The organism is Novosphingobium flavum (genome assembly GCF_014230315.1).
Classification (GTDB): domain Bacteria; phylum Pseudomonadota; class Alphaproteobacteria; order Sphingomonadales; family Sphingomonadaceae; genus Novosphingobium; species Novosphingobium flavum.
This window is the reverse complement of the sequence record NZ_JACLAW010000005.1, coordinates 57,672-173,014: the sequence shown is the minus strand read 5'-3', so window position 1 is coordinate 173,014 and position 115,343 is coordinate 57,672. Positions and strand designations below refer to the sequence as shown.

The 115,343-nt window shown below is 65.8% G+C and carries 82 protein-coding genes and 1 riboswitch (2 of these 83 cut by a window edge); of the genes, 37 read left to right on the top strand and 45 right to left on the bottom strand.

Annotated features, from left to right (window positions below; genetic code table 11):
- Together H7F51_RS07845 and H7F51_RS07840 are read left to right on the top strand one after the other, a co-directional pair.
- Positions 1–490: the 3' portion of a c-type cytochrome gene (locus H7F51_RS07845; protein WP_185663690.1), read on the top strand. 347 nt of this gene lie to the left of the window's left edge; only the last 490 of its 837 coding nucleotides appear in the window; its start codon lies beyond the left edge, outside the window; its stop codon occupies positions 488–490.
- A 1-nt stretch (position 491) separates the two neighbouring features.
- Positions 492–2,153: a PQQ-dependent dehydrogenase, methanol/ethanol family gene (locus H7F51_RS07840; protein ID WP_185663689.1), complete on the top strand. Its 1,662-nt coding sequence runs from the start codon at positions 492–494 to the stop codon at positions 2,151–2,153.
- Positions 2,154–2,174: 21 nt separating this feature from the next.
- Here the strand turns inward: H7F51_RS07840 and H7F51_RS07835 are convergent, their stop codons facing one another.
- The 5 genes from H7F51_RS07835 to H7F51_RS07815 all read right to left on the bottom strand — a co-directional run bounded on the left by H7F51_RS07835 (position 2,175) and on the right by H7F51_RS07815 (position 10,411).
- Entirely contained in the window at positions 2,175–3,674 is a 1,500-nt protein-coding gene (locus H7F51_RS07835; protein WP_185663688.1) for an alpha/beta hydrolase domain-containing protein, read from the bottom strand.
- On the bottom strand, positions 3,674–5,206 hold the full coding sequence (locus tag H7F51_RS07830; RefSeq protein ID WP_185663687.1) for a tannase/feruloyl esterase family alpha/beta hydrolase: 1,533 nt from the start codon (positions 5,204–5,206) through the stop codon (positions 3,674–3,676). Before H7F51_RS07830 ends, H7F51_RS07835 begins: the two co-directional genes overlap by 1 nt.
- A complete protein-coding gene (locus H7F51_RS07825) occupies positions 5,203–6,978 on the bottom strand; it encodes a CocE/NonD family hydrolase (protein WP_185663686.1) in 1,776 nt (591 codons plus the stop codon). Before H7F51_RS07825 ends, H7F51_RS07830 begins: the two co-directional genes overlap by 4 nt.
- Positions 6,978–9,692, bottom strand: a complete 2,715-nt coding sequence (locus H7F51_RS07820; RefSeq protein WP_185663685.1) for a TonB-dependent receptor plug domain-containing protein — start codon at positions 9,690–9,692, stop codon at positions 6,978–6,980. The genes H7F51_RS07825 and H7F51_RS07820 overlap by 1 nt, the downstream gene beginning before the upstream one ends.
- A gap of 224 nt (positions 9,693–9,916) precedes the next feature.
- On the bottom strand, positions 9,917–10,411 hold the full coding sequence (locus tag H7F51_RS07815) for a MarR family winged helix-turn-helix transcriptional regulator (protein ID WP_185663684.1): 495 nt from the start codon (positions 10,409–10,411) through the stop codon (positions 9,917–9,919).
- Positions 10,412–10,540: 129 nt separating this feature from the next.
- Between H7F51_RS07815 and H7F51_RS07810 the strand changes: the two genes are divergently transcribed.
- From H7F51_RS07810 to H7F51_RS07775, 8 genes are read left to right on the top strand one after another with little or no spacing between them, the layout of a single operon-like run.
- Positions 10,541–11,098 (top strand): TRAP transporter small permease, encoded by a 558-nt coding sequence (locus H7F51_RS07810; protein ID WP_185663683.1) that lies wholly within the window; start codon positions 10,541–10,543, stop codon positions 11,096–11,098.
- On the top strand, positions 11,095–12,399 hold the full coding sequence (locus tag H7F51_RS07805) for a TRAP transporter large permease (RefSeq protein WP_343061246.1): 1,305 nt from the start codon (positions 11,095–11,097) through the stop codon (positions 12,397–12,399). The genes H7F51_RS07810 and H7F51_RS07805 overlap by 4 nt, the downstream gene beginning before the upstream one ends.
- 5 nt (positions 12,400–12,404) lie before the next feature.
- Positions 12,405–13,451, top strand: a complete 1,047-nt coding sequence (gene dctP / locus H7F51_RS07800; RefSeq protein ID WP_185663681.1) for a TRAP transporter substrate-binding protein DctP — start codon at positions 12,405–12,407, stop codon at positions 13,449–13,451.
- Positions 13,448–14,701 (top strand): CaiB/BaiF CoA transferase family protein, encoded by a 1,254-nt coding sequence (locus H7F51_RS07795; protein WP_185663680.1) that lies wholly within the window; start codon positions 13,448–13,450, stop codon positions 14,699–14,701. Before dctP ends, H7F51_RS07795 begins: the two co-directional genes overlap by 4 nt.
- 2 nt (positions 14,702–14,703) lie before the next feature.
- Positions 14,704–17,088 (top strand): 2-hydroxyacyl-CoA dehydratase family protein, encoded by a 2,385-nt coding sequence (locus H7F51_RS07790; protein WP_221774057.1) that lies wholly within the window; start codon positions 14,704–14,706, stop codon positions 17,086–17,088.
- Entirely contained in the window at positions 17,085–18,260 is a 1,176-nt protein-coding gene (locus H7F51_RS07785) for a CaiB/BaiF CoA transferase family protein (RefSeq protein ID WP_185663679.1), read from the top strand. The genes H7F51_RS07790 and H7F51_RS07785 overlap by 4 nt, the downstream gene beginning before the upstream one ends.
- Positions 18,257–19,441 (top strand): CaiB/BaiF CoA transferase family protein, encoded by a 1,185-nt coding sequence (locus H7F51_RS07780; protein WP_185663678.1) that lies wholly within the window; start codon positions 18,257–18,259, stop codon positions 19,439–19,441. The genes H7F51_RS07785 and H7F51_RS07780 overlap by 4 nt, the downstream gene beginning before the upstream one ends.
- A 2-nt stretch (positions 19,442–19,443) precedes the next feature.
- Positions 19,444–20,556 carry a CapA family protein gene (locus H7F51_RS07775; RefSeq protein ID WP_185663677.1) on the top strand — a complete coding sequence of 371 codons (1,113 nt, stop codon included), beginning with the start codon at positions 19,444–19,446 and terminating at the stop codon, positions 20,554–20,556.
- A 48-nt stretch (positions 20,557–20,604) separates the two neighbouring features.
- Here the strand turns inward: H7F51_RS07775 and H7F51_RS07770 are convergent, their stop codons facing one another.
- Genes H7F51_RS07770 through H7F51_RS07745 form a run of 6 tightly spaced genes read right to left on the bottom strand, consistent with a single transcriptional unit; the run spans position 20,605 to position 28,690 of the window.
- A complete protein-coding gene (locus H7F51_RS07770; protein ID WP_185663676.1) occupies positions 20,605–22,011 on the bottom strand; it encodes a sulfatase-like hydrolase/transferase in 1,407 nt (468 codons plus the stop codon).
- A gap of 26 nt (positions 22,012–22,037) precedes the next feature.
- Positions 22,038–22,679: a maleylacetoacetate isomerase gene (gene maiA, locus H7F51_RS07765; protein ID WP_185663675.1), complete on the bottom strand. Its 642-nt coding sequence runs from the start codon at positions 22,677–22,679 to the stop codon at positions 22,038–22,040.
- Positions 22,672–23,370: a fumarylacetoacetate hydrolase family protein gene (locus H7F51_RS07760; RefSeq protein ID WP_185663674.1), complete on the bottom strand. Its 699-nt coding sequence runs from the start codon at positions 23,368–23,370 to the stop codon at positions 22,672–22,674. Before H7F51_RS07760 ends, maiA begins: the two co-directional genes overlap by 8 nt.
- Positions 23,367–24,443, bottom strand: a complete 1,077-nt coding sequence (gtdA, locus tag H7F51_RS07755; protein ID WP_221774056.1) for a gentisate 1,2-dioxygenase — start codon at positions 24,441–24,443, stop codon at positions 23,367–23,369. Before gtdA ends, H7F51_RS07760 begins: the two co-directional genes overlap by 4 nt.
- Positions 24,437–26,146, bottom strand: a complete 1,710-nt coding sequence (locus H7F51_RS07750) for a glycoside hydrolase family 3 protein (protein WP_185663673.1) — start codon at positions 26,144–26,146, stop codon at positions 24,437–24,439. Before H7F51_RS07750 ends, gtdA begins: the two co-directional genes overlap by 7 nt.
- 57 nt (positions 26,147–26,203) lie before the next feature.
- Positions 26,204–28,690, bottom strand: a complete 2,487-nt coding sequence (locus H7F51_RS07745; RefSeq protein WP_185663672.1) for a TonB-dependent receptor — start codon at positions 28,688–28,690, stop codon at positions 26,204–26,206.
- Positions 28,691–28,975: 285 nt separating this feature from the next.
- Between H7F51_RS07745 and H7F51_RS07740 the strand changes: the two genes are divergently transcribed.
- The 10 genes from H7F51_RS07740 to H7F51_RS07695 all read left to right on the top strand — a co-directional run bounded on the left by H7F51_RS07740 (position 28,976) and on the right by H7F51_RS07695 (position 46,193).
- Positions 28,976–30,304, top strand: coding sequence for a spinster family MFS transporter (locus tag H7F51_RS07740; protein ID WP_246447983.1), 1,329 nt, complete (start codon positions 28,976–28,978; stop codon positions 30,302–30,304).
- Between the two features lie 69 nt (positions 30,305–30,373).
- Positions 30,374–31,405 (top strand): LacI family DNA-binding transcriptional regulator, encoded by a 1,032-nt coding sequence (locus H7F51_RS07735; protein ID WP_185663671.1) that lies wholly within the window; start codon positions 30,374–30,376, stop codon positions 31,403–31,405.
- Positions 31,406–31,543: 138 nt separating this feature from the next.
- The gene (locus H7F51_RS07730; RefSeq protein WP_343061245.1) at positions 31,544–33,340 is read left to right on the top strand and encodes an arylsulfatase; all 1,797 of its coding nucleotides are present in this window, start codon (positions 31,544–31,546) and stop codon (positions 33,338–33,340) included.
- Positions 33,341–33,356: 16 nt separating this feature from the next.
- Positions 33,357–34,961, top strand: coding sequence for a sulfatase (locus H7F51_RS07725; RefSeq protein ID WP_185663670.1), 1,605 nt, complete (start codon positions 33,357–33,359; stop codon positions 34,959–34,961).
- 68 nt (positions 34,962–35,029) lie between these two features.
- Positions 35,030–36,943 carry a sulfatase-like hydrolase/transferase gene (locus H7F51_RS07720; protein ID WP_185663669.1) on the top strand — a complete coding sequence of 638 codons (1,914 nt, stop codon included), beginning with the start codon at positions 35,030–35,032 and terminating at the stop codon, positions 36,941–36,943.
- 16 nt (positions 36,944–36,959) lie between these two features.
- Positions 36,960–38,690 (top strand): sulfatase family protein, encoded by a 1,731-nt coding sequence (locus tag H7F51_RS07715; protein WP_185663668.1) that lies wholly within the window; start codon positions 36,960–36,962, stop codon positions 38,688–38,690.
- Entirely contained in the window at positions 38,687–39,616 is a 930-nt protein-coding gene (locus H7F51_RS07710) for a formylglycine-generating enzyme family protein (RefSeq protein ID WP_425491014.1), read from the top strand. The genes H7F51_RS07715 and H7F51_RS07710 overlap by 4 nt, the downstream gene beginning before the upstream one ends.
- A 19-nt stretch (positions 39,617–39,635) precedes the next feature.
- Positions 39,636–41,852, top strand: a complete 2,217-nt coding sequence (locus tag H7F51_RS07705; protein WP_185663667.1) for a beta-glucosidase family protein — start codon at positions 39,636–39,638, stop codon at positions 41,850–41,852.
- Positions 41,853–41,938: 86 nt separating this feature from the next.
- Positions 41,939–42,159, top strand: a riboswitch (cobalamin riboswitch).
- Positions 42,160–42,450: 291 nt separating this feature from the next.
- On the top strand, positions 42,451–44,775 hold the full coding sequence (gene metE / locus H7F51_RS07700) for a 5-methyltetrahydropteroyltriglutamate--homocysteine S-methyltransferase (RefSeq protein WP_185663666.1): 2,325 nt from the start codon (positions 42,451–42,453) through the stop codon (positions 44,773–44,775).
- A gap of 173 nt (positions 44,776–44,948) precedes the next feature.
- Positions 44,949–46,193 carry a LysR substrate-binding domain-containing protein gene (locus H7F51_RS07695; RefSeq protein WP_185663665.1) on the top strand — a complete coding sequence of 415 codons (1,245 nt, stop codon included), beginning with the start codon at positions 44,949–44,951 and terminating at the stop codon, positions 46,191–46,193.
- Positions 46,194–46,217: 24 nt separating this feature from the next.
- Here H7F51_RS07695 and H7F51_RS07690 read toward each other — a convergent pair whose 3' ends face one another.
- The 6 genes from H7F51_RS07690 to H7F51_RS07665 form a co-directional block, all read right to left on the bottom strand.
- Positions 46,218–46,364, bottom strand: coding sequence for a hypothetical protein (locus tag H7F51_RS07690; protein ID WP_185663664.1), 147 nt, complete (start codon positions 46,362–46,364; stop codon positions 46,218–46,220).
- Between the two features lie 26 nt (positions 46,365–46,390).
- The gene (locus H7F51_RS07685) at positions 46,391–47,860 is read right to left on the bottom strand and encodes a prolyl oligopeptidase family serine peptidase (protein ID WP_185663663.1); all 1,470 of its coding nucleotides are present in this window, start codon (positions 47,858–47,860) and stop codon (positions 46,391–46,393) included.
- 38 nt (positions 47,861–47,898) lie between these two features.
- Positions 47,899–49,224 carry a hypothetical protein gene (locus H7F51_RS07680; protein ID WP_185663662.1) on the bottom strand — a complete coding sequence of 442 codons (1,326 nt, stop codon included), beginning with the start codon at positions 49,222–49,224 and terminating at the stop codon, positions 47,899–47,901.
- 3 nt (positions 49,225–49,227) lie between these two features.
- Positions 49,228–50,553 (bottom strand): hypothetical protein, encoded by a 1,326-nt coding sequence (locus H7F51_RS07675; RefSeq protein ID WP_185663661.1) that lies wholly within the window; start codon positions 50,551–50,553, stop codon positions 49,228–49,230.
- A gap of 14 nt (positions 50,554–50,567) precedes the next feature.
- Positions 50,568–51,107, bottom strand: coding sequence for a heme-binding protein (locus H7F51_RS07670; protein ID WP_185663660.1), 540 nt, complete (start codon positions 51,105–51,107; stop codon positions 50,568–50,570).
- Positions 51,108–51,199: 92 nt separating this feature from the next.
- Complete coding sequence (locus H7F51_RS07665; protein WP_185663659.1) at positions 51,200–54,118, bottom strand: TonB-dependent receptor domain-containing protein; 2,919 nt, start codon at positions 54,116–54,118, stop codon at positions 51,200–51,202.
- Between the two features lie 411 nt (positions 54,119–54,529).
- Between H7F51_RS07665 and H7F51_RS07660 the strand changes: the two genes are divergently transcribed.
- On the top strand, positions 54,530–55,693 hold the full coding sequence (locus H7F51_RS07660; RefSeq protein WP_185663658.1) for a LysR family transcriptional regulator: 1,164 nt from the start codon (positions 54,530–54,532) through the stop codon (positions 55,691–55,693).
- Between the two features lie 113 nt (positions 55,694–55,806).
- On the opposite strand, the gene H7F51_RS07655 is transcribed toward H7F51_RS07660, so the two are convergent.
- The 3 genes from H7F51_RS07655 to H7F51_RS07645 all read right to left on the bottom strand — a co-directional run bounded on the left by H7F51_RS07655 (position 55,807) and on the right by H7F51_RS07645 (position 58,696).
- The gene (locus tag H7F51_RS07655) at positions 55,807–56,637 is read right to left on the bottom strand and encodes an ABC transporter permease (RefSeq protein WP_185663657.1); all 831 of its coding nucleotides are present in this window, start codon (positions 56,635–56,637) and stop codon (positions 55,807–55,809) included.
- A 17-nt stretch (positions 56,638–56,654) separates the two neighbouring features.
- Entirely contained in the window at positions 56,655–57,467 is an 813-nt protein-coding gene (locus tag H7F51_RS07650; RefSeq protein ID WP_221774054.1) for an ABC transporter ATP-binding protein, read from the bottom strand.
- Positions 57,468–57,634: 167 nt separating this feature from the next.
- A complete protein-coding gene (locus H7F51_RS07645) occupies positions 57,635–58,696 on the bottom strand; it encodes an amidohydrolase family protein (RefSeq protein WP_185663655.1) in 1,062 nt (353 codons plus the stop codon).
- Between the two features lie 468 nt (positions 58,697–59,164).
- On the opposite strand from H7F51_RS07645, the gene H7F51_RS07640 reads away from it, so the two are divergent.
- Both H7F51_RS07640 and H7F51_RS07635 read left to right on the top strand, forming a co-directional pair.
- On the top strand, positions 59,165–60,532 hold the full coding sequence (locus tag H7F51_RS07640; protein ID WP_185663654.1) for an alpha/beta hydrolase family protein: 1,368 nt from the start codon (positions 59,165–59,167) through the stop codon (positions 60,530–60,532).
- Between the two features lie 82 nt (positions 60,533–60,614).
- Entirely contained in the window at positions 60,615–61,595 is a 981-nt protein-coding gene (locus tag H7F51_RS07635; RefSeq protein ID WP_185663653.1) for an ABC transporter substrate-binding protein, read from the top strand.
- Here the strand turns inward: H7F51_RS07635 and H7F51_RS07630 are convergent.
- The 7 genes from H7F51_RS07630 to H7F51_RS07600 form a co-directional block, all read right to left on the bottom strand.
- Positions 61,592–62,056 carry a heme-binding protein gene (locus tag H7F51_RS07630; RefSeq protein WP_185663652.1) on the bottom strand — a complete coding sequence of 155 codons (465 nt, stop codon included), beginning with the start codon at positions 62,054–62,056 and terminating at the stop codon, positions 61,592–61,594. The genes H7F51_RS07635 and H7F51_RS07630 overlap by 4 nt on opposite strands.
- Positions 62,057–62,082: 26 nt before the next feature.
- The gene (locus H7F51_RS07625; protein WP_185663651.1) at positions 62,083–63,468 is read right to left on the bottom strand and encodes an alpha/beta hydrolase; all 1,386 of its coding nucleotides are present in this window, start codon (positions 63,466–63,468) and stop codon (positions 62,083–62,085) included.
- A gap of 73 nt (positions 63,469–63,541) precedes the next feature.
- Positions 63,542–66,394 carry a TonB-dependent receptor domain-containing protein gene (locus tag H7F51_RS07620; protein ID WP_185663650.1) on the bottom strand — a complete coding sequence of 951 codons (2,853 nt, stop codon included), beginning with the start codon at positions 66,392–66,394 and terminating at the stop codon, positions 63,542–63,544.
- 50 nt (positions 66,395–66,444) lie between these two features.
- Positions 66,445–67,335, bottom strand: a complete 891-nt coding sequence (locus tag H7F51_RS07615; protein WP_185663649.1) for an amidohydrolase family protein — start codon at positions 67,333–67,335, stop codon at positions 66,445–66,447.
- A 47-nt stretch (positions 67,336–67,382) separates the two neighbouring features.
- Positions 67,383–68,276 (bottom strand): substrate-binding domain-containing protein, encoded by an 894-nt coding sequence (locus H7F51_RS07610; protein ID WP_185663648.1) that lies wholly within the window; start codon positions 68,274–68,276, stop codon positions 67,383–67,385.
- 122 nt (positions 68,277–68,398) lie between these two features.
- On the bottom strand, positions 68,399–69,418 hold the full coding sequence (locus H7F51_RS07605) for an ABC transporter substrate-binding protein (RefSeq protein WP_185663647.1): 1,020 nt from the start codon (positions 69,416–69,418) through the stop codon (positions 68,399–68,401).
- A complete protein-coding gene (locus H7F51_RS07600; protein WP_185663646.1) occupies positions 69,418–70,905 on the bottom strand; it encodes an MmgE/PrpD family protein in 1,488 nt (495 codons plus the stop codon). The genes H7F51_RS07605 and H7F51_RS07600 overlap by 1 nt, the downstream gene beginning before the upstream one ends.
- A 177-nt stretch (positions 70,906–71,082) precedes the next feature.
- Between H7F51_RS07600 and H7F51_RS07595 the strand changes: the two genes are divergently transcribed.
- On the top strand, positions 71,083–72,318 hold the full coding sequence (locus H7F51_RS07595) for a LysR substrate-binding domain-containing protein (protein WP_185663645.1): 1,236 nt from the start codon (positions 71,083–71,085) through the stop codon (positions 72,316–72,318).
- A 147-nt stretch (positions 72,319–72,465) separates the two neighbouring features.
- Here the strand turns inward: H7F51_RS07595 and H7F51_RS07590 are convergent, their stop codons facing one another.
- Both H7F51_RS07590 and H7F51_RS07585 read right to left on the bottom strand, forming a co-directional pair.
- A complete protein-coding gene (locus H7F51_RS07590; RefSeq protein ID WP_185663644.1) occupies positions 72,466–73,794 on the bottom strand; it encodes an alpha/beta hydrolase in 1,329 nt (442 codons plus the stop codon).
- 74 nt (positions 73,795–73,868) lie between these two features.
- Positions 73,869–76,697, bottom strand: coding sequence for a TonB-dependent receptor plug domain-containing protein (locus H7F51_RS07585; protein ID WP_185663643.1), 2,829 nt, complete (start codon positions 76,695–76,697; stop codon positions 73,869–73,871).
- A gap of 273 nt (positions 76,698–76,970) precedes the next feature.
- Here H7F51_RS07585 and H7F51_RS18955 point away from each other — a divergent pair, with 273 nt between their 5' ends.
- Positions 76,971–77,219, top strand: a complete 249-nt coding sequence (locus H7F51_RS18955) for a hypothetical protein (protein ID WP_185663803.1) — start codon at positions 76,971–76,973, stop codon at positions 77,217–77,219.
- Positions 77,220–77,281: 62 nt separating this feature from the next.
- Here the strand turns inward: H7F51_RS18955 and H7F51_RS07575 are convergent, their stop codons facing one another.
- On the bottom strand, positions 77,282–77,665 hold the full coding sequence (locus tag H7F51_RS07575; protein WP_185663642.1) for a VOC family protein: 384 nt from the start codon (positions 77,663–77,665) through the stop codon (positions 77,282–77,284).
- A 199-nt stretch (positions 77,666–77,864) separates the two neighbouring features.
- Here H7F51_RS07575 and H7F51_RS07570 point away from each other — a divergent pair, with 199 nt between their 5' ends.
- The 4 genes from H7F51_RS07570 (at position 77,865) to H7F51_RS07555 (ending at position 80,266) form a co-directional block, all read left to right on the top strand.
- Positions 77,865–78,557, top strand: a complete 693-nt coding sequence (locus H7F51_RS07570; protein WP_185663641.1) for a pentapeptide repeat-containing protein — start codon at positions 77,865–77,867, stop codon at positions 78,555–78,557.
- Between the two features lie 9 nt (positions 78,558–78,566).
- Entirely contained in the window at positions 78,567–78,803 is a 237-nt protein-coding gene (locus tag H7F51_RS07565) for a hypothetical protein (RefSeq protein ID WP_185663640.1), read from the top strand.
- A 30-nt stretch (positions 78,804–78,833) separates the two neighbouring features.
- Entirely contained in the window at positions 78,834–79,418 is a 585-nt protein-coding gene (locus H7F51_RS07560) for an SOS response-associated peptidase family protein (protein WP_185663639.1), read from the top strand.
- A 146-nt stretch (positions 79,419–79,564) separates the two neighbouring features.
- Positions 79,565–80,266, top strand: coding sequence for an FCD domain-containing protein (locus tag H7F51_RS07555; RefSeq protein ID WP_185663638.1), 702 nt, complete (start codon positions 79,565–79,567; stop codon positions 80,264–80,266).
- Between the two features lie 24 nt (positions 80,267–80,290).
- On the opposite strand, the gene H7F51_RS07550 is transcribed toward H7F51_RS07555, so the two are convergent.
- Positions 80,291–82,327, bottom strand: coding sequence for a TonB-dependent receptor (locus H7F51_RS07550; RefSeq protein ID WP_425491013.1), 2,037 nt, complete (start codon positions 82,325–82,327; stop codon positions 80,291–80,293).
- 181 nt (positions 82,328–82,508) lie between these two features.
- Here H7F51_RS07550 and H7F51_RS07545 point away from each other — a divergent pair, with 181 nt between their 5' ends.
- Positions 82,509–83,753 (top strand): hypothetical protein, encoded by a 1,245-nt coding sequence (locus H7F51_RS07545; protein WP_185663636.1) that lies wholly within the window; start codon positions 82,509–82,511, stop codon positions 83,751–83,753.
- A 166-nt stretch (positions 83,754–83,919) separates the two neighbouring features.
- On the opposite strand, the gene H7F51_RS07540 is transcribed toward H7F51_RS07545, so the two are convergent.
- Positions 83,920–85,143, bottom strand: a complete 1,224-nt coding sequence (locus H7F51_RS07540) for an MFS transporter (protein ID WP_185663635.1) — start codon at positions 85,141–85,143, stop codon at positions 83,920–83,922.
- A 104-nt stretch (positions 85,144–85,247) separates the two neighbouring features.
- Here H7F51_RS07540 and H7F51_RS07535 point away from each other — a divergent pair, with 104 nt between their 5' ends.
- The 5 genes from H7F51_RS07535 (at position 85,248) to H7F51_RS07515 (ending at position 92,235) form a co-directional block, all read left to right on the top strand.
- Positions 85,248–86,936: a bifunctional protein-serine/threonine kinase/phosphatase gene (locus tag H7F51_RS07535; RefSeq protein ID WP_343061244.1), complete on the top strand. Its 1,689-nt coding sequence runs from the start codon at positions 85,248–85,250 to the stop codon at positions 86,934–86,936.
- Between the two features lie 621 nt (positions 86,937–87,557).
- Positions 87,558–88,613, top strand: coding sequence for a lactonase family protein (locus H7F51_RS07530; protein ID WP_185663633.1), 1,056 nt, complete (start codon positions 87,558–87,560; stop codon positions 88,611–88,613).
- Between the two features lie 119 nt (positions 88,614–88,732).
- Positions 88,733–90,001: a lactonase family protein gene (locus tag H7F51_RS07525; protein WP_185663632.1), complete on the top strand. Its 1,269-nt coding sequence runs from the start codon at positions 88,733–88,735 to the stop codon at positions 89,999–90,001.
- Between the two features lie 14 nt (positions 90,002–90,015).
- Positions 90,016–90,843: an NADPH-dependent oxidoreductase gene (locus tag H7F51_RS07520; protein ID WP_185663631.1), complete on the top strand. Its 828-nt coding sequence runs from the start codon at positions 90,016–90,018 to the stop codon at positions 90,841–90,843.
- A 96-nt stretch (positions 90,844–90,939) separates the two neighbouring features.
- Positions 90,940–92,235 carry an MFS transporter gene (locus tag H7F51_RS07515; RefSeq protein WP_185663630.1) on the top strand — a complete coding sequence of 432 codons (1,296 nt, stop codon included), beginning with the start codon at positions 90,940–90,942 and terminating at the stop codon, positions 92,233–92,235.
- Between the two features lie 100 nt (positions 92,236–92,335).
- Here the strand turns inward: H7F51_RS07515 and H7F51_RS07510 are convergent, their stop codons facing one another.
- The 5 genes from H7F51_RS07510 to H7F51_RS07490 all read right to left on the bottom strand — a co-directional run bounded on the left by H7F51_RS07510 (position 92,336) and on the right by H7F51_RS07490 (position 100,913).
- Positions 92,336–93,256 (bottom strand): LysR family transcriptional regulator, encoded by a 921-nt coding sequence (locus H7F51_RS07510; RefSeq protein ID WP_221774052.1) that lies wholly within the window; start codon positions 93,254–93,256, stop codon positions 92,336–92,338.
- A gap of 251 nt (positions 93,257–93,507) precedes the next feature.
- Complete coding sequence (locus tag H7F51_RS07505) at positions 93,508–95,232, bottom strand: carboxylesterase/lipase family protein (protein WP_185663629.1); 1,725 nt, start codon at positions 95,230–95,232, stop codon at positions 93,508–93,510.
- Positions 95,184–96,389, bottom strand: coding sequence for a PepSY-associated TM helix domain-containing protein (locus H7F51_RS07500; RefSeq protein WP_185663628.1), 1,206 nt, complete (start codon positions 96,387–96,389; stop codon positions 95,184–95,186). Before H7F51_RS07500 ends, H7F51_RS07505 begins: the two co-directional genes overlap by 49 nt.
- A 149-nt stretch (positions 96,390–96,538) precedes the next feature.
- Positions 96,539–99,526 (bottom strand): TonB-dependent receptor domain-containing protein, encoded by a 2,988-nt coding sequence (locus H7F51_RS07495; protein ID WP_185663627.1) that lies wholly within the window; start codon positions 99,524–99,526, stop codon positions 96,539–96,541.
- A gap of 358 nt (positions 99,527–99,884) precedes the next feature.
- A complete protein-coding gene (locus H7F51_RS07490; RefSeq protein WP_185663626.1) occupies positions 99,885–100,913 on the bottom strand; it encodes a LacI family DNA-binding transcriptional regulator in 1,029 nt (342 codons plus the stop codon).
- Between the two features lie 263 nt (positions 100,914–101,176).
- Here H7F51_RS07490 and hisD point away from each other — a divergent pair, with 263 nt between their 5' ends.
- Together hisD and H7F51_RS07480 are read left to right on the top strand one after the other, a co-directional pair.
- Positions 101,177–102,508, top strand: coding sequence for a histidinol dehydrogenase (gene hisD / locus H7F51_RS07485; protein WP_185663625.1), 1,332 nt, complete (start codon positions 101,177–101,179; stop codon positions 102,506–102,508).
- Positions 102,505–103,272 (top strand): SDR family NAD(P)-dependent oxidoreductase, encoded by a 768-nt coding sequence (locus H7F51_RS07480; protein WP_185663624.1) that lies wholly within the window; start codon positions 102,505–102,507, stop codon positions 103,270–103,272. Before hisD ends, H7F51_RS07480 begins: the two co-directional genes overlap by 4 nt.
- 154 nt (positions 103,273–103,426) lie before the next feature.
- Here H7F51_RS07480 and H7F51_RS07475 read toward each other — a convergent pair whose 3' ends face one another.
- The 8 genes from H7F51_RS07475 to H7F51_RS07440 all read right to left on the bottom strand — a co-directional run.
- Positions 103,427–104,995 carry an amidohydrolase family protein gene (locus H7F51_RS07475; protein WP_185663623.1) on the bottom strand — a complete coding sequence of 523 codons (1,569 nt, stop codon included), beginning with the start codon at positions 104,993–104,995 and terminating at the stop codon, positions 103,427–103,429.
- A gap of 77 nt (positions 104,996–105,072) precedes the next feature.
- Positions 105,073–106,005, bottom strand: a complete 933-nt coding sequence (locus H7F51_RS07470; protein ID WP_185663622.1) for an SMP-30/gluconolactonase/LRE family protein — start codon at positions 106,003–106,005, stop codon at positions 105,073–105,075.
- Positions 106,006–106,117: 112 nt separating this feature from the next.
- Complete coding sequence (locus tag H7F51_RS07465) at positions 106,118–107,458, bottom strand: MFS transporter (protein ID WP_185663621.1); 1,341 nt, start codon at positions 107,456–107,458, stop codon at positions 106,118–106,120.
- 195 nt (positions 107,459–107,653) lie between these two features.
- Positions 107,654–109,015, bottom strand: a complete 1,362-nt coding sequence (locus tag H7F51_RS07460; protein WP_185663620.1) for an alpha/beta hydrolase family protein — start codon at positions 109,013–109,015, stop codon at positions 107,654–107,656.
- 37 nt (positions 109,016–109,052) lie between these two features.
- Positions 109,053–112,301: a TonB-dependent receptor domain-containing protein gene (locus H7F51_RS07455; protein WP_185663619.1), complete on the bottom strand. Its 3,249-nt coding sequence runs from the start codon at positions 112,299–112,301 to the stop codon at positions 109,053–109,055.
- A 147-nt stretch (positions 112,302–112,448) separates the two neighbouring features.
- Positions 112,449–113,426, bottom strand: coding sequence for a FecR family protein (locus H7F51_RS07450; protein ID WP_185663618.1), 978 nt, complete (start codon positions 113,424–113,426; stop codon positions 112,449–112,451).
- A gap of 11 nt (positions 113,427–113,437) precedes the next feature.
- Positions 113,438–113,974 (bottom strand): RNA polymerase sigma factor, encoded by a 537-nt coding sequence (locus H7F51_RS07445; protein ID WP_185663617.1) that lies wholly within the window; start codon positions 113,972–113,974, stop codon positions 113,438–113,440.
- 503 nt (positions 113,975–114,477) lie between these two features.
- A protein-coding gene (locus tag H7F51_RS07440; RefSeq protein WP_185663801.1) for a response regulator crosses the window boundary here: on the bottom strand, positions 114,478–115,343 show its 3' portion. The gene runs 1,168 nt beyond the window's last position; 866 of the gene's 2,034 nt are visible here — the last part of the coding sequence; its start codon lies off the right edge, out of view; the stop codon is at positions 114,478–114,480.

The following is a 115,343-nucleotide window of genomic DNA, read 5'->3' as shown; positions in this document are numbered from 1 at the left end:
GCGCGAGCAGGCCAAGACCCTCGTCGCCTATATCCGGGCCGGGTTTGCCGCGCGCGGCGCGGCAACGGCGGGCGGCGATGCCGAGCGGGGCAAGGCGCTCTTCACCGGCAAGGGTGGCTGCGCCCGGTGCCATGTCGAGCGCGGGGTCGGCCCCCATGCCGCGCCCAACCTCGCCAATATCGGTGCCATTCGCCTGCCCGCCGATATCGAGCGGTCGATCCTCGATCCGGCCCGGGCCATGCTGCCGATCAACCGGCCCATCCGCATCGTCCTGCGCGGCGGCCGCGTGATCGAGGGGCGCCGTCTCAACGAGGATACCTACACCGTGCAACTTGCCGGCAGCGACAGCACGCTGATCTCGCTGTCGAAGGCCGATATCCGGACATACGAAAAGTCCGCCAGCCCGGCGATGCCATCCTATGCCGGCCGCTTCACTGCTGCCGAAATGGCCGACCTGCTGACCTATCTCATCGCGCTCAAGGGAATCTGACGTGCGCCCTTCCACCTGCCTGCTCGCCGCTGCCATCGCCCTGGGCGCCGCCCCCGCCAGCGCCCAGCTCACAAGCGAGCGGATCGAGGCCGCCGCGCGGGAGCCGCACAACTGGCTGACCTACAGCGGAACCTACGACGGCCAGCGGCAGAGCGCCCTTACCGAAGTCAACAAGGCCAACGTCCGGCAACTCGAACTGAAATGGATTCTTCAGGACCGTGTTGTCGGCATCTGGGAAGCCAACCCCCTCGTCGTCGATGGCAAGATGTACGTGACCCAGCGCCCGAACGACGTGGTCGCGCTGGATGCAAAGACCGGCAAGGTCTTCTGGATCTACCAGCATGAACCCTCGCCCGACACCAAGGCCTGCTGCGGCGCGAACAACCGTGGCCTCGCCATGCTCGGCAACACCCTGTTCATGGCCACGCTGGATTCCTGGCTCGTGGCGATCGACGCGGTTTCCGGGCAGGTCCTGTGGAAGGAGAAAGTGGCCGAAACCGCCGAGGGCTATTCGATGACCGGCGCGCCGCTGGTCGTGAAGGACAAGGTGATCGTCGGCGTCGCCGGCGGCGAGCTGGGCATTCGTGGCTTTCTCGCGGCTTATGATGCGAAAACGGGCAAGGAAGCCTGGCGTTTCCACACGATCCCCGCCCCGGGCGAGCCCGGATCGGAAACCTGGCAAGGCCGCAACGACGCATGGAAAACCGGCGGCGGCCCAACCTGGGTCACCGGCTCCTACGACCCTTCGCTCAACCTGATTTACTGGGGCGTCGGCAACCCCGGGCCGGACTGGAACGCGGCGCAGCGGCCGGGCGACAATCTCTACAGCAATTCGGTCGTCGCCCTCGATGCCAACACCGGCAAGCTCAAGTGGCACTTCCAGTTCACGCCGCGCGACCAGTACGACTACGATTCCGTCCAGATCCCGGTACTGGTCGACCGGGAATGGAACGGCAAGCCCGCCAAGCTGATGCTCTGGGCCAACCGGAACGGCTTCTTCTACGTTCTGGACCGGGTCACCGGCAAATTCCTCCTCGGCAAGAACTTCATTCCGGTGAACTGGGCCAGCGGCCTCGACGCCGATGGCCATCCCATCCAGACCCCACCGGCCGACGGCACCCCCGTCTATCCCGGCGTCAATGGCGGGACCAACTGGTACCCGCCGTCCTACAGCCCGCGAACTGGCCTGATGTACGTTCCGATCTGGGAAAACTATGCGGCCATCTACCGCCGCGAGGAAGCCGAGCACACCCCGGGGAACTTCTTCGTGGGCGGTGGCTTCAAGGTGGCCGCCCCCACCCCCAACGCGCCCACGCCGCACATGGCCGACTCCGGGCCGGTGCTCAATCAGGCGACCGAGGAAACCGGCAATGGCGCAATCATCGCCATCGACCCGCGCACCGGCAACCGGGTCTGGACGCACCGGATGGTCGGCGTCACCGATGCCGGCATCCTGACCACAGCTTCGGACCTCGTGTTCAGCGGGGGACGGGACGGCTATTTCTATGCGCTCGACGCCAGGTCGGGTGACGTCTTGTGGCGGGTGAACCTGGGCGGCATCGTCGCCATGGCTCCGATCACCTATGCGGTCGACGGCAAGCAGTACATTTCCGTCATCGCCGGGCGCAATCTCGTCACGTTCGCCCTGCCGGACCGGCGCTGATCGGGCAAGGCCCCGCCGGCCTCACCGGCCCGGAAAGGCCTGCGCCGCATAGCCCTCGGCCCGGCGGCTTTCCACCGCGGCATCCTCGGGCAGCAGCCAACGCTGCTTGACCAACTGCGCTAACCGCGCCCGGAACTTCGCAAGGTATTGCGCCTTCCCGCCCGGATAGGCCGCCCGGATCAGCGCCGGATCGACCGGTTCGCGCTTCAGCATCCGTACCGGGACCTTGCCCCCGCACTGCGCGGCCGTGGGTTCGCCATAGCGCACCAGCGGCACGTCGAGCTGCGCCGCCCTGACCCCGCCCACCGGATTGCCGAAACGGTCGCGGACGTAATCCTTGCCGCCCGGCGCCACTTCCATGCGCGCGGCGCGCGGCGGCGCCTTGCCGGTCTCGACCCAGGTATTGAGATTGACCAGCGCCGCCTGCGCCACGTCGCGCATCGGGGAATCGGTGTCCTCGACCGAACAGACCGCCGGCAGGTCCACGGCAGGATGGCCCCGCTCCTTCAGTTGCAGCGAAGCCGCACGCACCTGCCCCGGCACGCCGGAATCCTGATGGCTCACCCCGCCCAGTTCATAGATGCGGTGGCCTTCCGTCACCGTGTCCTTGTCGCCCCGCTGCGGATAGACATTGGTGATCGCCTCCATCTCGCTGGTCAGTTCGATCACCGGCCGGTCGATCGGCCGCAGCAGTTCACGGTTGCGATCCTTCTCCGGATTGGCCGAATTGAGCGGCACGTGGCCCGCCTTCACCGAGCCGGCGGAAATGCCCGAGAGGTAGCCGTCGAACACCGGGCTGCCGTCCTTGCGGCGATAGCGATCGTGGAACCCGAAGTTCACCCACGAACGCACCGTGCTGCCGAGGAACGACCAGCCCGACATGTAGAGATGCTTCACCGGCCAGCCCGCCAGCGGCCCGGTCTTGCCGGGATCGCGCAGCAGGCTCGCCGCCTGCCCCATCACGTCCCAGCGGATGCCATCGTCGCTCGGCCAGTCGAACGCGGCATAGCGCGCGGGGTCATACCACTTCATCAGCAGCGGCGTACTCACCGGCCACTGCGCGGTTGACCGTTCGCGCGTCCCCGGATCGCCGCCGATCACCAGCAGGGCATAGGCCGCGCCGGTCCGCAGCACGAGCGCGTCGATCCGCCCCCATTGCGCGCTGGCGAGCTGCGGATGGGTAAAGCCCATCTGGACGATCCCGTTGAACCGGCGCGGATCACGCGGACGCACGAGGATGAGCCGCGTCGTGTAAGGCACGTCCGCCGTCCGCACGAACAGCGAACCGTCGGCGTTCTCGCCATAGATATTGGCCGCGCCCGTCAGGAGATACTCCTCCTGCACATAACCCGCCGCCTTCATCGCCTTGTCCTCGGCCGTGCCCGGCAGCACCGCGGGCGAGAAGATGTGAGACTGCGCCGTTTCCACCAGCGGTCCCATCCAGCGCGCATCCTTGGCTGCCGCGGGCATGGCCATGCCCAGGGCAGAAACGGCGATCAGCAATCCGGCAAACCCACGCATCAGGTCTTTCCCTTTCGGCAAATGAAATTCTCGGCCCGGTCGGTCGAGCCCCGTCCCGTCCAGACCGCCTCGGCTGGCCAGGCGCAGAGCGGCCGGCTGCGGACGGTGACCCCGCCCTCCTGCCGCACCGCCACCACCCGCGCGGGCGCCCGCCCCTTCAGCACCCAGTCCTCCAGCGCTGAAAGAAGGTCGTGCCCGGCATCCGCCTCAGGCGCATCGCCCCCGGCCCCGCCAAACAGGTCCGTCCCCGGCCCGCCCCGGCAGTGATCCATCCCCGGCACCATGAACAACCGCGCGAGCGAGCCCAGCCGCCCGCCGAACCGCGCCGACAGCGCATCCCAATAGCGCAGCGTCGATTGCGCCGAGACCAGCGGGTCGTCCCAGCCCTGATAGAGGATCAGCTTGCCCCCGGCCCGCGCAAACGGCTCGATCGCCGGATTGTCGGCGTGAAGGTTCATCACCCGGTCGATCGCCGGCAGATCGCGCGCCAGACTGAACTTGCGCCCGTCCCAGTCTGGATCGCCGTGAACCCCGTCAGCGAACAGCACCGTCGCAAGGTAGGACGGCCCCGGCGTGAACGGCTCGGGCAGCAGGGCGGGCGAAACCTGCACGATCGGCAGCAGGCCGTCGTCGAGCCGCTTGCCGTTCTCGTCATGCAAGGGCGCCTGCAGGCGCCGCACGGCTGCCACCTGTACCGGGGTCAGGCACTCCTCCGCCTGCCCCGGCCTGCAAGCGAGGCTCGCCGGATCGAACCGGCAACGGCGCGGATCGGCCACGACGCCGTCGCTCACCCCGTCAAGCGCATCGCAGAGCCGTGTCGCCCCGCGCCACGCCACTTGCCAGGCCGCAGCCGGAACCGCCACGCCCCATTCGCTGTGCCGCTGCATCTCCCACATCCGCCGCGCACTCATTTCCGGCGTGTTCACCCCCGGCGCACCGGCGATCACCCCGTCGAAATCGCGCGGATAGCGCTGCACCTCGGTCAGCGCCTGCCGTCCGCCGCCGGAACAGCCGACGAAGAAGGCATGGGCCGGCGGCGCCCCGAATGCCGCAGCGATCAGCGCCTTGACCTTGATTGCCAGCAAGTGCCCCGCCCGCCCGGCATAGTTCGCCGCGCGGTCTGGCCGGTTCAACAACCAGTGCGCCTCGCTCGCCTTGTGCCCGCTATCCGTGCTCGCACCCGCATAACCGCGCACCGCCGCGCGCACGAGTTCACGATAATTGAACGCCCCCGCCTGCCCGCCAACCCCGCCGACCAGCATCCGCCCGTTCCAGCGCGCCTTGTCCGGCAGCCAAAGCTCGAAGCCGATTTCGCGCTCGATCGTCCCCTCGATCCGGCAGAACCGCTGGGTCATCGCCGCCGCCCCGGGTATCGGCGGCACGAACGGATGCTCCGGGCCGATCTCTGTCAGCCGGTCAAGCCTGACATCCGCCACCCTCGCGCCGCGCACACCGTCGCACGGCGCGGCGAGTACCGGCATGGCCAGGCCTAGCGCCGCCAGACCGGCACCGGCCGCAAGCCCCCGCCTCACGGCTTTGCTGGTGATGATGGGGCGATCAGCGGCAACGAGACCGACGAGGGATGATCCAGGTCGCTGAGCAGGGTGATCGACTTCGGCTGACTCAGCGGATCGCGCGCCCGCTCGCGCCAGTCCGATCCGGTCACGGTGAACTGCACGCGGTGCCCCTTGGCGAAAACCCACGAGGCCGGCATCACGTCGAAGCGCAGCCGCACCGGCTCGCCCGGCTTCAGCGGCTGGGCATCCTCGGCAAAGGCCCGGTGCCACGGAATGCCGCCCGGCAGGGCCCACGGCGCCTCGTTCTCCCTGCGCAGCGATGCCTTGAGCCGTCCCTCGGTGACCACCTTCACCGTCCCGTCGGGTGCCACATCCTCGACATAGAGGAACAGGTTGGCATCGGGCGTATCGGCCGCCACCCACAGGTCGGCGATGGCATGGCCGGTATATTCCACCGGCGCCGCCAGCGGCTTGCCCGCCAGAGACGTGCCGTTGCCCGGCAGATGGCACGGCTGCATCCGCGGCCCTTCCCCGCTGTTCACGCAGGTCACGCCATAGTTCACCGCGAAATCGCGCTTGAGCGGCGCCCCCGCAAAGCCCCCCTGCACCAGGCCCTTCGCGGTAAAGGCAAAACTCGTCTGCTTAGCCTGCGGCAGCGGCCAGACCGGGGTGGAGCGCCACTGGTTCGCCCCCACAGTATAGTAATGGACCGGGTCCTCGCGCTCGATCCCGGTGTCGATGCCCTTGAGGTAGCGGTCGAAGAAACGATGTGCCTCTTCCACCAGCGCGAAGCCGTCGTTCTCGCAGTGCAGCCAGTCCCCGATCAGGATACGCGCGCCGGGAATGTTCATCCGCGCGATCAGTCCCTGGTCGCGCAATTCATCCCGCCAGCCGCCAACGATGTAGAGCGGCACCCCGCCCTGCAGGATCTGCGCCTTGTAGCTCGATGCGCTGCCCTCGGCCCAGAACGTGCTCTGCACCGATTTCGCGAAGCTGTCGCGGAACGGCAAGGACTTCCACAGCTCGAACAGCGGCACGGCGCGCTGATGCTCCTCGGCCGCCTTGCGCAGCTCGATCTTGCCCGGATCGGTATCGACCGGCTTGATCGCCATGTCCTGCTCGACCGTGCGGGTCGGCCCGGTGCCCCACTGCGCGAAGATCCCCCCGCGCCGCATGGCATCGTACTTGTTCCAGGAGAAACACCCGGCAAACACAGCCTTCAGATGCGGAGCATTCACCGTCATCGCGTGAGCAGCCGCATCGCCGGTGTTGGAGCAGCCATACTGCCCGACATTCCCGTCGGACCACGGCTGGCGCGCCAGCCATTCGATCAGCTCATAGGCATCGTGCGCCTCGTTGCGGTCATGATAGCCGCGCATCGTCCCGAAAGACTGGCCATTGCCGCGCCGCGCCACCTGCACCACGACATAGCCGTAGTCGGTCAGGTTCGGCATGGTCACGAAACCCGCCGCGCGCGAACCCACGCCGTCACCCGGCTGCTGGGTCGCGCTCAGCGAATGGTGCCAGATCACCGGAAAGCGTCCGTCGACGGGCTTGCCGTCCCTGGCCGGGCGGGCGACCAGCACGCCCAGCTTGGTCCCGTCGCGCATCGGCACGTAGAACGATGTGGTGACCTGCTCGGTAAAGGCCTTGGGCGGCTGATAATGCCCGAAGCTGGACGGTGCCGCCGCCGGGGCCAGTGCCCCGGCAATCGGTGCCGTCCGGTCCTGCGCCGCCGCCCCGGCGGCGAGAAGACTCAGCGCAAGGGCAAGCGGCGCGGCGCGCATCACCACTTGATCCGCGCGCTGGCGGCGAACAGCCGGCCGATCGGATCGGTGGTCGTGGCGTCATAACCGCCGCTGCCGTTGGAGCTCGGAGCCAGGTTCACATAGGGCGGCTTGACGTTGAACATGTTGCGCACTTCCAGCCCGAAGATCAGCTGGTGATCCTCGCCCGTCTTCCACGACAGGTTGAGGTCGACCGGGGTATAGCTCTTGACCGGCTGCGGCACGGTCACGGCATTGTTGAGATAGCCGTTGATGTGCGTCGCGCGGATTCCGGCCGAGAACGGCCCCTTGTCCCAGGTCAGCGCCGCCCGCATCTTGAAGCGCAGCGGCTGGAAGATCTGGTTGAGCTGGTTGACGTAAGGCGCGGTAGGGGTCTGCTTGGTCTTGTAGGTCGTCAGGTAAGTGCCGCTCACGCTGAGCCCGAAGGTGCCGGCCTTGTCGGTCGGGATCGAGTAGTTCGCGCTGAAGTCGATACCGCGGGTGATCGAACGGCCAAGGTTCTGGCTGCGCCCGTCGACAAACAGCGTCACCGGCGTGGGCAGCGTGCCCGAAACCACCAGCCCGGAAAGCGCGGCCACGGCATCGGCCGCCGCCTGCCCCTGCAGGATCAGCCCCGTCCCGTCATACTGCGAAAGGCGCGACAGCACCGCGAGGTCGGACAGCAGCGCCACCACCTGGTTCTTGTAGTCCACGTTGAAATAGGTGGTCGACAGCCGCAGGCGCGGCAGCGGCTCCCAGTCCGCGCCGACCGACCAGGTCGTGGCCGTCTCCGGCTTGAGGTTCAGGTTGCCGCCAGACCGCGCCACGCCGATGATCGTGCCGCCCGCCGGGTTCTGGTAGGTCTGGACGAACAGCTGGCTGGTGTTGCCGTAGATCTGCGGCAGGGTCGGCGCGCGGAACGAAGTGCCGTAGGACCCGCGCAGGGTCAGCCCGCTGACAGGCATCCAGCTCACCCCGATCTTGGGATTGGTGGTCTTGCCCACGTCCGAATAGCGGTCATAGCGCACGGCCGCGTCGATCTCGAGCTTCTGGAAGCCCGCCGTGGCATTGCTCGCGCCGAAGATCGGGATGAGCAGTTCGGCATAGGCCGAATCCACCCGGCGGCCGGGATTGGTGAAGGCGATCGGCGTACCCGGATTGCCGGTGGCACGGCCGAGATAGACGTTGAACTCCTGCCCTTCGTAACCAGCCGCCAGCTTGACCCCGCCGCCCGGCAGGTCAAACAGCTTGCCGTTGATGCGCGCTTCGTAGCCGGTGAAGTGGCCGATCGTCGGGTTGATCGAGATCTGGTTGAACAGGCTCGGGATCAACGCGGCCGAGGTGCGGTTCAGGCCGAAGGGATCGAAGGCGGTCGCCGTGCTGGTGCTGCGCAGGGCCGCGGTCACCGCCGAATTGTTGATCCCGCCGAACGAAAGCGAATTGTCGCGGGTCTTGCCCTTGGAGACCAGCGCCTCGAACTGCCAGTCATGCGGCAGCTTGACGCGGATGCCCGGCGTGATCTGCCAGGACTCGCCCCAGCCGAACGAGGTGTTGCGCGGCGCGTCCTTGGCGAAGTTGTAGTCCACCGTCACGCACTTGGTGCCCGCCGCCACGCCGGAGGTGGCCGGGCAGTCCGGCAGGGTCACGCCGGTCGGCGCCACGAACCACGGGTTGGTCGAAGGCACGATCAGCGAGGCGCTGGCATAGGCCGGATTGCGGCGGAACTGGCGGTTGGAATAGAATCCGTCGGCGAAGAAGGTCAGCCAGTCGGTCAACTCGTAAGTGAAAGTGCCGTTGACCGAATCGTACTTCTGCTGCGGAATCAGGTCCTGCCCCTGCAGGTCGTCGCACTTGTTGCTGCCCGCCGTCAGCTGCGAGCCCGAGGTGGCCCCGCCAGCCGGGATGGCGAAAGTGCCGATGGTCGTCCCGCCCGTCGCATAGGTCGACTGGACCTTGAGCGTGCCGGGGTTGCAGCGGGTGACCGAATAGTCGTTACCGCCCATCGCGGTCTGGTTCGAGGTGAAGAACGAGCGATCCGAGCCGTTGAGGCTGGACTTCTCGACATGCTCGTAGGCCACCATCACCTGGCCGCGCTCGAACTTCTTGCCCACGGCGACGCCGGCGGAATATTCGTGATAGTTGCCGTCGCCGGAAATGCCCCCGCGCGCGAAGGCCTCAATCCCGTTGAGCGAACGGCGCGGGATCAGGTTGACCACGCCCGCCACCGCGTCCGAACCATAGATGGCCGAGGCGCCGTCGGCGACGATCTCGACCCGCTCCACGCCTAGCGTCGGCAGGACCGAGGGATCGACCGAGCGGCTGTTGTTGGTCACCCGGTGGCCGTCGATAATGATCAGCGTGGCGTTCGGGCCGATCCCGCGCAGGTTGATCGAGTTGCCATAGACGATGTTGCCCGATCCGCCCGACTGGCCGCGCGAATTCTCGCTCACGCCAAGGTCGAACACCTGCGGCAGTTCCTTGATCGCGCGGTCGATCGTGACCCGGCCCGAGCTGGCAAGGTCCGCCGTGCCGATCGTGGTCACGGTCGAACCGACCGGCGCCTCGCCGCGCAGGCGGCTGCCGGTGACCACGATTTCCGCGGCCGGAACCTCGTCCGCCGCTTCGGCGGCAGGGGTGGCTGGCGTTGCCTGAGCCAGCACCGGGGCCGGGCTCAGCAGGGCAACGGCCAGCGCGATGCGCGAACCATTAAGGGTCGTGAAGCTCGAAATCGCCATCTCATCCTCCCGCTCGGAAGCGTTTGCATCACCGGTTGCCCGACGTGCGGAGGAAGCGTGCGGCCACGCTGGGCCGGCCATTTCGGCGATCACCTCTCTCCACTGCCGCCGGCCGCCGTTGGGACGTACCGATGAGGACACGTGCGTCCTCAGGCTGAAGGGAAGATTGCTCAATTAGTGGATAAGGTCAACTATCTTTTTTGAAACTGTATCCCGCAGCAAATTCAACCCTCGTCGCGCACGACGGCATCATACATCCGGTCGAGCAGTTCGCTCAGCAGGGCAAGCTCGCCCTCGGACAGCTGATGCAGCACGGCCGATTCGGTCTCCTCCATCAAGGTGAACAGCCGATCGAGCTTGGCCTGGCCGGCCTCCGTGATGAACAGCGCGTGGCGCCGCCGGTCTTCGGGGGCGCGCCGCCGCTCGGCCCAGCCGTTGCGCTCCATCTCGTCGATCATCGTCACCGTCACCGACTTGTCGAGACCGACCTCGTGCGACAGTTCGTTCTGCGAAAGGCCGGGATTGGCCCCGATGATCGCCAGCGACGAAAACAGCCCCGACTTGAGCCCCTCCTCGGCCGTCACGGCGGCAAAATTGCGCGACAGCTGGTTCTGGACGCGGCGCAGGCGAAAGCCGACAAAGTCCCCCAGCCGCCCCAGCGCGACATGCCCCGGAGCGGGCTCATTCCTTGCCTTTGCTGCGGACTTGGAAGCACTCATACTGTCTCGGCACTCTCTTTGTTGACAGCAACAATAGTTGATATATTCTACCGTCTTGACTGACGCCCCATTAGACGGCGCGGAGTCGGCGGTGTCAATCACACCGCGGCAAACGGCGGAGAGGACCGTATGGACAAGCCCGAGGCGCCCACCGGCGCCGCATTCCCCGAAGAGGCGATTTCGCCCGAAGAGGCAGTCCTGCCCAGCCATTCCGAGGCCACCAAGGCGCGCGGCCCCCTCGCCCAGATCGCCTACGTACTGGGCGGCGCCGGCCTGCTCGCCGCCACCACCACCGATTCGCTTGCCGTCGCTGGGCGCCACACCGGCCTGCACCTGCTCGGCTCGATCGAACTGGTCCAGGCCGCCGTGGTCCTTCTCGCCACTTCGGCCATGCTGATCGCCACCATGGTCGGCGGCCATGCCTCGGTCCATATCGTCACCGAACGGCTCCCCCGGCCGACCGCCGCCCGCCTCGCCCGCGTCGCCTCGGCGGTCAGCGGCGTGACCTTCCTGCTCATCGCCCTCGGCTCGGCCTGGATCCTGTCCGACCTTTGGAACGGCCACGAACGGACCGAACTGCTCCACCTGCCCCTACGCTGGCTGCGCCTGCTATGGATCGTCTTCGCCCTGCTGATTGCCTTCCAGTTCTTCCGCCGCGCCCGCGCTTCGCAGGAGCCCGGCCAGTGACCCCCGAACTCATCGGCGCCCTCGGCATTGCCCTGCTCCTCGCCATCCTCGCCGCGGGCGTGCCGATCGGCGTCGGCCTGCTCCTCGTCGGCCTCGGCGGCCTAGCTGTGATGATCTCGCCCGAAGCAGGCCTGATCAAGCTCGGCGTCGTCTCGTTCGAGGTGATCTCCAAGTACGAACTCGGCGTCCTCCCGCTGTTCCTGCTGATGGCCCACATCTGCTTCGCCGCCGGGGCCAGCCGCGACTTCTTCGACGTCGCCGCCAGGTTCGTGGGCCACCGCCGCGGCGGCCTCGCCCTCGCCTCGATCGGCGGCTGCGCGGGCTTCGGCGCGATCAGCGGCTCCAGCCTCGCCACGGTCGCCACGATTTCCTCGGTTGCCCTGCCGGAAATGCGCAAGGCCAACTACCACCCCGGTTTCGCTGCCGGCGCGCTGGCCGCTGGCGGCACGCTCGGCTCGCTGATCCCGCCCTCGGGCGCGCTGATCGTCTTCGGGATCATTGCCGAACAGTCGATCGGCAAGCTCTTCGCCGCCTCGATCGTGCCCGGCGCCAGCCAGGCGGTGTTCTACATGGTCACCATCATGATCCTGTGCGCCTTCAACCCCGCGCTCGGCCCCGCCACGGCCCGTGTTCCGTGGGGCGAGCGCATCGCCGCCCTGCGCCACGTGGTCGACATCTTCCTGCTGATCCTCTTCGTGATCGGCGGCCTGATGATCGGCTGGTTCACCCCCACCGAGGCCGCTTCCGTCGGCGTGGTCGCCGCGCTGCTGCTGCTCGCCTTCCGCGGCGGCTTCAGCCTCGCCACCATCGGCGAGGCCCTGCGCGCCACGCTGCGCACTGCCGGCATGATCTACATCGTGATCATCGGCGCGCTGGTCTTTGCCTCCTTCGTCTCGGTCTCGGGCATTACCGAGGCGCTCTCCGGCGCCGTCACCAGCCTCCACGCCAGCCCCATCGTCGCGATCCTCGCCATGACCCTCGCGCTGCTCCTGCTGGGTTCGTTCCTCGACGGGGTGGCGCTGATGCTGCTGACCACGCCGATCTTCCTGCCGATCGCCGAGCAGCTGGGCTACAGCCCGATCTGGTTCGGCATCTTCCTCGTCCGCACGATGGAGATCGGCTTCGTCCACCCGCCGCTCGGGCTCAACATCTACGTGATCCAGGGCCTCGCCAAGGATCTCTCGCTCGGTACGATCTTCCGGGGCGTGATCCCCTTCCTCGTCGCCGATTTCCTTCACCTGGCCCTGCTCATCGCCTTCCCGGTGCTGACGCTGTGGCTGCCTGGCCTGGTCGCGGGGTAAGTCCGATGCGCAAGCTCCTCGCCCTCCTCGCCGCTCTCGTCCTCGCCGCCTGCGCCCCGGCGCAAAAGCAGGCCGAATACACGCTGACCTATGCCAGCCCCTATCCCCCCGGCCACCCCTTCAGCCGGGCCGACATCGCCTGGATGAAGCATCTCGAACAGGCCAGCGGCGGCCGCATCGGCTTCCGCACCTTCTGGTCGGGCTCGCTGATCAGCTCGGACATGAGCATGGAGGAAATCCGCCACGGCCTCGTCGATGTCGGCCTGATCACCCCGATCTACGCCCGCGGCGGCGCTCACCTGCTGCGCGCCCAGTCCGGCTTCTACGGCGGGATCGCGTCGATCCGCGATCAGGTCGCGGTCTACGATTGCCTCGACGCCCGCTTCCCCGAAATCGGGCAGGAACTCGAAGGGCTGCACGTCCTCGCCGCGCAAGGCGGCCTGTTTCCCGGCGTCCTCACCCGCAACAAGCCGGTCCGCACCCTCGCCGATCTCAAGGGGCTGCGCCTGCGCGCCCAGAGCGACGCGATCGACGTCCTGCGCGCGCTCGGCGCCGATCCGGTCAACATGCCGATGGGCGAGGTCTATTCGGCGCTGGCCAAGGGCGTGATCGACGGCGTCGTTGCCCCGGCCGACACGATCAAGAGCCTGCACTTCGCCGAAGTCGCCCACCACTTCACCCAGCTGCGCTTCAGCCGGGGCGCCTATCCCGCCCGCGCCATGTCCGATGCCGCCTGGCGCCGCCTTCCGCCCGATCTGCAGGGCCTCGTCGGCAACAGCCGTAAGTTCTGGGAAGACGTCCTCAACACCGAGATCCTCGCTTCGGAAAAGGCCGGTGTCGATTTCGCCGCCGCTCACAAGGTGGAGATGATCCCCTTCCCCGCCGCCGAGCAGCACAAGCTCGACCAGCTCTACAACCGCTACGCGCTCGATCAGGCCCGCGCCCTTGGCGAAGTCGGCATCAATGGCGAGCCCGTGTTCCGCGCGGCGCAAGCCCTCATCGCCGCGGGCCCCATCGCCTGCCCGGCCCCCAATTCCGGAGTTAAGCCATGAACACCGCCAGCGCGTCCCAGTCCCGGCCGCTTGAAGGCCTGACCGTCATCGACCTGACCCGGGCGCTGGCCGGGCCCTATGCCACCCTGCTGCTCGCCGGGCTCGGGGCGAAAGTCATCAAGGTCGAAGAGCCCAAGGGCGGCGATCTCGCCCGCGAAAACAGCCCCTATCTGGGGCGCGACGGCGTGATCGTAGAACGCGCGCACGACGATGACATCTCGCTGTCCCACCTCACCCGCGCGCGCGGCAAATATGGCGTCTCGCTTGATCTCAAGAGCGCCGAGGGCCGCGCGGTCTTCCTCGATCTCGCAGCCAAGGCCGACATCGTGGTCGAAAACTTCACCGCCGGGACCGCAGACCGCCTCGGCGTCGGCTACGAGGCCTGCCGCGCGGTCAATCCGCGCATCGTCTTCGCCTCGCTCTCCGGCTTCGGGGCGACTGACCGCGATGGCGGCAAGGCGATGGACGTTATCATCCAGGCCCTTTCCGGCGCCATGTTCACCAGCGGAGAGCCCGGCCATCCCCCGGTCCGCATCGGCATCCCGATTGCCGACATGCTGGCCCCGGTCTTCACCGTGATCGGCATCCTCGCCGCGATCGAGCAGCGCCACCGGACGGGGACCGGCCAGCACGTCGATGTCTCGATGCTCGGCGCGCTCACCTCCTTCGTCGCGATCGAGAACTGGTCGGCCATGGCCGCCGCCGGCATGGCTTCGCGCACCGGCCTCACCGTCCAGCGCCTTTCCCCCTTCGGCGTGTTCGAATGCGCCGATGGCTATGTCGCGGTCGTCGCGGTCCACGAACCGCTCGCACGCGGCCTATTCGCCGCGATGGGCCAGCCCGAACTGGCGCAGGATCCCCGCTTCGCCAACCGCGATGCCCGGGTCGCCAATGCCACCGAACTCGAAGCCCGGATCAACGCCTGGTCGCGCACCCTGCCCACCGCAGAGGTCGTGCGCCTGCTCGAAGCGCAAAAGGTGCCGGTCGCCCCGGTGCGCCACCCTGAAGATGCGCTGGTCGATCCGCGCGTGGTCGAACGGATGGAAACGATGGAGGTCCATCACCCGCGCTACGGCTCCAACATCGATCTGCGCACGGCCGGCATCCCGATCCAGTTCTCCGGCGCCGCCACTGGGTTCGACGATGTGCTCCCGGTCCAGATCGGCGAACACAACGAGGAAATCCTGCGCGAACTGCTCGGCTATGACGATGCGCGGATCGCCGCCCTGAAGGCCGCCGGGACGCTCTGACCATGGAGCGGGACGCATCGGCCATGGACCTCTTCGCCCGCGCCTTCGCCGATCCGGAGGGCGAGGTCGCCCGCGCGATCGCCTCCGGGCGCCGGGTCATCCGCACCCTCGGCATTGACGCGCCCCGCGCGCGGCTGATCGCGGCCGGGTTCCAGCCGGTCCGCCTCGTCGCCCCGCGCCTTGCCGCCACCCCCCGCGCCGATGCGATCATGGGCGCGGCGGAAATGGGCCTGCGCGGGCGCCGCTTGCTCGAAGCCCTGCTCGCCCCGGCCTTTCCCGACGTTCCGGTCGTGATCACCCAGGCCGACATCGAACAGCCGCAGATCTTCGCTGCCCTGCGCGAACTGGCGCGCCTGGGCGAGCGGGCGGCGCGCAACGTCCATTTCCTCGACCTGCTCCACCTGCCCCGTCCGGCTTCCGCTGCCTACAACGCCGCGCGTCTCGCCGAACTGGATCGCTGGCTGGTGGCCCAAGGTGGCATCCTGCCCGGCGAAGCCGCTCTCGCGGCCAGCGAAGACCTGCTCGCGCGCCAACGGCAACTGCGCGCCTACCTGCAGATCGCCCGCGAACAGGGCCGCCTTTCCGGCAGCGATGCCCTCGCCATTGCCGGGGCCTGCGCCGTCCTTCCGCCCGAGGAAGCCAACGCCGCGCTCGAAGCCCTGCTCCCGGCCCTGCCCGCCCCCGTGAACGGCAAGCGCGTGATCGTTTGCGGCACCGCCCACGAGGGCGATGAGCTGTACCGCGCCATCGAGGATGCCGGCGCCCGCATCGTCGCCGACCATCACGGCTGGGGCCTGATCCCGGCAGACAGGCCCGCCCGCGTCGCCGCGCCTCATGCCGGGGCAGAGACCGTGGCCGCCAATGCCGCCCGCCTCGCGGCCGATCTCGTCCTCCACCTCTCGCTCGACGGGGATGAGGCCGCGCCGTGGGACAAGGCTGCCCTGCTCCGCGCCCTCCCCGCCTCCACGCCCTTCGCCGCCCTGCGCTGCGCCTCCGCGCCGGACGAGGCCACCCGCGCCCGGATCGTCGCCCTGCTCTCCGGCGAGCCTGAGCAACCCGCCGCGCCCACACCGCCCGAGGACCGCCCCGCCGCCCCGGCCCGCCCGCACGAACAGGGCCGCAGCCGCAAGTCGCTCGAATCCGTCGCCGGCTTCACCGCCTACAATCGCGAATGGTTCGCCTCGGTCCGCCGCGCCGTGGCCGAAGGCTCGCCCTTCGCCGTGGTCAACGCCAATGCCCCGCAGGAAATCCTGCGCGCGATGGACGTGCCGTTCGTGGTCAACCAGTGGTGGGCCTCGATCGTCGCCGCCAAGCAGCAGTCGCGCCGCTACCAGTCGCTCCTGCGCGCGCGCGGCTATCCCGCCGATGTCGAGGCCTACAGCGCGCAAGGCCTCGCCGCCGCTTTCGACGATGACGCCGAAACCGCCCCGTGGGGCGGCCTGCCCAGGCCCGATTTCGTCCACGCCGTCGCCTCGTCCGACCCCACGCTCAAGCTGTTCGAGCAATGGGCGGACGAGACCGGCGCGGACTGCTTCGTCTACGAACGCACCGTCGACCCCCGCCCCGATCTCTATGCCGATTGGTGGGCCCAGCTCCCGGGCAACTGGGAAGAAGCGGTCGAACCCTGCCGGGTCGACCTGATGGTCGCCGAAATGCGCGAGGTGATCGCCCGGATCGAGGCGAAGACCGGACGCACCTTCTCGCCCGAGCGTTTTGCCGAGGTCATGGCCCTCGTCAACGAGCAGGAGGACTATTACCGCAAGACCCGCGATCTCGTGGCACGCACCGTGCCCGCCCCGATCGGCGTGGTCGATTCCATGCCCGCCACCATGGTCCCGCAATGGCATCGCGGCACGGTCTGGGCACGCGATGCGGCCAAGGCGTTCTACGAAGAGGTGCGGGCCCGCGCCGAAGCCGGCCTCGCCGCCTGCCCCGGCGAACGCGTCCGCCTGATGTGGGTCGGCCGGGGCCTGTGGAGCGAGATGGGCTTTTACCAGAAGTGGGAAGAAAGCCACGGCGCGGTCTTCGTCTGGTCGATGTATCTCGCCCTCGCCGCCGATGGCTACCTGCGCGACCTGTCGGGCGGGAAGGACCCCTTGCGCGCCCTCGCCAGCCGGGTCGTCTGCATGGGCGACGAACTGAGGATGCCCACCTGGGCCGGGCCGTGGCATGTGCACGAGGCGCAGACCCATTGCATTGACGGTGCAGTGGCGTTGCAGGACGCCGATCCCTTCGTCGTCCGGGCGCTCCGCGAAGCCGGAATTCCGGTCCTCGAACTCACGGCCGACAACTTCAACCGCGAAGGCGAGGACGCCGCCGCGATCGAGGCGGCCATCACCGCCTTCATCGAAGGGTCGGCCACGGAACGTGCGAGATCACGTCAATGACCGCTCTTAACGACCTGAAGATAATAGACTTCTCACGCTTTCTGCCCGGCGCCTATCCTTCGTGGATCGCCGCCGACATGGGCGCCGAAGTGATCCGCATCGAACACCCCCGCGAACTCGCCAAGCAGCAGGCCATGTTCGGCGACCACGCTGAAGGCAACCGTGACCGCGCCCGCCCCACCTACCACCGGAACAAGCGCAGCCTCCTCATCAATCCCGGCAGCCCTGCCGCCCGTCCCGTCCTCGAAAAGCTGCTCGCCTCGGCCGACGTGCTGATCGAGGACTATCGTCCCGGCACAATGGAAACAATGGGTTACGGCGCAGAGCGAATGCAGGCCCTCAACCCGTCACTCATCTATCTCTCCGTCAGTTTCGCCGGCCAGACCGGTCCCCTGGCGGCACAAGCCGGCCACGATCCCCTCGCCCTCTCCCTCGCCGGAGCCCTCTCCCGCCTGAACGGCCTGCCCACCCCCTCGCTCCCCGGCCTGCAGGTGGCCGACGTCCTCGCCGGCGCTCACGCCACGATCGCCCTGCTCCTCGCCCTGCAGGCCCGCGAACGCACCGGGCGCGGCCAGCACGTCGATGTCGCCATGACCGATGCCGCCATGCCGCTGCTGCTCGTCGGCATGGGCCGGACCGACGATCTCTCCCGCCTCCCCCCGCTCGGGCAATGGCATCCCAAGGGCGGTGTGTGGCTCTGTGCCGACGGCGGCTTCATTTGCACGACCGACATGGAACCGGCCTACTGGGCGCGCTTCTGCGCCGCGATGGGCCGCCCGGACTATACCGCGCTCCAGCACGACAAGGCGCGCCATCCCGCCATGCAGGCCGATCTCGCGGCGCTGTTCCGCACCCGTCCGCGCGACGAATGGGCCGCCCTGCTGGCCACTGCGGGATGCCAGGCCATGCCGGTCCTTTCCCCGGATGAAGCCCTCGCCCACCCCCAAAACCGCGCCCGCCACATGGTGCAGGACGTCCCCCTTCCGGAAGGTGGCGATCCCGTCCGCCAGCTCGGCCTGCCCTTCGTCTTTTCGGAGACCAAGCCCGTCGATCCGGTCCCAGCCGGAGCGCCCGGTGCCGACAATGCCGCGATCCTTGCCGAACTCGGCTTCAACCCGGCCGAGCTGGAAGCGGCCGGCGCCTTCTCTGCCGAACGGAGCGCCACGCAATGAACCCCCTCGCCGGAATCCGGGTGCTCGATTTCACCCATGCCATCGCCGGCCCGACCTGCACCCAGATGCTCCAGCAACTGGGTGCCGAGATCACCAAGGTCGAACCCCCGGAAAAGGGTGACGACTTTCGCCACTATACCGAACACGCCGGCCTGCCCGGCTTGTCGGTTCCCTTCGCCTCGGCCAATTTCGGCAAGCGCTCGGTCACGCTCAACCTCAAGAGCGATGCGGGCCTTGCCATCGCACGGAAACTCGCCGCCAAGGCCGATATCGTGGTCGAAAACTACCGCCCGGGCGTGATCGCGCGGCTCGGTCTCGGCTACGACAGCCTCGCCGCCGAAAACCCGCGCCTGATCATGCTCTCGCTGTCCGGCTTCGGCCAGACCGGCCCACTACGCGACTGGGGCGCCTACGATCACATCGCCCAGGCCGTTTCCGGCATGGCGATGATGAACGGCACGGCCGTGGCGCCCTACAAGATCGGCATCCCGGTGGTCGATTGCTTCACCGGCTACCTCGGCGTCATCGCCGTCCTCGCCGCCCTGCGCGAGCGCGACCTGACGGGAACGGGCAAGGCGCTTGACGTCGCTATGCTCGATGCGGCGATCAAGCTGATGGGCGCCGCCGCCAGCCTCTTCGACTATACCGGCACGGCCCCGACCGGCACCGGCAACCGCGGCTTCCGCCTCGTCGCCACCTCCGAATATTATCCCTGCGCCGATGGCTGGATCGCGCTCGGCGCCAATCACCAGCACCAGATTGCGGCCATGCTGGCAGTCTTCGGCCACGGCGAACTGCTGGATGACCCGCGTTTTGCCACTCACGCCGCCCGGGTCGAGAACTACGATGCGCTGAAGGCCTGGCTGACGGACTTCCTTAGCCGCGAAAGCGCCGAGGATCTCGAAACCCGCCTCACCGCCGCCGGAGTCCCCGCCGCCATGCTCCGCAACGTCGGCCAGATCCTGCGCCATCCGCACCTTGCCGGGCGCGGCTTCGTCCGGCAGGCCAGCCTCCCGGGCCGCGAAAACCCTCTCGCCGTACTCGGCCCCGGCTTCGCGACCGATCCGGCCGAAGCCCTGCCGCAGGTTCCCACGCTCGGCGCCGATACCGACGCCGTCCTCGCCGAACTGGGCTACGATGCAGCAACCATCACTGCCCTGCGCGCCGAAAAGGCAATCTGACCATGGGCGCGACCGAAATCCTCCTGCTCGGTGACCTGATCCTCGACGTGCCCGAGCCCGATCACTGGCTCGCCGGGATCGCCCCGCTAACCCGCGCCGCCGACGTCGTCATCGGCCACCTCGAAGTCCCCCACACCACCAGTCTCGACGAGATGCACGGCGATGTCCCCGCCCCCGGTGCCGAGCCCAGCCACCTCGGCGCCCTCGCCCGCGCCGGGATCACCGCCGTCTCGCTGGCCGGCAACCACATGATGGACTGCGGCGCGCAGGGCCTCGCCGACACGATCACCGGGCTCGATCGCAACCGCATCGCCCATGCCGGGGCGGGCATGACCCTGACCGAAGCCCGCGAACCGGCGCTGATCCGGGCCGGTATGCGGACCATTGCCCTCCTCAGCTACAACGCGGTCGGCCCCGAACTATGCTGGGCCGCCCCGGACAGGCCCGGCGTCGCCTTCGTCAATGTCCTCGCCGAAGACGGCGGCCCAAGCCGCCCGCAGGCCACCCTGCGCGAGATCGACTCCGCCTCGCTCGCCGCGATGGAGGCCGATATCGCGGCGGCCAGAAGCCGCGCCGATCTGATCATCGTCGCCCTGCACAAGGGGATCACTCACCGCCCGGCGGAACTCGCCGCCTACGAGCGCCCGCTGGCCGCGGCAGCGATCCGCGCCGGGGCAGACGTCGTTTCCGGCCATCACGCCCACATCGCCCGCGGGATCGAACTGGTAGATGGCAAGCCGGTCTTTCACGGCCTCGGCAACGGCTGCGTCGTCACTCACGCCCTCTCCCCCGCGCAGGATCACCCGGCCCGCGCCGAGTGGGCGGAGCGCCGCAAGAAGATGTTCGGTTTCGAGCCCGACCCGGCCTACCCGCTCGCCCCGTTCCACCCCGAGGCCGTCAACGGCATGATCGGCCGCCTCGTCTGGCACGAGGACGGGCGTATCGAAGCAGGCTTCATCCCCCTCTGGTTCGAGCCGCCCGGCCGCCCCGTCCCGGCCGGGTCGCGGGCGGCCGAGATTGCCGGATACATTGCCGGGATCGGCGCAAAGGCCGGCCTGCCCCCGGTCGAATACGAGGCCCGCGGCATCGCCTATTCCGTCCGCCCCGCCAGCTGACGCGGGGCAGCCATGCGCTTGCCCTGACGAAGCCCGGCCCCCGGTAATTCAGTCGACGTCGCGCGGCACGATGCCGCACCCGGCGATGATCGGGTCCTGCCCGGCCACCTTCGGTTCCTGCCCTTTGCACCAGGGGAAGCGCGCCGGATCGAGCGGGCCATCGTTCTGGCGGTCCAGCTCGGCCTGCAAGTGCTGGCGGTGCTTGCGTTCGGCCGCAGTCATGGCTTCGGGCGCGATCTCCGTTTCCGCATCGTGCGCCAGGTCGAGCGAGACGTAGCGCCCGTCGCCATAGAGCTTGCGGGTCTGGTCGAAAACAAAGCGCGTCGGGGCAAACAGCCAGACCGGCGCGTAGTGCTGGAAGATGACCGGGCGCGCGCTTTGCGCCTTGCCCAGCGCGACCTGCCACTGGCTGACCCCGTCGATCCCGCTCACGCGGGGCAGCCGCGCCGCCTCGGCCATGGTCGGCAAAACGTCGAGGAAATCGAACAAGCCCGCCTTGCGGACGCCTGCCGGCACCACGCCCGGCCAGCGGATGACCATCGGCACATGGGTTCCGGTCAGCGTCGGCGCGCCCTTGCCGCCGCGCACTTCGGCGCCGTTGCGGACCGAGACGATCTGCCGGTTCGTGCCGTTGTCGGCCGAGAACACGATCAGCGTATTGTCCTCGATGCCGGCGGCGCGAACCTTGTCGAGCACCTGCCCGACCATCTTGTCCATATAGGCCATCATCGCGCCGAAGCGCGGCTTCGCGCCCTTGATCGTCACCGCGTCGGGCGTCGGCACGAAGGGATCGTGCACCAGCACCATCGGATAATAGAGGAAGAACGGCCGGTCCTTGTTCTGCTCGATGAACGAAAGCGCGAAATCGCTCATTACATCAGGGCCAAACCCCTCCTCGTGAACTTGGGGCTTGCCGTTGGTCCACAGGGTCGGGCCCCAATAGCGCGATCCTTTCTGGGTTCCCGCGCGCAGTTGCCACAACAGCGCAGAATCGAACCCTGCGGCCTGCGGGGTGATGCCCACCCGGTCATCGAAGCCGTTGCCGCTGAGCTGCCACTTGCCGACAATGGCCGTGGCATAGCCGGCATCACGAAACAGGTTGCCGAAAGTGCGCTCCTTCGGATCGAGATAGCCGAAGGCCTGGTAGTTCTGCCCGTTCTCCCGCGCGGTCATCAGCCGGGTGCGGCTGGGCGAGCAGAGCGGCGTGGAAAAGGCATTGTCGAAGGTCACCCCTTCCGCCGCCAGTCGGGCCACGTTGGGCGTGGCATATTCGCCGCCATAGGGGCGGAAGGCTTCCACCCCCACGTCATCGGCAAGGATCATGATGACATTGGGTGGCCGCGAGGGAGCAGGCGCCGTAACCGGAGCGGCGGGCCGCGCCCCGGCAAAGACCGGCTGCCCCAAGGCGAGCCCGGCCAGCGCCGCGGCGATCAGGCTGCGTCGAATTGTCCTCACCCTGCCATCCTCCCGATCCTGCATCTCTATTCCACGGCGTCGCCCTGCGCGTCCGGGCGCGCTCGCTGGAAAGCCGGCAAGGCGAGGCAGTTGGCCTCGATCTCGGCAAGGCGCGGCCAGTCCGTCCGGGCTCCGAACCGCCGGGCATTGGCAAGCTGCGGCACCAGGCAGACGTCGGCCAGCGTCACGGCATCGCCGAAGCAATAGGGCCCGCCCTGATCGGCGATGAGGCGCGAACAGGCCTCCAGCCCGGTGTCGATCACGCTGCGCGCCCATTCGTTCACGCCCTCGGCATCGATCCCCAGAGCGCGCAGATGCCGCAGCGTGCCGAGGTTCTGCAGCGGGTGAATCTCGCAGGCGATCGCGAGGACGAAGGCCCGCACGCGGGCCCGCTCGAACGGATCGGCGGGCAACAGCGGCGGGACAGGCTGGATCTCGTCAAGATATTCGCAGATGGCCAGGCTCTGCGTCAGCACGCCGCCCGCGGTTTCGAGCGCCGGCACCAGCCCTTGCGGATTGAGCGAAAGATAGGCTGGCGCCTTCTGCGCGTCCTTGCGCAGGTTATGGAACGCATCACGATAGGAAATGCCCTTCAGGCCAAGCGCAATCCGCACCCGGTAGCTGGCCGAGCTGCGGAAGAACCCGTGAAGGACAAGCTCCTCAGTCATGCGCCAGCGGCCCCACCGTAACCGTGAGGTCCGACAGCCCGGCAATGCTGACCACGATCACGTCGCCGCTGACCACCGCGCCCACGCCCGCCGGGGTGCCCGTATAGATCAGGTCGCCCGGCTCAAGCCGGTATCCCTGCGAGACATAGGCGATCACGTCTTCGACCGGCCAGATCAGTTCGTCGAGATCCGCATCCTGCTTGACCTCGCCGTTCACCGTCAGGCGGATCGAACCCGTGGAGAGGTGCCCCACTTCGCTGACCGGATGGATGGCGCCGAGCGGCGAGGACTGCTCCACGTTCTTGCCGGTATCCCACGGACGGCCCTTGTCGCGCGCCTCGAACTGGAGATCGCGGCGGGTCATGTCGAGCCCGGTGGCATAGCCCCAGACGTGATCAAGCGCGTCCTCGCGCGCGATATTGCGCCCGCCCTTGCCGACGGCCACGACCAGTTCGGCCTCGTACTGGAAATTGGCGGTCAGCGGCGGATAGGCGATGGTCGAACCGCTGGGGACGACGGTCTCGGCCCACTTGGTGAAGTAGAACGGCGCTTCGCGGTCCGGGTCCTTGCCCATTTCGCGGGCGTGCGCCGCATAGTTGCGGCCGATGCAGAACAGGCGGCGGACCGGGAACTCCCGCCCGTCGGTCGTGGCAGCAAGAACGGGGGCCTGGGGCGCGAAGTCGAGGGTCAAAGGTTTTGCTCCCGATAGAGGTTCAGGGCCTGCTGCGAGGCCTTGTCGGAATAGGCGAAAAGAACAAGCTCGCTGCGGGCCCGCAAGGTCAGCGCAGTCCACGAAGGCACAACCACCACGTCGCGCGGAGCGAGCGCGATCGTCTCGTCCCCCAGCAGCGCCTCGCCCTCGCCGCCGACGACCACGAAGACCGTGCCGTCGGTCGAGCGGCGGGGCTTCGTCTCGAAGCCGGCGGGCAATAGGCGAACGTGGGCCGAGATCGTGGCCATGATCGGGCCGCCGTCCGCCGGGTTGAGGAATTCCAGCGCGTGACCGAGGTAGGGGTCGATCTGAGCGCTGGATGCCATGGCCGCAAGCGCGGTGCGCCATTCGGCATGGCGATAGTGAAACAGCGGTCGGTTCACCGGCCGCCGGTCGGCAACGCTGCCCCGGATCGGTCGCATGTTGTGGCCATAGCGCGCCAGCGTATCACCGGCGCCGACCGTCTCGGGATGAGAACTGGCGCCCAGATTCTCTGCGAAACCGGCATCGAACAGGCGCACGGTCGGGATGTCGAGGCCATCGAGCCAGATCATCGGCTGATCGGAAGGGTTGCCGTGGTCATGCCACTGCCCGCCGGGGGTCAGCACGAGGTCGAACGGCTCCATCACCGCCTTCTCGCCATCCAGCGCGGTATAGGCGCCGCTTCCTTCCAGCACGAAGCGCAGGGCGCTCTGGCTGTGGCGGTGGCACGGGGCAACCTCGCCCGGCAGGATCAGTTGCAGACCGGCATAGAGGCTCTGCGTGATCCCGCTCGACCCCGGCAGGCCGGGATTTTCCATGATCAGCACTCTGCGCTCGGCCTGCTCCGCGCTGATCAGGTCGCCCGCGCACATCAGGTAATCGCGCACCTCGCCGTATGACCAGCGCCACGGCAGGGCGGGCGAACGCGGTTCGCGCGGCACCAGCGCGTGCAGGCTTTCCCACAGCGGCAGCAGACTGCGCGGCGCCATGTCCTGATAGAGGCGCTCAAGCTGCGGGCGCTGCTCGTTGGGCATGTCGGCAACCGGCGCTGCGGGAGCAGGGCCTACCATTTGAGCTGCTCCCGCCCGCAGAACGCATCGACCGGGCTCTTGCCGGTGAACGGCACGTCGCCGACGAGGCGGCGGACCACCTCTTCCTGGCATTCGGCCAGCGAATTGTAGGCGTTGATCGCGGTGGTGCAGGTCGGCGCGTCGAACAGGTAATAGGGCTGGCCGAACGACACCAGCGCGGTCGGGATCTCGCGGAACGACTGGGTCATCGCCTTGCGCGTGCCGTCGTGCAGCTTGGCCAGGTCAAGGAAGATGCGCGAGGCCGTGGGCGTCGCTTCCTGCCCGACCAGATAGAGCACCAGATCGGTGTCCTCGCGGGTCGGCTGATTGTCGCGGTCATACATGCGAACCTCGAAGCCGCGCGCGCCCAGGGCTGAAATCGCCGGAGCGAGGCTGCGTTCCAGCGCGCCCGAGAAGAAGCTCCACCCCTCCTCCGCGATGACGACAACGCGGCGATGGCGCTGTGGATCGATCGGCAGCAGGTTAGCCGTGTCCTTGACCAGCGTCACCCCCTTGCCCAGCGCATCGCGCGCCGTGGCAAGGCTCTGCGGCGTCCGCAGCTTCGTCCGCACGGTTTCGAGATCGGGCAGGCGCTCGTCGATGGACCTGACATGCAGCCCCAGCGCCGCCTTCAGGCTGAGCACGCGGGTCGCCGCCTCGTAGAGCCGCCGCTCGGACAGGCGTCCTTCGCGCAGGCCCTTCATCATCAGGCCCACGTCGCGCGCCGGGTTGCGGCTGAACAGGAACATGTCGCAGCCGTTCTCGATAACTTCGGGAACGACCTCTTCGCGCTCGGTCCAGCTGGTCAGCCCGCCCATGCCGGTGGCGTCGGAAACGATCAGGCCCTTGAACCCCAGTTCCCCGCGCAGCAGGTCTTCATTGAGCAAACGCGAAACCGTGGCCGGACGAAACGCCTCACGCCCGGCGTCCGGCAACTTCGAACGCACATAGGCCGGCAAGGCGATATGCGCGGACATGATGGTCATCACGCCATCATCGATGAGGGTCTGGTAAATCCGTCCGAAGATCGAACGCCAGGCATCCATGTCGAGCGGGTTGACCGTGGTGACGAGATGCTGATCGCGCTCATCGAAACCGTCGCCCGGCCAGTGCTTGGCGCAGGCCGCCATACCTTCGGATTGCAGCGTCCCGACATAGGCCCTCGCCTGAGCCAGGACCGTGTCCGGGTCCGAGCCGTAGGAGCGCGTCCCGACGATGGCGCTGCGGAATTCGGCGTTGACGTCGACCACCGGGGTGAAGGACCAGTCGTAACCCAGCGCCCGGCTCTCTTGCGCCACGATGCGTGCCAGTTGCACACTCGTTGCAAGGTCGTTGCAGGCGGCGAAGCCCATCTGGTTCGGCACGGCCGTGGCAAAAGCATAGCTGATAGTGCCGCCCTCGATGTCGCCGCTGATCAGCGGCGGAACTTCGGAGCGTTCGAGAATGGCGCGCGTGGTCTGCACTGCAGCAGCAAGGTCGCGGGTCGGGAAGCGATGGATCGCACCCGGCTTCAGCGCGAGAATGGCGGAGGTTTCATCCTCGCTGTCGGTCTCGGTGGCGAAATTGAACAATTGCGCGACCAGGTCCTCGACGCAGAGGCCATCGCGGGTCCGCTCGACCCAGGCCAGCGCCTCGGCATCGAGCGCCAGCGGAGATCGCGCATCAAGTCCGGTATCAGTGGTCGGCAGGCTGCGCGTGGACATGTCTTGGATCTCGAAAAGGTGCCGGCGCGCGAAAATGCGCGCCGGCAGGGGGAAGGATCAGAAGCGGAAGCCCAGCGTCGCGCCGAAGTACCGGTCGGCGTCCTTGTTGTAGGTACCGACCAGATCGTACGGGTTGTCGATCGTGCTCAGCAGCGAGTTGTGGCCGAGGCTGGTCAGGTAATGTTCGTTGAACAGGTTCTTGACGAACAGGCTGACGCTGTACCGCTTGTCGGCCGTCGCAAATCCGACACTGGCATCAACGATGACATAGGCCGGTTGCACGGCGAGCGGATCCTGCTCGGCCGTGAAGTTCTGCGCGCTGGTAAAGTTGGCGGAAGCCTGGACGAACGCATCGACGCCGCCGAGCGGGAATTCGTAGCGCGGCGAAACGCTGATGCGCCAGTCCGGGCTGGCCTGAAGCGGCCGGTCCCGCAGGTTCTGCTGGGGGGTGATCGCCCTCCGCTGCGCGTCAGTCAGGGCATCGATCTGGGCCTGGGTGGTCACGCCGGCAGGCGCCACGCGGTAGCAGGTGTTTACCGGGTTGGTGAGCAGCACGGGCGCGGCAAGCTGCTGCTGGATCGCACAGTTCAGGCCGTCGATGTTGATGCGCGACTTGGAGTAGGTGACCGCCGCATTGACCGTGAAGCCATCCGTGGGACGCAATGTCGCTTCAATTTCAAAGCCCTGCGTGCGCGAGGAGCCGGCGTTGGTCGTGACGAACTGGATAACCCCGGTCGTCGCGTTAGAGCGGTTCGCCTGAACCTGAAGGTCGGTGTAGTCGGCCCGGAAGATGGCCGCGGCCACGCTCAGGCTGCCGTCGGACGTACGGCCCTTGAAGCCGATTTCATAGGCGTTGACGTGCTCGGGGCGAACGGCCTTCTGGTTTTCGAGGTCGGCGCCGATTTCCATTTCGAAGCCCAGCCCCTTGTAGCCCCGGGTGTACGAGGCATAGACTTGGGCATTGCGGTTGAATTCATACTGCAACCCGGCCTTGCCGGTGATGGCCCGGTCGCTTGCCTTGTAATGCGTCTTTGCCGACTCGAGGACGGTCGTGTTGCCGGGAAAGTTCGCGTCGCCCGCAACATAGTTCGTGCCGGACAGGCGGTACCCGGTGTTGATGCCCTGCTCCACCTGGGCACGCACGCCGCCGATAGCCCGCAGGCCGCCAACGATCCGGTAGTCGGCCTGCCCGAACAGCGCCACGCTGTCCTGCTTGAGCCTGATGTCGCTGCGCGCAGACTGCCAGACGGTGCTGGCCGTAGCGCAGGGCTGACCGATCGTTCCGGCCGTGCACCGCGCCCGGCGCCGGTCGAACGGACGATCGATGAAGCTGTGCATGAAGTAAGCGCCGACAACGTAGTTCAGGTCGCTCTTGCCGTTGTTTGAAATGCGCAGTTCCTGGCTGACCGCCTTCATGTCGACCTGGCCGTGGTTCTGGTTCCAGAACGCATAGGCTTGCGGCTGGCCGGTTCCATCCACACCGACGTAAAGCGGCACGGCCGTATTGATCCGGTCGATCGGCTGGTTAACGTCGAGCGTGTAGTGCTGATAGGCGGAAATCGAGGTGATGGTGGACCCGCCCAGATCCAGCGAACCCGTCAACGAATAGGTTTCCGAGGTCGAGTTGGCGTAAGTGTCGGAATCTTCGTTGATGGTGCGGTTGCTGGTGCTGGCAGTGATCGGCCCGACCAGCTGCTGCAGAACCGGATTGACGATCGACACCATGGTCGATCCGCAGCAGAGGGCATCGGTCTTGCGATATTCAGCGGCGGCGAGGAAATTGAGGTTTTCGGTCGCATCCCAATCCAGCTTGCCGCGAATGCCCCAGCCCTTCGAACCGTTGACCCAGCGCCTGGTCCCGATGTTGTAGGTCGTGCCCTGAACATTGCTGTAAAAGCCGCTGAGGCTTGCGCGCAGGGTATCGGAAAGCGGGCCGGAAACAGCACCCTTGGCGCGGTACTCGTTATGCTCGGCAATCGTCACGTCGCCGCGCGCCTCGAACGTGTTCGACGGACGCGCCGTCGTCACGCTGATCACGCCGGCAGAGGCATTCTTGCCGAACAGCGTACCTTGCGGGCCGCGCAGGACTTCCACGCGCTCCACATCGGCGAGTTCGGAGAACCCCTGGGCAGAACGCACCGCCACAACCCCGTCCACCACGACGGACACCGAGGATTCGACACCCTGGCCGAACAGGGCCGTGCCGACGCCGCGAATGCGGAAGCTGGTGTTGGTGGGGTTCGCGCCCTGCTGATAGCTGAGCGACGGGATCGCCGCGACCAGGGAGTTGGTATCGTTGATCTGGCGGTTCCTGAGCGAGTCCGCAGTGACTGCCGTAACCGCGAGGGGAACGTCCTGCAGACGCTCGGCGCGCTTTTGCGCGGTCACCACGATATCCCCGCTGTCAGCCGGTGCCGCCTCTTCGGCAGCCTGCGCTTCGGGGGCCGCAGGCGCAGCATCCTGCGCGAAAGCGGGGGCGACGAAGCCGGTCAGCGCCAAGGCGGAAACTGACAGCAATACCGACGGAATACGGTGACGAACCATGACGATGCCCTCTCCTGATTGCCCGCCGGCCTTGGACCGGACGTGACAGATTTTCCTGATGCGCAGCCCACCGGCCCAAACCGATTGCGTGATCCACGCCCTTTAGAAAGCAGGGCCGGCGGCGATCTTCTTTAGCGCTAAACCTGCATTGAACCGGAGTCAACAGGGAACTTTAGCGCTAATACATCGCCTCCATGCCAGGATCCTGCTTGGTTGACAGAGCCCGGCGTTCTGCATAAGTTTAGCGTTAAAACGCCACAAGGCAATGATACGGGAGCAGGATGAATGGCACCGCCGCCAAAAATGCAGGATCACGACGACGCGGCCGCCTGGCCCCCGGCGAGCACGGCTTGGTCGGTCGCGTTCATGCTGATGCTCGCCAATACGCTTGCCTTTGTCGACCGTCAGGCGTTGGCCCTGCTGGTCCAGCCGATCAAGCAGGACCTGCAGGTCAGCGATACGGCGATGAGCCTGCTGTACGGCCTCAGCTTCACCCTGTTCTACGTGCTCGTAGGAATTCCGGTGGCCCGGATCGCCGACCGCTCGAACCGGCGCAACATCGTGGGCGCGGCCGTGTTCGTCTGGAGCATCGCCACGGCGCTGTGCGGCCTCGCGCGCAACTTTCCCACGCTGTTCGCCGCGCGCATCGCGGTCGGCGCCGGCGAAGGCGGGCTGGGTCCTGCATCCTACTCGCTGCTGTCCGACTATTTCCGCAAGGAACGCCTGCCCGCCGCGATGGGGCTTTACCAGATGGGGATCTATTCCGGCGGTGCGCTGGCCCTGGTCCTTGGCGGCGTTATCGCGACCCACATCCCCCCGACCTCGTCAGTGGTCCTGCCCATGGTCGGCAGCATCAAGGGCTGGCAAATTGTGTTCCTGATGCTTGGAATTCCGGGCGTCCTGCTCTCAGGCCTGCTGCTGGCGATCCCGGAACCAGCTCGCAAGGGCACGAGCGGAGAAGCGGTCAGCGTGCCGCTGAGGACCCTGTTCGCTCACCTCGGCAAGCATTGGCAGGCCTACATCGGCATCGGCATCGGCTTCGCGCTGATGATCCTCGTCGGCAATGCGACCGGCGCATGGATCCCGGCGTTTCTTGAGCGCAAGTTCGGCATGACCACGGCAGAGATCGGCGCCAGCTATGGCCCGATCGTTTTCGTCTGCGGCGTCTCCGGCACGCTTGTCGGCGGGTTTTTCGCCAGCTTCCTGCGGCAGCGCGGATTTCGGTTCGGCAACCTCCAGGCCGCGCTGATCGGCTTTGTCGCACTCATCCCCATTACCATCGCCTTCCCGCTGGTCGCCTCGAGCGCGCTGGCGCTGGCACTGATCGGCGCGATGAACTTCTTCGCCGGTTTCAACTTCGGCGGGGGCCTTGCAGCCTTGCAGGAGATCACCCCCAACCGGATGCGCGCGCTGGTTTCGGCGGGCTACATGCTGCTCATCAACCTGATCGGCGCGGCCGGCGGTCCACTGGCGATTGCACTGATCACGGATTACTGGTTCGCAGACCCCGCCATGCTGCCACAGGCCATTGCGATGGTCTGCGCCATCGCCTCGCCGCTATCGGTGGCCTTTCTGCTGCTTGGCCTGAAAGGCTATGCTAAGGGTCTGGGGTAAGGGCCTGGGCCAAGGACCCGCCCGAAACCCGGGACAAGCGAACTCTAACAGGACGGAACCGGAATACTGATGTCACGCGGGGGACGAAGGAGCAGTCAGGCAGTCACCATCCAGACCGTGGCGGAACGCGCCGGCGTGTCGATGATGACCGTCTCGAACGTCCTCAACAATCGCCGCAACGTGCGCGAACAGACCCGCGAGGCCGTCCTCGAGGCGGTGCGAGAACTGGGGTACAAGCCAAACCTCGCCGCCCGTTCGTTGGCCAGCGCGGCGGCCGTCCGGATCGGATTGCTGTGCGGCATGGGCGAGAGCGGGTTTCTCAGTTCCGTCCTTGTCGGCGCGGTGGATGAAAGCAGCGAGCGCGGGGCCCAGTTGATCATCCGGCGCTACACCGGCCACGATGTCGATGCCATGCTCGAACTGGTCGACGAGCTGGCCCAACTGGGCGCCGGCGCGATGATCGCGCCCCCACCCTTCTGCGAAGCGCTCAGCCGGCGCGATCTGCCGATCCCGATGGTCGGCATCTGCTCGGGCGACGAGTTGTCCTCGACCCCGACCGTGCGGATCGACGACCGCGCCGCGGCCAAGGCGATGACCGCCTACCTTGTCTCGCTCGGTCACCGGAGGATCGGATTCATCCGCATGGACCCAGCGCTGCACGCGGGCCGAACCCGCTATGAAGGCTATTGCGAGGCATTGGCCGAGGCCGGGATCGCGATTGACCAGAGCATCGTGGCCCAGGGCAGCTACACGTTCGATTCCGGACTGGTGGCGGCACAGCAATTGCTGTCCTTGCCGCAACGCCCGACCGCGATCTTCGCCGGAAACGACGACATGGCAGCGGCAGTCGTCTCGCTCGCTCACCGCATGGGCATGGATATTCCCGGTGAGCTGTCCGTGGCCGGTTTCGACGACGGGCCGGTTGCGGTCAAGATCTGGCCGAGATTGACCACCATCCGGCAGCCCGTTTCGGCCATGTCGGCCGAGGCCATGCGACACGCCGTGGAAATCGCGCAAGGCGCGCGCGAGGCGGATCAGGAAGCCACCTACTTCGATTTCGAACTCGTCATCCGCGATTCCACTGCCCCGCCAAAAGCATGATGGAACAAGCCCGAACGCACAGCGGACGGCCATCCTTTCGCAGATTTAATTTAGCGCTAAATTTTTTGCTTGACTCTGAGGCGCTCCAGCCGGATTTCACTTCAAACAGAAGCGTATCGACGCATATGGGACGAGGTGGTGAAGGTGCGAGCACCCAACAGGAAAACTGCGACCGCTTTGCTGGCCGGGCTGGCGTCGATCGCCTTCATGCCGAGCGTACAGGCCGCCCCGGCGCCAGCTGACCAGCGCCCCAACATCGTGCTGATCGTGCTGGACGATGTCGGCTTTTCCGACCTTGGCGCGTTCGGTTCGGAGATCCGCACGCCGGCGATCGACGCCATCGCGGCAGGCGGGCTGCGCTACAATCATTTCGACACCAAGGCGGTCTGCTCCCCCACCCGCGCGGCGCTGCTCACCGGGCGCAATCCGCAGACCATCCGCATGGCCGACCTGCCCGCCATGAAGCTCAACCCGGCGGACCTGACGCGGGACCGGGGCGAACTGCCGCAGAACGCCCAGACCATTGCCCAGGTGCTGGGCCGCGCGGGTTACGCTACGTCCGGCTTCGGCAAATGGCACCTTGCCCCCGAGAGCGAGGACGGCACGCCCGGGCACAATGCGTCATGGCCACGGCAGCGCGGATTCGACCAGTTCTACGGCTTCTTCCTGGGCTGGACCGACCAGTATCACCCCAACCTGATCGAAGGAAACCGCCGCATTCCGGCGCCGGAGACGCCGGGCTACCACTTCTCGGTCGACATCACCAACCGCGCCATTGCCGCCCTCACGCCGAAGGCAGGCCAGCCGCGCAAGCCCGCCTTCGTCTATCTCGCCTATGGCGCGGGTCATTCGCCGATCCAGGTGCCGCGCCCTTACATCGACGCCTACAACGGGATGTACCTGAAGGGGTGGGACAAGCTGCGCGAAGACCGCCTAACCCGGCAGAAAGCGCTGGGCATCGTCCCTGCAAACACCCTGCTTCCGCCGCGCAACCCCGGCGACCGCGCCTGGGCCGACCTTACGCAAACCGAGCAGGCCGTCTTCGCCCGTTTCATGCAGGTCTACGCCGGCTTCCTGACTCATACCGACGAGCAGATCGCCCGCGTCGTCGCCCATCTCAAGGCCACCGGCCAGTATGACAACACGCTGCTCATCGTGATGTCCGACAACGGCGCGGCATCGGAGGCGGGCCAGAAGGGCTCGTTCGAGAAGATGTACCGCCCCAACACGCTCACCCCCGAACAGATGCTGGCCCGGATCGACGAACTGGGTACCGACAAGACCCAGTCCGAATACCAGCGCCCCTGGGCCATGGCCGGGGTCACACCGCTGCGCCGCTACAAGGTCTGGCCCTATCTCGGCGGCGTTCGCACGCCCCTGATCGTCAGTTGGCCCAAGGGCATCCGCGACCATGGCGCGATCCGCAAGCAATACGTCGATGTGGTGGACCTCGCCCCGACCCTGGCCGACGCGGCCCGAACCGGCTTTCCCGCCGCCGTCTCCGGTCGCAAGGAAATCCCCGTCGCGGGCAAGTCGATCCGCGCCAGCTTCTCTTCCGCCGCCGCCCCGAGCGCGCGTACCAAGCAGTATTTCGAGCTGCGCGGCAACCGCGCGATCACGCAGGGCAAGTGGCGCGCGGTGGCGATGCACCAGCAGATGGCAGACTTCGCGGCCGACAAGTGGGAGCTGTTCGATACCGAAGCCGACTTCTCGGAAAGCACCGACCTTTCGGCCAAGTACCCCGCCAGGCTGGCGGAACTGAAGCGCCTGTGGTGGAGCGAGGCGCGCAAATACAGCACCCCGGCCCTGGCCGAAGCGCCCGAGGCCTTCCGCCTGCGCGAGCGCTTTGACGACGCCCCGGACCGCGTTCCGCTCCCCGCGCATCTTGCGCCGCCGCCCGAGCCCACTGCTGCTACGTCCAGTCAGCCGAGGTAAGCGGAGCGACCCGATCATGACCAGCATCCGTCCCTACCTCCGCTCGGCCACCGTCGCCGCTGGCCTCGCGCTGGCGCTGGCCGCACCCTTGACTCCGGCACTGGCGGGCGAGGCCGTCCCGCCCTCTTCCGCCCACCCCGCCCCCGAACCGCAGCAGCAGCGCCCTCGCAACGTGCTGCTTATCATCGCGGACGACCTGGCGCCGCGCCTTGGCACATATGGTGCGCCGGTGCGCACGCCCAACATCGATGCCTTCGCCCGCAGCGGCGTGCAGTTCCAGCGCGCCTATACCCAGTTTCCCTGGTGCGGGCCGAGCCGCGCCTCGTTCCTCACCGGAACCCGGCCGGATACAACGCGGGTGATGGATCTCAACACCCCGTTCCGGCGCGCCCTGCCGGATATCCGGACCCTGCCCGAATATTTCCGCACCAACGGCTATTTCACCGGGCGGATCGGCAAGATCTTCCATCAAGGCGTGCCGAATGACATCGGCACCGGCGGGCCCGACGATCCGCCATCGTGGACCACCGTGGTCAACCCGCGCGGGCGCGACCGGGATGCCGAGGACGGCAAGCTCAAGAACAACACGCCAGGCATTCCCTATGGTTCGGCCATGGCCTGGCTCGACGACGACGGCGCCGACGCCGAACAGACCGACGGCAAGGTCGCCTCAGCCGCGATCGACATGCTGCGCGCCAATGCGGGCAAGGACCGCCCGTTCTTCATCGCGGTGGGCTTCTATCGCCCGCACGTGCCGCTGGTTGCGCCGAAGAAATACTTCGCGCCCTACCCCGTCGGGAAAATGAAGATCGCGGCCGAAACACCAGCCTCGCTCGCCGCGGTGCCCGACTATACCAAGGCGTGGAAGCCCGACAATTTCGGGATGAGCGCCCGCCAGCAGCAGGAGATCGTCCGCGCCTATTCGGCCTCCACCAGCTTCATGGACGCGCAGGTCGGCCGGGTTCTGGCCGAACTGAAGCGGCTGGGGCGGGACAAGGACACGGTCGTGGTGTTCACCAGCGACCACGGCTACCTGCTGGGCGAACACGGGCAATGGATGAAGAATATCCTGTGGGACGAAGCCGACCGCGTGCCGCTGATCATCCGCGCGCCGGGCGTGACCGCCGCCAATGCCCGCTCCCCGCGCACGGTCGAGATGCTCGACCTCTACCCGACGCTGACCGAACTGGCGGGACTGCCCCATTACCAGCGCAACGAAGGGCGCAGCCTCGTGCCGCTGCTGAGGCAGCCCGCGGCCAAGTGGGATCACGCGGCGCTGACCCAGATCCGCGGCGGCCGCAGCGTGCGGACCGAACGCTGGCGCTATACCGAATGGGAAGAAGGCCGGTTGGGCGCGGAGCTCTACGACCACGACGCCGATCCGAAGGAGCACAGCAACCTTGCCGCAGATCCGCGCTACGCCAGCGTGGTTGCCGAACTGAAGGCCAAGTTGCCCAAGGGGCCGGTTGAGAGGCGCACTCCGCCGCTGAACTACGACCCGGTCCATGCCTGCCTCGCCGGTTTTCCCGGCGCCGCGCGGCCGGCCGGCGGGGCTGCTCCGGCCGCAGGCGGCGGCGAAGGTGGCGGCGGCCTGAAAGCCTGCGAACGGCTCGATCCCTGAGCCTCGCATCGACCAAGGATGACCGGCCCGGAGCGCCAGACGGCGAACGGGCGCGGGAGGAGAAGACAATGACCGATCGTTCCCGTTCCGGGCTTTCCCGCCGCACCGTGCTTTCCGGCATGGCCGGGCTGGCTGCCGCGCAGTCCGTGGCCGCCCGCGCCGCCACGGCGAGGGAACGTCCGAACATCCTCTGGCTGGTGAGCGAGGACAACAATCCCTACATCGGCGCCTATGGCGACAGGATCGCCCATACGCCGAACATCGACGCCCTGGCCAAGCGCGGAATTCTTTACCGCAACGTCTATTCCAACGCCCCGGTCTGCGCGCCGACGCGCTTCACCATCCTGACCGGAGTCCACTCCCAATCCGCCGCGCCCGCCAACCACATGCGCGCCAATGCCAAGGCCTTCGGCATTCTCCCGACCTATCCCGAAGAGATGCGCAAGGCGGGCTACTACTGCACCAACAACGCCAAGACCGACTACAACTGCGACGTCGATCCCAAGCGGGTCTGGGACGACAGCGGCAAGGCGGCCCACTACAAGAACCGCCCGGCGGGCAAGCCATTCATGGCCGTGTTCAACACCGAAACCACCCATGAAAGCCGTATGTTCGTCGTCACCGAAGGCAAGGTGAAACCAGAGGACGTGCGCGTTCCGGCCTATTTGCCCGACACGCCGGAAATCCGCCGGGACTATGCCAGCTATTACAACCTGATGGAGCGGATGGACGGCGAAATCGGCGCGCGGCTGGCCGAACTGGAGGCCGCCGGCCTCGCCGACGACACCATCGTGTTCTACTATTCCGACAATGGCGGCGTGCTGCCCCGCTCGAAGCGCTATTGCACGGACGAGGGCCTGCGCTGCGGCATGGTGGTCCATTTCCCGCCAAAGTGGGCTCACCTCGCCCCGGCCTCGATGGGCTCCGCCATCGAGGCGCCGGTCAGCTACGTCGATCTTGCCCCCACGGTGCTTTCGCTCGCCGGGGCGCCGATTCCGGCCGCCATGCAGGGCAAGGCGCTCGCCGGCGCCGGCGCCACAGGACCGCAGCGCTATGCCTTCGGGATGCGCAACCGGATGGACGAGCGCTATGATTTCGTGCGCACCGTCACCGACGGGCGCTATCGCTACATCCGCAACTACATGCCCTTCCTGCCGCTAGTGCAGAACCAGGGCTTTTCCTGGCTGATGAAGAGCTACCAGAACTGGGACGAACTTCACCGCGCCGGCAAGCTGAACGCAGTACAAAGACGCGCGTTCGAGCCACGTTCCTACGAGGAATTCTACGACCTCAAGGCCGATCCTGACGGCATTGACAACCGCATCGCAGACGCTGCCCTCGCGCCCCGCATCGCCGCCATGCGCGCGGCGCTGGATGCGGAGATGCTGCGGGTGAACGACAACGGCTTCATCCCCGAAAGCTCGCCGCTGGAGGGCTATGTTCCCAGCCGCGCCAAGGGGGTCTATCCGCTGCGCCGCGCGATGGCGCTGGGTCAGGCCGCGGCGCGGCGTGACCCGCGAAAACTGGCGCTTTTCCGGGCTTCGCTGGCCGACCGCAACGAGGTGATCCGCTACTGGGGGGCCCTCGGCCTGCTCATGCTGGACAAGGCCGCCGCGCCTGCCGCCGGGCAGCTGGCCGGCCTGATGCGGAGCGATCCTTCGGGCCCGGTCCGCGTGGTCGCGGCCGAGGCATTGGCGGGGCTTGGGCGCAGCGAGGAAAGCGTTTCCGTCCTTGCCGCCCTGCTAGAAAGCGGCAGCCAGCCGATCCCGGTTCGCCTGCAGGCGCTGAATGCGCTGACCCGTCTTGGTCCGCTTGCAAGGCCCGCGCTTCCTGCGCTGCGGGCCGCTGCAACGGTACTGAACGAGTATCTGCCCAATGCGGCGAACTATGCGATCCAGCAGCTTGAGGGGACTTACGATCCGCGCAAGCCGATCTTCGACTATGAAGGCCTGATGCGCAGCGTTGGCCGGATAAATGGCTGAAATAAAAGGAACTACCATGCCCGCCATTCGCCAGATCGCGCTCGCCGGAGCTGCCGTCATCGCCGCGCTCGGCCAGCCTTTGGCCGCCGCCGACAAGCCCGCCAAGCCGGAATACAACGGCACTGCAACGCCGCTGCAACGGCCCCGCAATGTCATCTTCATCCTGCTTGACGACCTGCGCTTCGACGGGATGGGCTTCCTCCAGCCCGGCCTCAAGACTCCCAACATCGACAAGCTGGCCAAGGGAGGGACCTACTTCCCCAACACCGTCACCACCTCCTCGCTCTGCTCCCCCAGCCGGGCGACGATCCTGACCGGGATGACCGCGCGCAACCACGGCATCGTCGACAACAACAATTCGTCGGAAGAAGGGCTGACCTTCTTCCCGCGCTATCTCCAGCAGGCCGGTTACCAGACCGCCTTCATGGGCAAGTGGCACATGGGCAACGACACCGATGCCCCCCGCCCCGGCTTCGACAAGTGGATCAGCTTCAAGGGGCAGGGCCACTACTATCCAACGACCGACCTGCCCCCGGCGGCGATCGCGGCGGGCAAGGTCAACCAGCTCAACGTCGACGGCAAGGAAGTGCCGCAGAAGGGCTACATCACCGACGAGCTGACCGACTATGCGCTGAACTGGCTGGACAAGGAGCGCGATGCGAAGAAGCCCTTCTTCCTCTACCTCAGCCACAAGGCAGTCCATTCCGACCCGCTGCCGCCGCCGCGCTATGCCCATCAGTACGACGGGGTGGATTTCAGGATTCCCGCCAGCGCCGCGAATACGCCGGAGAACTACGCGGGTAAGCCGATGTGGGTCTTCAACCAGCGCAACACCTGGCACGGCATCGACTTCTTCTACAATTCCGACATGAAGATGACCGAGTACCTGCGCTACTACTACGCCACCCTTTCGGCGGTGGACGACAGCGTGGGCCGGATCATGGCCTGGCTGAAGAAGAACAACATGGAGAAGGACACGCTGGTCGTGTTCACCGCCGACAACGGCTTCCAGATCGGCGACCATGGCCTGATCGACAAGCGCACCGCCTATGAGCCGTCGGTGCGGGTGCCGATGGTGATGTACGAGCCGGGCACGGTTCCGGCTGGCACGGTCAACACCGGGCTGCTGCGGGTGCTGGACTATGCCCCGACCTTCCTCGACATGGCCGGCGCGCCGCGCCCGCCGCAGTTCGAGGGCAAGAGCGCCTGGCCGCTGATCAACGGAACGGTGAAGGCGGCGGACTGGAAAGCGCCGGACTTCATCTATGAATATTACTGGGAATGGAGTTTCCCGATGACGCCCGGCACCTTTGCGATCCGGCGCGGGAATCTCAAGTATATCCAGTATTATGGCATCTACGACCGCGACGAGCTTTACGACCTGTCGAAAGACCCGGACGAGATGCGCAACCTGATCGACGATCCGGCCTACGTGGAGAGCAAGGTCGAGCTGCGCAAGGCGCTCTATGCCCAGCTGGCCGACCGCAACGGCCGCCACGTGATCCCCTATACCGAGCGGGATTCGCGCGGGATCGTGCGGCGCAATCGCGCCGGGACGGGCGCGGCGCCCTTCCCCGACGACTGGCTGGTGGAACCCAACCGGGCCGACCGGCTTGACGATCTTCGCCCTGACAGCCGGGCCAAGAACGAAGCTCACGCCGCGGGCCGATCACTGATCAATGCGCCGGTGCTGGGCCAGGGCAGCAATGTCGTGCCCGCCCAAGAGGGAGCTGCGCCCGGCAAATGAGCCAGCCTGACCAACCCGGCATGCGCTGGATAGCCGGCGGCGAGTTCACGATGGGTTCGCTCGCCTTCTATCCCGAGGAGGCCCCCCTCGCCCGGGTCAAGGTGGCCGGCTTCTGGATCGACGAGACGCCGGTGACCAACCGCCAGTTCGCCGCCTTCGTGGCGGCGACCGGGCACGTGACCGTGGCCGAGATTGCGCCCGATCCGAAGGACTATCCCGGAATGCTGCCGGGGATGGACCGGGCCGGATCGCTGGTCTTCCGCAAGAGTGCGGTGCCGGTGGGGACCGACGATCCCTCGCGCTGGTGGGAATTCTCCTTCGGGGCGGACTGGCGCCATCCCCATGGGCCGGATTCCTCGCTCGATGGGCTGGAGGATCACCCGGTGGTCCACATCGCGTGGAGCGACGCGGCGGCCTATGCCAGGTGGGCGGGCAAGGACCTGCCGACCGAGGCCGAGTGGGAGTTCGCCGCGCGCGGCGGGCTGGAAGGCAAGGACTATGCCTGGGGCGACGAACTGGCACCGGGCGGGGCGATGATGGCCAATTACTGGCAGGGCCTGTTCCCATTCGCCAACACGCTGGCCGATGGGTGGGAGCGGACCTCGCCGGTCAGGACCTATCCGGCCAACGGATATGGGCTGTACGACATGATCGCCAACGTCTGGGAATGGACCCAGGACTGGTGGCAGGAGAACCGCAAGAAGGGATCGGACTGCTGCGTGGTGGCCAACCCGCGCGGCGGCAAGCTCAAGGAGAGCTTCGATCCGGCCCAGCCGCAAGTGCGGATCGGACGCAAGGTGATCAAGGGCGGATCGCACCTTTGCGCCGAGAACTACTGCCAGCGCTATCGCCCGGCCGCGCGCCACCCCGAGATGATCGACACTTCGACCAGCCACATCGGCTTTCGCTGCGTGAAGCGCGGCTAGAACAACAGGACGGGACACCATGCCGAACACAATCCGCGCCGCGGCGCTTGCCACCTGTGCTGCCTGCATCCTCGTGCCTGCGCTGGCCTCAGCCGCTCCCGATCCCCGTCTTGATCTTGCGGCGGAAAAGCGCGCCGAGGCGACCGTTCGCCAGATGACAAGCGCTGAAAAGACGGTGATCACCCACGGCATCATGCCGCTGCCCCTTGGCGGCAACCCGCCGCCGATCCCGGCCGATGCCGTGCCCGGCGCGGGCTATATCGCCGGGATCGAGCGGCTGGGTATCCCCGCGCTCAAGGAAACCGACGCCAGCCTTGGCGTATCTTACGTGATGGGGCTGCGCAAGGACGGGGCCACGGCCCTGCCCTCGGGCGTGGCGCAGGCGGCGAGCTGGAACCCCGACCTCCTCCGCTCGGGCGGGGCGATGATCGGTTCGGAAGCGCGGGCCAAGGGCTTCAACGTACTGCTGGCCGGCGGGGTGAACCTGACCCGCGATCCGCGCAACGGCCGCACGTTCGAATACCTGTCGGAAGACCCGCTGCTTTCGGGAATGCTGGTCGGCGCGGCGATCCGGGGCGTCCAGTCGAACAACATCATCTCCACCATCAAGCACTTCGCCCTGAACGGGCAGGAGACGGCGCGCAAATATGTCGACGTGAAGATTGCCGAGGGTGCCGCGCGCGAAAGCGACCTGCTGGCCTTCAAGATCGGGATCGAACAGGGCCAGCCCGGCTCGGTGATGTGCGCCTACAACAAGGTGATGGGCGAGCAGGCCTGCGCCAACGACTGGCTGCTCAACAAGGTGCTCAAGCAATCGTGGGGCTACAAGGGCTTCGTCATGTCGGACTGGGGCGCGGTTCCCGATCTTGGCGCGGCGATCAAGGGCCTCGACCAGCAGTCCGGCGCGCAGCTCGACCCGGCGGTGTTCTTCGCCGACCGGCTGGCGGCCAAGGCGGCGGGTGACCGGCAGTGGCAGGCGCGGCTGGACGACATGAACCGCCGCATCCTGACCGCGATCTATGCGACCGGAGTGGACAAGCATCCGGTGACGCCCGGCGGCAAGATCGACTTCGCGGCGAACGGGCTGGTTTCCGAACAGGCCGCGCGGCAGGGCATCGTGCTGCTCAAGAACGCGAACGGCGCCCTGCCCCTTGCTGCCACGGCCAAGTCCATCGCGCTCATCGGCGGCTATGCCGATGGCGGCGTGCTTTCGGGGGCCGGTTCCAGCCAGGTCCACGGCGAAGGCGGGCCGGTGGCGGTGCGCGCGGTCAGCGGGACCGGGGTCTGGGCCTCGTTCATCGCCCAGCAGTACCACCGCTCCAGCCCGCAGGATGCGATCAAGGCCCGCGCGCCGGGGGCCGCGATCACCTTCCGCGATGGCCGCTACATCACCGATGCGGTGGAGAAGGCGCGGCAAGCACAAGTGGCCATCGTTTTCGCCACCCAGTGGATGACCGAAGGCCTCGACGTACCCGACCTGTCGCTGCCCGACCGGCAGGACGACCTGATCGAGGCCGTGGCCGCCGCCAATCCCAACACGATCGTCGTGCTGGAAACCGGCGGTCCGGTGAAGATGCCGTGGCTGGACAAGGTCGCGGGCGTGATCGAGGCGTGGTATCCGGGGGCGCGCGGCGGCGAGGCGATTGCCTCGGTCCTGTTCGGCGAGACCAACCCTTCGGGCCGCCTGCCGATCACCTTCCCCCGCGACGAGAGCCAGCTGCCGCGCCCCAAGCTGGACGGCAGCGACACGGTGGAGCCGAGCTTCACCGGCGATCCGGCCCACCCCGGCGACAGGCTGACGACGGATTACGACATCGAAGGTTCCGACGTGGGCTACCGCTGGTTCGCGCGCAAGGGCGAGAAGGCGCTGTTTCCGTTCGGCTATGGCCTGTCCTACACCACTTTCGCCGCCTCCGGCCTGAAGACCGATGGGAGGACCGCGAGCTTCACCGTTGCCAATACCGGCCAGCGACCCGGCGCCACGGTGGCGCAGCTCTACCTCGTCTCGCGCGGGGGCGAGCGCAAGGTGCGCCTCGTCGGCTTCCGGCGCTTGGACCTTGCGGCCGGGGCGCAGGGCAAGGTCGATATGGCGATCGACCCGCGCCTGCTGGCGGACTGGCGTGACGGCGGCTGGTCGCTTCCGGGGGGGCAATATGCCTTCGCGCTGGGCGAGAATGCCGAGAGCCTGGGCGAGCCGGTTACCGTGAAGATCGCCGCTCGCCGCTGGAAGGATTGAGGGCCGAGGTGCCTTGGGCCGATCTCCGGTCAACACGGATATAAAGATATCTTTATATCCGTGTTGACATTGGCGCGGCGATGGTGTGCATAGACTGCGTCAAGGTTCCCTGCCCCAGGCATGGCGGCAGGGCTAAGACGGGAAGCCGGTGATGCCGTTCAGGCAGATTCCGGCGCTGCCCCCGCAACTGTAAGCGGCGAGCGGCGGTTCCATTTCGTGTCACTGGCGTCCTGCACGGATGCCGGGAAGGCCGGAACCGACGCGTTGACCCGCAAGCCAGGAGACCTGCCTTCGACGCCAAAACGTTCCTCGGACGGGGGTTCCTCCGGTGGATCGCGCGATTGCAACGCGCCGGGACCTGACGCCCCGGCGCCTTTGGTGTTCGCGCGCTCTCCCTTCGGCACTTCCGCCCGCCAACACAGGTGATCGGTTGATGTTACCAGTCTTGCGCCGATCTTGTTCGTTCCGACGAATGAGTTGGCGCGTCGTGCCGGCGAGACCGATCCTCGCCTGACGCGGCGCGCGCACAAATCCAGGCAATCCTTTTCCGAACCGACATGACGGACCGGCGACCGCGCTGGTCCGAAGGAGATTTCGCATGCCCGTTACCACCGCCAGCCTTGGTTTTCCCCGCATCGGCGCCCACCGGGAACTCAAATTCGCAACCGAGGCCTTCTGGGCCGGCAAGCTTGACGAAGCCGGTCTGCTCGAGAAGGCCAGGGCCCTGCGCGCGGCCAACTGGAAGCGCCAGAAGGACGCCGGGATCGAGGTGATCCCGAGCAATGACTTCTCGCTGTATGACCAGGTGCTCGACACCAGCGTGATGGTGGGCGCGGTGCCGCAGCACTATCGCCACCTTGGAGCGGCTGACTCGCTGGAGGTCTACTTCGCCATGGCGCGGGGCACCCGCAGCGAGCCCGCCGCGGACCATGGCTGCGCTCATGGCCATGACAGCGGGGCCGACGTGCGCGCGCTGGAAATGACCAAGTGGTTCGACACCAATTACCATTACATGGTGCCCGAAGTCGGCCCGGATCAGGCCTTTGCCCTTGGCACCCGCAAGCCGGTCGATCACTTTGTCGAAGCGTTGGCGCTGGGGCATCACACCCGCCCGGTGATCCTCGGGCCGGTCACCTGGCTGCTGCTGGCCAAGTCCACCGTCGATGGCTTCGATCCGCTGACGCTGCTGCCCCGCCTGCTGCCGGTTTACATCGAGCTTTTGCAGCGGCTCGTGGCAGCGGGGGCGGACTGGGTGCAGGTGGACGAACCGGCGCTGGTGCTGGATCTGGGCGACGAGGCCCGCGAGGCCTATCGCGTGGCCTACCGGGCCTTGGCCGGAGTGGCCGACGCGAAGCTGATGCTGGCGACCTATTTCGGCGCGCTGGGCGACAATCTGGGCCTTGCGCTGGACCTGCCGGTGGCGGGGCTCCATGTCGATCTTGTCCGCGCGCCGGAGCAATTGGCGCAGTTGCTCGACAAGGCGCCCGCCGATCTCCTGCTCTCGCTGGGCGTGATCGATGGACGCAACGTGTGGAAGGCCGATCTGGCCGGGCTGCTGGGCCGCTATGAGCCGGTCGTTCGCGGGCGCGCGGCGGTGCAGATCGCGCCGTCCTGTTCGCTGCTGCACACGCCGATCGACCTGGCGCTGGAATCCGAGCTTGATCCGCAGGTTGTGGAATGGCTGTCCTTTGCCGTGCAGAAGCTGGGCGAACTCCACGTGTTGGCACTGGGGTTCAATCACGGGCCGCGGGTGATCGCCGACGAGCTTGCCGCGAACGAGATTGCGATCGCGCGGCGCCGGGCCTCATCCCTTACCAACAATGCCGCGGTGCGCGCCCGCGTTGGCGCGATCACCGAGAAGGACAGCCGGCGCGGCGAAGGCCTTGCCCAGCGCATCGCGCGGCAGGAGGGGATTCTCAATCTGCCGCCGCTGCCGACCACCACGATCGGCTCCTTCCCGCAGACCGGCGAGGTCCGCAAGGCCCGTGCCGCCCATGGCAAGGGCGCGCTGGGCGGCGCGGACTATGACCGGTTCCTGCGCGAGGAAACCGAACGCGCCATTCGCTGGCAGGAGGAAATCGGGCTCGACGTGCTGGTCCATGGCGAGTTCGAGCGCAATGACATGGTCCAGTATTTCGGCGAGCAGCTTTCGGGCTTCGCCTTCACCAAGGCGGCCTGGGTGCAGAGCTATGGCTCCCGCTACGTTCGCCCGCCGATCATCTATGGCGACGTGGCGCGGCCCGCGCCGATGACGGTGAGTTGGTGGGACTATGCCCAGTCGCTGACCGGCAAGCCGGTGAAGGGCATGCTGACCGGCCCGGTGACGATCCTGCAATGGTCGTTCGTGCGCGACGATCAGCCCCGCCGCGACACCTGCCGCCAGATCGCGCTGGCCATCCGCGACGAGGTGAACGACCTGGAGGCGGCGGGCGCCCGGATCATCCAGATCGACGAGGCGGCCCTGCGCGAAGGCCTGCCGCTGCGCCAGGCCGATTGGCCGGCCTATCTCGACTGGGCCGTGGAAGCCTTCCGCCTTGCCGCATCGGGCGTGGCCAGCGAAACCCAGATCCATACGCACATGTGTTATTCGGAGTTCAACGAGATCATAGCCGCGATCGGCGCGATGGACGCCGACGTCATCTCGATCGAGACGGCGCGATCGCGGATGGAACTGCTCGACGCTTTCGCCACCTACCAATACCCCGGCGACATCGGGCCGGGTGTCTATGACATCCACTCGCCGCGCATCCCCACCGTGGACGAGATGGCGGGGCTGCTGGCCGGCGCGAGCGAGCGGTTGCCCGCTGCCCAGCTCTGGGTCAATCCCGACTGCGGCCTCAAGACCCGCAAGTGGGAGGATGTGAAGCCCGCGCTGGTCAACATGGTGGCCGCAGCCAAGGTCGCGCGGGCCGGGCTCTTCTGATCGTACCGGGATGGAACGTGGCATCGCGCCCGCTCCATCCCGGCCCGACGTCTGCCGCGCGCCGCCAGCCCCGCCCATCGACGCGCCCCGGCGAACCCTAGGGTCAGGACCCTAGACCCGGAGCGCGGCTTGCCTTATCGGAGAAAGACCAGTTTCTCACGAAGCGGATCGCCGTGCGGCAACCATCGACGACAGACCTGCGCCCCATCGAGCTGGCGGACGGATCACCCAGCATCCGGCAGGTCGCGCTGCTGGCCGCGGTGGCGCGCCTTGGCAGCATTCAGCGCGCTGCCGCGACGTGCAACCTTTCCCAGCCCGGCGCCACCCAGGCACTGGCCCTGCTCCAGCGGCGGGTCGGTGTTCGCTTGCTGACGCGCGGCACGACGGGTTCGGCCCTTACCCCGGCCGGAGAACTGTTCCTGGCCAGGACGGCCGCTCCGCTCGAAGATGCCGCCGAAGCGATCGCCCGCCTCGGGGTGACGGATGCCGGGAAGGCGCTGCACAATCTCACGCCCGTCCATCTGCGCCTGCTGACAACCTTGCTGGAAACGGAAGCGCTGGACCGGACCGCGCAGGCCCTCGGTTCGACCGAAAACGCCGCACGCCGCACGGCCCATGCAATCGAGGCTCATCTTGGCAAATTGCTGGAACGCACGCCGGCCGGCGTCCGGCTCACCGCCCTCGCGCAGCCCTGCGCCCGGGCGCTTGCCATGCTGGCGTGCGAAATCAAGCTTGCCGTGCGCGAGGTGCGCCGCGCGACTGACGATGATGCGAACAGGCTGGTGGTCGGCGCGGCCCAGGCATTCGGCAATCGCCTGCTGGCCCGCGTCCTGATCGAACTGGCCGACGAATACCAGGACGCACGGGTCACCGTGCTGCGCGAAAGCCCGGCAGAACTGGTGACCAGGCTGCGGGCGGGCGAAGTCGACCTCGTGGTCGGCGATGTGGGCGAGGTTGGCGGCGACCTGGCCAAGATCCGCCTCGTCGCCACGCCCTATTTCGTCTTCGCCCGGCCGGGACACCCACTCAACCGCTCGACGGACATTCTGGTCGAGGATCTGGCGCGCTTCGATTGGGTCGGGGGAGCCACCGGCTCCGCGCGGGAGCAGGTGCGCACCACCCTGTTCGCAGAGGCGCCCTCGCCCCGCGTCGTCTTTGCCGCCTCGGAAGGGGCTGTCGTCGGCCACTTCGTCGCGGGCAGCGATCGCCTCGCACTGATGACCGAGCACGAGAGCCGGTGCGGCGGGCTCGCGCTGGGCAAGCTGGCCTTTCCGCCCATCGATGCCGGGCTGGGCATCGACGTGGTGTGCCGGGCCGATCGCCAGCCATCTCAGCTCCATCAGAAACTGGTGCAACTGCTGCGCGAGCATCTTGACGCAGGTCAGACCGGCCCGGCGCGCGAACGCCACGCGGCCTGAGCCAGCGGATCGAGGCGTGGGCGATCAGCCCGCCGCCGCTTCCATCACCTTGGCCGACCATTGCGGCCGCGGGATCAGGGTCGCCTTGGTCAGCGCGAGGTTGTTGGCGCTGGCCAGCCCGAGGAACGACAGGGAGGCGGTGTTCCGGAACAAGGCCAGGGCGAGGTTCACCGTGAAGGCCCAGCGACCTCCCGCGCCTATCGTTTTGCCTGTCGGAAGAGCCAGTCCCGGGCCGCGCGGATGTGGAAGAACTTGCGCGCCGAAGCCATGTGATCGACGCCCTCGAAGGTGAGGAAGGTGATGTTGCCGCCCTTCGCCAGATAGCCGTCAACCTGAGCGCCCAGCTTGCGCTGATCATCGACCGGAAAGATCAGCGCCGGGTCCAGCCGCTCGGCCGGACGGGTCACCTTCGCGCCCGCCTGTTCCCACACCGGCACGCAGCGTTCGTTCCACGGCGTGGCCTTGCTATCGCGGCTGCCGGTGATGATCAGCAGGTTCTGGTCAGCCAGGGTGACGACATCGCCGGGGCGCTGCTGGCCGGCGATGATCAACCCGGCGGCAAAGGTCTTCGGATGCTTCGCCATCAGCCAGAGCGAGGTCATCGCGCCCATCGACCAGCCGGTGCAATAGACCCGCGCGGGATCGATCTTCAGGACCTTGTCGCGCCGATCCTCGAGGTTCGGATTGCCGAAGTTCCAGGTGTTGGTCAGGAGCGTCTCGACCAGCCGGTAGGTGTTTTCGACGTCGGCCGTGTGTTCCCAGTAGTCGTTCAGGGTCGTCCGCTCATAGCGCGGGGTGATCACCACGCATTCGTGCCGGTCCTGCTCCTCCGGCAGGCTCCAGATCGAGGCGATGCACTGTTCGGTCAGGGTCTGGGCGCAGGTGCCGTCGTAGCTCGTGCCCGAGTGGGTGATCGCCAGAACGAGGGGATAGGCCTTGTTCTCGCCGCCCGGCTTGAGGAAGGACTTGGGCAGGTAGATGCTGTATTCCAGCCAGGCCGAGCGGCTATCGTCCCACCACCAGTGGTTCTGCTCCCACGCATCGACGCCCCGGATGATCACGCTGTTGCCGCGCGGGCCGGCGTTGCTCCATGCCTTGTCGCTGGCGGCGTAAGTGGCGCCTCCCTTCGTGCGGACGCTCTTGTTTTGCGACAGGATCACCCTGTCGCTGTCGGTCGTCGGGATGCTGAGATCCGGATCATGGCCGAATTCGGCGATCACGAACCGGCCGGGAATGCTTTTCCCGTCCGCCCGCAGCCCTGCCTGGGCGCTGGTGTAGATCGCGGACACCGGGCGCGGCACGGGGGCCGCGCTCGTGGCGTTCTTGTCGGCCGCCTCGGGCATGCCCGGGAAATAGCCCTTGGCCGCGGGCACGACGCCGGCGGCGTAGGTATCGAGCGCGAGGCTGGCCGGATCGATGTCCGCGTCATACTCGGCCGCGATGCCGTAAACCTTCTCTCCGCCACCAGTGACTTCGCACAGGGCATGGACGCGCTGCAGGCCGGGGGCCATCGGCTTGCCATCGCCATCGGGTTGGCCGGCCGATGCGGCCATGAATCCGTTTCGCTGCTGGGCGAGTGCCTCCTGAAAGATCGGGGCTCCCGCGCAGGCCGTGCCAGCGACGATGGCCCCCGCCTTGACGAACTTCCTTCTCGACACCTTGGGCACGGAGGCCCTCCCGTTGCGAGGCGGGCGCTGTGTCATGGTCACTTCGTCCCGGCCCCGGCCGACTTCTTCATTGCGGCGAGTTCCCCGAGGATGGCCGCACTGAGCGCTTCGGCGCCGCCGGGGGCGTAGCCGGAATTCATCGCCTGATAGGTGATCGCCTTGTAGCCCGCCGCCGAGGCAAGATACTTGGCCCCGCCGTTGACCATGTTGAGCACCAGCGTGTGCCGGAACGGGGAACGGCGACGGATTTCCATCCCGGTCGCCGCGTCGAGCTGGACCTGGGTGCCGACCATCACGCCGTCTCCGATCCGGGCGATGAAGTACGGGGCATCGGCCTTGCCGGTCACGGTGAATTCATAACTGCGGGTCGGCTTGATTTCGGCCAGCGTGGGCGGGCGGCGCTTGGCCGGCAGGGACACCGTGCCCGAGGCGAGCGACAGTGTTGCCGGTGCCGCCGGCGCGGCGGCGCGCGCGGCGCGAACGGCCTCGGCCCCCAGCCGTTCGCCCTGCATTTCGGCCAGGACGAAGCCCTTGTCCCCGATGTCGACGCGGGTCATGTGGCCCTGACTGTCGTAGACATTGCGCACGGCAGTATAGGCCGGCCCCTGATCGCCCGAAGCGCCGGTCACGAACATGGCGACCGCATCGCCGCCCAGCAGCGCTTCCGCCCGGCGCGCGGCATTGCCGCCCAGATCCCCGGTGACGCCCTTGCCGCCGCCCGTTCCGCCCGTCTGGTCCATGACCGAAGACTGGACCGGGTAATTGGCGAGGATGCCGATGGGCCGGCCATCGCTGCGATCGAGCCGGAGCACACCGAGCCTGCGGTCGATCACCCCGTGGTCGTTGCTGCCGAGCCACCAGCCGTCCGCCATTTCGACATTGCGGTTCACGTTGACCGTGCTCTGCCCCTCACCCCAGGCGATCCGCGCCGGGGCCAGGCTTGCGCTCGCCCGGCTGGCGGCGGACGCGATCGCAGCGTCCATCGCGGCGCGATACCGCTCGAGCCCCGGCTCGGGCCGGTTCATGAAGATGTGCGGGGCGGCAAAGTTGGCCGCGGCCACGACCCAGACATTGGCAGCAGGGGTCTTCGTGAGCCGGGCTACCGTCTCGCGCGTCGCGGCGAGCAGGTCTGCGGCGATTGCCGTCTGGTCCAGCACCGTGATGGCGAAGCGGGTCTTGCCATCGTCGAACAGCAGCACCCGCACCATGAGACCGTCGTGGATCGCGGTGAAGCCGTCGATCGGCAGCATGTCGGCGGTCAGGCCGATTTCCGCGCGGCCCATGCCCGCGGTGAGATCGGCACCTGCCGGAGCGGCGACCGCCGCGGAAAGAGGCATGAGGGCAAGCAGGAGACGTTTGGTCATGAATTAGCGATCCAGTTGGCGAAAAAGGGTCGTGAGGCCATCGACGATGGCATTTTCGGCGCAGCCGCGCGCCACCGGGGAACCGTTTACCTCGAAGGTCGGCCTATCATAGGCCGCGTCGTCGACGATATAGCCGATCCGGTCGTTGACGTTGGTGGCGAACACGGTCCGCATCAACGGCGTCTCGCGCATCAGGCGGCGATAGATCGGGGTGACGACCTCGCCGCCGACCCCGCCGATCGCAATGTCGCCCAGCAACAGGGCGCTGAGCTTCACCGTCACCTCGGGTGAGGCGTCGGCTGAAATCGTGGCCATCTGGCCGGCTGTAACCTTGGTCGGGCAAGCCGTCTCGCGGGTGGCTGCGCGGATGCGCACGGCGGCGTCGGCCGGGTTGATGCCTTGGGCCAGGCGGAGGACCTCGGCGCCGAGCAGGAAGCCCTGCGCTTCCATCGCCTTGAACGCGCGCTCGCGGAAAGCCGCGCTTTCCGGCCGAGGCTGGCCCAGCGAAACAATCGGCACCTGCTCGCCCGCCGCGCCCATCAGGAACATGGCGACGACGCCGTCATCTCCGTAAGTCTCGATATGGCGTTCCGCCGCGCCGGCCAGGTCGTCGGTCAGGTACTTGAGGCCGAAGGTGACCGTGGAATGGACGCCGTAGGCAAAGAGGATAGCGATCGGCTTGCCGTCGGCCCCGTCGATGCGGATCACCGGCAGGCCGTCGTCCGAAATGCCGTCAGGGTCGGTGCCGAGCCCCCAGCCCTTGCCGGGGGTATAGACATCGCGGTTGACGTTGATGTCCAGATGGCCGCGGGCATAGCCGAGCCGCGCCGGTCGCAGCGCAGCCTGCGTGGTCTTTATCGCCGCGAGGACCTTGGCATAGACCGTCTCGCTGTAGGCGAAGGATTCCGCCACCGGCCGCTGCGCGTGGGTGCCGGGCGAAATGCCGCCGATGCGCGGCGCGCTGTGGTTGTGCGTTGCGGCGAGCAGGATGTGGTCGAAAGGTATCCCGGTCTCCTGCTCGATCCGGCGCCGGAAGGGCGTCATGTCGCCCACTTCGGGCACGTCGAAGGTAACGACCAGCGCCCGGGTGGCGCCATCGGCGAGCAACAGCAGGCGGGCGTGGATCGGATCGTGGACCGCCACGAACGAGCCGCCCCCGAACGGGTTGAGGTTGGTCAGGTCCGCCGGAGTGATGTCGATCCGGGTGGCGGCCGCGCTGAACAGCGCCGAAGCAGGCGGGGACGACGCCACCGGCTTTGCGAAGGCTCCGCCCGAAGCGGCAAGCCCGATGGCGCTGGCGGCCATGGCGATGGTCCTGATCAGGCGCACGGTCGGGCCAGCCTTCAATTCGCCGCGGTTTTCCACTGGGTCCGGCTCAAGGCATCGAGCGCGCATTCCTCGTCGATCGCGTGCCCTCCGCCGACTGCGAGCACGGCCACGAACTGGCCGCCGCGGAACAGGGGCAAGCCGCCGGGCGAGAAATAATAGCGCTCATCCTTGCCGAACTCCGCCGCGAAGGCTGCGTCGGCCGCAGCCTTTTCACGCAAGGCGCGGGTAGACATGCGGAACCGCAGCACGGCCGCCGTCTTGCGCGCGGTGGAGGTGAGCCCGATCGTGTTGCCCCCTTCGGTCGAAACTGCGGCGCGCATCACGCCATTGACGTCGGTGACCACGGCGGCCGCGCGTTCGCCGCGCTTGTCACAGGCCATGACGGAATCCCGCACCAGCCCTAGCGCCTCATCCCGGGTGATCAGGTTGGCGGCTATGACGGGATCGGCCGCGCGCGGCGCGGTGGCCGCAGGCGGCGGGGACTGCGCCGCGGCGAGCGCCGGGACGAGCGACAGCATGATGAGGCTGACCGGGGCGGTGAAGTGACGACGCATCCTGCGCGAACCTTTCGTTAGCCTCAGCCCAAGGCCGGACCATGAAGAAACAGGCCCCGCGCGGCCGGGCGGGCCGCGCGGGACAGGGAGGGTCAGAACTTGAAGCGGACGCCGGCCGTGAAGTAGCGGCCGATCACGTCGTCACCGAGCGCGAACTCACCGAACTGGCCCGGATTGGCGTTGCCCCAGAAGCCGGCCTGCGGCGGCGCGGTGTTGAACAGGTTGGCGACGTTGAAATAGACCTCGCTCCGCCCGTTCGCCATCTTCGGCGCGAACGACACGCCGACATTGGTGTAGCCGACCGAGCGGATGTTGGGCGAGGAGACCACGACCAGCGGGCTGGAGTGGAACTTCAGCGACGAGCGCCACCGCTGCATCAGGTTTACGGTGATCTGGTCAGACGGCTTGAAGGTGAAGAACCCGGTCACCCGCCACTTCGGCGTGGCCTGGATCCCGTTGGTGCCGAAGGCCACCCCGCCATAGTCCTGCACCACCGGATCGCCGGTCCGCATGAAGCGGATGTGCGGCTGATAAGTGGCGAGCAGGCGCACCGAAGCCGGGTTGCCGAACAGCTGCGGCTGCCAGTTGGCCTCGAAGTCGAAGCCGTAGGTGGTCTGCTTGGCGACGTTGATCGGACGCTGGTACCATGCCGTGACCGCATTGGCCGTGCTGGTCGCCTGTGGGTTGCTCGGATCATAGATGCCGAGGCCGCGCACGATCAGGCTGCACAGCGGCGAGGTTCCCTTGCTGGCGTAGCAGATGTCCTGCTCGGCGGTGGAATTGCCCTGGACGAGGAAGATGAAGTTATCGACCTTGATGTCGAAATAGTCGACCGAGAAGCTGAAGTTGCGCGGCGGCTTGAACACCGCCCCCAACGTCAGCGTGTTGGCGATTTCCGGCTTCAGATTGGGATTGCCGCCGTTGTAGGTCGGGGTGTTGAAGATACCCACGTCGGCGCCGCTGATCCGGTCGGTAAAGTTGGTCAGGGTCAGGGTGTTCGGGCGGAACAGTTCGTCGATGTTCGGCGCTCGGAAGTCGCGCGAACGGGTGGCGCGCAGGGTCAGCCAGTCAGCCGGTTCCCAGGTCAGGCCAACCTTCCACGTATTGGCGTTGCCCGACAGGTTGTAGTGCGCGTGACGGTAGGCAAGGTTGAGGTCGAGCGTCTTGAAGAACGGCGCGTCCTTGAGCAGCGGAACCTGGCCTTCGACCGCCAGCTCCGTCACCTCGATCGCCGACTTGGGCAGGTTGTTGACCGCGGCGTTGGAATAGATGCCGGCATTCGGGTTGCACCCGCCGTTGCCTGAACTGACGCCGGGAAGGACCCCCGTGCAGTTGGTCAGCGTTGCCGAATTGCTGGGATCGGCCGCGAGCGCGCCCGAGATCACCTCGACCGAGTTGCGCCGCCATTCGCCGGTGAAGGCAAGGCGGACGGGCCCGGCCCAGGTCGAGAACGGCGAACCGGCGATCGATCCCGTCACGTCATCCGAATGCAGGTTGGTGCGCCAGCTGGCCTTCTGGACGATGTAGTTGATCGCCGCCTGGCTGGCACTGCCCACCCCGAACGGATTGAGCGGAACGCAGCCGGCATAGACCGGGTTGGTCGCCGCCGCGCGGCAGACCGCCTGTCCGCCCACCAGCACGGAATCGAGCGCGGCCCACAGCCGGCCCTGGTTGATCGCCGCGTTCTGGCTGACGTCGAACCGCGCGCCGGCGCGGACGTAGGCGAGGTCGAGGTCCCAGTTCGGCCCGAGCTTGCCCTGCAGCCCGGCCACGGTCAGCAACTGGCGCGAGGTCGCCTCCAGCGTGCCGCGCGGAAACTCGGTGAAGATCTTGCCGAGGCTGAAGGTGCTGGACGAGCCCATCGCGGTCACGACCGAGGGATAGAGCTGGTTGAGGAAGGCGTTGTCACGGCTGATCGCCATGTTGAAATTGGTGTAGTAATTGACGATGCCGACGCTGTGGTTCTCGGTCCCGGCGGCCGAGACATAGACCTTGAAGTCGTCGCTCAAATCATAGTCGAGCCGGGCATAGGCCTGCTTCAGCTCGAGCGCGGCGCGCAGTTGGCCGTTGTAATAGCCGCCGTCGCCGCCGATCTCGAAGGCCTGACCGGTGGGGATGGTGCCGCCCTGCCCGGTCTTGGTGCCGTGATTGAAGGCCACGAAGGCGCCACCCAGGAACTGCATGTCGTTCAGCGCGCCGCCGTTGATGCGGCCACCGAAAGTGGCGTTGCTGGCCCGGGCGCCGATCACCTGAAAATAGGGCGAGGCCGCCGTGCCGGAGCCCTGCAGGGTGCGCACGTCATTGCCCCAGGGGCGGGCGAACTTGCTGTCGATGCCATCGTCGTTGCGGTATTGAACGCTGCCCATGATGTGGCCGCGCCCATCGGCAAAGTCGGTCCCGCCGGCCAGGCCGAGGTCATAGCTGCGCGCATCGCCGTAGGTGGAGATGCCCATCTGGGCATTGGCCTTGATCCCCTTGAACGCGGTGTCGGTCACGAAGTTGACCGCGCCGGTAATGCCGTCCGAACCGTAGACGGCCGAGACGCCGCCGGTCACCACGTCGACCCGCTTGAGCAGCATCTGCGGGATCGTGTTGATGTCGACGAAACCGTCCGGCGTGCTCGGCGGCATGCGGTGGCCGTCGAACAGCACGAGGGTGCGGCCGAGGCCCATGTTGCGCAGGTTGATCACGTTGACCGCGTTGGCGCTGGTTGCCGGGGCGCCGGCGGCGCCGCTGGTGCCGGTGTTGCTCGCCTGGGTGCGCGGGCCGGAAAAGACCGGCAGGTCGTTGATTGCCTCGGCCAGATTGCCCGGACGGGCGGCCAGCAGGTTCTCCGTGGTGACCACTGTCAGCGGGGTCGGGCTGTCGTTGCCGTTCTGGATGACACGCGACCCGGTAACGATGATTTCCGCGGAACTGCTATCGGCCGCGGGTTGCTGGGTTTGGGCGTGGGCCGGATGGGCCACAACGACCAGCGCTGCCGACGCGCACAGCATCGCCTTCAATTTCATGATGTCTCTCCCCCTGAATGCCCGCAGCCGTTTGCCACGTGGCGATGCGTGTGACCTAAGCCCTCCGCGGGCCAAACAGAAATTCGTTATGCGCTCTTATTGATAATTTTGTTGAACGACGTCAGTCAGCCTGGCCGACGGCGACCTGCCCACAAATGTCTATATTTCCTACGCTTTCGTCATCACACCCGCAGAACGCGGACTGATATGGCCGAAAGCGCCCCTCAATGCCTCTGCCATCTAATTTATCTATTATGCCTCATAATGAATTTTCTATCCCTCTCCAGAACCCGCATGGACACGACAATATTGTGTGGCAATCATGCGAACTTTGGCGCAGGGAACGCGGGCTCAGACGAGCGTTGATGAGGAACGATGGCGAGCCACGGGGTGCAAGCAGACCAGTCGATGGTGAGCGTGAGGCAACTCGTGCTGTTCGACGCCGTGGCCCGCCACGGCACGCTCAAGCGCGCCGCCGCTGAATTTGGCCTCTCGCAACCGGCCGCCACCCAGTCGATCGCGGCACTGCAGGAGCGCAGCGGGCTCGACCTGATAGAGCGGCGCGGCCGGCAGAATGTCCTCACCGCCGTTGGGGAGGCACTGCGGCAAAGGCTTCCCGCCACGCTGGCCCGGCTCGAGCAGGGACTTGCGGAGCTTGGCGCCGAAAATCCGCGGCGAGCGTGCTGGCACATCACGCGCGCCCAACTGACCCTCATGGCCGACCTGCGCCGCCTTGGCACACTGGAACACGTGGTGGCCGCAATGGGCGCGGAGCGCCGGGCCGCATTGCGGGCCGTGCGCACGCTCGAGGCGCAAGTGGGCTCACGCCTGCTCGAGAGTGCGGGGGGCCAGACCGAGCTCACCGGGGCGGGCATCATCCTGGCCGACCGGCTGGGCAACATGCCGGACGAGATCGACATGATCGTCCGCGACCTTTCCAGCCTTGCAGACGGCTCCCGCCCTGCCCTGGTGGTCGGCGTGATGCCCGATCCCGGCACGGCGGGCCTCGACGCGGTGGTGCTCGGGCACCTCGAAGCCGGCTTCGACGCCCAGCTCGTCATCGTCGAGGGACATCTCGACGATCTGGTTGGCAGGCTGATCCTCGGCAAGGTCGACCTGATCGTCGGGCATGTCCCGGATCAGGACCGTAAGGAGCTGACCTGGCGCGTGCTCGAGCGCTCCTCCTTCGTCGTCGTCGCCCGCAAGCAGCATCCGATGGCCGGGCGCCGCGGCGTCCCGCTCCACGACCTGGTCGGACAGACCTGGCTGCTCGGGTCCGCCGGGAGCGACCGCCGCAAGGCGAGCGACATCCTCTTTGCCGGCAGGGCCCAGCCGCGATGCCGACTCGTTACAGCGGCGGCCCCGCTGATGACCCGCGTCCTCGCGGGCAACGATGACCTCGCCATGATGACCGAGCGGGAACTGGCCGCCCGCAGCCAAAGCCTGTGCGCGATAGCCCATGACGCGCCGCGGGTGGTCGTGACGATCGGCTGGGCATGCCGGCACGATTGGGTGCCGACGCCCGCGCAGGCCGACTTCATCAGTCGCCTCGAGTCCGCCTTTGGCGGCGCCTAGGGCCTGTCCCGTTCAGCTGGAGGCGGCGGGGGCGGGGGCGGGGCAAAGCAGGGCCTCTGCCCCCCTCTCGAAGCCCCTCGCCCCAAGCCGCATAACTGGCCCGGCCTCCCCGCTCAATCGTCGTTCCCGCGCCATGGGGCGAAGAATTCTTCTGCCCTGCGGACCATCATGGTCAGGCCGATGCCGAGCAGCATCAGCATCAGGATCGGCACGAACATCGAGGCCGTGTCGTACTGGTTGCCGTACTTGACGATCATCGCGCCGAGGCCGGTGATCGCGGTGAAGAACTCGGCCACGACCATGCCGATGATCGCGCGGCCGATGCCTAGGCGCAGGCCGGTCATCATGTAGGGCACCGTGGCTGGCAGGATGATCTTGAGGAATATCTCCCGCTCGCTGGCCGCAAAGGCCGTGCCGACGTCGATCAGTGCGGGCGGCACGTTGCGCACGCCGGCGGCCGTGTTGATCAGCACCGGAAAAACCGTGAGCAGCGAGACGATGAACAGCTTGGCCATGTCGCCCAGGCCGAACCACAGGATCACCAGCGGCAGGATCGCCACCAGCGGGGTCGAATAGAGCGCGTTGACCAGCCAGTCGGTCGCCGCATCGACCAGCTTGTAGCGGCCGATCAGCAGGCCCAGCACGAGGCCGATGGCCGAGGCGCTGACGAAGCCGATCACCAGGGTGCGGATCGAGCTGCCGAGCGCCTCGATCAGCTCTCCGCTGGCGGTGAGCACCACGGCAGCCCGGAAGATCGCGCTGGGGTAGGACATGAACAGCGGGTTGATCTGGCGCCCGAAGAATTCCCACGAGCCGAGCACGAGGGCGATCGAGGCAAGGCGCACGATCCAGATGATGCTCCGCGCGCGCGGCGGCGGGCCGAGAATCTCTACCTCCGCTTCGTTGTCCAGGGGCTGGTCGAGCGGGATGGCGGGCTGGGTCATGATTCCTCCGAGCGCGTTCATGCGGCCACCGCGGGCGCAGGGGTGCGGATGAGTTCCCACATTTCGGCGCGAATATCCTGAAACAGTGGATCGCCGCGCAGTTCGGGCAGTTCGGGACGGGGATGCCGGAACGGAATGTCGATGATCTTCTTCACCCGCCCCGGCTTGGCCGCGAGCACGACCACCCGGTTGCTGAGGTAGATCGCCTCGTCGAGATCGTGAGTGACGAACAGGGTGGTCTTGTGCGTCTCGGCCTGGATGCGCAGCAGTTCAGCCTGAAGCACCTCGCGGGTCTGCGCGTCAAGCGCGCTGAACGGCTCGTCCATCAGCAGGATTTCCGGGTTGATCGCCATGGCGCGGGCCAGACCGATGCGCTGCTGCATCCCGCCCGAAAGCTGGTGCGGCAGCTGGTCGGCGGCATGGGACAGGCCGACGAGGGCGAGCAGTTCGTTCGCCCGCTGCGCGCGCTGGGCGCGGGTCAGGTTCTGCAATTCGAGGCCGAACTCGATGTTCTGGCGCGCCGTGCGCCACGGCAGGAGGCTGGCCTGCTGGAACACGAAGCCCCGGTCGCGCCCCGGCTTCTTGACCGGGACGCCATCGACCTCGATCGCGCCGGAATCGAGCCGGATCAGCCCCTGCACGATGCGCAGGAGCGTGGTCTTGCCGCAGCCGCTTTCCCCGATGATCGAGACGATCTCACCCTGCCGGACGTCGAAATTGACGTTCCTGAGCACGTTGATGAACTGTTCCTGCCCATCTGCGCCGGTGCCACGCAGGCGGAACGACTTGCAGACCCCTTTCAGGGATAGTTTTACAGGGGCTTCACCCATCTCGGCCATCCTTGTCCCTAATCGTTGTTTCGTCTTGTTATCGTGCGGGCCGGCGCGCGCGAACGGCCCCGGCCCGGTCTTTCCACAAGCCTGCGGAGCCTAGCGCCCGCCCGGCCGGAGCGGTGATTGCTTCGGCTCCGGCGCCATCGAAATGACCGGCAGCGTGCTCATTCCCCGGCCTGGGCGAGGCAGGGAGCCGCCGCTTGCGCATCGCGCGCCCGCAACTGCGCGTCGAGGCGCGGATAGACCCGCCGGGCATTGCCCTCGAACAGCTTGTAGCGGTCAACCTCGCCCAGCTCGTCGCAGGCGTCGACATATTTCTTGGTGTCGTCGAAATAGTTGCCGGTATCGGGGTCGCGCCCGCGCACGGCCCCGATCATTTCCGACCCGAACAGCACGTTGTCGACCGGGATGACCCGGGTGAGCAGTTCGACCCCGCGGAAGTGATAGACGCAGGTGTCGAAGAACACGTTGTCGAGCAGGCGTTCGAGCGGACGCTCCTTCATTTCCAGCGACATCCCGCGATAGCGCCCCCAGTGGTAAGGCACGGCGCCGCCGCCATGGGGGATGATGAAGCGCAGGGTCGGAAAGTCGACGAAGAGGTCGGACTGGAGGAACTGCATGAAGGCGGTGGTATCGCCGTTGATGTAGTGCGCCCCGGTGCTCTGGAAGTTGTGATTGCACGAGGAACTGACGTGGATCATCGCCGGCACGTCGAGCCGGACCATTTCCTCGTAGAGCGGATACCACGAGCGGTCGGTCAGCGGCAGGCCGGTCCAGTGCCCGCCCGAGGGATCGGGATTGAGGTTGCAGCCGACGAAGCCCAGCTCCTCCACACAGCGGCGCAGCTCGGGAATGGAGGTCGCCGGGTCCGCGCCGGGTGACTGCGGCAGCTGGCAGACGGCGGCGAAATTCTCCGGATAGAGGCCGACGACGCGGTGGATCAGGTCGTTGCAGACCTCGGTCCAGGCCAGGCTGGTCTGCAGGTTGCCAAGGTGGTGCCCCATCTGCCCGGCGATCGGCGAGAAGATCGTCAGGTCGCCGCCGCGCTCCTGCTGGAGGCGCAACTGGCCCTGCTCGATCGCCTCGCGGATCTGGTCGTCGCTGATGGCAAGATCCGCGGCGCGCGGCTGCAGAGCCGGATTGTCCGCATGGTCAAGCTGTGCCTTGCGCCAGGCATGAAGGCTCCTGGGCGCAGTGGTGAAGTGTCCGTGGCAATCGATAATCATGGTCTCTCCCCCCGGCTTGCCGGCGGCAGCCCTCTCGGGGTCCTGTCCGCCGATTCCGCACCGGGACCGGCGCGGCGCGCCCGGTCCGGCGATCCGGATGCCGTTCTCGAGCCTCGCATACAGCCGATCCGGATGGGCTGCTCATTAGAACTGGAGGCGAAATATTCTAAACGGAGATTTGTCGCAGAAATCGAGAATTGTGATCCTGACGGCCCGCCCCCTCGCCGCGCGATGAGGCGCGCCTGCCGGCAGGAGCCGAATGAAGCGCCGGGCGAGCCCATCGCAATGCAATTGCCCGGCTATCTGCCGATCAGAGGATGAATTGCCCCGTGCCCGTCCCGCACCCGCCCGCGAGAATTGACCAGAATTATTTCATCGACGCTATTTTGAATAGCGCGGTTTGGAGCACTTCGCCTGTAGGAGAAATTCACAAGAAGCAATCTCCGCTGACGGAGGGGAGAGGTAGTGATGAAATTGACGGTTCCAGCCCTTGCGGCCCTGGCGCTCATCGCGCTTCCGGCAGCTCTTGTCGCGCAGGCGGAAGCGCCGACCGAAGCCGGCCTGCGCGCCCGCGTCGGCCCGCTCGACGGCAAGGACTATTCCGCCGGGTACGTCCGCCTCGGCCGGCGCGGCGAAGGCATGGTGTTCCAGCCGCTTGCCGGCGCAGCGGTCTCTCCGGTCGCAGTGGTCTTCACCCATCCGGGCGGGGACAACTTCACCGCGCCGATTGGGCGCGAACTGGCGCGGCGGGGGTTCCGCACAATCAATGTGAACGCGCGGATCGATCCCGCGCTCGGCGTAGACCAGCAATTGCCGGTCCTGTCGGCCGCAGTTGCCTATATGCGCAGCCTGCCGGGCGTGACCCGGGTTGTGATCGCCGGGCACAGCGGCGGCGCGCACCAGATGACGCTTTACGAGAACGTGGCGGAACATGGCCCTTCGGCCTGCAACGGCCCGGAAAAGGTCTATCCCTGCCAAGCGAGCGGGCTCGAACATCTGGCCAAGCCCGATGGCCTGATCCTGCTCGATCCGCCGCTGGGCGATTTCCACGGCGCCAGTTCGATCGACCCGGCCAGCGCGGGCGGCGTGAATGCGCGCGTTCCCGCGCTGGACATGTTCGCCAAGGCCAACGGCTATGACGCCTCGGCCGGGAAGGCCAGCTATTCGGCCGCCTTCGCCAAGCGCTATTATGCCGCCCAGGCCGCGCGCAATGCGGCGCTGCTGGCACGGGCGCAGGCCCGGATCAAGGCGATCGAGGCCGGCAAGGGCCTTTATGCCAATGACGAACCCTTGACCGTTCCCGGCCTTGGCGAGGATGCCGGCGGGGCGCGGCTCTACCAGTCCGACCTGACCTTCCTTGCCCACACCAAGGCTCCGCACACGCTGGTCAAGGCTGACGGCAGCGAGGTGCAGACGGTGATCCATACCGTTCGCCCGGCCCAGTTTCAGGCGGCCAAGCAGGTTCGCGAGCTTGGCACCAGTTCCAGCAATACCACGGTGCGCGGGTTTCTTGCCCACGACGGCATCCGGCTCCTGCCCGACTATGCCATTACCGCCGACGATATCGTCGGGGTGGACTGGAAATCGGGCTACGATTCCGCGCCGGGCAATGCCTATGGGATCACCGTGCCCACGCTGGTCCTGACCATGGGCTGCCACTACCTCGTCGTGCCGGGCGAGGTGATTTTCGACCGGCTGGCAAGCAAGGACAAGACCTATGCCGCGGTCGAGGGGGCAACGCACGAGTTCACGGCCTGCAAGCCGCAATACGGCGATAGCACGAAGCGGACCTTCGACTATGTCGCCGGTTGGTTGAGCAAGCCCGGCCGCTTCTGAACCTGTTTCCCGCCGCGCGCGCTGGTGATCCCTGACTGGGGGAGGACGGCGCGCGCCCTGATCCCCGAAAGGAGTGCCCCCGATGGCCGCCAAGGTTCCGCTCAAGATTGCCGTTTCCCAGCAACCGCACACCATGGCCGTGCTCGACGGGTCGATCTCGATCGAGGGGGTCGATGCCGAATTCGTCGTCGTCAAGCCGCAGATCGCCGCGTTCCGCAGGATGGTCCGCCAGGTCGAGTTCGATGTCTGCGAACTGGCGCCGACGACCTATATCATCGCCAAGGCTTACGGCGCGCCGTTCACCGCCCTCCCCATCTTCATCGTGCGCCGGTTCCACCATGCAGGCTTGCTGGTCCGGCCGGGCGCGGGGATCGTCCACCCCAAGGATCTGGAAGGCAGGAAAGTTGGCGTAAGGGCCTATTCGGTGACGACCGGGGCCTGGACGCGCGGCGTGCTGATCGATGAGTTCGGCCTCGATTCCTCCAAGGTTACCTGGGTTGTGGACGACGAGGAACACGTCCAGCAGATGATCCTGCCGCCCAACGTGATCCACGCCCCGGCCGGCCGTTCGCTTGCCGACATGATGGCCGATGGCGAACTCGTGGCAGGCTTCGCCGCCAATGCCGGGATCGGCCGCGCAGGCTCACCCACCGAGGGCTGGAAGACGGTCGAGGCCGACTATCCCGACCTGTTCCCCAATGCCGCCGAACTGGAGGCCGAATGGTATGGCCGCACCGGGATCTACCCGATGCACGGCACGGTGGTGGTCAAGGATTCCGTGCTGGCCGAGCATCCCTGGGTCGCCCGCTCGCTGTTCGATGCTTTCTCGCAGGCCAAGTCCGAGTGGCTGGCGCGGCTCGACGCCGGTACTTCCGATGCGGCCTCGGACAAGAAGTATCTGAAACTGCGCAAGATCGTCGGTCATGACCCCCTGCCCTACGGGATGGAAGCCAACATGGCGACGATCCGCGCGCTGGAGGACACCGCCTTCAAACAGCAGTTGACCCCGAAGCGGATGTCGGTGGACGAACTGTTCGTCGATCCGGAACGGGTTCGCGCCTAGCGGATCCGCGCGGCGACGTGGGCGAGGCCGGTGCGGGCACAGGCCTCGTCCGCCGCGTCGCTGGCCGATCCCGCCACGCCATAGGCGCCAAGGAAGGCCGTGCCGGCGAGGACCGGCAGGGCCCCTCGCCCGGCTTGCGCAAGGCGAGGCTCGGCAGAAAGGGCGGGATCGCCTCCGCCGCTTGGGGTGCGGGTCTTGAGCACGGCCTGATTGCGCGAGCGGACCGTGGCGATCGAGGCCGCGTCAGCGCCGTCTTCGGATAGCAGGGCGACCGTTACCCCGGCGGAATCCTTGACTTCGACGGTGACCCGCGCGCCTTGGGCAAGGCAGGCGGCGATGGACGTCCGGGCGGCTTCGACCGCCAGGGCAAGCGGCATTCCCGGCGCCCGGCCGGGAGCCGGATCGGCGGCGTAAGCGGGCACAGCGAACGCCATGGCTGCCGCAATGAAAAGCACACGCATCGGCACTGCTCCGGGGTTGCAAGCGATCAGAAGCGGCCCTGCGAGAGCCAGCGGTCGAGATAGTCGAACGTGCGCTTGGTCGTGTCGCCGTATTCGGGTTTGCAGGGGGCGAAACCGTGGGTCGCCCCTTCGACCGCGACATAGGTTTTGTCCCTGGCGGCAAGGTGGTCGAAGATGATCTCGCCCGGCATGAGCAGGTAGTGGCAGGTCATCGTCATCACCAGCGAGGGCACGGTGATCCCCTCGGCCATGGCCGGGGTTGAGTTGTAGGCCGACTTCCAGTCAACCCCGACGATATTGTCGGCGGTGATCCTGTAGTCCGGCCCGGTGCGGATCGCCGAGGCGGCGAGGAAGCGGCGCACGGTGGTGTTCTGGGCCATGGTGTCGAGCGAGCGCAGCGCGTCGCCCGCCGACTTGCCCGCCGGCGCGCGGACCGACTGGATCACTGCCGTGCCCTCGGCGCCGTCGGCGCGGAGGAGGAGATGGGGCTGGCGGGTGTGGGAGGCGAAGGCGACGTCCGGCTGGTAGAGCCGCGCGCCGGACGCGCGCACGCCCATGCCGCGGATGACCAGCGGCTCATCGTCGACATAGACGGCCTTGCCCTGCTCGATCGCGTGGAGGCGAGCGAGCGCGTGATCGACGATGCGGGCATTGTCGCCGGCTTGCGCGGCATAGAAGCGGCTGGTGAAGGCCGGGGAATAGGCGGCGCGCTTCGCCGCCGGGTCATAGCCGTTGGCGGGATCGAACATGTCGAGCGCCGCCTTGCGCGCGCCCTCGGCGATGGCCGGGTCGACCGCGCTCATCTGGTGGAAGGCGCCGAGCGTGGCATCGAGCAGGACGAGGCCGTCGAGCCGGGCAAGACCTGTGAGGCCGCGGGTCTTGCAGGGGTAGATCTTCTCGGGGCCGGAACAGATCGCCGGCCCCTGCTCGGCAACGCCGCCGTAGAGCGAGACGAGATGGCCGCCGCCGCTGTGGCCGACGAGGACCACCTTGCCGACGCCCGGCAGGGTCCTGAGCCAGGTGATCGCCTGCGACAGGCCAGGCAGGTAGGCCTCGGGATCGGCTTCGCGGAATTCCGCGTCGCCCCGGTAGTTGACCATCAGCACCCGGTAGCCGCGCCGCGCCATCTGGCGGCCGAGCGGTTCGTTGAAATTGTTGCGTCCCGGGTGGCTGAATACCAGCGCGACCGGCGATTTCGGGCTGGTCGGCTCGTAAAGCAGGGCCTCGCTCTGGCTGGGCAGGCGGACATATTCAGTGCGGAAGTTTTCGCCCGCGACCGGCCCTGCCCGCACCGCTCGCCCTTCGCCGCCGCCCTCGCCCGCTTCCTGGGCATGGAGTGCCGGGATCGCCGCGAAAGCGAGCGCCAGCAGGGCGGCAGACCTGCGGGCAAGGCGGGCGGAGCGACGGGTCATGGCAATCCTCGATGCAACAGGGACGCTCCCCGCCCGGCCGAAAGGGCCGGACGGGGAGCTGGGGGCTTGCGGCTCAGAGCTTGAGGCGGAAGCCGAGGTTGAACGAGCGGCCCAGCGGATCGTCGCCGATCGCCCAGCCGCCCATCGCGCCCGGCGTCGTGCTGCCCGGAGGGGCTGAGGCCGGCGGCTCGCGGTCGGTCAGGTTCTGTACGTTGAAGAACACCTCTCCGTTCGCCCCGCCGACCTTCACCTTGTAGGTCAGGTTGAGATCGACGTAGGCGACCGCGCCGACCTTGCAGCACGCGACATAGAGCGTGGAATCGCCGCTCAGCTTGAGCGGATTGCGGTAGCGTTCCTGCAGGTCCACCCGGAAGTTGTCGGTGAGGTCGATCCCCTGGTTGAGCGTGACGCGCACCGAGGGACTGGCGATCAGCGGGGTGGGCCCATAGGCCGTGCCGCCCATGTCGACATCGGACAGGCCGGGCTGGCTGTAGACCGTGTGCGGCTGCCAGGTGAGGAAAGCGCGCAGCGAGAGCGGCTTGCCCAGCAGGCGGGTCTGGTAGTTCGCCTCGACATCGGCACCCCACGAGCGAACCTTGGAGATGTTGATGTTGTACTGGAACCAGCCGGTGACGATGTTGGCCGCCGACTTGTCGGTGAAGCCGTTCGGCCGGGTCTGCAACTGGCAGTAGGGGCTGGTGCCGCCGCTGTTGTAGCAGGCCTGCTGGACCACGGAATCATCGCCCTTGATCTCGACGATCGCGTTCTGGACCTCGATGATGAAGGCATCGACCGCGAGGCTGAAACGCGGCAGCCAGTTGGGCTGGTAGACGATGCCGAAGGTCTTGGTCCGGCCGATTTCCGACTTCAGGGTGGGATTGCCCGCGCGGTAGGACGGCGCATTGGGATTGGCGCCGGTGAGCTGGTCCTGCGCGTTGGAGGTCTGGATCGTCGCAGGGGCGAACAGGTCGTTCAGCGTGGGCGCCCGGATATCGCGCGAGATCGTGCCGCGGAAGCGCAGTTCGTCGTTGAGGTGCCAGTCAAGCCCGGCCTTCCAGGTCCAGTAGGAGCCGGCCGTGCTGTAATGGGTGTAGCGCAGCGCGCCGTTGAGGCTGAGCGACTGGGCAAGCGGCGCGTCCTTGAGCAGCGGCATCTCGAACTCGCCCGCCACTTCCTTGACCGTGACGCTGACCGGGGTGCGGGTGCCGAAGGCATTGGCCCAGGTGAGCGTGGTGGAGCGGCAGTTGTACCGCAGGTCCGTGGCGCAGTTGGGCTGGGCCGTGGCATCGGCGTCGGTCGTGGAATCGTAGCTGGTCCTGCGCCATTCGCCCGACAGGGCGACGCTGACCGGCCCGGCCCAGGTGTTGAACACTTCGCCCGAGACGCTGCCGTTGATGTCCGAGGTCGAGGTGTGGGCGGTGAAGTGGGTCGTGCGGAAGACGTAGTCGAGCGCGGCCTGGCTGGCCGAGGTCGGCCCGAAGATATTGAGCGGGACGCAGTCCGGCCGCTTTCCGGTCAGGGCCGAATAACAGACGATCTTGCCGCTGGCCGGATCGACCACGGCATCGAGCGCGGCGGCGAGATACTCGTTGTTCTGGTTATACAGGAAGTTGTTGTGCAGCGTGGTCTTGCCGTAGTTGCCCGAAAGCTCCCAGCGGAACTTGCCGATCTTGCCGTCGAGCCCGGCATTGAGGATGATCTGGTCCGACGTGATCTCGGGCTGGAGGCGCGGCTCCTGGGTCAGGATCTTGCCGAAGGTGAAGGTCGTCTGCTTGGCCGTGGCAAGCTGCTGCTGGTAGGCCAGCGGCAGGAAGGCGTTGGTCGAACTCATGGTCAGCCCGGTCAGGGCCGGCCAGTTCACCCTGAGTGAATTGTACTTCTTGTCGCGGGCGAACTGAATGTGGGCGTGGGTATCGTCACCGATGTCGAGATCGCCGCGCACATAGAGCTGGTCGAACTTGAGCGGGGCAACCATGTTGGCGCTCTGGTAGTAGCCATCGCCGCCGATCTCGGCGGTCGATGTGGCCGTGGGAGCCCCGTGGATGAAGGCACTGAGAAGGCCGTCGCTGCGGAACTGCATGTCCTTGAGCACGCCGTTCGTAATCAGGCCACCGAAGGACCCGGTGTTGTTGCGAATATCGGCCAGCAGGTAATAGGGATTGCTCTGGGCCCCGGTGCCGACCACGGCATATTTGTTGTTCCACGGGCGCGACCAGCGATCGAGCACGCCGCGATTGTCGTAGTGCTCGAAGCTGGCCTCGATATGGGCGCGGCCGTCGAGCAGGTCGGTGCCGGCGGCGATGCCGGCCTTCCAGCTCTTGTTGTCGTGATATTCGGTCTCTCCGGCCTGGGCCTGGAGCTTGATCCCGTTGAACTTCTTGTCGGGGATGAAGTTGACCACGCCGGCCACGGCATCCGAGCCATAGACCGCCGAGGTGCCGCCGGTGACGACCTCGACCCGCTGGATCAGCATCTGCGGGATGATGTCGGCATCGACGATACCCGCGATGGTGGTCGGCGCGACGCGCTGCCCGTCGAACAGGACCAGGGTGCGGGCCGCGCCGAGGTTGCGCAGGTTGAGCTGGTTCGAGGCCGGGCTCCCCGCCCCGGCGATGCCCGCCGAGATCGGGTTGGACTGCTGGCCGCGCGAACCGGAGAATACCGGCAGGTTGTTGAGCGCGTCGATCAGCGTGGTCGGCTTGGAGGCGACGAGATCCTGCGCGGTGACCACCGTAACCGGGGTCGGCATCGAATTGCCGTTGGTGGCCACGCGCGAACCGGTGACGATGATCTCGCGGGCCTGGTCGTCACTGACCTCCTTGTCGGCGGCAGGAGCCGGAGCCTGCTGCGCGAAGGCGGCCGATGGCAGGGCGATCAGGCACGATGTGGCCAGAAGAAAGGCCGTTGATTTGGCACGTCCAGTCATATTCCCTCTCCCTTTGTTCAGGGCATTTGCTTGTGTTTATTTTTGTAAAATCAGGTTCTTGCAGCCGCGGTGGCGGAGGCTTCGTCGGCCAGCGCGGGATAGAGGCGTTGCGCCGTGCCGGCGAAGATCCAGCGGCGGTCGACAGTGGTCAGATCGGCGCAGGCCGCATGGGCCAACTGGATGATCTCGCTGAGCGTGCCCGGGGCCGAAAGGTAGTTCGATCCCCACGCGATGCGGTTGGCCCCGAAGACGCTGACCAGCTTCACCATGAAGCTTTCCGGCGTGGCCGCGCCCTTGATCATGCTGTCGAGCCCGGAGCGGGTATATTTGAGATAGAGGTTGGGATAGTCGGCAAGGTCGAAATAGTCGGCCGCGGCGGCATAGGGCGGGCCATCGGCGATGCCGGGCCGGCCGAGGTGGTCGATCACCAGCGGTACGGTGGGGAAGCGCTGGAGGATGGTCTTGATATGGCCGAGGCTCTCGTCGCGCGCGTTGACGTTGGTCGCCACGGAAATGCCGAGTTCGGCCGCGCATTCCCATGCCGGCATGGTCGAGGGATCGGCGATCGACAGCCAGTCCTTCGCCATGGTGCTGCCCCGGGCGTAGATCCGCATCCCGGTCATCCCGCGCCCATACCAGTAGCGCATCCGCTCCGGCGCGTCGGGCTGAGTGACGTTTACCGAGAATACCCCCGTAAAGCGGCCCGGATATTCCACGATGGAATCGGCGACATAGTCGTTGTTGAAGCCGTAAGTCGTCGAGGAATGGACGATCGCGGCCTTGTCGACCCCCGCTTCGTCCATGGCCGCGACGAGTTCTTCCATCGTCGCCGCGCGTTCTTTCGACCAGTCAGAACGCTTGCCGCCGATCGGGGTGACGGGATAGCGGACCATGTCGTCGGAGACGATGTGGGGGTGGATGTCGATCAGTTTCGATACCATCGGAAATCCTCGGATGGGCGGGAGGCCGGGTTCAGGCGGTCAGGCGATCAAGCGGTCAGGCTGGCGGTGAGATCGGTGAACAGTTCGTCCACGGTCAGCCGGCGCGGGATCAGGCGCTGCTCGAACGACCACTCGATCGCCAGTTCGAGCGCCTTGCGGTTGGCCTCGAGCCCGATCGGCGGGAAGATCTCAGGCGTTTCGGCGGCGGCGCGGCTTTCCGCCAACATGCGGAAGATCTCGCGCACCGCGTCGGGGTGATCGCGCGCCACCTCGTCGTGGACGACGAACATGTGGTTGATCGGGACCACGTTCTCGCGGGCGTGCCATTCCTTCGCAGCGGCCTTGGCATCGGGGATCAGCGTGGCGATGCGCGGGTCCTTGGGCATGTCTCCGCCCATCATCACGGCGGCGAGTTCGCCGCTGTAGAGCATGTCGACCAGCTTCGAGCCGGCGGGGAGGCGCTGGCAATTGGCCGGCTCCTGGAACTCGGCCACGTGGGCGTCCTCGATCGTCATCCAGGTGACCTTGTTCAGGTCGACGCCGTATTCGTGCTGGAGCACGCCGCGCACCCACAGACCGGTGGTCTGGGCATAGGTGCGCACGCCGACCTTCTTGCCCTCGATGTCCTTGGGCGAGAGGTGGCCGCGCTCGCTGTCGTAGGCGATGCAGTGCTGCTGGAAGCGGCCCGAGATCGGGATCGGCAGCAGGGTCCACGGCTTGCCCCAGGCCTTGGCCTGAAGGTAGGTGATGATCGCCAGCTCGCCCGCGTCATACTGGCCATCGCGCAGCATCGCCTTGAAGGCGTTGTTGGCCACCTTGGGCCCGCAATAGTCGAGTTCGACCAGCGGCGAGGTGATCCGCCCGTCCTTCATCGCCATGGTCACGGGATAGTCCGCGAGGTTGGTGCGAAGCTTGAGCAGCTGGGTGGCGGTTTCGGTCATCAAGGCGGTTCTTTCGTGCAGGCGGGGGCGGCTTGCCAAGCCGGGGGCGGCGAGGCAATTTGACCTGTGGCAGTTGCGGCAATCAGCGACGGCGCGGGGCGGGCGCCGCCGAATTCAATGGGTTACGTCTTGTCGAGCAGTTTCAGGGCGGCTTCGGCGATCGAGGTATCGACCACGCGGTCGTAGGGCAGGACTTCCTTCTGCGCTTTGAACTCCACGTTGATCTTCTGCATGTACTCGACCCGCTCCGGCGAGATGATCAGGTCCTTGGCCAAGGGCTTCGTCTTCTGGAGGAAAGCCCATTCGCTCTCGTGCTCGCGCTCGGGCGCCGAGGGGAAGACCGAGCGGCGGGCCTTGAGGAAGGCTTCCTTCGCCTCTGGCTGGCCGAGGAACCGGAACAGCGTGGCATAGGCGGCAAGGGTGCGGACCAGTTCGTCGCGCTTGGTGGCGATCGCGTGTGTCGAGGTCCAGCCGGCCTGATAAGTGAAATCAGGCAGTTCGACCGACATGTCGCCATGTTCGAGGGCGTGGACCTTGTAGATCTCGGCATCGGGAACATAGGATGCGGGCCCCAGCCCGGCATCGACCGTGCCGGCCATCACGCCCTTGAACACATCGGTGTTGGAACCCAGGTTGATGAAGCGGATGGTCGAGACGTCGATCCCGTACTTGCGCAGAAGGGTGACGGTGAGCTGATGGACCAGCGAGCCCATCGCACCGCTGCCGACGTTCTTGCCCTCGAGGTCCTTGAGCGTGCGGACACCCGGCTTGCCGCTGAACAGGGCGAGCATCGGGGTCAGCGTGGCGGCGCTCAGGATGCGGACCTGGGCCCCGCGTTCGATCGCAGGGAATATCTGGCTGAAGCCGGAGAGCGGCGCGATGTCGACCGATCCGCTGACCACGCTGGCGAGGATCTTGGCCCCGTCGGACACGGCGATCGCATTGGGATGGAGGCCGAGGCTTTCCATGAAGCCCTGCTGCTTCATCAGCGCGGCGATGGTCATGTTGAAGGAACCGGCCGCCGTGGCGATGTTGATCGCGCCCTTGGCGCTGCCCTGCTGGCCTGAGCAGCCGCTCAGGGTGAGCAGGCCGGCAGCGCCGAACTGGCCCATCAGGGCACGGCGGGAAATCATCTCGAACATCAGGCGCTCCGCTTGATCGGCTTGAGCAGGGCAAGGAGCCCGTCAAGCGTGGGTTTGCTGTCGATCGAGAGAATAGCGTCGCGCGCCCGCTCGGCACCCGATTTTCCGATCACGCCCTCGGCAAGGTCGAAGAACTTGGTCTCGATCTCCTTGTCGGTGGCCGGATTCTGGATCGAGCCGGGCGCGAAGGGCATCTCGGCGCGGCGCACGGAGCCGTCCTTGAGCGTGACCTCCATGTTGCAGCCGAGGATATCGCCGCCGCTGGTGGTGAGCGCCGGATCGGCCACGACCTTGATCCGCTTCATGAACTCCTTGGCCGCCGGTTCGCGGAAGCGGGGATCGTGGAAGTCCTCGATCCTGACGTCGCCATCAAGGAAGGCGCGGGTGACGCAATAGGGCGCGCTGTGATCGGCGTGTTCGCGGGTGTTGATCTCGTGATCGAGGAAGCCGAGCTGCTGGTCGTAACCGAATTCGCTCATGTACATCGTGACCGAGACGATGTCGGCCGCCCTCACCCCCTTTTCGCGCAATTGCAGCGCGGCGGCGATCGGGGCCTGCGAGGTGCCGATGCTCGGCCACATCTTCATGCAGCTCTTCATGATCTGGAATTCGCCCGAGCGCTTGCGCAGCAGGTCCTGCTTGAGCCCGCGGCTGACCAGCCGGTCATAGCTGAATTCGCCGTCCATGATGGTCAGCGGATATTGCACCCCGGCCTGGCTGAGCAGTGCGGCGAAAGTGCCGCTGCGCACGGCCATGGCCTCGGCCGCGCCCTTGGCATTGGTCAGTTCGTCGCCGGCGCGGACCTCGGACAGGGTGTTGGCGTTGGAGGCGGCAATGGCCAGGGCATTGGCGATGCCCCTGGCGTCGAGCCCGAGCAGCCGCGCCGCGCAGGCCGCCGAGGCATATTGCGCCTCGATCGAAGGCATGTCGAACCCGCGCCGTTCCGAGGCATCGCGGATGCGGATGTGCACGTCGTAGCCGAGCGTCAGGCCGAGGATCAGGTCCTTGCCGGAAAGACGGCGCATTTCCGCCACGGCCAGGGCCGAGGCGAGGTTGATGCTGGGATGGTGCGGGTAGCCGAAGGCCGTGTAGTCATTGAAATCGAGGTAGCGGATCTGCAGCGCGTTGAGGAAAGCGGCTTCATCGCACGAGGTTTTCCAGCCGGTGCCGATCACCGTGGCCTGCGGGTTGCCGCCGCGCATCCGGATCACGCCGCGCGCGGCCTTGACCGGCGGGCCATCAACCGCGCCGATCGCGCAGCCGAAGGTATCCAGCAGGAGATTCTTGACCTTGCGGACCGTGGCCGGGGACAATTCCTCGTACCGGGTTGCGGCGATCCAGGCCCCCATGTCTTCCAGCACGGTCGGCCCGCTGGATTTCGCTTTCCTTTCCTGCGCCAGCGCAGCCCCATTGTGCAGAGCGGCGCCGCCGCCGGCGAGCAGCATCAGACCTGCGCCGCCATCGCGCAGGAATTGCCGTCTCGCCAAACCTTTTTCGATCATATCCCCTCCAACGCGCGCCGTTCTCCCACGCCTTGCCCGAACATAAGTTTCGGGCAACCGGCACGGACGGTCATTTCCGCGAACAAATGCATAGTGGCCTATTTGTGGCTTGCACCAAACTTCGTTCTTTCGGATATCTATAAGATATGCAGAATTCTGATCATGACGCCCTACGACCTTAACCTGCGCCACCTGATGGCGCTGAGCGAGATCAAGCAGCTTGGCAGCCTGAGCCGCGCGGCCGAAGCGGTGCACCTTTCGCAGCCCGCTCTGACCCAGGCCGTGGTCAAGCTGGAAGGCACGCTGCAACACCGCCTGTTCGACCGCCACCGCGACGGGATCACGCCGACCCCGGCCGGGATCGAGCTGATCGACCGGGTCGATCGCGCTGCGCAGGAACTGGCCGCAGCATTCGAGGAGTGCCGCCCGGCCACCTCCTCGCGCCGCTGGATCGACGGGCGGGCCATGTTGCTGCGGGTCAGCTTCACGCACCTGCGCGCAGTGATCGCGGCGGTGCAGAGCGGCAACTTCATCCTCGCCAACCGGGCGACCGGAATCTCGGCCTCGGCCATTCACCGCGCGGTGCGCGATTTCGAACAGCTATCGGGCATCATCCTGTTCGAGCGGCGCGGGCGCTCGGTCGTGCCGACCGACGGGGCGCGGGCCATTGCCGGGGCCGCGCGGCGCGCCGTGGCCGAGATCGAGGCGGTGATCGCCGATCTCGACATGCGGCGCGGCCAGATCGGCGGGCGGCTGACGATCGGGGCCATGCCGCTGGTGCGGGCCAAGCTGATCCCGGAGGCGGTGTGCGATTTCCACGCAAAGCAACCGGGCGCGACCATTGCCATCATCGACGGGCCTTACAGCGAGCTTCTGGCGCGGCTGACGGCGGGCGAACTGGACATGATCGTGGGCGCGCTGCGCATTCCCAACCCCTCGCCCGAAATCGTGCAGACCCCGCTCTACAAGGACCATTTCTCGGTCGTCGCGCGCAGCGATCACCCGCTGACCGAACTGGACCAGATCGATCTCCATGACCTCGCCCGATATCCGTGGATCATGTCGGGCCGCACCGCGCCCAAGCGGGTGGCCTGGGAAAACATGTTCCTCGACATGGGCATCCCGCCGCCGCCGGTGGCGGTGGAGTGTTCCTCGGTCCTCGCCATCCACGGCCTGCTGTTCGAGGGGGACTGGCTCGCCCTGCTCTCGCCCGAACAGGTCAGCCGCGAGGTGGCGAACGGCGGGCTGGCGATCCTTGGCCCGCCGCTGCGCGGCGGGGCCAGCATGATCGGGGTGACGACGCGCGCCGGGTGGCGGCCATCGGCGATCCAGAGCCAGTTTCTCGACAACCTCAAGGCCCGGGTGGACCGGATGAAGCACGCGGGGTTGGCGGCTTAGGGGGTAAAGGCGGGCGGTCCGTACACGCTGACAAAGCGGCCGACCCAACCCGAACATTTCTGCCATTCACCTCGCGGATAGAGAGAGGGGCGACGGCAGGCTGTTACACCCACCGCCGCCCCCATCCCGCAGGCCGTCCGATGCGGCTCAGCCGGCCACGGGAAAGCGTTTTGCCAGCCAGCTTTCCACGTAATCGAAGGCACGCTTCTGGCTGTCGCCGAACTCCGGGCGGCAGGGGCCGAATTCGTGATTGCCGCCGTCCACGACGACGAACTCCTTGTCCGCCGCCGCAGACTGGTCGAACACGATCTCGAGCGGGATCATGTGGATCGTGCAGCTGCCGGCCATGACCAGCGTGGGCACGGTGATGTTGCGCACCGAGCCCGCGGCAGAGTTGGCCGAGGAGGACCAGTCCACCCCCTTGATGTCGTTGCGGGTCATGGCGAAGGCGGGGGTGGTGGTGATCGCCGAGAACGAAAGGTAGTGGCGCACGGTGGTATCCATCACCGTGTCCTCCATCGTGTTGCGCTGGTCGAGCGCGGGGGCGCCGGGTTTGCGCACGCTTTTCACGATCTCGACCGGGCGGCTGCCGTCGGCCTTGAGATTGAGGTGAGTGCCGTGGGTTTCGGACAGGATCGAGCCATCCTGCAGGTTTAGCCGGGGGCCGAGCGAGCTGGTGGCCGTGCCGACGACGACGAAGGGCTCGTCATCGCGGAACAGGCCCTTGCCCGCGTCGAGCGCGGCCACGCGGGCCTTCGCCTCGGCGATCACGGCTTCGCTGCGGCGATGCAGTCCGGCTTCGTAGCGCTGCTGGAATGCCGCGCTGTAGCGGGCCGTGCCGGTCTTGGGATCGAAGCCGTTCTGCGCGGCATAGGCATCGAGCGCGGGATTGCGCGGCGCGGGCTTGTTGCCGACGATCGCCGGATCGAGGCCCTGGAGACGGTGCGGCGCGCCGATATTGGCTTCGAGCACCAGCATGGCATCGGCCTTGGGCAGGTTCTCCAGCCCCTTGCCGCCGCACTTGGAAATGCGGTTGGCCTGCTGGCAGGCGGAGGGGCCCTTTTCGGCGACTTCCTGGTAGAAGGTCAGCTCCGGCCCGCCCCCGCTGTGGCCGACGAGGATGACCTTGTCGACGCCCGGCAGCTTGCGGGCATAGCGGATTGCCGCCGCGATCGGATCGAGGAAGACCTCGAACGTGGTCTCCTTGCCGTAGAAGTTGATCTCGATCGTGCGGTAGCCGCGTTCACCCAATTTGCGGCCGATGAAGTATTCAAAGGTATTGAGATTGTCCGGGTGGACGTTGATCGCCACGATATGCCCGTTGGGGCCAGGCGTGGCCGGTTCGACCAGCACGGCATTGGCCTCGCGCCCGAGACGGATGTAGCTGCGCTTGAGCGCGCCGCCATCCTGGGCAAGTGCGGGCATGGCCATTGCACAGGCCAGCAGCGGGGCAATCAGGGCGTGACGAAGGCGCATGGTGTTTTCTCTCCCGTAAGGTCTTGTACTGCGCATCTGTGCCGCAAGGGCAGGGTTTTCGGCGTTGCGGAAGATCAGCCCCGCCACCGCACGCCGAAGGTGAAATAGCGCCCCATCGGATCGTCGCCGATGGCCCAGCCGCCGAACTGGCCGGGCTGCGGGCTGTTGTAATAGGCCGCGGGCGGCGGCGTCCGGTCGAGCAGGTTCTGGACGTTGACGAAGAAGTCGAACTTGCCGCGCCCGCCCTCGACCGTCCAGTTGAGGTTGAGGTTGGTGGTATAGAACGAGGGCACCAGCGGGTTGGTCCAGATCTGGGCGGGCGAGACCTGATGGGTAAGCGTGGAGCGCCAGCGTTCCATCACGTCGACGCTGAAGCTGTCGGTCGGCTTGATGTGGAACAGGGCCGTGGCCGACCACTTGGGCGAGGGATAGAGCGAGCCGGTGTCATAGGCGACGCCCGCGTGTTCGAGCACCGAATTGGTGGTGCGGAAGGTCAGCTTGGGCTGGTGATTGACGAACAGCCGGGTCGAGAACGGCCGGGCGAACAGTTCGCCCTGGTAATTGACCTCGAGGTCGAGACCGTAGGCCTTGATCTCGGCGAGGTTGATATTGCGGCTGTAGAAGGCCTGCACCTGGTTGGCGATCGAGGTGTCGGTGAAGCCATTAGGCCGCACCTGCAACAGGCAATAGGGCGAAGCGCCGCCGCTCGCGTAGCAGGCCTGCTGGTTGGCCGCGAGGTTGCCGCGCTCGTTCGACAGGGCATCGGTGATGCGGATGTGATAGCCATCGAGCGCGATGCTGAAGGCCGGGCTCGGCTTCCAGACGATGCCGGCCGTGGTGGTGTGGCCGATCTCCGCCTTCAGGCCGGGATTGCCGCCGCTGTAGAGCGGGACCGTGGGCGCGGTGCTGGTCAGGAGATCCTGCAGCAGCGAGACCGCCACGGTGCGCGGGGCGAACAGCTCGTTAAGCGAGGGCGCGCGGATGTCGCGGCTCCGGGTGGCGCGCAGGCGCAGGGTATCGGTCAGCTGCCAGTCGAGCCCCAGCTTCCACGTCACGTAGTTGCCGCTGGTCTTGTACGAGGTGTAGCGCGCCGCGCCGTTCACGGTCATCGAGCGGCCCAGGGCTGAATCCTTGAGCAGCGGGACATTGGCCTCGACCGCCCCTTCCCACACGATCTGGCTGACCTTGGGCAGGTTGTTGGCCGTGGTCTGGTAGAGCGTGGAGGTCGAGGTGCAGTTGAAGTTCAGGCCGGTGCAATTCGCCAGCAGGCTGTCTGGCGCATCGCTGACCTGGTAGAGCGTCTGGCGGCGATATTCACCCGACAGGGCGAGGTCCAGCGGACCGGCCCAGGTATCGAAGGGCGAGCCGGCAAGGCTGAACTCGGCATCGTCCATGGTCGAGCGGGCGATCGCGGTCGTATCCGCCATGATGTAGCGGCTTGCCTCGGCGCTGGCGGCCGTCGGGCCGAAAATGTTGAGCGGGACGCAGCCTGGATTGGCTGCGGGGTTGGTCAGGGTCACGTTGCAGACGATCTGGCCGTTCGCCGGATTGACCACGGCATCGAGCGCTGCCCACAGGTGCTGCTGGTTGACGTTGTTGCGGGCGATCGACTTCTGCTGGGTCCAGCCGTGCTGCAGCGAGAGATTCCAGCGGTAATCCCCGATCCTGCCTTCCAGCCCGCCGCTGGCGATGAACGAATTGAGATCGCTCTCCGCCACGCGCCTTTCGGCATTGCCCGACATGAACTCGCTCATCTTGAACGTGGACTGCGAGGCATTGGCCAGCGCGGTGCGATAGGCCTGGGCGAGGAAGGGGTTGGACGAGCTCATCGTCACGTTGGCCAGCATCGGTGCGGCCTGGTACTGCTCGTTCTTCTTGATGACCCCGGCGAAGTTCACATAGGCGTGAACGGCCTCGGTCAGGTCGTAGTCCAGCCGCGCGAACATCTGGTGGCTGCGCAGCGGGGCCTTCATCGAATCGTCGTAATAAGCGCCGTCGCCGCCGATCTCGACCAGAGCGGAACCCGCGCTGCCCGTGCCGCGCTGGAAGGCCGAGAGGACGCCGTTGCTCTTGAAGACCTGGCCCGAGAGCGCGCCGCTGGTGATCAGGCCGCCGAAGGCGGTGGTGTAAAGGCGGACATTCGGCGCGAGGGTATAGGGATTGGCCGGAGTGCCGAGGCCGACGACCGACCATTCCGGGTTCCACGGCCGCGAATTGCGGTGCAGCACGCCTTCGTCGTTGCGGTATTCGTAGCTCGCCTCGAAGTGGCCGCGCCCGCCGAACAGGCCGGTGCCCCAGGCGATCCCGCCGTTCTGCTGGGCGCCGTCGCCATAGCGGCTGATCCCGGCCTGGGCCTGGAGCTTGAGCCCGCTGAACTTGCGATCGGGAATGAAGTTGATCACGCCCGAGATCGCGTCCGAACCATAGACCGCCGAGACCCCGCCGGTGACCATGTCGACCCGCTCGATCAGCATCTGCGGGACCATGTCGGAATCGACGGTGCCGTCGCTCAGCGTCGGCGGGATGCGGTGACCATCGAACAGCAGCAGGTTGCGGTTAGCGCCCAGATTGCGCAGGTTGAGCTGGTTGGCCGCGCCGGCATTTCCGGAAGGATTGCCGAACTGGCTGCGCGATCCGGCAAAGACCGGCAACTGGTTGAGGTTGTCGGACAAGGTCGAAGGCTGGACGGTCTGCAGCGCCTGGACGTTGACCACGGTAAGCGGGGTCGGGCTCTGGTTGCCGTTGGTGATCGTGCGGGATCCGGTGACAATGATCTCGGCTCCGGTGCCGTCCGCATCCGGGGCAGCCTGGGCATGAGCGGCAGCCGGCAGGAGAGCCAGCGGCAGGGAAATCAGGCTCGCGCGCGCCAGCAGCGCACCCATCATCCGCGAACGGGTCATCATCGTCCTCTCCGGTCTGATCCATTCATGAGCCGGTTCGGACCCGGCCGGAGCCACGTGCCCCTGCTGCGTCCGATTTCAACGCGCGCAGCTCCTCTGGCGCAAAATCGCAGCAGCAATTCCGCGCAGTCCAGCCGTGCCCGCCGTTCAGCATCATGTGGAATTTCTTTGGTCCGCGCTTCGTGGCCAATCCTGCCCGGGAACTCCAATTCGAAGCGTGGTTTTGGTATAATGTTTCGATGATTGTCGATTGAGAACAGACAACAATCAGGTCCGATGCCGGCATCCCGGAGGCCGCTCCAGCCCTGCCGACAGGCGAAGCGGGGAACGGCAGCGGACAGGTGCCGGGGCGCCCTGAAGGAACAACTGCCGACCGGAGGGCGACTGATCAGTCCTGCCAGGTCAGAACATGTGCAGTCGCTGCGGCAGATCAGTCGGACCGGCGCCAGGCATTGGGAGGAAGAGGATCTGGGTGCGTGCCGCTTTGTCCCGCTCATCGGCAGGGAGCGACTGCCCGAATGGTGAGGGCGAGCCGCGGGCAGCACGACCTCCGAAGGCCGAATGCGGGAGGCCTTCCTGCCCCCTCGTCAGCCGCCGGAGCCGTAAGGCTTTGTGATCACCTCAAGCAGGTGCCCATCCGGATCGGGGAAATAGACGCCCCGGCCGCCGTCGTGATGATTGATCTGGCCGGGCCTGCTCTTCCCGGGATCTGCCCAGTGGTCGATCCCGTGATCCTTGATGCGGCCGAAAACGGCGTCGAAATCTGCGTCGTTGAGCAGGAAGGCATAGTGTTGTTGCGCGATCGGCCGCTCGGCATTGGCGAAATCGAGTGACACGCCATTATCCAGGTCGACAACGTCGAAGTGGGCAAAGCGCCTCGGCGCCGGTCGGCCCAGAATTTCGGCCATGAATTTGGCCGAGGCTGCCTGGTCTGTGCACCAGACGATGGTGTGATTGAGATCCACGCCCATGACCGAGGCTCCGGCAGCGGCTTCACCTCCAATAGATAACCGCAGATCGCGCCATGAGCAACCTCGGCCCATCATGTCCTGTGCCGCGCAATTCACGATCGGGAAAAGCGGGACACTTCGGAGAGCGTCGGCGAGGAAAAACCTTCGGCCGGGCGCTCCGGCACTGGATTGAACGCGCCGCCGTGGTACTGGGTGAGCAATGGATGATCTGTTTTCCGACCGGGCCCTGCGCGGGCAATCGCTGGTCCGGGCCGACCTGCAGGCGCTTGCCGCCGGACCGGCCCCCGCCCACCTGATCGACTGCGATCTCGCGGAAGCGGACCTGTCGGATCTGGACCTTGAGGGATGGGCCTTCGAGCGCTGCGACCTGCGCCACGCGAAGTTCAACGGGGCCCGGCTTGAAGGCTCCCGGTGGCAATCGTGCCGGGGCGGCTTTGCCAGCTTCGTCGGTGCCGACCTTTCCGACGCGGTCTTCGCCTCGAGCGACTACAACAATGCCGTGCTGCGCCGGAGCACCCTGACCGGGGCCTCGTTCACGGGATGCAAGTTGACTGGCGCCGACCTGTCCGAGGCCAGCCATATGGACATTCGCTTTGCGGAAACGCTTCTGATCAGCGCCAAGCTGCCGGCCTTCTCCTTCCGCCAGCAAAACCTGCGCCGGGTCGATTTCAGCCAGTCGGACCTCAGGAAGTGCGATTTCCGCGCCGCAGTTTTCGAGGAGTGCAGCTTGCGCGATGCCCATGTGGCCGGCGCGCGCTTCGATCATGCGGACCTGCGCGGCGCGGATCTCGGCGGAATTCGCCTGAACGACGCCGGGCTGTTTCGCGGCGCCACCATCTCGCGCGAGCAGGCCGCGCAGTTGCTGGCTGACCTCGGCCTCAAGCTCGGCTAGGACAGGACGATGAAGACCAACCGGGCCATATCCGCCGCGCGCGCCAGGGAAGATCGGCAGAAATGCCTCGACTGGCTGATCCCGCAGATGAGCGAGGGCAAGGCCAAGACCCTGACCAAGGATCAATACCGCGACCTGGCCCGGGCCGAGTTCAGCTTTTCAACCGCCGCCTTCAACGAGGCCTGGATCTGGGCGATCGAGGAAACCGGGCGGCAGGACTGGTACGAGGGCAAGGGGCGCGACTGATACTGCGCGCCGGCCGGACGGGCTGACCACGTGAACTTCTACCGCCTCGATGCCCGGGCTGACCAGATCGCCAGCGCGCTCGGCGCCGATACGAATGGCGACGTGTGGGGCGGAGGCGATGTGGCGCCGGGCCAGTACGCGCCTGTGGTCATCCGCGGGCAGGACGGGGTGCGGCGGATGGTGCCGCGCCAGTGGGGCGTGCCGCCACCGCCGCGCGGAGAGCATGTGGTCACTGCCGTACGAAACCTTGCCAGCCCGTTCTGGATCGGCACGCTCAGGCACACGCAATTTCGCTGCCTTGTCCCGGTGACACGCTATCTGGAAGGCGGGAGCAGGCCGGGCGCCGGGGCGCCTCGCTGGTTCTCGCTACCCTCTGCCCCGATTTTCGCCTTTGCCGGAATCTGGCGCGATTCCGAAGTGGCGAGCTTTGCCGTCCTGACCACAGAGGCAAATGGGCCGGCCGCCCGAAACCGGCCCGGAACAATGCCGGTCATCCTGCACCCGGAAGACTATGGGCTCTGGCTCTCGGGCGACTGGAAACTGGCGCGGCGCCTTGCGGCGCCCTTCCCCTCACAGTTGATGCACTGCGAACCTGGTCGGCCCACCGCACTCTGACAGGCGGCAAGAGGGATTTCGGCCTTGATGGATTGTCTTGATTTTTTGGACAATCGGCGTGATTTCTGTTCCTTGAGGCGGCGTGCAGGACTAGATTGAACCTAGGGAATTCCCCGCATCCCTGACCATCGAAGGAGGAACCTTGAGTGACCGCCGCGACGTTGACGCAGAACAGGCGAAAGCAAGTCGGCCATGACGAAGTCGTGAAGGCGATCACCGAAAGCATCCTGCGCGGCCGCCTCGTTCCCGGGCAACGGCTGGTGGAAGCTGAATTGTGCGAATTGCTTCACGCGAGCCGCGGCACGATCCGCACCGCACTCAGGGAACTCGACCGGGACGGACTGGTCGTGCTCATCCCCAACAAGGGGGCGCGGGTGCGGGTCGTCGAGCTGGCGGAAGCGCTGCAGATCCTCGAGGTGCGCATGGCCATCGAAAGCCTCTGCGTCGGCCGCGCCGCTGAACGGATCACGGGCGCGCAAACCCGGCGCATGCTCCAGTTGGCTCGAAACCTCGAGCAGCGGGCCGAGGAAGGCGATGCCGTCGGATACGCGGAAACGACGCGGGCCGTATTCGAGCACTACACCGCCATTGCCGAACTTCCGGTTGCCGCCGACGAACTGAACCGTCTGCGCGCGCGCAATGCCCGGCATCGCTTCCGGCAGACCTACCGGCCAGGCAGGGCCAAGGTATCCCTGCCATATTGGCTCGCGATCATCGACGCGATCTGCGCGCGCAACCCGGAGGGCGCGCGCAAGGCGCTGCAGCGCCTTGCGAAAAACATCGAGCAGGCGATGATGGACATGGCCAGCGACGACAAGCCGTTCTCGGTCATTTATCCCGGCGCCTGACGCACGCAACGAACGGGATGCGGGCTAGAGGTTTACCCGGAAGCCGACCCGCAGGGTGCGCGGCTCGACCACGCGGCTGAGGCGGCCCTCGGTGGGCTCGGCGTCGATCGCCGGAAGATAGGCTGTGTACCAGTAGGTCATGTCCTTGTCCCGGCTGTCGAACAGGTTGAGCACCTCGGCGAAGGCCTCGAAGCGGCCCAACTTGCGCGCCCCCCGCAGGTTGACCACGTTGGAGCCCTTGTCGCGCTGCGAATTGTCCTCGATCAGCGGATAGGGCCCGAGGTGGCGCAGCCGCACGCTGCCCTCCCAGGCGTCCTTGACCAACGAGATGCCCGCCGCGGCGGCGTTTTCGAACGAATTGGGAATATAGTCGCCGTTGTCGTATCGGGCGTGGCTGGCGGTGTAGTTGGCGTCGATCGCCAGCCAGTCGAACGGCCGCCAGAATGCCACCAGCTCGTAACCGTGGCGGCGGCTGGCCCCGGTCGGCTCAACCGCGTTGGTATCGCCGACGAACTTGAGCTCGCTGCCCAGGTTCAGCCACCAGTAAGTGGCGGTGAGGCTGAACTTGCCGAACTGGAAGCGGGCGCCCAGTTCCTTGCCCGTGCCCGCGACCAGCGCGGGGACCGGCGTCGCCGTGACCGTGCCTCGCACATCGTTGGAGTGGAAACCGCGACCCCAGTTCGCGTAGAGCTCGATGTTGTCGTTGACCTGATAAGCCGCCTGAATCTTGGGCGACACGAGGCCCTTGCTGCCGCTCCCCGTCCCGATGCTCGCCGCTTCGGCATCGAGCGCGCGGACCGAGTAATGATACCAGTCGCCGCGCAGGCCACCGATCAGGCGCAGCCCCTCGACCGGACGCACGACAACCTGTGTGTAGCCGGCAAGAGAGCTTTCATCGACCGAATAGAGCCCGAACGAATTGACGAACCGGCGCGCGTCGGTGTGGACCACGCCGACCTTGCCGATCGAGTCGAAGCGGTTCTCCGTGCCCACGCTCACCTCGACCTTGTCGCCCAGCGCCCAGGTCTTCTCGCCATTGAGGCCGAAGGTCCAGCGCCGGTCGAACTGGTGGATCTGCGCGCTCTGCCCGGCATCGTCGTGGTACTCGGGGTTCGAATACATGTCCCAGTTGTAGTACTGGGCATAGGCATTGGCCCGCCAGTCAGCGCCGGACAGCTTCGCATTCGAGACGATGCGGGTGGTCTGGCCGGTCGCGGTCGGATCAGGCGAACAGAACACGTCGGCGCAGATTGCGGTGCCGATGGCGCGTTCGGGGATCTGCTCGGTCGGCCGCCACGTGCCGCGATAGCCATGGACGGTCAGTTCGAGTTCGCCGAGCGACGTTTGCCGTTCGTACTTGGCAAGACCGGCATAGTGGCGCAGGTGCTCGGGCTCCTGCCACGGACCGTCGTAGACGCGGAATTCGCCGACCATGGTCAGCTTGCCGCCGGACTTGTCCTCAATCGTGCCCCCAGCCGCGACCCGGCGGTGACCGTAGGAGCCGCCTTCGAGCGATATCCACGGCCGGTCGAACTTGTCGAGCGTGGTCATGTAGGCGGCGCCGGCCATCGAGAAGTCACCGCCGTCGGCGCGATAGGGGCCCTTGCGGAAGTCTTCGCGGGCGACGACCTCGGGGATCAGGCCGTTGAGATCGAGATAGCCCTGCCCGTGACCGTGCGTGCGGAAGTTCATCGGCACCCCGTCGATATAGGTCGAGAAGTCCGACCCGTGATCGAGGTTGAAGCCGCGCAGGAAGTACTGGTTGGCCTTGCCGCTCCCCGAGTGCTGGGCGGCGACCATGCCTGGAACCGCTTCCAGCAGTTCGGCGGTACGCAGCAGCGGACGGACCAGCAGGTCGGCCCCCGAAATCGTGCCTTCGCTCGCTGCCTGGGCGACGCCGATCTTCAACTCGCCGCGCCCGAAGACCACGATCGCGTCCGCGGCGGGCGCGGCGTCGCTTTCGGCCGCTGCGCCCGGCGCGCTATCCTGCGCCGCTGCCGGTGCGGGGGCCAGCAGCGTTCCCGCCAGCAACAACGCGGCGCAATGAGGCAAACCCTTCACGGTACTTTCCCCTGAATTTCCATGGTCGTGATGATGCGCGCCGCATGCACCGCGGCGGTCGGCCTGGGCTGTCCCGTGGGCGGGACGTGTGGCGAACAGCCGATCAAAATGCATGTAAATTACGGTTTGCCATTACGTTCATTAACGCGGAATACGGCGCCTTCAGGCGGCCGGGGGTTTGATGACGGTGACGAACGAGACGGACATTGCGGCCCTCAGGGCGGCGATCGCCGTGGCCCGCGCCGATGCTGGCCTCGGCCGGTCCGGCCACGTTCGCAGGCTGTTCGAATACCTGGCGCAATGCTCGCTCGAGCGCCGCTCGCCCAAGGAATCCGAGGTGGCGATCGAAGTCTTCGGACGACCGGCCGACTTCGATCCCTCACGCGATGCCACCGCGCGGGTCTATGTCCACAAGTTGCGCCAACGGCTGGAACGGATCGGTGATGCCGCGGGCGAAGGCTTGACCATTCCCCGCGGCACCTATCGGCTTGAGCTGCGCACGGCCGAACCCGCCCCTGCCCCGACCACCGCCCGGCGCCTGCCACTTGCCGCCATGGCGGCAGCGCTGGTGATCGTCGCCGTGGGCTCGGCCGCGGCTGCCCTGTGGCTGCGCCCCCTGGACGCGGCGGCGAGCGCGTCGACCAGCCCTGTCTGGCAGAGACTGCTCGACAATGGGAAGCCGACCATCGTGGCGGTTGGCGACTACTATATCTTCGCGGATATGGGCGCGCCGGATGGCGGACCGCGGCTCGTGCGCGAATATACGGTCAATTCCGCGGCCGATCTCGCCCGGTTCCGCCGCGACAATCCGCGCCGCGCGGCCGGATACGAAGATCTCGACCTGAGCTATCTGCCGGTAGGGGCCGCCGGCGCGCTGATGAACATCGCCAGGATCACCCGCCGCCCTGACCTGGTCAAAGTGCTCCCCGCCTCCAGCCTGACCCCGACCATGATCCGCGACAGCAACGTCGTCTATATCGGGTTCCTCAGCGGCCTCGGCGTGCTGCGCGATCCCACCTTCGGCGGCTCGCGTTATCGGATCGGGGCAACCTACGACGACATCATCGATACGGCGACGGGCAAGCACTACGAGAGCGGGGGCGGCCAGCCTGACCGGCACGACGACATGTATCCCGACTATGGCTATTTGGCGACATTCGCCGGGCCGAGCGGCAACCGCATCGTGATCATCGCAGGAACCCGCGACGCAGCGCTCGCGCAGATGGGCGAGACAGCGGCCAATCCGGCCATGCTCGACCGGATTGCGGCCCGTGGCGGCCAGGCGCTGGCGGCAGAAGCCCTGTTTGGGGTCAACAGCCTGGGCGAGATCAACATCGAGAGCCATCTGATCGATGCCAGCCCGCTGGCCCCCTCGCGCATCTGGCGCGGCGGCGAGCGTGGCAGCGTGACCTTCCCGGCCGGATAGGAAAACCGCTCCGCGCCGCCGCGAGCAGCAGAACGGAAAAAGAGGAACGACGCCTTGAGCCCTTGGCGGACGGGCTGGCGTCTCCGCCCCCCCAGACGAGTCCGGCGTCACCGGGCCATAGCGGCCCCGTGACGCCGGGCGTTCGCCGGACTGGCGCGTCTGACGATCAGATACGCACCCCCTGGATCGCGGCGCCCCAGGTCGTGCGCCAGCGCTTCTTGACCGAGGTCAGGCCGGCAAGGGCAACCAGCGCCAGCGCGGCGAAGACCAGGAACCCCGACGAGGCGCTGCCCGTCCATTGCTTGGCGAGACCCAGCGACGATGCCAGGTAGAACCCGCCGACACCGCCGCCAAAGCCGACCAGGCCGGTCATGACGCCGATCTGGTGGCGGAAGCGCTGCGGGACCAGCTGGAACACCGCGCCATTGCCGATGCCGAGCGTCGCCATGACGGCGAAGAACAGCGGGAACATCACGGCAAAGGCGGTCGGTGCGAAGGCAATCGCCACCAACAGCACGGCCGCGACCATATAGACGATCGACAGCGTGCGGATGCCGCCGATCCGGTCAGCCGTCGCCCCGCCAAACGGACGGACGAGCGACCCGGCAAAGACGCAGGCGGCCGTGGCATAGCCCGCGTAGACCGGGGTCATCCCCAGTTCGCCGGTGAACCACAGCGGGAGCGAGGCGCCGAGGCCGACGAAACCGCCGAAGGTCACGCCGTAGAACAGCATGAACCACCAGGCATCGCCCTCGCCCAGCATCTTGAAGTAGGCGGCGACATATTCGTCCATGGACTTCGCCGGAGGCTGGTCGGGGCTGTCCTTGACCAGCGCCATATAGGCAACGAACACGATTGCGAGCGGGATCAGCGCAAGGCCCAGCACGTTGTTCCACCCGAACACCTTGGCCAGCATCGGCGCGAAGACGGCGGCAAAGACCGTGCCCGAATTGCCCATGCCGGCAATGCCCATCGCCTTGCCCTGGTGTTCCGGCGGATACCAGCGCGAGGCGAGCGGCAGCGCGACCGCGAAGGCCGCACCGGCAAAGCCGAGAACCACGCCGACCGCAATGGTGCCGTGCAGGGTGTTCACCCCGAAGAACCATGCCGCGAACAGGCCGGCCATCACGATCAGCTGGCCGATCGCACCGGTGGTCTTCTGGCCGATCCGGTCAACGAGGAACCCGTTGACGAGACGCAGCACCGCGCCCGCCAGGGTGGGAACGGCTACGATGAAGCCCTTTTCGGCAGGGGTGAGGTTCAGTTCCTTGGCGATGATCGGCGCCAGCGGGCCGAGCATGTTCCAGACCATGAACGCGATGTCGAAATAGAGAAATGCCATGATCAATGTCGGCCGGTGGCCGGATTGCCAGAATGATTTCCCGCTCATGAGGTGTATTTCCTTTCGGTGGCGGAATTTGCTTGACGCAGGACAGTGCCCTTCGCTCCCCTCGTGCGTGCATATGCGATCACGCGATGGGAGGTTCGGGCGGAGTGAAACCTGAAGGACGTTTGCTGGTAGCCGGGGGCTACGCATCCGAGGCGGGCGTCCGTCCGGACAACCAGGATTTCGCCGGGTTCTACAGCGCAACCGAGCTTGAACGCATCCGCCACGGCATGATCGCGGCGGTGGCTGACGGCGTGGGCGGCGCCAAGGGCGGGCGCGTCGCCGCCGAACTGGCGGTTCGCGCGCTGATCGACGGGTTCTATTGCCAGCCCGACACGATCGGCGCGGCGGCGGCGGCTCATGCGGTGATGGGCGCGTTCAATCGCTGGCTTTGCGCGATGGGCCGCAGCGACGCGATGGAACATGCCGCCACAACCTTTACCGCCTGTGTTCTCAAGGGCCGCAAGGGCCATGTGCTGCACGTGGGCGATAGCCGCGCGTGGCATTTCCGTGACGGGCGCCTCACACAGTTGACCCAGGATCACACCCGGTCGCATCCCGACCAGCGCCATATCCTCTACCGCGCGCTGGGCATCGAGGAGCGCCTGCGGCTGGATCATCACCAGATCGCGCTGGCCGAACATGACCGCATCCTGCTGACCTCCGACGGCGTTCATGGCACCCTGTCGGGCCGGCGCCTCGAAAAGCTGATGGGAGCGCGCAATTCCGCCGACGCGGATGCGGCCGCGATCGTCGAGGCGGCGCTCGACGCCGGTAGCCAGGACAACGCCACGGCCGTCGTCCTCGACATTGTCACCCTGCCCGCCCTCGGCCATGACAGCCTTGCCGGCGACATCGACCGCCTGCCGATCCTTCCGCCGCCGGGCGAAGGCGAAAGCATCGACGGTTTTCGCCTCGACAGCCTGCTGTCCGACGGGCGCTATACCCGGCTGTTCCGGGCTACCGACACGGTCAACGGACAGGCCGTCGTCATCAAGTTTCCCAAGCCGTCGCTGCTCTCCGAGTCCGGGGCAAAGCTGGCCTTCACGCGGGAAATCCTCGTTGGCAGCCGAGTCGCCAGCCCGTTCGTGGGCGACGTGATCGCCGTGCCGCAGGAACGCCAGAGCCAGCTCTACGGGGTGCAGCCGTTTCACGAGGGGCAGACGCTCGAGCAAAGGCTTTCCAGCCCGATCAGCCTGGAGGAAGGCCTTAGCATCGCGATCCGCCTGACCCGCGCGGTCGCCGCATTGCACAAGCTCGATATCATCCACCGCGACATCAAGCCCGACAACGTGATTCTGACGCACGATGGCGGCCTGAAGCTGATCGATCTCGGCGTCGCGCGGCTGCCGCGCATCGACGAATTCGCGCAAAACGAGATTCCCGGCACGCCAAGCTACCTGGCACCCGAAATGTTCACCGGCAATCTCGGCGACGAGCAGACCGACCTCTTCGCGCTGGGGGTTACGTTCTGGCGCATCTTCACCAAGCGATACCCCTATGGCGAGGTCGAGGCGTTCAGCCGTCCACGCTTCCGCAAGGCGGAATTGCCCAGCATCTATCGACCCGAATTGCCGGCCTGGCTCGACTCGATGCTGACGCGCAGCGTTGCCATCGATCCCGATGAACGCTTTGGCGATGCCGTTGAACTGCTTCGCGCACTTGAAGGCGGGGCGGCTGTCGCGCGCGTAAACCAGCGCGTCGTGCCGCTGATCGAACGCGATCCAGCCCGCTTCTGGCAGCTGGTTTCGCTCGTCCTGTTCATTGCCTTGGTCTTTGCCCTGGTGACGCGGTAGGCCCTGGTCCGGCCACCGGCCGGCGCGCACGGCGCCATCGGGCGCGGCGATGCACACCCCGATTCGTCCGTTCTGCAAGCGCTCAATGCCCAATGCAATCGATCCAGTTGGCACCGCGCAAACGAAAAAAGCCGCCCAGCCCAAGAAGTTATCCCGGCTGTGCGGCTTCGTTGCCACGCGTTGCGATACATCAGAAGGTCTGGCGCTTCTGCGCCGGTAAACCCAAATTCCGGAAGACGCCCTTGCCGCCCGGGAGGGACTGAGATGTCGGAATTGGACGACTTTTTCAAGTTCAAATTCGGCAATGACCCGGCCCGCGGGCGCGCAGAGTGTGGCGGGCTTGCGACAAACCGAACGGCGGGTGTTGTCAGGTGCGATCCAAGTGGTGACGCCCTCAATGGCAACGCGCCATGAGCCGCCCCAACTCATCGCAGAATCTTATCATAGGGATCAAATAATATCGTTTTTAATAGCGAAGCGCGAATGCCAATAACCGCTTCGAGGCAGACCCGAAGATCTCTGGATGCGCGAGAGCGTCATATTTCGAGGCACGGCGTTGGCCAAGGAGGATGCAGGAATGGACGACTTGGCCGGTTCGCGCCACCGCACGGGAGCAGGCTGATGAGTGCGGGCCGATTCTACGTCTACGTGTCGGAACATGCCAGCAAGCAGATCAGCGTTCTGCAGCTCGATCCCGACAGCGGGGCGTTGACCCCGATCCAGCAAATTTCCGCCACTGGCAAGGTCATGCCAATGGCGATCAGCCCCGACCGGCGCTTCCTCTACGCTGCGCTGCGTAACCAGCCGTGGTCGTTTGCCACCTTTGCGATCGACGGCAGCAGCGGCCGATTGACTCACCTGGGCAATACCCTTGCGCACGAGTCCATGGTCAACATCGTCACTGACCGGACTGGCCGGTTTATGATCGCCGCCAACAATCCGAAACGCGAGCAGCGTACCGGAATTCTAACGGTTTTCGCCATCGGGCCTCAAGGTTTCGTCCAGGAAGGCTGCGACATGGTTCGCACGCCGCCGAAGCTGCATTCCGTCATCCCCGATCCGACCAACCGCTTCATCTTCGGTGCCAGTTGCGACGGCGACGCCATCGTCCGGCATCGCTTCGACGCGGTGACCGGCGCGCTCGACCTAGAACCGCTGTCGCCGATCATGGTCGAACCGGGTCGCGGCCCGCGGCATCTGCGGTTTCATCCGAGCGGCCGCTTCCTTTACGTCGTCAATGAGTACGACGCGTCGGTCTGCGCCTTCCGCTACCACCCGCAAAGCGGGATGCTGTCGGAGATTCAGATCGCTGACGCCAAGCCTGACGGCTTTGAGCCAGTTGACCAGCACAGCAAAGCTGGCGCCGGCGGTTCCGACCTGCATTGCACGCCGGACGGCAAATGGCTGTACGTTTCCGTCCGCGGTTCGCTGACGATCGCCGCATTTCGCGTCGACCCTGCGACCGGCCGGCTCACCAACGCCGGGCATTTTCCGGCACCAGCGGACCCGCGCGGGTTTGCCATAGACCCGTTCGGGCGCTTCCTGCTCGCCGCGGGCGACGTTTCCGGCAACCTCGTCGTCTATCGCATCGACGGCGCGAGCGGCGCGCTGGACCAACTCGCTGAATACAGCGTAGGCGACGGCCCGAACTGGGTCGAATGCGTGCGGCTTCCTTAGGTGGGACTGATGCACGAACTTCACCCGAGGATGGGCGTTCACGCCTGCGGCCCCATGTGCCGCCGCGAGACCGCAACGAACCAACACTCACCCACTCTCCTTGTCTACTGGAGCAATTGATGTCCTCGCCCACGCCCTCCAACAACGCGAGCAACCCGCGACGGGTCGCGATTTTCAATAGCGTAGGTAACGTCGTAACTCGCTGGGAGCTGGACGCCGAGAACGGCACGCTGGAGCGGCGCGCGTCGATCGCCATGCCGTCGGTCGTGCAATACGGCTGGCCTCACCCCTCCGGGCAGTACCTCTACGTGACCTCGACGGATTCCGAGCGCGGCAGCATGTCGATCACCGGCAGCGAGCACTATCTCCTCGCGCTCAAGCTCGACGATGACGGCGGGCTGTCTCTTCACGGGGAAGCACAGCGCCTGCGCCAGCGTGCGGTCCACAATTCGGTCGACGGCGAAGGGCGTTACGCGCTGACCTGCTATACCGCGCCCTCCCACGTCACGGTTCACCCGATCCGCGCCGATGGCACCTTGGGCCAGCAGATCGAGCAAGGTGACCAGCTCGACCTCGGCTTCTTCTGCCATCAGGTCTTGCCGACCCCGTCCAATCGCAGCGTGGTGATGGCGTTCCGCGGCCACAATCCCAGCCCGGACAAGCCAGACGGCATTCCCGGCTCGCTCAAGGTACTCGACTTCGCCGATGGCCAGTTGACCTCCAGGCAGGACGTTATGCCGTTCGGGAAAAAGGGCTATGGCTATGGCCCCCGGCACGTCGCGTTCCACCCCGCCAAGCCCTGGGTCTACGTGGTGGTTGAGCTGCAAAACGAGCTGCACATGCACCAGATGATCGACGATCGGCTCTCGCCCGAGCCGCTCTTCACGACGAGCCTGATCCAGGAGCCGGCGGTGCCGGGCATCGTGCAGATCGGCGGCGCCATTCACGTTCATCCGCGCGGGCACGTGGTCTATGCCAGCAATCGGGTCAGCGCCAAGACGAGCCCGATCGGCGCGTTCCCGTTCGACGCCGGCGAGAACAGCATCGCCGTCTTTGCGATCGACCAAGAGACCGGAGAGCCCAAGGCGATCCAGTTCGCCGATCCGCATGGCTTCCATGTTCGCTGCTTCACCATTGATCCCAGCGGGACCGTGCTGATCGCCGCGACGCTGGCGGCGATGTCCGTCGGAACCGACGACGACCGGCAGACCGTTCCGGCCGGCCTGTCCCTCTTCCGCATCGCCGACGACGGGCGCCTGACCTTCCTTCGCCGCTACGACATCGACCTTGAGCCGGGCGTTCAGCAAATGTGGGTCCGCGCGGTCGACCTCGACGCCGCGGTGCCATCTGAATCGCTTCCTCAAGTGCTCGCAGCATCAAATCCTTAAGAGTGGATATTCGCATGAGTGACTTCTCCCCACACACTTCGCCGCTCCACAAGCGCTACCGCCAGGATCGGGCGATGCCGGAAATCTGGAACGAGACGCTCGACATCATCCTGTCGCACCGTTCGGTCCGTGGTTACCTGCCCGATGCGCTCGATCCCGACGTCCTGCCGGCGCTGATCGCCGCCGCCTCTTCGGCGCCGACATCGTCCAATCTCCAGGCTTGGAGCATGATCGCCATCGAGGACCACGACCGCAAGGTTCGTCTCTCGAAGATCGCGCACAACCAGAAGCATGTCATCGACTGTCCCCTCTTCCTGGTGTGGCTGGTCGATCTCAACCGCTCACAGAAGATCGCCGAACTTCACGGCGAGCCGTCGGAAGGCCTTTCCTATTTCGAGACCTTCCTGGTGGGCGCGGTCGACACCGCACTCGCCGCGCAAAATGCAATGATCGCGGCGCAATCCATGGGCCTTGGGAGCATCTTCATCGGCGGAATGCGGAACGACCCGCTGGCGGTCTCGGCCGAGCTTGGGTTGCCGTCCAATGTTTTCGCCCTGTTCGGGCAGTGCATCGGCAAGCAGAACCCGGAGCGGCCGTCAGACGTGAAGCCGCGCCTCCCTCCCGAGGCCGTCGTTTTCAGCGAGCAGTATGGTTTCGACCAGGCCGCTTTGGATGCGGTACAGGATTACGACGCCCGCGCGCGCGAATTCCAGCGCGAGCAAGGCATGAAAGAGCAAGACTGGACCAAGCAGATCAGCAAGCGCGTCAACAGCGAGGAGTCGCTGGACGGGCGGCACACGATGCGCGAGGTTCTGATGCAGCTCGGCTTCGGCCTGAAATAACGGAGCGGCCATCGTCGCCGCTCATGCTATCAATATGAAAAGTCAAAGAAATATCTGCGTTACAACATTGTACCGCAATAATTGAGAGAGGCGTCGATGGCCAGTATTTCCGCCGAGAGCGTTGAAAAGCCCACCCAATCCGTAAAGCCGCTGTCAACGACGATCAGTTGGGCGATCCTGCTGCTTCTCGCGCTTGGCGTGATGATCAGCAACATCGACCGGTCGACCATGTCGTCCGCCATTGCTGCCAAGAGCTTCACGTCCTATTTCGCCCTGAGCAGCATCGGCAAGGGTTGGCTGAACTCGGCATTCTTCTGGTCGTACGGCCTGTTTCACCTGCTGTGCGGCTATCTGGTCGATCGCTACGGCGTCAAATGGCCCTATGCCGTATGCTTCGGGGTCTGGTGTCTCGCTACCGCGGCAAGCGGCTTGATGGATACCCTGGCCGGGCTTGTCGTCATGCGCCTGATCATCGGGGCCGCGGAATCCATGGCCATTCCCGCGAGCTTCCGCTGGGTGCGCAACAATTTCAGCGAGGAGCACAGCGGCGTCGCCACCGGCATCATCGCGGCAGGCAACAAGTTCGGTCCGGCGATCGGCGCGCCAGTGGCGATCTGGCTGATCGAGAACTACAGCTGGCGCGACATGTTCATCGCCTCGGGGGTTGTCGGCCTCGTCTGGCTGATCCCCTGGATCATGGCAGTGCGCAATGACTTTCCGGGCAAGGAAGCGCGCGCTGAGCAAAAGCGGGAGGCGTCATCGGTCCCCATTTCAAATCTGCTGGCGAGCCCGGTAGTGTGGGGCTCGATGGTCGTCATGTTCTGCTACAGCTATTTCACCTTCTTCTGCATGCAATGGATGCCCGACTATCTCCACAACCAGCGCGGCCTGTCGCTGGAGGATTCCGGCCTCTTCACGTTCTTCAGCTTTGCCGGCATTGCAACGGTTGCCATCCTGGCCGGCTGGGCCGCCGATCGATTGATCGCACGCGGCGCCAATGCGGTACGTACCCGCAAGGCATTCACCATTGCCGGATATGTTGGTGCCTCCACCATTCTGCTGGGTGCGCGCACAGAATCGCTCGATCTGGCGCTGTTCTGGAATATCTTCTCGTTGACATGCCTCGGCCTCACGACCGCAAATCAGGTTGCTTTGGTCCGGATTACGCTGATCCCGAAACCGGCAGTCGGGATGGTGACTGGCATGCAGCAGTTCGCCACCAGCTTCGCCGGCGGCGTGGCGGGCGCGCTGACTGGCTGGTTGCTGCAGATCAGCAACAACGACTACGATCTGCCGATGCTGACGATCTTCGCGTTCCTGGTTCTTGGCGCGACGACGACGCTGTTCGTCCTTCGTCCGGAATGGTCACCGAAAATTTCGGAAATGGCCTGACGGCATCAAGATTGGATGATCTGGGAGTGATCGTGCCCGCGCGGCATGATCACCCCTCAATTCCGAGGCATGATGATCAGGACAAAAATCAAGGCATCGATCACGTCTCTCTGGAGGTAATGCCCGCCTCCGGTCGAACCTCGGCAGACGTCAGCAGACAGTCGACAAGATAGTCCACCGCCGGCGAACGCGCGCCCTTGCGCCGTTGGATCAGCCCCACTTCGCGCACGAAATCGGGCCGGTTGAGCGAAATTGCACGCACACCCTGCGGGAGGGGGCGATGCGATTCAGCCAAGGAAATGATGGCGACGCCAAACCCGCTTTCGACCATCTTGATCATTGCGCTGCCGGGCATTTCAATCGTGTCGAGAACGTCAAAAGGCAGGCTCTGCAGAAAGCGATTGATCTGCCGCCCACCGAATGAAAGCCGATCCTGCCTCAGGAAGGGCTGCGTCTTGAGCAGTTCCTGCCAGTCATCCCCGGAGACCGACGCGGGGGCGATCAGCACATAGGGCTCACGCAACAACGAGTGCCAGAGAAGTTCGGGCGGGAAGTCGAACGGAGTTCGCACTATCGCGAAATCAAGCTCGCCCGCATCGACCTGACTCAGCAACTGGATCGAATGGTCGGTCGATACGTGAACGCGAAACTTCGGGTAACGCTCACGAAATTGGCCCAGGATCCCGCTCAGCAGCGGGATTTGCGATTGGATCGAGCCAATTCTGAGTGTCCCGGTCTCGTCGTCTGCGTCCGGAAGGGCATCGATCAAGGCGAGAATGACCTTGACGCGTTCCAGCGTATAGGCCCCGGTCACGGTCATCACCGCCGATCGCCCGGTACGATCGAACAGGCTGAAACCGAGCAGTTCTTCCAGTCGTTTTATCTGCCCACTTACCGCCGATTGCGTCAGGCCGATCTTTTCGCCCGCCGCAAGGAAAGTGCCGTGGCGCGCGACCGCGACGAAGGTCCTGAGTTCCGATATCATCGGCAAGATATTAGCGAGCGCGATGGATTGCTGCAATATTGCGCCAATTCCCCCGACGAATTTCTATCAATCCCGCGGCTCTATCGCGCGTGAAGGTTCAGGACGGATCGTCGTCCCGCGCCGCGCCCGATGCGCCGACGCTTCGATCGGCAGTGGCGCCGGTACAATCGTCATCGGCACCGATCGCCTCGGCCCGCCGGTCTGCCTGGAACTGTGGCTTGACCGGCGGCTGCGTCAATCGGCAATGGCGAATCCCGGACGCATCATGGCATGCCCGCCTTCCAGCCCTAGCGAGCCGGCTGGCTAGCGTAGAAGCGTTGCCAGAAATCGACCAGCTTGGGATCGGGGAACGGCATGGGGCCGAAGCGCCCACCAAGTTCCATGGTCTGCCGCACGTTGCCATCGTAGGCCCGCCATGCTGGCAAGCCAGGTCCATTGGGGTTGCCGGTTCGGGCGAAGTTGACCCAATAGGAAGACATCATGTCTGCGACGCGGCGATCCTCGGAATTCCAATCAGGAAGCGGATTGTTGAAGACATAGCGCACGTCGGCGCCATGATAGGCGCCCACCATGTCACGATCCGGCCCCGGCGGCGCCTTGGTGAACATGTAGACAAAGACCGGCTTCTTTCGATTGCCGGTGAATGAATGCGCCCACATCCACGGCGAGATCTGCGAGTTGTCGCGGATCGCGCGATTGGACGACTGGAAAGCCTCGCGCGGGTCGCCAGCCGGATAGTGACGCAGGAATTCGTCCTTCATCGGCCCATACTTTCGATCGACAAAAGCAAGGTAGTCCGGCAGCGGGCGCAAGGAGATGGTGTTGGCGGGCGGCTTGCCCTTTCCTGCCGCAACGAAATCGAAGGCCGTGTCCGGCGCCCCTCCATTCTCGTCACGGTTCTCGCCAGTCAGCGCCTCGACATCGGCGTGCGTTCCGGCGGCGTAGGTTTCGGTGAAATTGCGCGGCAAGACGTAGCCGTCGATGTTGAAGGCCCAGGGAATGAGGTTGAATGTCTTGGTGAAGCCCTCGTAGAGCTTCGGCCACGGCATCGCGCGCAGATCGGCGGTCGACTTGGCTCCGACGACCTCCATGAACTTTGTCCCTGCCGCCTCCGCTTCGGCGAGCGAGGGGATGTAGCGGGTGGCGTTGTCGAGCAGCACGGGATCGCGCGGGTAAAGTGCATGGCTCTGCGTGATCTGCCGCTTGAACAGGCCTTTCGTCATGGGCGTAAGGCTGAGGAAATTGACGATGCCCGCCCCGAAGGATTCGCCAAAGATGGTCACCCGCGCCGGATCACCGCCGAACGCGGCAATGTTGCGCTGCACCCACTTGAGCGCCGCGATGTTGTCCATCAGGCCGTAGTTGCCCGATGCGGCGTGGCCGCTCTCACGAGACAATTCGGGCGTCGCCAGCAGACCAAGCGGACCGCCGCGATAGTTGACGACGACGACGACGACACCTTTTTTGGCCAGCGCCGCCCCGTTGAAAATCGGATCCGAACTCGCCCCCGCCCCGCGCGTTCCGCCATGGAACCAGACCATCACCGGCCGGCGTTCCCGGCCGCTCGATGCCGCGGTCCAGACGTCGAGGTTGAGGCAATCCTCGTCGATCTTCATCCCGGCGATATTCTGCTTGAATACCTGCGGGCAGATCGGGCCGGGCCGCTCGGCCGAACGTGTCCCGCGCCAGCCCTTCACCGGCTGCGGTGGACGAAAGCGCATGGGGCCCACCGGCGCGGCGGCATAGGGCAGCCCCCAGAAGACCGACACCTGCGGTTCGCCGGCGGTCGTGCCGCGAACCGGTCCGCCTTCGATCCGCACGGGGCCAGTGATCGCAGCCATCGCGGAAGCGGGCACCATCAGTCCAAAGGTAAGCGGCAGCAACCCAATCAAGCGCTTCATTTTGTTGGCTCCCAGAATCGAAATGATCACTCTCCGACGAGCGCTCGAAGCGCCCGCCCGGCCTATTTCCAGATGAACGCGCCGCGCCCCGATTTGCGCCGTCGCCGCCATTCCTTGAGGTAGATCACCACGCCCGAAATCGACAGATAACAGACTGACAGGGCGGCCAGCGTGACCAGCCAGCGCCCGAGCATTCCCGCGGAATCGCCACGATGCAGGCGCTTGAGCACCTGATTGCCCTCCCACCCAGTCGGATAATAGGTATCGGGATAGCCCGGCTCGGACAGCGTCATCGGCGCGCCGGTCTTTGCGTTGTAGACCAGCTGGCTGGTATTCTTGTCCGCCGCAATGATCACTGCCTGGGCATAACCGGCGTAATAGCGCAGACGCAGGACCTTCATCGCGGTGCCCGGATGCCCTTGATTGAATGCGGCAAGGCTGACAGCAGTAAACGAAGCAATATCCGCATCCTGGATGGGCGATGAGACATCGGCCGTCTCGCCCGACTTTCCGGTCGACCCGGTCTTGATCTGAAGATTGATCAACTGGCCCACGTTGTTGGCGGAAAGGACTATTCCCGTTCCGATCAACCAGACGATCAGAACCCCCGCGCCGACCGAGATCCACCGGTGCAGCACCCGCCACCAACTGCCGCCTTTCCAGAACAGCGAGGCCCTGCCAATCTTCTTGCGCGCACGCCACAGCCGGTAAAAGTGGATCGATCCGGTCACGATCAGGAAGCCTATGGCAAGGCCTCCGACCAGGCCCAGTGCGATTGCCCAGGTGCCGGCGAACACGAAGCGATGGAGCTTCTTGAAGGTTTGGCGCGGAGACCCGAAATCCGATGTGATCGGCTTGAGTGGCAGGAAACGGTCGGGCAGCCGCATTCCGCTGGCAAGGTCGAAGATCAGGCGCTTATCGCCCATCTGCGCGTAACCGGCCACGGTGTCGCCGGCCATGCGCAATTCCACGGTCTTCATTGGAGCGCCCGGAACCGCCGCGCGCGCCAGATCGGCGGTCTTGCGCAAGGCGAGCTCGGGGTTGAGATCGGACGGCAGCGGCCGGGCCGTGTAGTCCGGCCACTGCAGCACGACGAAGTTGCCCGGGCCGGTGTGCCATTGGCGCATCTTCTGCATGTCGGGATCGGATGCCGGCGCATGCATCAGCAGGGCGCGCATGTCTGAAAGTTGGATGCCGGTGCCGGTCAGCACGACCCAGAGGATCAGGATCGAACCAAAAACCGCGCACATTCGGTGCCAACGCAGCATCTCAACCCTTTCCGCAAACCTGTCCGCTTAAGCAAGAGCCGCCGGCCCGACCTTGAACCCGGCCGGTGCCCCTGCGTGATCCCCTTCGCTTCGCCCATGCCGACGCGCACAGGAAAGTACGCGTCGGCATAGGCAAGCGACGGCGAAGATCAGAACTTCATGCGTACGCCGACGATGAAGTACCGGCCGATCCCGTCGTCCGAAGGATAGAACCCGACGCCGCCGGTTCCCGCGCCGCTCGCAAGAGCGCTCGTACCGGCGATCGGCACGTAGGTCGGCGGGGTCTTGTCGAACACGTTCTGCACGTTGAAGTAGAACTCGTAGTTCGGTTGCGGCTGGAACGAGATGTTCAGGTTCGAGAACGAGGCCGAAGCAACATCGAGCGAGCCCGGCGCGACCTGCGCCCCCAGCAGCGGATCGACGTTCTTGAGGCCACTGCGCCAACGGGTCGACCAGTCAAGGCGGATCTTGTCGGTCAGGTTGTAGCGGATCATCCCCTGCAGACGCAGCTTGGCGATCGAAACGCCGGCGGCGTCGGTCGGCGTCGAGGGCGGAGCTTCCGAACGCAGGGTCGGCTGCCACGAACCCAGGAAGCGCAGCGACAGGGGCTGCCCGGCCAGTTCGGTGGCATAGTTCATCTCGAGATCGAGCCCGTGCGTGCTCAGCTTCGCGATGTTGAGCGGCGATGCCGTGTACCACAGCGTCGCATTGTTGGCCGTCGAGGTGTTGGTGTAGCCCGACGGGCGCACCTGCAGCGAGCAGAACGGCGAAGAGCCACCGCTGTCGTAGCAGGCCTTCTGGACGGCCTGCGACCCGCCGTCGATCGTCGTGATCGCGTTATCGATCTTGATGTTGTAGTAATCAAGCGCGACGCTGAAATTGTGCGCGGGCTTGAGGACGATCCCGACCGTGGTGGTGCGGCTGTTCTCGGGCTTCAGGTTAGGATTGCCGCCAACCTGCTGGTTCGGGTTGTAACCGTTCTGACCCGCTATTGCGCCAGTCAGGAAATCGGTCACGGTCGCCAGGCCCTGGGTGCGGCCCGGCAGGTAAAGGTCGGCGAGATTAGGCGCCCGGAAATCCTTCGAATGCGTGGCCCGCAAGGTCAGCATGTCGTTGAACCGCCAGACGAGCCCCGCTTTCCAGGTCAGGGCATGGAACTTTGCAGTCTTGTAGGGTTCCAGATAGTTGACGCTGCCGGTCGATGAGTAGTCAGCATAGCGCACCGCACCGCTGAGGCGCACGTCGTCCGCGAAAGACTTGCCCGTGATAAGCGGGACATCGGCTTCGCCGGCGATTTCGGAAACCTTCTGCGACACCGGCGAACGACCGGCGGTACCATTCGGCCAGGTCGGCGCGGTGCCGATGTTGGTCGACGACGGCTGCACGCACGAGGTACGCGCCGGAAGCAGGCCGAGCGCGTTACAATCGAGCGCGACGACGTTGGCAACCGGGCCGTTGCTGACGAGCTCGTAGCCCAGCTTGCGGTATTCGGCCGAGACGGCAACGTTGACCGGGCCAGCCCAAGTGCTGAAGGGCGAACCATTGATGCTGCCCGAGAAATCCATCAGCGTGGTGGTGCCGATGTAGTCGGTCGGCTGCACGATGTAATCGTGCTGCGCCTTGGTCAGCGAAGTCGGACCAAAGGGGTTGATCGGAACGCAGCCGGGGAAGTTGGCCGTATACTGGGCCTGGGTGTTGACCCAGCAGGTCGGCACACCGTTGACCAGCACCGAATCGAGCGAGGCAAGCAGGCGCGCCGTGCTCCAGGTTTCGTTGGCGACGTTCTTCTGGGTCACCCGGCTGCCGACATAGGCGACTTCCCAGTTCCATCCGCCACCCAGCTTACCCTCGAGGCCAGCTGTGATGTAGCGGTTGGTGTTGGTCCAATCGATGTTGAACGGCGGGCTGCCGGCGACGTCGAAATACTTGCCGAGATTGAAGGTGGTGATCCCTGCGGTCTGCATGCCGGTGCGCATGAAATCGGGCAGGAAGGCGTTGTCCGAGCGAAGCTTGAAGCCATTGGTCGTGCCGGTGACAGCGCTCGCGCCGTTGGCCCGCTGGCTGTTCAGATCGGTGTGCTGGTTGATGCGGTTGTAATAACCCGACACGTAGAAGTGGAGGTTGTCGGTAAGGTCGTAATCGAACCGGGCAAAAGCCTGGAGCATCTTGAGCTGTGCGGCCAGGCTGACCTGCTGGCCGTTGTAGGCGCCGTTACCGCCGATCTGGTTGTTGCTGCCGGCGACGGCGGTGCCGCCAACGAACGGCGTGGCGATTCCATTCTGGGTAAAATCGTAGCGATTGAACGGATTGGCCGAGGTGCTGTTGATCAGGCCGCCAAAGGTCCCCAGTCCGTCACGCGCATCCTGCGAGATGAAATAGGGCACGCAGGCCACGCTCGACGAAAGGCAGCCATTGCCCTGCATTGACCACGGCGGGCCGCCCAGCTTCTGGATGTTTTCACGGTCGGTACGCTGGAGCCCCGCGTCATTGCGATACTGGACGCTGGCCATGAAGTGGCCGCGATCGCCCAGCAGATTGGTGCCGAAAGCCGCCCCGACATCGTAGATCGGCTCGTCCCCGCGCTGCGAAATACCGCTGCTGGCGGTCAGCTTGATACCAGTGAACTTGCGATCGAGGATGAAGTTGACCACACCGGTGATCGCGTCCGAACCATAGACTGCCGAAGACCCGCCGGTTTGCAGGTCCACGCGGCCCAGCAGCATCTCGGGAATCTGGTTAAGGTCGGTCGAACCGTCGAGATTCTGCGGCGGCACCCGCTTGCCGTCGAGCAGAACGAGGCTGCGCGTCGACCCCAGGCCGCGCAGATTGAGCGAGGCGATCGAGTTGTTGTTGCCGCCCTGGCCGGTGCGACCACCGACCTTGCCGCCGCCGCTGCCCGCGAACAGCGGCTGCTCAAGCAGCGCTTCGAACACGGTCGTGGGCTTGGATTGAGCAAGCGAGTCAGCAGAGATGATCGTTACCGGCGTCGGACTGTCGTTGCCGTTCTTGATCACGCGAGAGCCAGTGACGATGATCGCCTCGGAACCTTCATCGGCTTGAGAGGTCGCGGCGGATTTCGTGCCGTCGGTCGGCTCGCGCGCCGCTTCCTGTGCGTGAAGCGGTGAAACTGCGAACAAACTCACGCCAGCGAGCAGCGTAGCAAACCTATGCGTCATGTCAGGGCCCTCTTCCCAGCACCGTTGTTCAGCAACGGCTGGATTGTAGTTTGGTTATTGCGCTGGGTGTAATCATTGCCAGGAATGATAAAAAGCGATATTTCCTGATTCCAAGCATCATCATGCGTGATGATTATCAGATCCATGCCCGGAGAACTTGCCCGCACGACGACGACGACATCCGGGACCTGCTCTCCGTCCAATTGGGTCGCGCGGGGTTTACAACGATCGGGGCCGCGACTGCCCGCGCCTCAATCCTGGCTCGATGGCTGGCAGCACCGGTCGCGGCGGGCCCTGCCCGGCCCTGCCGTTCGTCGCATCACGCGGCCGGATAAATGGGAAGCCTGACTGGCCGGGTGCTGCCCCGGACCCGCATCGCGCCTTGAACGACCACGCGTTCGTGGTGCGTGGCATCGCCGCGAAGCGCGCAGACAATTCTCACGGTATTGCGGACCATGTCCGGTGTAGCCTGGGCATAGGTCGTGAGCGAGAAGGCAGGCCACGATGACATGGGCACGTCGTCGTAACCGGCGATCGAGATCTCGCGGCCCACTTCGAGGCCGAATTCATGCCGGGCCACGTTGATCGCGGCGATCGCCATCAGGTCGTTGGCGCAAAAGATCGCGTCGGGCCGTTCCTTGCTCGCCAGCAGGCGCCGGGTCGCCGCCGCGGTCTCGGCCATGTCGAAATTGCCCCGTTCAAGGCGAGGCTCTGTTAGCCCGGCCGCGCGGATCGCGGCGAAGAAGGCGCTTTCCCGCTCGATATTGGTCGATGCCCCCTCGGCCCCCGCGATATAGGCCAGCCGTTCATGACCGCCGGCCAGCAGATGCGCAGCCATGGTGCGCGCGCCGAGCGCATTGTCGCCGGTCACGCTGGAGGCATCGTCGCGCAGGGTGGTCCGGTTATAGAGCACGATCGGCACCTGTGCTTTGCCGCATTCTTCCGCGAGCCGCGAAGTCAGGCTGACCGAGAGCAGGACCAGCGCATCGAGCCGATAGTTCAGGATCTCGCTGATCGACGGTTCTTCCGCCGTTACCGCGTGGGCGGGGAACAGGAGCAGCTTCAGTCCGATCTGGTCCAGCTCAGTCGAGAGCAATTGCAGGGTCTGGTTGAAGAAGGGATTGTTGAGGTCCCCCACGCCTACCCCGACGATGTTCGACTTTCCGCGGATCAGTGAACGGGCCAGCTGGTTGGGGTGATAGCCCAGTTCGGCGGCGGCGAGGATGATCCGCTCTTTCTTCTCCGCCGAAATGCTCGCGCCCGGGGTGAAGGCGCGTGACACGGCCGCCTGCGACACCCCCGCCAGCCGGGCGACATCGTTGACCGTGACGAATTGCCGATGCCTCATTTGCGCGATTCCGTTCCCGACTTTGCTTGCGCGATGAATATGCATTCAAACAGAATGAAATGCAATTCACTCCTCGCGAGTCATATTTTACCGTTATACATCATGTATTTATCTGCATTTTCCAAAAATATTTCCCATGGTTGATGCGAATTGAATGAAAAGGTATTCAGTGGACAGAATCGGGCGTTACGGTTCGAGCAGGCAGGCCGCGACGGCGGCTCGCCTCCCGCAGCCTGCGGGATGACATGGGAAAGGGTGTGCGAATGGCAATTTACCTCAAGCGCGGGGCCAGCGCGGAAGCGAAGGCGGATGCAGATCGCAAGGTTCGCGATATTGTCGAGGCGGCACTGGCCGACATCGAGAAGCGCGGCGACGCGGCGGTGCGCGAAATGTCGATCAAGTTCGATGGCTGGGACCGCGAGGACTACCGCCTGTCGCAGGCCGAGATCGACGCGGCGGTGGACAGCCTCTCGGCGCAAGAGCGCAAGGACATCGAGTTCGCCCAGGCCCAGGTGCGCAATTTCGCACAGATCCAGCGCGCCTCGATGAAGGACGTGGAGGTCGAGACCCTCCCCGGCGTCGTGCTCGGGCACAAGAACCTGCCGGTGAGCGCGGCGGGATGCTATGTCCCGGGCGGCAAGTATCCGCTGCTGGCCTCGGCCCACATGTCGGTCATCACCGCCAAGGTGGCGGGCGTTCCGCGCGTGATCACCTGCGCCCCGCCCTTCCAGGGCAAACCCGCCCGCGCGATCGTCGCGGCCCAGGCGCTCGCCGGGGCCGACGCGATCTACGCGCTCGGCGGCATCCAGGCGATCGGCGCCATGGCGCTCGGCACCGAGACGATCGACCCGGTCGACATGCTGGTCGGTCCGGGCAATGCCTTCGTCGCCGAGGCCAAGCGCCAGCTGTTCGGCCGCGTCGGGATCGACCTTTTCGCCGGCCCCACCGAGACCCTGATCATCGCCGACGAGATCGGTTGCGATCCCGAAATGGCGGCGACCGACATTCTCGGCCAGGTCGAGCACGGGCCGGACAGCCCGGGCGTCCTTCTCACCAACTCGGAGAAGTTCGCCCGCGCGACCATGACCGAAATCGAGCGCCTGCTGAAGATCCTGCCCACCGCCGACCATGCCCGCAAGGCGTGGGAGACCTTCGGCGAGGTGATCGTGGCCGAGAGCTACGACGAGATGGTCCGCATCGCCGACCAGCTCGCCAGCGAGCACGTCCAGGTGATGACCGCCGACCCCGACTACTTCCTGAACAACATGACCAATTACGGTGCCCTGTTCCTCGGCAACCGCACCAATGTCAGCTATGGCGACAAGGTGATCGGGACCAACCATACCCTGCCGACGAAGAAGGCGGCGCGCTATACCGGCGGGCTGTGGGTCGGCAAGTTCCTCAAGACCTGCACTTACCAGCGGGTCACCACCGACGAGGCCAGCGCACTGATCGGCGAATACTGCAGCCGTCTCTGCGCACTGGAAGGCTTTGCCGGGCACGGCGAGCAGGCCAATATCCGCGTGCGCCGCTTCGGCGGTCGCAACGTGCCCTATGCCGGTCAGGCCGAGCCGTCCGAGTTGACCCAGGCATGACGAGGCTGCCGCAGACCCCGTCGTTTCGCCTCGAGGGACGGCGGGCGCTGGTGACGGGCGCCGGGCGGGGCATCGGCCTCGCCTGCGCCGCGGCACTGGCCGAGGCCGGCGCCGTGGTCACCCTCGCCGCGCGCACGGCCAGCGAGATCGAGGAGGCCGCCGCCCAGATCCGGGCGGCCGGCTTCCTCGCCGATGCCGCCGTGCTCGACGTCTCCGACCTCGCGGCAGCCGAGCGGTTCTTCGCCGGGCGCGAGGCCTTCCACGTCCTGGTCAACAATGCCGGAACCAACCGGCCCAAGCCGATGTGGGAGGTGAGCGAGGCGGATTACGACGCCGTGCTCGACCTCAATCTCAAGAGCGCGTTCTTCGTCGCGCAGGCCTGCGTGAAGCGGATGATCGAGACCGGCACGCCGGGCAGCCTGATCCACATGGGCAGCCAGATGGGCCATGTCGGCGGGCAGAACCGCAGCCTCTACTGTGCCAGCAAATGGGCGTTGGAGGGCATGAACAAGAGCTTTGCGCTCGATCTTGCCCCGCACCGCATCCGCTCCAACACCATCGCGCCAACTTTCATAGAGACCCCGTTGACCGCGCCCATGTTCGAGGATGCAGCGTTCAAGGCCAGCGTCCTCCAGAAAATCAAGCTCGGCCGCATCGGTCAGGTCGAGGACCTGATGGGCGCCGTCCTGTTCCTGGCTTCCGAGGGATCCGCCCTGATGACCGGCACCAGCTTGGTCGTAGACGCCGGCTGGACCGCAGACTGAACATCGCCCTCACCCGCAGCAGCGCGCCCAGAATGGCTGGTTCAAACGGGGCAGCCAGCCGGAGCCGTCGATCCGATACGGACCGCCCTTCGCCGGGAAGACGCGATCAGGTGACGCTGCGCCGAGCAGGGCAACCTTCCCTTCTTGCCTTACGTTAGAACCTGCTTCGCGGCGCGGAATAGACATTCTTGCCGCCGACGAACGTGGCAAGCGGCCTGGTTTCAAGGATCCGCTTTTCCGGGACTGTCATCAGATCCTGATTGAGAATCACGAAATCAGCAAACAACCCGGGGACGATGCGTCCTTTGACATTCTCCTGGAACGTCGCAAACGCGGAATTCGAGGTGAACAAGCGGAGTGCCTCCAGCCGGGAAATTCTCTGTGCGGGAGCGATTTTCTTCCCCTCCCGGTTCAAACGGGTGACGTAGAAATAGAACGACAACATCGGATTATTGGGAGTGCGGCTGGCTGGGCCTGGCCCGCCATAATCGCTGCCGCCAACGACCACCAGATTGCGGTCCAGCAATTCGCGGATCGGGCTTTGCCGCCCCATTCGGCCAAGAGACGCCGGGATCGAAGCGGCAGGCGCGATGCCGGCGTCCTGCACCGAAACGATCAGACCCAACTTCTCCATCCGCTTCATCTGAAGCGGCGTCGCAAAGGGAACATGCTCGACAGACCAGCGCTTGCCTTTCAGCGAAGCGTCCCGATCAGCCGCCTCGAAGGCGGCGAGCGTGATATCCGTGGCCGTGTCGGCCCCAAGCGCGTGTCCGGTACTGGGGGCAACGTGCGTGGCCGCGCGCCAGCCAATGCGATTCAGCTCGCGGACGAATGCCGTGAATTGAGCCGCCGACATGGTGCCTGCCCATGGCTCCTCGCTGGACGTTTCGACCTGCAACCACGCGTCGGTCATTGGTGGTCGCTTCAGTGCAGCCAATTGAGGAATGGAATTTTCCTGATCGGGATATTCCATGCCGATCGAGAAGCGAACCGTCAGCTGGTTCTCGCGCCGCATCCGTTCCAGTGCGGCAAGCCCCGATGGCCACAGTGCCAATTCGCGAATGCTGGTGATCCCGAGCGCGTTCCGCTCGGTCATGGCGTCCTTCACCAGCTTGTCCTCCTCCGCCGATGTCATTGGAGGCAGCAGGACCTTGATCATTTGAACACTCGCGGGAAAGCCGGGCGTCTCGCCGGTCGGCTCGCCGGACTTGTCGACCGGGACAGCCTCGCCGCGCCAGCTTGGCTGCTGCTGCGAAATGCCGAGGCGGGCCAGCGCCGCGGTGTTGAGCATGCCGGCTCCCCGCCGGTTGGCGATCAGCGCGATGGGGACGGTCGCCGAGATCGCGTCGAGATCGGCGCGCGTCAGGCCGGGTTTCACCGACCAGCCGATCGTGGTGTACACAACAGTACCCGGAGCGGCCTTCTCGACGGCTGCGCGAAGCCGCGCCACCAATTCCTGCCGCGATGCGACCCCGACCATGTCGATGCCGCGAACCAGATACCTGCCGGTATTCCAGAGATGGTCATGGCTGTCGTTCAGGCCGGGAATAACAGCCGCGCCGCCAAGGTCTATCCTGCGCGTCGACGGGCCTGCCAGTGCCAGCACCTTCGCATCACTTCCGACCGCCACGATGTGATCGCCCTCGACCGCGAAGCCCGATTGCATGCCCAGCATCCGGTCCACGGTATAGACCTTGCCGTGATAGTAGATTGCATCAGGCACGTTGCCATGCGGCTGAGCGCCAGCTCCCGCACCACAGGCGAGAATTGCCGCAGCCAAAGCCGGCCATGCTGCCGTCCTCATTTCCACCGCGTCAGGACACCGGGAGCCAGGGTGCGGATCCGGAAGACCTTGCCTTCTCCCACGGCATACAGGAAACGCCGATCCCGCCCGGCAAAGGCGACGCTCTGCACCCGGACCGGAGCCGCGATATGGCCAAGGCGCCTGCCGTTGCTGCCGATCACTTCCACGCCCGTCCGCGTCGCCGCGTAGAGGCGCCCCTGGTTATCGACCGCGAGGCCATCGCCCGCCACCTCCGCGAAGACGCGCTGGCGCGCGAGAACGCCAGGCGCCACGATGTCGAACGCGTCGATGTGGCTGCCGTTGACCGCGTAGAGGGTCTTCTCGTCGGGGCTCAACTGAATGCCGTTCGGTTCGGCCACGCCATCGCTCAAGCTGAAAATCTTCCCGCCGGGTGAACGATAGAGCAACAGCGGCTTTCGCCCCGGCGGAGGCTCACGGAATGCGAAACCGGGCTTCGGCAGCGGATCCGTGAAATAGATCCCCCCCTTCCGGTCGATCACGAGATCGTTGGGCTTGACGAGGGGCTGCGCGTTAAAGGAGGCAACGAGCACCGCTCGCCGCGGCGCAAGGGTGCCAACCATCGGATCTTGCGACTGGGCCGACACGAGCCGGCCGCTCCGATCGATGGCCAACCCGATCGATCGATTGGCCTTGTCGAGATAGAGTGTGCTCTTGCCGTCCAGATCCAGGTGAATGATGCGATCGGCATTCTGCTCGCAGAACAAGACGCTTCCGTCGGGCATTCCCACCACGCCTTCGGTGCCTTTGAAGCCTTCGGCGACCAGTTCGAGCGTCGCATTTGCAGCGATCACGCCGCGGATGCCCGTTGCCTGCGTCATTTGAACTTCGGCTGGCGCCGGTTCGGCAGCGGCCAGCAACGATGCTTGGACACTGAGACACATGCCAAAGATCAATACAGTACGACGCATGCTGTCACTCCAAAATTCGGCAAGAGCCAAACCCGTGCTTTTCGTGAAAAACGGCCATCACCGGCACCGGATATCGACCGGTTACTACAGCGATTGAAGAAGATGATTTTCCCTATTGGACTGCCATGCGGCTTTGCCGGCGCTTCCAGGTGAAGAAAAAGACATTCATGATCGTGAAGTTGATCAGGATCACGCAGATACAGACGTATAGCCCCAGCGCAGGCCCGCCGGTCAGGTCTATCAACCAGCCGAATACGAGCGGAGCCATGAAGTTGCTGAGCAGGTTGCCCGACATGATCAACGAGGTGGTCTTCGCAATTGTCTGCTTGCCTACCACCATGTCGCACGATGGCCAGAAATTGACGAAGAACCCCGTGCTTCCCGCCTGCACCATCGCAAGACACAGCATCGCCGTGACAGGACCTGTCGCGATCGAGAACAGCGCGACGCCCGCGAGAGCCACCAGCAGCGGAATGACGCAGTGCCAATGCCGTTCTCGCGTCCTGTCGGCGTGGGCCGACCAGAAGTAGGCAACCAGCCCCATGACAAAATACGGCCCCATGGCCAGGAAGCCGACGGTCTGGTTGCTCGCGCCGTGCGCGGCGGTCTTGAGCAGGATCGGGATAAAGAAGGCGAAGGTCGCGGCAACCCACCCCGCGCAACTGGCGGCGGCAATCAGGGCGATGATCCGACCGTCCTTCAAGGCATGCAGGAATCCCTGCTTCTCCACGGCACCGACGGCCGCCTTCTGCCGCTGATACCGATCGATGTGCTCCGCCATGAAGGTGCGCTCATCCTTCGAAAGCCACGGGGCCTTGCCCGGATTGTCGTACAGCAGGAACAGGGCGAGCAGCGCCCAGGCCACGGTCACCGCGCCTTCGGCCAGGAACAGGGTCCGCCAACCGGTTAGTCCGAACAGGGACTGACCCAGCAGCCAGCCCGCAACCGGGCCGCCAAACACACCGGATGCCGCCACGCCCAGTTGCAGGCCCGCCACTGCCGAACCGTGCTGGTTGCCGGCAAACCACAGGCTTATCAGGACATAGAGGCAGGGAACGTAGCCGGATTCGAAGGCGCCCAAGAGGAACCGGAGCCCGATCAGTTCATACTTGTTGGTCACGAAAGCCTGCAGGATCACGACAATCCCCCAGCTCAGCATGAGCATCGTCAGCCACCGGCGCGCTCCGAATTTCTCGAAGAGCAGCGCATTTGGAACCTGAACGAAAAAGGCGGCGAGTCCGAAGATGCCCGCCGCAAACCCGAAGGCCGTTGCGCTGATCATCAGCTCTTTCGACATGGTGAGCTGGGCATAGCCGATGTTCACGCGGTCGATCTGAACGAACATCTGGCTGACAATGATGTAGGTCAGAAGATGACGTTTGACTTTCGTCAAGGCCCGCTGTTCCGCATCCGCACCAAGGTTTCCAGACAGTAGGCCTGCGTTTGCAGACATTGTATTTCCTTCCTTCCACATCCCACCGAGGACTGCGCCTCGCAGTTCCCTGCGATGGCGAAACGCCCGGAATCCCCCAGCACGATTCCGCTGCCCTGCAGGGCAGCGGAATCTGTTATCAGGCCTAGGGTAGAACACCCTTATTCAGGCGAAACCAGTTAGACCCGGCTTTCGGGCGAGAACGGGCAAGCCGCTTCACTGGAAACGGCCGGGCTTGCTCAGCCAGCCATCGATGTAGTCATAGAGGGTCTTGACCGTATCGCCGTAATAATCGGCCGGCAGCCCCTTTGCCGCCGCGCATTCGGTGCACGGCCGGAAGCCATGGGTGGCTCCTTCGACATAGGCAACCGTCTTGTCCTGGGACTTGGTAGCCCGCGCCCGCGCTCCTTCGACGAAGGAATATTCGTAGGAACCGGTCAGGCCCATCTGCAGCAACGGCTTGGAGATGCCCGGGACGTTGTTGTAGGTCGCGCCATAGCTCGAATTGAAGTCGATGCCGTGAAAGCCGGTCTCGTCGTAGCCATAGTCGGGCAAGGCGCGGATCGCGAAGGTCGAGAGGAACGTCTTGACCGTGGTTTCCAGCGTATTCTCGAGAAGCGGGGTCGGCGAGGCCGTCCCGTGAGGCACCCGCACGGTCGGCACCACCCCGGTCGTCATCCGCCCACCCGCGTGCAGAAGGGGATAGGAACCCTGGGTGCGCGATAGCAGGCTGACATCTTGGTTGTTGAGCTTGTTTTCGTCGGGCACCGCGCCCGCCACAATGAACGGCTCGTCATCCTTGAACCGGCCCTTGCCGGCCTTGATCAGCGCAAGGCGGGCCTGCGCCTTGGCAATCAGGCGGTTCATCCGGCTGGCCTGCGCGGCAAAGAAACGGGCCTTGAATTCGGGGCTGTAGGTCGAGCCGGCCGGATTGAAGCCGTTGGCCGGGTTGTACATGTCGAGCGAGGGATCGACCTTGGTGCTGTCCTCGTCATCGATGATCGAAGGGTCGATGCTGATCATGTTGGATCCCGGCATGCCCATCGAGGAATCGATCAGCATCACGCCGTCTGCTGCCGGCAGGTTCGCCAGCGTGTCGGGACAAGGGATCAGTTTTGCGGGATCCTGGCAGACCTTGACCCCGTTCTCGGCGATGTTCTGATAGGCGGCCATCATCGCGCCGCCGCCCGAATGGCCGAAGATCACCACTTTTTTCGCCCACGGCTGCTTGCGCAGCCATTCCATGCCCGCCTTGACGTTCAGCGTCAGGCGGTCCTGGTTCATATCGCCGATCAGTCCGGTCTTGGACGAGGACGCATTGGCGCACAGCGCGCGATAGCCCCTGCTGGCAAGTTGCATGCAGGTGTTGGTCGGCCGGGGCGCGAGATAGTCGCCAAGCGGGTGCATGGCAAAGATCGTGATGTCTGCCTTGGGCCCCGGCGCCACCGGCTCGTACAGCACGGCGGGTTGGCCCTGAGCGAGCCAGACGAACGTCTCCTTGTATTCGCCCGCTACGGCCGGTGTGGCACAACAGGCACTCGCGGCAAGCACCGCAAGGCTGAAACGCTTCGAAACCATGTGTCTCTCCTGAATTTCTATGCTTGTCTGCGCGGCCTTACCAGCGGGCCCGAAGGCCCAGGCGGAAGTAGCGGCCGATCGGATTGTCCCCGAGCACGAACCCGCCGCCATTGAGGCCAGGCGCATTCGCAAGCGGATAAGAGGCCGCGATCGGCGCCATCTGATCAAACACATTGGCGACATTGAGGTACAGGGTCGCGCGGCCATTCAGGACCGCCGGCACCTTGTAGGAGACGGTCACGTCCGAGAAAGTGACGGCGGGCGCGCCCGCGTTCGCTTCTTCGAGCAGCGTAGGATCGGGGCTCTGGTGCATCTTGCCGCGAAACCGCGTCTGCCAATCGAGCGCGAGGTGATCGGTCGGCTCGAAATGTATGGCAGCCGTCATCCGCAACTTGGCACTGGCCTGAGACCCGGCCGGCGCGCCAAGCGCCCCGGCGAAGTCCTGTGTCTTGGTTGCGGGCTGCTTGAGGACAAGGTGCGGCTGATAGCTGACCAATCCGCGGAAGGTGAAGGGCCGGCCCGCGATCCTCGTGCTGAAGTTGGTCTCGAAATCGATCCCCTTGGTGCTGAGTTCGGCGATGTTTGCCGGAAGCGCGAAATATCTGGTGATCGCGTTCGTCGCCGAAGTATCGGTCAGCGGCCCCGGGCGTTCCTGCAGCGTGCAGTAGAGGGCATTGCCGTCATAGCAGGTCTGCTGCGTCACCTGATCGACGCCGCTGAGCGTCGTGATAAAGTCGCGCACCTTGATGTTGTAGTAATCGACCGAGAAGCTGAACTGGGACCACGGCTTGATCACGATGCCCAGCGTCAGCGTGTCGGCCTTTTCCGGCTTGAGGTTCGGGTTGCCGCCGTTCACCAACGCGGGCTGCGTATTGGTGCCGGTAAGCTGCCGCCCGGTCAGAAAATCCGTGAAGGCGTTGGAAAAGGTCGTGCCGTTGCTCCGGTACAACTCGAACAGGTTTGGCGCACGGATGTCGCGAGAGCGTGTCGCCCGCAACCGCACGCTATCGTTGATCTCCCAGTCGATGCCGACCTTCCAGGTCCTCGCTTCAAATTCGTTGTGCAGCGCGGGCTTGGTCAGGTCGGGATTGCCGGTGGCCCAATACTTGGCATAGCGCCCGGCAAGATTGAGGCTGAGCGACTGCGCCAGGAATGCATCCTTCAGCAGCGGCACGTCGGCTTCGAGCGCAGCCTCGGCAACGTCGATGTGCACCGGCGGGCGCGGTGCCACGCCGCCGTTGTACTGCGGCGTGCCAACGTTGGTCGCCGCGACAGGCGTGCAGTTGTAGCGCAGGCCAGTGCAATCGAGCGGAGCGTAATCGACCGTCTGGTTGGTGCTTTCCGTTTCAAGCCCTTGCCGGCGCCACTCACCCGAAAAGGCCAGCGCCACTGGTCCCGCCCAGAGGTCGAAGGGCTTGCCGGTCATGCTGCCGCTGATGTCGTCCATCGGCAACTTCGTGACGAACATGCCCTGGCGGCGCACATAGTCGATCGCCTCCTGAGATTCAGAACCGGTCCCGAACACGTTGATCGGCACGCAGCCCGGGTACAGGCCGGGATTGGTCAGGGTAACGTTGCAGACGATCTGGCCATTCACTGGGTTGACGACAGCGTCAGTCGCGGCGAAGAACCGGCCATTGGCAAGAGTGAAGTTGCTGTAAGTCGTCAGCTCCACATCACTCTTGGTATATCCCAGCTCCCACTTGTATCCGTCACCGAAGCTGCCCTCAAGGCCCGCGCTCCAGTATATCGTCTTCGTGGTGTTATCGATGTTGGACTTGGGCATGTGATCACCCGGTCCATACTTCTTGGAGAAGTTGAAAGTCGTAATGCCGGCATTGAGAAACTGCTGGCGCGCGTCGGCATAATCGCGCGCGAAATAGGCGTTGTTCACGCTGAACACGATCGAGTTGCTGTTGACATCGCCGTAAAGGTTGAAGGTGTGATCGCGCGTATATGCAAGCGATGTGTAGAAGTGCACGTTGTCAGCCACGTCGTAGTCGAACCGGCCAAATGCCTGCAGGATGTCCTGCTCGGGCTTGAGCGTCGTCCCCGTATCGTAGATGCCGTCGCCGCCGATCTGGATCGCGCTGCTACCCGGCACCGTCGCGCCGTTGACGAACGGCCTCAGCGGGCTGCCCACGCCATCGAAGGTGTAGTTCAGCAGCGGGTTGGTGCGCTGCGCCGTATTGCTCGGGCCGACGATCTTGCCGCCATAGGTCCACGCCGTCGCGTTTGCCCCCGACACCAGGTAGAACGGCACGCAATTGGCCGAACCCACCCCGTTCGGGCAGCCATTGCCCTGCACCGTCCAGCGGCCCAGGAACTGCGCCCGCGCGTTGCGGTCAAGGATCCCGTTGTCATGGAGGTTCTGGACGCTTGCCTCGATGTGGCCGCGGCCGCCGAACAGGTTTGCCCCGGCCGCGCCGCCAATCTGGTAGGTTCCCGCATCGCTGCGCTGCGACAGACCGCCCTGCAGGTCAAGCTTCAGCCCGGTGAACTTGCGATCGGTAATGAAGTTGACGACGCCGCCGATCGCGTCCGATCCATAGACCGCCGAGGCGCCGCCCGTCACCACGTCAACGCGCGAGAGGAGCAGTTCGGGCACGGTGTTCGCATCGACCAGCCCGTCCTGCTGGGTCGGCGGCACACGATGGCCATCATAGAGGATCAGTGTGCGGACCGGCCCCAGGCCCCGCAGGTTCAAGGCGCTGATCTGGCCGCTGTTCGCACCGTTTCCCGTCGGGTTCGAAGATGTCCCGCCGCGAGAACCGGCAAAAGCCGGAACGTCGAGCAGAGCCTCGAACACAGTGGCTGGTTTCGCCGCCTTGAGCTGATCGACGCTGACGATCGTCACCGGCGTCGGCGAATTGTTTCCATTGGTCAGTCGCGATCCCGTCACGACGATGTCGGCCTCGGGTTCAAGCGGCGCAGCCGCTTCCGGCTCGCTGTCCGCCACGGGTTGCACCGCGGCGGGCTGGGGCCGGCGGGGCCGTGCCTGAGGGCGGGCCGCGGCGGGCTGGGCGGCCTGTGCCGTCACCAGCAGGGTTCCGGCCCCGTTCTTGGTAAAAGTGAGATGAGAACCTTCGAGCAGGTCGGCGAGCACCTTTTCGGCATCCGCCCGCCCCGCAAAGCCCTTCGTGCGCTTGTTGGCGACGAGGCGCGCATCGAACAGGATCTCTCGATCACTCTGGCGAGCAAATTGCTGCAGGCTCGCTTTCAGGTTTCCAGGCGAAATGTTGTACTGGCGGACTTCCTGCGCATGGGCACCGGAACTGACAGCCACGATAGCAACGGCACAAGAAGACAGGAAAAGTCCTCTGTGCACACCGTTCAGGAATTTCGTCACGTATTCTCCCGTCACAAACTTTTTGTTAGTGTTACGGGGCAAGACGGATAAAATCGAAGATCCCACGGACCCTGCAAAAAAACTTTATCGGCGAACCAGCTCCACGTCGCCCGCGGATGTGATTTTCGCCCGGATCGGGTAATAACTGGTCAGCGCGGCGACGAAATTTTCGGGCTGGGCGGTCCTGAACGATCCGTTGACCACCAGCGACTGCAAGCTGGGATCAGCGATCGAAATCGGATGGTCGGTATACCGGTTGATCTCGCTGATAGCCTCAGCCAGCGGCTTGTCCTCGAACTGGACCCGGCCCTCCAGCCAAGCGGTCTCCACCTTGGCGTCCGACTGCGTCACCGTGACCGACCGATTGACATGGTCGGCAACCAGGCGCTGCCCCGCCACCAGCGAGAACACCTGTTGATCGCCATGCGCCTGAACGGCCGGCCGCACATTCACCTTCCCGTGGACCATGGTCACCTCGAGGTCGCGTGGCCCGGTCCGGATGTTGAACGCCGTGCCGACCGCGACAACCTCCTGCGAGCCGACGGTTACCACGAACGGACGCCGCTCGTGCGCCACCTCGAACATCGCCTCGCCGGCCTTCAGCGTCAGCGAGCGCGTCATAATGCCGTACTGGACCGCAAGTTCCGACTTGGAATTGAGCACCACTTCCGACCCGTCCTCGAGTTGGATGGTCGACTGCTTGCCGGCTGCGGTACGATAGACGGTCACCGGTCCTGTCAGGCCGGAAACGGTGCTCAGTGCCAGCACGCCAACACCGCCGACAATGCAGATCGCCGCGGCGACCTTCCACCTGCGCCTCACCCGTTCGCCCGCCGCCACGGTCGCCTTTTCCGTCAGCGCGCGAAGCCGGGGGTCGAAGCGTGCGGCCCCCTTGAGGAGACTGATCCTGGCGTGGAGGTTCTCCATCGCACCAGCATTTTCCGGGGCCTCGGCCCACCATCGAGCGAAGGCTGCCCGGTCCTCCTCGCTGCAAAGCGGCGAGCGCAGACGCGCGTCCCATCCTTCGGCATCGACTGGCTCGCCTTCCGCGGCGGCCTGCAAGTTCCTGATATTCATAGCTCCACCACATCCCGGAGGTATCTGTTAGCTCGGGCGATATGATCCTCGACCGTTCTTATCGCGATCCCCAGTGCACGACCGATTTCGCCGTGGGTCTTCTCTTCGAAATGATAGAGGATGAAAATGGCTTGGGTCCGGCTCGGCATATCCTCCAGCGCCACGATCAGCCGGTTGAGTGCATCGCGCCCGAGAATGACGCGCTCCGGCGTTGCTCCCACATCCAGAAGCGTCTCGTCGATGGGATCGTGCAGACCGAATGCGCGGCGCGCCTGGCTGCGGCGCCAATCCATCAGGACCGAAGAAGCCGACTGAAAAATGTATCCATCGACGTTCGCGATCTCATGCAGATTCTGCCTTCTTGCCAGGCGGAGGAACACCTCCTGCACGAGATCTTCCTGATGGTCCCCCGGCGGCAGGCGCCGCCGGAAGAACGACAGCAGCGCTCGTCTGTAACGCTTGGACCAGGTTGCCAGGAATACTTTGCCGAAGGCATCCTGATCCATGCTCTCGTGGCTCGGATCCGATGCCATTCAGTCCCTCCATTCCCCAGCGTGAATAGGGTCTGGATCAACGTCGTGTAAAGCGGTGTCGATGGCCGCGCCGGCCTGCAAGGCCGCGATCACCATGCGCGATCACCTTCCCGGACCTCAAATTCCGCCGCGAGTGCGGCTTTCGTCGGCACGAAAGCGACAATCATGATTGTCGCCATGGCATTGGGCGCAAATTTCACCACGACTCTCCCGCACCGAACTTATGGACGCGCTCGCAATTTTTTGACGATCAATTGTGCACGTTGATTGCAAGACGCCTGATCAGGCTCGACCCACGGGCTGGCGCAATTATTTCGAAATATGCGGCGCGAACCTGATGCCGCCGCCCAGCCTCCTCGGAGAGACGTCAGCCCACCCGCACTCGGTGATCCGGGCCACGGCATCACGCTTGAATGCATCGCTGAAAGTGGGCTTAGCCATCATCGCCTCCGGTCCTCAAAATCGGGATCGAAGGCGTCGGGAAATCCAGGGGGCTGAGGTCGCTAATCCCGCTCCCGCAACAATGCATCAAACTCCGCTTCGCTCACAGGCTTTTGAAGGACCGGGATGGTCCGGTCAGAGGTCGAAGGAGCATTATTGGAATAACCGGTCATCAAGACGAAGCGTAGATCAGGGCGCAGGTGTCGGGCACGTTCAATCGTCTGAAGACCATTGAGGCCTGGCATCGCATAATCGGAAATGACCATATCAATCGTAAAATTTGGCTCGGCAATGCACTCCAGCGCCTCGGCGCCATTGCTCGCCTCAACGACCTCGGCGCCCAAGGCCCGCAGTTGCTCCGCGACGATCGAGCGGACAGTCGGCTCATCGTCCACGACCAGGACACGGCGCACCACCTGCTTCCCTCGCTCGGTTTCGGGCATGATCGAGGCCTTATCTGCCCGCCCGTGGCGGACCGCAGGAAGGAAAATGCGCACCACCGTTCCCGCGCCCTCCTCACTGCTTATGTCAATGGCTCCGCCGGATTGTTGGATAAAGCCCATTACCATCGACAGACCCAACCCCGTCCCCTTGCCGAGCGGCTTTGTCGTGTAGAAGGGTTCGGTAATCCGGTTGATCAATGCAGCGGGAATGCCGATGCCGTCGTCGCGCACCTCGATGCACAGGAAAGCAGCGCCTTCAGCCATGGACCTCTCTGCAGCCTCGTCCGGAGAGGCCGGCCGGGTGGTGATCTCGATCTTGCCCCCGTCAGGCATGGCATCCCGGGCATTGATCACCAGATTGACCAAGGCGAGCTCGAGTTGCGAACGATCGGCAAAAAATGCGAGATCGTCGCAGGCACATTCCCACTCGAGCGTGATCGCAGCACCCAGCGTCTGTTCGACCAGCCCCGAAACGGTTTCGCACA

Excerpts from the sequence above, each read along its gene's own strand:
- H7F51_RS07835 (WP_185663688.1), bottom strand. The coding sequence starts at position 3,674 with ATGCGTGGGTTTGCCGGATTGCTGATCGCCGTTTCTGCCCTGGGCATG.
- H7F51_RS07825 (WP_185663686.1), bottom strand. The coding sequence starts at position 6,978 with ATGCGCGCCGCGCCGCTTGCCCTTGCGCTGAGTCTTCTCGCCGCCGGG.
- H7F51_RS07820 (WP_185663685.1), bottom strand. The coding sequence starts at position 9,692 with ATGGCGATTTCGAGCTTCACGACCCTTAATGGTTCGCGCATCGCGCTG.
- H7F51_RS07815 (WP_185663684.1), bottom strand. The coding sequence starts at position 10,411 with ATGAGTGCTTCCAAGTCCGCAGCAAAGGCAAGGAATGAGCCCGCTCCG.
- H7F51_RS07810 (WP_185663683.1), top strand. The coding sequence starts at position 10,541 with ATGGACAAGCCCGAGGCGCCCACCGGCGCCGCATTCCCCGAAGAGGCG.
- dctP (WP_185663681.1), top strand. The coding sequence starts at position 12,405 with ATGCGCAAGCTCCTCGCCCTCCTCGCCGCTCTCGTCCTCGCCGCCTGC.
- H7F51_RS07795 (WP_185663680.1), top strand. The coding sequence starts at position 13,448 with ATGAACACCGCCAGCGCGTCCCAGTCCCGGCCGCTTGAAGGCCTGACC.
- H7F51_RS07790 (WP_221774057.1), top strand. The coding sequence starts at position 14,704 with ATGGAGCGGGACGCATCGGCCATGGACCTCTTCGCCCGCGCCTTCGCC.
- H7F51_RS07785 (WP_185663679.1), top strand. The coding sequence starts at position 17,085 with ATGACCGCTCTTAACGACCTGAAGATAATAGACTTCTCACGCTTTCTG.
- H7F51_RS07780 (WP_185663678.1), top strand. The coding sequence starts at position 18,257 with ATGAACCCCCTCGCCGGAATCCGGGTGCTCGATTTCACCCATGCCATC.
- H7F51_RS07775 (WP_185663677.1), top strand. The coding sequence starts at position 19,444 with ATGGGCGCGACCGAAATCCTCCTGCTCGGTGACCTGATCCTCGACGTG.
- maiA (WP_185663675.1), bottom strand. The coding sequence starts at position 22,679 with ATGACTGAGGAGCTTGTCCTTCACGGGTTCTTCCGCAGCTCGGCCAGC.
- gtdA (WP_221774056.1), bottom strand. The coding sequence starts at position 24,443 with ATGGTAGGCCCTGCTCCCGCAGCGCCGGTTGCCGACATGCCCAACGAG.
- H7F51_RS07750 (WP_185663673.1), bottom strand. The coding sequence starts at position 26,146 with ATGTCCACGCGCAGCCTGCCGACCACTGATACCGGACTTGATGCGCGA.
- H7F51_RS07745 (WP_185663672.1), bottom strand. The coding sequence starts at position 28,690 with ATGGTTCGTCACCGTATTCCGTCGGTATTGCTGTCAGTTTCCGCCTTG.
- H7F51_RS07740 (WP_246447983.1), top strand. The coding sequence starts at position 28,976 with ATGGCACCGCCGCCAAAAATGCAGGATCACGACGACGCGGCCGCCTGG.
- H7F51_RS07735 (WP_185663671.1), top strand. The coding sequence starts at position 30,374 with ATGTCACGCGGGGGACGAAGGAGCAGTCAGGCAGTCACCATCCAGACC.
- H7F51_RS07725 (WP_185663670.1), top strand. The coding sequence starts at position 33,357 with ATGACCAGCATCCGTCCCTACCTCCGCTCGGCCACCGTCGCCGCTGGC.
- H7F51_RS07720 (WP_185663669.1), top strand. The coding sequence starts at position 35,030 with ATGACCGATCGTTCCCGTTCCGGGCTTTCCCGCCGCACCGTGCTTTCC.
- H7F51_RS07715 (WP_185663668.1), top strand. The coding sequence starts at position 36,960 with ATGCCCGCCATTCGCCAGATCGCGCTCGCCGGAGCTGCCGTCATCGCC.
- H7F51_RS07710 (WP_425491014.1), top strand. The coding sequence starts at position 38,687 with ATGAGCCAGCCTGACCAACCCGGCATGCGCTGGATAGCCGGCGGCGAG.
- H7F51_RS07705 (WP_185663667.1), top strand. The coding sequence starts at position 39,636 with ATGCCGAACACAATCCGCGCCGCGGCGCTTGCCACCTGTGCTGCCTGC.
- metE (WP_185663666.1), top strand. The coding sequence starts at position 42,451 with ATGCCCGTTACCACCGCCAGCCTTGGTTTTCCCCGCATCGGCGCCCAC.
- H7F51_RS07680 (WP_185663662.1), bottom strand. The coding sequence starts at position 49,224 with ATGACCAAACGTCTCCTGCTTGCCCTCATGCCTCTTTCCGCGGCGGTC.
- H7F51_RS07670 (WP_185663660.1), bottom strand. The coding sequence starts at position 51,107 with ATGCGTCGTCACTTCACCGCCCCGGTCAGCCTCATCATGCTGTCGCTC.
- H7F51_RS07665 (WP_185663659.1), bottom strand. The coding sequence starts at position 54,118 with ATGAAATTGAAGGCGATGCTGTGCGCGTCGGCAGCGCTGGTCGTTGTG.
- H7F51_RS07655 (WP_185663657.1), bottom strand. The coding sequence starts at position 56,637 with ATGACCCAGCCCGCCATCCCGCTCGACCAGCCCCTGGACAACGAAGCG.
- H7F51_RS07650 (WP_221774054.1), bottom strand. The coding sequence starts at position 57,467 with ATGGGTGAAGCCCCTGTAAAACTATCCCTGAAAGGGGTCTGCAAGTCG.
- H7F51_RS07645 (WP_185663655.1), bottom strand. The coding sequence starts at position 58,696 with ATGATTATCGATTGCCACGGACACTTCACCACTGCGCCCAGGAGCCTT.
- H7F51_RS07640 (WP_185663654.1), top strand. The coding sequence starts at position 59,165 with ATGAAATTGACGGTTCCAGCCCTTGCGGCCCTGGCGCTCATCGCGCTT.
- H7F51_RS07635 (WP_185663653.1), top strand. The coding sequence starts at position 60,615 with ATGGCCGCCAAGGTTCCGCTCAAGATTGCCGTTTCCCAGCAACCGCAC.
- H7F51_RS07630 (WP_185663652.1), bottom strand. The coding sequence starts at position 62,056 with ATGCGTGTGCTTTTCATTGCGGCAGCCATGGCGTTCGCTGTGCCCGCT.
- H7F51_RS07625 (WP_185663651.1), bottom strand. The coding sequence starts at position 63,468 with ATGACCCGTCGCTCCGCCCGCCTTGCCCGCAGGTCTGCCGCCCTGCTG.
- H7F51_RS07620 (WP_185663650.1), bottom strand. The coding sequence starts at position 66,394 with ATGACTGGACGTGCCAAATCAACGGCCTTTCTTCTGGCCACATCGTGC.
- H7F51_RS07615 (WP_185663649.1), bottom strand. The coding sequence starts at position 67,335 with ATGGTATCGAAACTGATCGACATCCACCCCCACATCGTCTCCGACGAC.
- H7F51_RS07610 (WP_185663648.1), bottom strand. The coding sequence starts at position 68,276 with ATGACCGAAACCGCCACCCAGCTGCTCAAGCTTCGCACCAACCTCGCG.
- H7F51_RS07605 (WP_185663647.1), bottom strand. The coding sequence starts at position 69,418 with ATGTTCGAGATGATTTCCCGCCGTGCCCTGATGGGCCAGTTCGGCGCT.
- H7F51_RS07595 (WP_185663645.1), top strand. The coding sequence starts at position 71,083 with ATGACGCCCTACGACCTTAACCTGCGCCACCTGATGGCGCTGAGCGAG.
- H7F51_RS07590 (WP_185663644.1), bottom strand. The coding sequence starts at position 73,794 with ATGCGCCTTCGTCACGCCCTGATTGCCCCGCTGCTGGCCTGTGCAATG.
- H7F51_RS07585 (WP_185663643.1), bottom strand. The coding sequence starts at position 76,697 with ATGATGACCCGTTCGCGGATGATGGGTGCGCTGCTGGCGCGCGCGAGC.
- H7F51_RS18955 (WP_185663803.1), top strand. The coding sequence starts at position 76,971 with ATGCCGGCATCCCGGAGGCCGCTCCAGCCCTGCCGACAGGCGAAGCGG.
- H7F51_RS07575 (WP_185663642.1), bottom strand. The coding sequence starts at position 77,665 with ATGGGCGTGGATCTCAATCACACCATCGTCTGGTGCACAGACCAGGCA.
- H7F51_RS07570 (WP_185663641.1), top strand. The coding sequence starts at position 77,865 with ATGGATGATCTGTTTTCCGACCGGGCCCTGCGCGGGCAATCGCTGGTC.
- H7F51_RS07565 (WP_185663640.1), top strand. The coding sequence starts at position 78,567 with ATGAAGACCAACCGGGCCATATCCGCCGCGCGCGCCAGGGAAGATCGG.
- H7F51_RS07545 (WP_185663636.1), top strand. The coding sequence starts at position 82,509 with ATGACGGTGACGAACGAGACGGACATTGCGGCCCTCAGGGCGGCGATC.
- H7F51_RS07540 (WP_185663635.1), bottom strand. The coding sequence starts at position 85,143 with ATGAGCGGGAAATCATTCTGGCAATCCGGCCACCGGCCGACATTGATC.
- H7F51_RS07530 (WP_185663633.1), top strand. The coding sequence starts at position 87,558 with ATGAGTGCGGGCCGATTCTACGTCTACGTGTCGGAACATGCCAGCAAG.
- H7F51_RS07525 (WP_185663632.1), top strand. The coding sequence starts at position 88,733 with ATGTCCTCGCCCACGCCCTCCAACAACGCGAGCAACCCGCGACGGGTC.
- H7F51_RS07520 (WP_185663631.1), top strand. The coding sequence starts at position 90,016 with ATGAGTGACTTCTCCCCACACACTTCGCCGCTCCACAAGCGCTACCGC.
- H7F51_RS07515 (WP_185663630.1), top strand. The coding sequence starts at position 90,940 with ATGGCCAGTATTTCCGCCGAGAGCGTTGAAAAGCCCACCCAATCCGTA.
- H7F51_RS07505 (WP_185663629.1), bottom strand. The coding sequence starts at position 95,232 with ATGGCGGCGACGGCGCAAATCGGGGCGCGGCGCGTTCATCTGGAAATA.
- H7F51_RS07500 (WP_185663628.1), bottom strand. The coding sequence starts at position 96,389 with ATGCTGCGTTGGCACCGAATGTGCGCGGTTTTTGGTTCGATCCTGATC.
- H7F51_RS07490 (WP_185663626.1), bottom strand. The coding sequence starts at position 100,913 with ATGAGGCATCGGCAATTCGTCACGGTCAACGATGTCGCCCGGCTGGCG.
- hisD (WP_185663625.1), top strand. The coding sequence starts at position 101,177 with ATGGCAATTTACCTCAAGCGCGGGGCCAGCGCGGAAGCGAAGGCGGAT.
- H7F51_RS07480 (WP_185663624.1), top strand. The coding sequence starts at position 102,505 with ATGACGAGGCTGCCGCAGACCCCGTCGTTTCGCCTCGAGGGACGGCGG.
- H7F51_RS07470 (WP_185663622.1), bottom strand. The coding sequence starts at position 106,005 with ATGCGTCGTACTGTATTGATCTTTGGCATGTGTCTCAGTGTCCAAGCA.
- H7F51_RS07465 (WP_185663621.1), bottom strand. The coding sequence starts at position 107,458 with ATGTCTGCAAACGCAGGCCTACTGTCTGGAAACCTTGGTGCGGATGCG.
- H7F51_RS07460 (WP_185663620.1), bottom strand. The coding sequence starts at position 109,015 with ATGGTTTCGAAGCGTTTCAGCCTTGCGGTGCTTGCCGCGAGTGCCTGT.
- H7F51_RS07445 (WP_185663617.1), bottom strand. The coding sequence starts at position 113,974 with ATGGCATCGGATCCGAGCCACGAGAGCATGGATCAGGATGCCTTCGGC.